Origin of the sequence: Cohnella sp. SGD-V74 (assembly GCF_003001675.1) — a bacterium.
Classification (GTDB): Bacteria; Bacillota; Bacilli; order Paenibacillales; family Paenibacillaceae; genus Cohnella.
The window spans coordinates 1-115,343 of the sequence record NZ_PVYW01000013.1 but is presented as its reverse complement, the minus strand read 5'-3'; the positions used below and the strand labels follow the sequence as shown (position 1 = coordinate 115,343).

The 115,343-nt window shown below is 54.4% G+C and carries 97 protein-coding genes, 1 tRNA gene and 4 pseudogenes (1 of these 102 running past the window's edge); 84 read left to right on the top strand and 18 right to left on the bottom strand.

What is annotated here, in order from left to right; all coding sequences use genetic code 11:
- The 25 genes from B0G52_RS19935 to B0G52_RS19815 form a co-directional block, all read left to right on the top strand.
- Positions 1 to 1,373 carry the 3' portion of a cache domain-containing sensor histidine kinase gene (locus tag B0G52_RS19935; RefSeq protein ID WP_094047141.1) on the top strand. Its footprint begins 451 nt before the window's first position, so the window shows 1,373 of its 1,824 coding nt (coding positions 452-1,824); the start codon falls outside the window, past its left edge; the stop codon is at positions 1,371 to 1,373.
- Entirely contained in the window at positions 1,342 to 2,580 is a 1,239-nt protein-coding gene (locus tag B0G52_RS19930; RefSeq protein WP_143762603.1) for a response regulator, read from the top strand. The genes B0G52_RS19935 and B0G52_RS19930 overlap by 32 nt, the downstream gene beginning before the upstream one ends.
- Before the next feature lie 129 nt (positions 2,581 to 2,709).
- Positions 2,710 to 4,728: a methyl-accepting chemotaxis protein gene (locus tag B0G52_RS19925; RefSeq protein WP_094047139.1), complete on the top strand. Its 2,019-nt coding sequence runs from the start codon at positions 2,710 to 2,712 to the stop codon at positions 4,726 to 4,728.
- Positions 4,729 to 4,823: 95 nt separating this feature from the next.
- Positions 4,824 to 5,915, top strand: coding sequence for an ABC transporter substrate-binding protein (locus B0G52_RS19920; protein WP_094047138.1), 1,092 nt, complete (start codon positions 4,824 to 4,826; stop codon positions 5,913 to 5,915).
- An 83-nt stretch (positions 5,916 to 5,998) separates the two neighbouring features.
- Positions 5,999 to 7,129 (top strand): ABC transporter ATP-binding protein, encoded by a 1,131-nt coding sequence (locus tag B0G52_RS19915; protein ID WP_094047137.1) that lies wholly within the window; start codon positions 5,999 to 6,001, stop codon positions 7,127 to 7,129.
- Positions 7,086 to 8,768 carry an ABC transporter permease gene (locus B0G52_RS19910; protein WP_233162849.1) on the top strand — a complete coding sequence of 561 codons (1,683 nt, stop codon included), beginning with the start codon at positions 7,086 to 7,088 and terminating at the stop codon, positions 8,766 to 8,768. Before B0G52_RS19915 ends, B0G52_RS19910 begins: the two co-directional genes overlap by 44 nt.
- Positions 8,769 to 8,817: 49 nt before the next feature.
- Positions 8,818 to 10,044, top strand: coding sequence for an ABC transporter substrate-binding protein (locus B0G52_RS19905; protein ID WP_094047136.1), 1,227 nt, complete (start codon positions 8,818 to 8,820; stop codon positions 10,042 to 10,044).
- A gap of 22 nt (positions 10,045 to 10,066) precedes the next feature.
- Positions 10,067 to 10,903, top strand: coding sequence for a protein phosphatase 2C domain-containing protein (locus B0G52_RS19900; protein WP_094047135.1), 837 nt, complete (start codon positions 10,067 to 10,069; stop codon positions 10,901 to 10,903).
- A 214-nt stretch (positions 10,904 to 11,117) separates the two neighbouring features.
- On the top strand, positions 11,118 to 12,062 hold the full coding sequence (locus tag B0G52_RS19895; RefSeq protein ID WP_094047134.1) for an ABC transporter permease: 945 nt from the start codon (positions 11,118 to 11,120) through the stop codon (positions 12,060 to 12,062).
- A 14-nt stretch (positions 12,063 to 12,076) separates the two neighbouring features.
- On the top strand, positions 12,077 to 13,006 hold the full coding sequence (locus B0G52_RS19890; protein ID WP_094047133.1) for a carbohydrate ABC transporter permease: 930 nt from the start codon (positions 12,077 to 12,079) through the stop codon (positions 13,004 to 13,006).
- 94 nt (positions 13,007 to 13,100) lie between these two features.
- Positions 13,101 to 14,609, top strand: a complete 1,509-nt coding sequence (locus tag B0G52_RS19885) for an ABC transporter substrate-binding protein (RefSeq protein ID WP_094047132.1) — start codon at positions 13,101 to 13,103, stop codon at positions 14,607 to 14,609.
- A 149-nt stretch (positions 14,610 to 14,758) separates the two neighbouring features.
- On the top strand, positions 14,759 to 16,519 hold the full coding sequence (locus B0G52_RS19880) for a sensor histidine kinase (protein WP_094047131.1): 1,761 nt from the start codon (positions 14,759 to 14,761) through the stop codon (positions 16,517 to 16,519).
- Positions 16,494 to 17,255 (top strand): response regulator transcription factor, encoded by a 762-nt coding sequence (locus tag B0G52_RS19875; RefSeq protein ID WP_094047130.1) that lies wholly within the window; start codon positions 16,494 to 16,496, stop codon positions 17,253 to 17,255. The genes B0G52_RS19880 and B0G52_RS19875 overlap by 26 nt, the downstream gene beginning before the upstream one ends.
- A gap of 7 nt (positions 17,256 to 17,262) precedes the next feature.
- The gene (locus B0G52_RS19870) at positions 17,263 to 18,780 is read left to right on the top strand and encodes an ABC transporter substrate-binding protein (protein ID WP_094047129.1); all 1,518 of its coding nucleotides are present in this window, start codon (positions 17,263 to 17,265) and stop codon (positions 18,778 to 18,780) included.
- 131 nt (positions 18,781 to 18,911) lie between these two features.
- Positions 18,912 to 20,033, top strand: a complete 1,122-nt coding sequence (locus tag B0G52_RS19865; RefSeq protein ID WP_094047128.1) for an ABC transporter ATP-binding protein — start codon at positions 18,912 to 18,914, stop codon at positions 20,031 to 20,033.
- Positions 20,030 to 20,836, top strand: coding sequence for an ABC transporter permease (locus B0G52_RS19860; protein WP_094047127.1), 807 nt, complete (start codon positions 20,030 to 20,032; stop codon positions 20,834 to 20,836). The genes B0G52_RS19865 and B0G52_RS19860 overlap by 4 nt, the downstream gene beginning before the upstream one ends.
- 2 nt (positions 20,837 to 20,838) lie before the next feature.
- Entirely contained in the window at positions 20,839 to 21,642 is an 804-nt protein-coding gene (locus tag B0G52_RS19855; RefSeq protein WP_369827102.1) for an ABC transporter permease, read from the top strand.
- Positions 21,639 to 22,712, top strand: a complete 1,074-nt coding sequence (locus tag B0G52_RS19850) for an ABC transporter substrate-binding protein (RefSeq protein WP_094047125.1) — start codon at positions 21,639 to 21,641, stop codon at positions 22,710 to 22,712. Before B0G52_RS19855 ends, B0G52_RS19850 begins: the two co-directional genes overlap by 4 nt.
- A 133-nt stretch (positions 22,713 to 22,845) precedes the next feature.
- Positions 22,846 to 23,283, top strand: coding sequence for a GerAB/ArcD/ProY family transporter (locus B0G52_RS19845; RefSeq protein ID WP_158223796.1), 438 nt, complete (start codon positions 22,846 to 22,848; stop codon positions 23,281 to 23,283).
- The gene (locus tag B0G52_RS19840) at positions 23,280 to 23,945 is read left to right on the top strand and encodes a GerAB/ArcD/ProY family transporter (protein WP_233162869.1); all 666 of its coding nucleotides are present in this window, start codon (positions 23,280 to 23,282) and stop codon (positions 23,943 to 23,945) included. The genes B0G52_RS19845 and B0G52_RS19840 overlap by 4 nt, the downstream gene beginning before the upstream one ends.
- Before the next feature lie 40 nt (positions 23,946 to 23,985).
- Positions 23,986 to 25,617: a spore germination protein gene (locus B0G52_RS19835; RefSeq protein WP_094047122.1), complete on the top strand. Its 1,632-nt coding sequence runs from the start codon at positions 23,986 to 23,988 to the stop codon at positions 25,615 to 25,617.
- 10 nt (positions 25,618 to 25,627) lie between these two features.
- Complete coding sequence (locus B0G52_RS19830) at positions 25,628 to 26,740, top strand: GerAB/ArcD/ProY family transporter (protein WP_094047121.1); 1,113 nt, start codon at positions 25,628 to 25,630, stop codon at positions 26,738 to 26,740.
- Positions 26,737 to 27,954, top strand: a complete 1,218-nt coding sequence (locus B0G52_RS19825) for a Ger(x)C family spore germination protein (RefSeq protein ID WP_094047120.1) — start codon at positions 26,737 to 26,739, stop codon at positions 27,952 to 27,954. Before B0G52_RS19830 ends, B0G52_RS19825 begins: the two co-directional genes overlap by 4 nt.
- A gap of 10 nt (positions 27,955 to 27,964) precedes the next feature.
- On the top strand, positions 27,965 to 28,207 hold the full coding sequence (locus tag B0G52_RS19820) for a hypothetical protein (RefSeq protein WP_094047119.1): 243 nt from the start codon (positions 27,965 to 27,967) through the stop codon (positions 28,205 to 28,207).
- A gap of 42 nt (positions 28,208 to 28,249) precedes the next feature.
- Positions 28,250 to 29,764: a gluconokinase gene (locus B0G52_RS19815; protein ID WP_094047118.1), complete on the top strand. Its 1,515-nt coding sequence runs from the start codon at positions 28,250 to 28,252 to the stop codon at positions 29,762 to 29,764.
- A 325-nt stretch (positions 29,765 to 30,089) separates the two neighbouring features.
- On the opposite strand, the gene B0G52_RS19810 is transcribed toward B0G52_RS19815, so the two are convergent.
- Entirely contained in the window at positions 30,090 to 30,245 is a 156-nt protein-coding gene (locus tag B0G52_RS19810; RefSeq protein ID WP_094047117.1) for a DUF1540 domain-containing protein, read from the bottom strand.
- Positions 30,246 to 30,542: 297 nt separating this feature from the next.
- Here B0G52_RS19810 and B0G52_RS19805 point away from each other — a divergent pair, with 297 nt between their 5' ends.
- The 5 genes from B0G52_RS19805 (at position 30,543) to B0G52_RS19785 (ending at position 38,780) form a co-directional block, all read left to right on the top strand.
- Positions 30,543 to 31,844 (top strand): SPFH domain-containing protein, encoded by a 1,302-nt coding sequence (locus B0G52_RS19805; protein WP_094047116.1) that lies wholly within the window; start codon positions 30,543 to 30,545, stop codon positions 31,842 to 31,844.
- Between the two features lie 20 nt (positions 31,845 to 31,864).
- Entirely contained in the window at positions 31,865 to 32,308 is a 444-nt protein-coding gene (locus B0G52_RS19800) for a hypothetical protein (RefSeq protein WP_094047115.1), read from the top strand.
- Between the two features lie 443 nt (positions 32,309 to 32,751).
- Complete coding sequence (locus B0G52_RS19795; protein WP_094047114.1) at positions 32,752 to 33,435, top strand: hypothetical protein; 684 nt, start codon at positions 32,752 to 32,754, stop codon at positions 33,433 to 33,435.
- A gap of 219 nt (positions 33,436 to 33,654) precedes the next feature.
- Positions 33,655 to 35,439 (top strand): DEAD/DEAH box helicase, encoded by a 1,785-nt coding sequence (locus B0G52_RS19790; protein ID WP_369827094.1) that lies wholly within the window; start codon positions 33,655 to 33,657, stop codon positions 35,437 to 35,439.
- Between the two features lie 395 nt (positions 35,440 to 35,834).
- The gene (locus tag B0G52_RS19785; RefSeq protein ID WP_158223794.1) at positions 35,835 to 38,780 is read left to right on the top strand and encodes an S-layer homology domain-containing protein; all 2,946 of its coding nucleotides are present in this window, start codon (positions 35,835 to 35,837) and stop codon (positions 38,778 to 38,780) included.
- 98 nt (positions 38,781 to 38,878) lie between these two features.
- Here the strand turns inward: B0G52_RS19785 and B0G52_RS19780 are convergent, their stop codons facing one another.
- Both B0G52_RS19780 and B0G52_RS19775 read right to left on the bottom strand, forming a co-directional pair.
- Positions 38,879 to 41,107, bottom strand: a complete 2,229-nt coding sequence (locus B0G52_RS19780) for a putative bifunctional diguanylate cyclase/phosphodiesterase (protein WP_094047112.1) — start codon at positions 41,105 to 41,107, stop codon at positions 38,879 to 38,881.
- 93 nt (positions 41,108 to 41,200) lie between these two features.
- On the bottom strand, positions 41,201 to 41,833 hold the full coding sequence (locus B0G52_RS19775; RefSeq protein WP_094047111.1) for a TetR/AcrR family transcriptional regulator: 633 nt from the start codon (positions 41,831 to 41,833) through the stop codon (positions 41,201 to 41,203).
- 186 nt (positions 41,834 to 42,019) lie between these two features.
- On the opposite strand from B0G52_RS19775, the gene B0G52_RS19770 reads away from it, so the two are divergent.
- Both B0G52_RS19770 and B0G52_RS19765 read left to right on the top strand, forming a co-directional pair.
- Positions 42,020 to 43,183 (top strand): YhgE/Pip domain-containing protein, encoded by a 1,164-nt coding sequence (locus B0G52_RS19770; protein WP_094047110.1) that lies wholly within the window; start codon positions 42,020 to 42,022, stop codon positions 43,181 to 43,183.
- A 373-nt stretch (positions 43,184 to 43,556) separates the two neighbouring features.
- Positions 43,557 to 44,786, top strand: coding sequence for a lytic polysaccharide monooxygenase (locus B0G52_RS19765; protein ID WP_094047242.1), 1,230 nt, complete (start codon positions 43,557 to 43,559; stop codon positions 44,784 to 44,786).
- Between the two features lie 10 nt (positions 44,787 to 44,796).
- On the opposite strand, the gene B0G52_RS19760 is transcribed toward B0G52_RS19765, so the two are convergent.
- From B0G52_RS19760 to B0G52_RS19745, 4 genes are all read right to left on the bottom strand, one after another.
- Positions 44,797 to 46,404 (bottom strand): AraC family transcriptional regulator, encoded by a 1,608-nt coding sequence (locus B0G52_RS19760; protein ID WP_094047109.1) that lies wholly within the window; start codon positions 46,402 to 46,404, stop codon positions 44,797 to 44,799.
- Positions 46,405 to 46,520: 116 nt separating this feature from the next.
- A complete protein-coding gene (locus tag B0G52_RS19755) occupies positions 46,521 to 47,555 on the bottom strand; it encodes an ABC transporter substrate-binding protein (protein ID WP_094047108.1) in 1,035 nt (344 codons plus the stop codon).
- 187 nt (positions 47,556 to 47,742) lie between these two features.
- Complete coding sequence (locus tag B0G52_RS19750; RefSeq protein WP_094047107.1) at positions 47,743 to 48,201, bottom strand: hypothetical protein; 459 nt, start codon at positions 48,199 to 48,201, stop codon at positions 47,743 to 47,745.
- Positions 48,202 to 48,232: 31 nt separating this feature from the next.
- Entirely contained in the window at positions 48,233 to 49,135 is a 903-nt protein-coding gene (locus tag B0G52_RS19745; RefSeq protein ID WP_094047106.1) for a LysR family transcriptional regulator, read from the bottom strand.
- 114 nt (positions 49,136 to 49,249) lie between these two features.
- On the opposite strand from B0G52_RS19745, the gene B0G52_RS19740 reads away from it, so the two are divergent.
- From B0G52_RS19740 to B0G52_RS19725, 4 genes are read left to right on the top strand one after another with little or no spacing between them, the layout of a single operon-like run.
- On the top strand, positions 49,250 to 50,056 hold the full coding sequence (locus tag B0G52_RS19740) for an ABC transporter permease (RefSeq protein WP_094047105.1): 807 nt from the start codon (positions 49,250 to 49,252) through the stop codon (positions 50,054 to 50,056).
- A gap of 7 nt (positions 50,057 to 50,063) precedes the next feature.
- On the top strand, positions 50,064 to 50,867 hold the full coding sequence (locus B0G52_RS19735) for an ABC transporter permease (protein WP_094047104.1): 804 nt from the start codon (positions 50,064 to 50,066) through the stop codon (positions 50,865 to 50,867).
- A gap of 16 nt (positions 50,868 to 50,883) precedes the next feature.
- Complete coding sequence (locus B0G52_RS19730) at positions 50,884 to 51,693, top strand: ABC transporter ATP-binding protein (RefSeq protein ID WP_158223793.1); 810 nt, start codon at positions 50,884 to 50,886, stop codon at positions 51,691 to 51,693.
- 50 nt (positions 51,694 to 51,743) lie between these two features.
- Positions 51,744 to 52,703 (top strand): BadF/BadG/BcrA/BcrD ATPase family protein, encoded by a 960-nt coding sequence (locus B0G52_RS19725; protein ID WP_094047102.1) that lies wholly within the window; start codon positions 51,744 to 51,746, stop codon positions 52,701 to 52,703.
- 12 nt (positions 52,704 to 52,715) lie between these two features.
- Here B0G52_RS19725 and B0G52_RS19720 read toward each other — a convergent pair whose 3' ends face one another.
- The gene (locus tag B0G52_RS19720; RefSeq protein ID WP_094047101.1) at positions 52,716 to 53,684 is read right to left on the bottom strand and encodes a helix-turn-helix transcriptional regulator; all 969 of its coding nucleotides are present in this window, start codon (positions 53,682 to 53,684) and stop codon (positions 52,716 to 52,718) included.
- Between the two features lie 105 nt (positions 53,685 to 53,789).
- Between B0G52_RS19720 and B0G52_RS19715 the strand changes: the two genes are divergently transcribed.
- From B0G52_RS19715 to B0G52_RS19635, 17 genes are all read left to right on the top strand, one after another.
- Positions 53,790 to 54,212, top strand: a complete 423-nt coding sequence (locus B0G52_RS19715; RefSeq protein ID WP_094047100.1) for a DoxX family protein — start codon at positions 53,790 to 53,792, stop codon at positions 54,210 to 54,212.
- A gap of 82 nt (positions 54,213 to 54,294) precedes the next feature.
- Positions 54,295 to 54,774: a GyrI-like domain-containing protein gene (locus tag B0G52_RS19710; RefSeq protein WP_094047099.1), complete on the top strand. Its 480-nt coding sequence runs from the start codon at positions 54,295 to 54,297 to the stop codon at positions 54,772 to 54,774.
- 26 nt (positions 54,775 to 54,800) lie between these two features.
- Positions 54,801 to 55,268 carry a phage tail protein gene (locus B0G52_RS19705; RefSeq protein WP_094047098.1) on the top strand — a complete coding sequence of 156 codons (468 nt, stop codon included), beginning with the start codon at positions 54,801 to 54,803 and terminating at the stop codon, positions 55,266 to 55,268.
- Positions 55,269 to 55,446: 178 nt separating this feature from the next.
- Positions 55,447 to 55,797 (top strand): helix-turn-helix domain-containing protein, encoded by a 351-nt coding sequence (locus B0G52_RS19700; RefSeq protein WP_158223792.1) that lies wholly within the window; start codon positions 55,447 to 55,449, stop codon positions 55,795 to 55,797.
- A 9-nt stretch (positions 55,798 to 55,806) separates the two neighbouring features.
- Complete coding sequence (locus B0G52_RS19695; protein WP_094047096.1) at positions 55,807 to 56,643, top strand: ImmA/IrrE family metallo-endopeptidase; 837 nt, start codon at positions 55,807 to 55,809, stop codon at positions 56,641 to 56,643.
- Entirely contained in the window at positions 56,600 to 57,241 is a 642-nt protein-coding gene (locus B0G52_RS19690; protein ID WP_143762602.1) for a hypothetical protein, read from the top strand. Before B0G52_RS19695 ends, B0G52_RS19690 begins: the two co-directional genes overlap by 44 nt.
- A 458-nt stretch (positions 57,242 to 57,699) precedes the next feature.
- A complete protein-coding gene (locus B0G52_RS19685) occupies positions 57,700 to 58,614 on the top strand; it encodes an NAD(P)-dependent alcohol dehydrogenase (RefSeq protein WP_094047094.1) in 915 nt (304 codons plus the stop codon).
- A gap of 55 nt (positions 58,615 to 58,669) precedes the next feature.
- Complete coding sequence (locus B0G52_RS19680) at positions 58,670 to 59,680, top strand: AraC family transcriptional regulator (RefSeq protein WP_094047093.1); 1,011 nt, start codon at positions 58,670 to 58,672, stop codon at positions 59,678 to 59,680.
- Between the two features lie 143 nt (positions 59,681 to 59,823).
- Complete coding sequence (locus B0G52_RS19675) at positions 59,824 to 60,618, top strand: SDR family NAD(P)-dependent oxidoreductase (RefSeq protein ID WP_094047092.1); 795 nt, start codon at positions 59,824 to 59,826, stop codon at positions 60,616 to 60,618.
- A 232-nt stretch (positions 60,619 to 60,850) separates the two neighbouring features.
- Entirely contained in the window at positions 60,851 to 61,219 is a 369-nt protein-coding gene (locus B0G52_RS19670) for a response regulator transcription factor (RefSeq protein WP_094047091.1), read from the top strand.
- A gap of 2 nt (positions 61,220 to 61,221) precedes the next feature.
- Complete coding sequence (locus B0G52_RS19665; RefSeq protein ID WP_094047090.1) at positions 61,222 to 61,899, top strand: response regulator transcription factor; 678 nt, start codon at positions 61,222 to 61,224, stop codon at positions 61,897 to 61,899.
- Complete coding sequence (locus B0G52_RS19660; RefSeq protein WP_094047089.1) at positions 61,889 to 63,331, top strand: HAMP domain-containing sensor histidine kinase; 1,443 nt, start codon at positions 61,889 to 61,891, stop codon at positions 63,329 to 63,331. The genes B0G52_RS19665 and B0G52_RS19660 overlap by 11 nt, the downstream gene beginning before the upstream one ends.
- A 217-nt stretch (positions 63,332 to 63,548) precedes the next feature.
- Positions 63,549 to 65,453 (top strand): patatin-like phospholipase family protein, encoded by a 1,905-nt coding sequence (locus tag B0G52_RS19655; protein ID WP_094047088.1) that lies wholly within the window; start codon positions 63,549 to 63,551, stop codon positions 65,451 to 65,453.
- A gap of 229 nt (positions 65,454 to 65,682) precedes the next feature.
- Positions 65,683 to 65,895, top strand: coding sequence for a YwbE family protein (locus B0G52_RS19650; protein ID WP_094047087.1), 213 nt, complete (start codon positions 65,683 to 65,685; stop codon positions 65,893 to 65,895).
- A complete protein-coding gene (rlmH, locus tag B0G52_RS19645; RefSeq protein ID WP_094047086.1) occupies positions 65,895 to 66,374 on the top strand; it encodes a 23S rRNA (pseudouridine(1915)-N(3))-methyltransferase RlmH in 480 nt (159 codons plus the stop codon). The genes B0G52_RS19650 and rlmH overlap by 1 nt, the downstream gene beginning before the upstream one ends.
- A 32-nt stretch (positions 66,375 to 66,406) precedes the next feature.
- Positions 66,407 to 66,715, top strand: coding sequence for an SDR family NAD(P)-dependent oxidoreductase (locus tag B0G52_RS19640; protein WP_233162845.1), 309 nt, complete (start codon positions 66,407 to 66,409; stop codon positions 66,713 to 66,715).
- A 370-nt stretch (positions 66,716 to 67,085) separates the two neighbouring features.
- Positions 67,086 to 69,887 carry an S-layer homology domain-containing protein gene (locus B0G52_RS19635; protein ID WP_094047085.1) on the top strand — a complete coding sequence of 934 codons (2,802 nt, stop codon included), beginning with the start codon at positions 67,086 to 67,088 and terminating at the stop codon, positions 69,885 to 69,887.
- A 253-nt stretch (positions 69,888 to 70,140) separates the two neighbouring features.
- Here B0G52_RS19635 and B0G52_RS19630 read toward each other — a convergent pair whose 3' ends face one another.
- Complete coding sequence (locus B0G52_RS19630; RefSeq protein WP_094047084.1) at positions 70,141 to 71,052, bottom strand: helix-turn-helix transcriptional regulator; 912 nt, start codon at positions 71,050 to 71,052, stop codon at positions 70,141 to 70,143.
- Between the two features lie 100 nt (positions 71,053 to 71,152).
- Here B0G52_RS19630 and B0G52_RS19625 point away from each other — a divergent pair, with 100 nt between their 5' ends.
- From B0G52_RS19625 to B0G52_RS19570, 12 genes and pseudogenes are all read left to right on the top strand, one after another.
- Positions 71,153 to 72,097 (top strand): alpha/beta fold hydrolase, encoded by a 945-nt coding sequence (locus B0G52_RS19625; protein WP_094047083.1) that lies wholly within the window; start codon positions 71,153 to 71,155, stop codon positions 72,095 to 72,097.
- A 144-nt stretch (positions 72,098 to 72,241) separates the two neighbouring features.
- On the top strand, positions 72,242 to 73,216 hold the full coding sequence (locus B0G52_RS19620; protein ID WP_094047082.1) for a hypothetical protein: 975 nt from the start codon (positions 72,242 to 72,244) through the stop codon (positions 73,214 to 73,216).
- A gap of 30 nt (positions 73,217 to 73,246) precedes the next feature.
- The gene (locus tag B0G52_RS19615) at positions 73,247 to 73,972 is read left to right on the top strand and encodes an ABC transporter ATP-binding protein (protein WP_094047081.1); all 726 of its coding nucleotides are present in this window, start codon (positions 73,247 to 73,249) and stop codon (positions 73,970 to 73,972) included.
- The gene (locus tag B0G52_RS19610) at positions 73,969 to 74,691 is read left to right on the top strand and encodes an ABC transporter permease (RefSeq protein WP_094047080.1); all 723 of its coding nucleotides are present in this window, start codon (positions 73,969 to 73,971) and stop codon (positions 74,689 to 74,691) included. The genes B0G52_RS19615 and B0G52_RS19610 overlap by 4 nt, the downstream gene beginning before the upstream one ends.
- A 72-nt stretch (positions 74,692 to 74,763) precedes the next feature.
- Positions 74,764 to 76,176: a sensor histidine kinase gene (locus B0G52_RS19605; RefSeq protein WP_158223791.1), complete on the top strand. Its 1,413-nt coding sequence runs from the start codon at positions 74,764 to 74,766 to the stop codon at positions 76,174 to 76,176.
- Between the two features lies 1 nt (position 76,177).
- Positions 76,178 to 76,894, top strand: a complete 717-nt coding sequence (locus B0G52_RS19600; protein ID WP_094047078.1) for a response regulator transcription factor — start codon at positions 76,178 to 76,180, stop codon at positions 76,892 to 76,894.
- 508 nt (positions 76,895 to 77,402) lie between these two features.
- Positions 77,403 to 78,674, top strand: a complete 1,272-nt coding sequence (locus tag B0G52_RS19595; RefSeq protein ID WP_094047077.1) for a DEAD/DEAH box helicase — start codon at positions 77,403 to 77,405, stop codon at positions 78,672 to 78,674.
- 15 nt (positions 78,675 to 78,689) lie between these two features.
- A complete protein-coding gene (locus B0G52_RS19590; RefSeq protein WP_094047076.1) occupies positions 78,690 to 80,429 on the top strand; it encodes an ABC-F family ATP-binding cassette domain-containing protein in 1,740 nt (579 codons plus the stop codon).
- A 111-nt stretch (positions 80,430 to 80,540) separates the two neighbouring features.
- Positions 80,541 to 81,209 (top strand): DNA alkylation repair protein, encoded by a 669-nt coding sequence (locus tag B0G52_RS19585; RefSeq protein WP_094047075.1) that lies wholly within the window; start codon positions 80,541 to 80,543, stop codon positions 81,207 to 81,209.
- A gap of 57 nt (positions 81,210 to 81,266) precedes the next feature.
- Positions 81,267 to 81,518, top strand: a complete 252-nt coding sequence (locus B0G52_RS19580) for a hypothetical protein (RefSeq protein WP_094047074.1) — start codon at positions 81,267 to 81,269, stop codon at positions 81,516 to 81,518.
- 343 nt (positions 81,519 to 81,861) lie between these two features.
- Positions 81,862 to 82,329 (top strand): annotated as a pseudogene (locus tag B0G52_RS19575) (dihydrofolate reductase family protein); the annotation flags it as partial.
- A gap of 337 nt (positions 82,330 to 82,666) precedes the next feature.
- On the top strand, positions 82,667 to 83,191 hold the full coding sequence (locus B0G52_RS19570) for a P-loop nucleotide/nucleoside kinase family protein (RefSeq protein WP_094047073.1): 525 nt from the start codon (positions 82,667 to 82,669) through the stop codon (positions 83,189 to 83,191).
- A gap of 178 nt (positions 83,192 to 83,369) precedes the next feature.
- Here B0G52_RS19570 and B0G52_RS19565 read toward each other — a convergent pair whose 3' ends face one another.
- Positions 83,370 to 83,726, bottom strand: coding sequence for a DUF4190 domain-containing protein (locus B0G52_RS19565; RefSeq protein ID WP_094047072.1), 357 nt, complete (start codon positions 83,724 to 83,726; stop codon positions 83,370 to 83,372).
- Between the two features lie 233 nt (positions 83,727 to 83,959).
- Between B0G52_RS19565 and B0G52_RS19560 the strand changes: the two genes are divergently transcribed.
- The gene (locus B0G52_RS19560; protein WP_094047071.1) at positions 83,960 to 84,214 is read left to right on the top strand and encodes an SMI1/KNR4 family protein; all 255 of its coding nucleotides are present in this window, start codon (positions 83,960 to 83,962) and stop codon (positions 84,212 to 84,214) included.
- Between the two features lie 331 nt (positions 84,215 to 84,545).
- Complete coding sequence (locus tag B0G52_RS19555) at positions 84,546 to 86,687, top strand: penicillin-binding transpeptidase domain-containing protein (protein WP_143762601.1); 2,142 nt, start codon at positions 84,546 to 84,548, stop codon at positions 86,685 to 86,687.
- 109 nt (positions 86,688 to 86,796) lie between these two features.
- Here the strand turns inward: B0G52_RS19555 and B0G52_RS19550 are convergent.
- Positions 86,797 to 86,873: transfer RNA gene (locus tag B0G52_RS19550), tRNA-Met, on the bottom strand.
- Between the two features lie 186 nt (positions 86,874 to 87,059).
- Here B0G52_RS19550 and B0G52_RS19545 point away from each other — a divergent pair.
- Complete coding sequence (locus B0G52_RS19545; RefSeq protein WP_094047069.1) at positions 87,060 to 88,634, top strand: ABC-F family ATP-binding cassette domain-containing protein; 1,575 nt, start codon at positions 87,060 to 87,062, stop codon at positions 88,632 to 88,634.
- 595 nt (positions 88,635 to 89,229) lie between these two features.
- Here B0G52_RS19545 and B0G52_RS19540 read toward each other — a convergent pair.
- Complete coding sequence (locus B0G52_RS19540) at positions 89,230 to 90,972, bottom strand: DUF2207 domain-containing protein (RefSeq protein ID WP_158223790.1); 1,743 nt, start codon at positions 90,970 to 90,972, stop codon at positions 89,230 to 89,232.
- A gap of 155 nt (positions 90,973 to 91,127) precedes the next feature.
- Positions 91,128 to 91,871, bottom strand: coding sequence for a CGNR zinc finger domain-containing protein (locus B0G52_RS19535; protein WP_233162841.1), 744 nt, complete (start codon positions 91,869 to 91,871; stop codon positions 91,128 to 91,130).
- Positions 91,872 to 91,979: 108 nt separating this feature from the next.
- Between B0G52_RS19535 and B0G52_RS19530 the strand changes: the two genes are divergently transcribed.
- Complete coding sequence (locus tag B0G52_RS19530) at positions 91,980 to 92,849, top strand: alpha/beta fold hydrolase (RefSeq protein WP_094047066.1); 870 nt, start codon at positions 91,980 to 91,982, stop codon at positions 92,847 to 92,849.
- A gap of 98 nt (positions 92,850 to 92,947) precedes the next feature.
- Here the strand turns inward: B0G52_RS19530 and sigZ are convergent, their stop codons facing one another.
- Entirely contained in the window at positions 92,948 to 93,526 is a 579-nt protein-coding gene (gene sigZ / locus B0G52_RS19525; protein ID WP_255407501.1) for an RNA polymerase sigma factor SigZ, read from the bottom strand.
- 95 nt (positions 93,527 to 93,621) lie between these two features.
- Here sigZ and B0G52_RS19520 point away from each other — a divergent pair, with 95 nt between their 5' ends.
- The 8 genes from B0G52_RS19520 (at position 93,622) to B0G52_RS19485 (ending at position 104,398) form a co-directional block, all read left to right on the top strand.
- Positions 93,622 to 94,665: an aldo/keto reductase gene (locus B0G52_RS19520; RefSeq protein ID WP_094047064.1), complete on the top strand. Its 1,044-nt coding sequence runs from the start codon at positions 93,622 to 93,624 to the stop codon at positions 94,663 to 94,665.
- 86 nt (positions 94,666 to 94,751) lie between these two features.
- A complete protein-coding gene (locus B0G52_RS19515) occupies positions 94,752 to 97,916 on the top strand; it encodes an S-layer homology domain-containing protein (RefSeq protein ID WP_158223789.1) in 3,165 nt (1,054 codons plus the stop codon).
- Positions 97,917 to 98,193: 277 nt separating this feature from the next.
- On the top strand, positions 98,194 to 99,066 hold the full coding sequence (locus B0G52_RS19510) for an Abi family protein (RefSeq protein ID WP_158223788.1): 873 nt from the start codon (positions 98,194 to 98,196) through the stop codon (positions 99,064 to 99,066).
- Between the two features lie 330 nt (positions 99,067 to 99,396).
- Positions 99,397 to 100,317 carry a hypothetical protein gene (locus B0G52_RS19505; protein ID WP_094047061.1) on the top strand — a complete coding sequence of 307 codons (921 nt, stop codon included), beginning with the start codon at positions 99,397 to 99,399 and terminating at the stop codon, positions 100,315 to 100,317.
- A gap of 78 nt (positions 100,318 to 100,395) precedes the next feature.
- Positions 100,396 to 100,944 carry a DUF4129 domain-containing protein gene (locus B0G52_RS19500; RefSeq protein WP_158223787.1) on the top strand — a complete coding sequence of 183 codons (549 nt, stop codon included), beginning with the start codon at positions 100,396 to 100,398 and terminating at the stop codon, positions 100,942 to 100,944.
- Position 100,945: 1 nt separating this feature from the next.
- A complete protein-coding gene (locus tag B0G52_RS19495) occupies positions 100,946 to 102,091 on the top strand; it encodes a DUF4350 domain-containing protein (protein ID WP_094047059.1) in 1,146 nt (381 codons plus the stop codon).
- Positions 102,092 to 102,108: 17 nt separating this feature from the next.
- Entirely contained in the window at positions 102,109 to 103,029 is a 921-nt protein-coding gene (locus tag B0G52_RS19490) for an AAA family ATPase (RefSeq protein ID WP_094047241.1), read from the top strand.
- A complete protein-coding gene (locus B0G52_RS19485) occupies positions 102,980 to 104,398 on the top strand; it encodes a DUF58 domain-containing protein (RefSeq protein ID WP_094047058.1) in 1,419 nt (472 codons plus the stop codon). Before B0G52_RS19490 ends, B0G52_RS19485 begins: the two co-directional genes overlap by 50 nt.
- Here B0G52_RS19485 and B0G52_RS19480 read toward each other — a convergent pair.
- On the bottom strand, positions 104,358 to 105,335 hold the full coding sequence (locus B0G52_RS19480; protein WP_094047057.1) for a stage II sporulation protein M: 978 nt from the start codon (positions 105,333 to 105,335) through the stop codon (positions 104,358 to 104,360). The two genes, B0G52_RS19485 and B0G52_RS19480, sit on opposite strands and share 41 nt — an antisense overlap.
- Positions 105,336 to 105,396: 61 nt before the next feature.
- Here B0G52_RS19480 and B0G52_RS19475 point away from each other — a divergent pair, with 61 nt between their 5' ends.
- Entirely contained in the window at positions 105,397 to 106,164 is a 768-nt protein-coding gene (locus tag B0G52_RS19475) for an RDD family protein (RefSeq protein ID WP_094047056.1), read from the top strand.
- Positions 106,165 to 106,318: 154 nt separating this feature from the next.
- On the opposite strand, the pseudogene B0G52_RS36240 reads toward B0G52_RS19475, so the two are convergent.
- Positions 106,319 to 106,572, bottom strand: a pseudogene (locus tag B0G52_RS36240) (nitroreductase family protein); the annotation flags it as partial.
- A 508-nt stretch (positions 106,573 to 107,080) separates the two neighbouring features.
- Here B0G52_RS36240 and B0G52_RS19460 point away from each other — a divergent pair.
- The 5 genes from B0G52_RS19460 to B0G52_RS19440 all read left to right on the top strand — a co-directional run bounded on the left by B0G52_RS19460 (position 107,081) and on the right by B0G52_RS19440 (position 114,164).
- The gene (locus B0G52_RS19460; RefSeq protein ID WP_094047054.1) at positions 107,081 to 108,022 is read left to right on the top strand and encodes an ABC transporter permease; all 942 of its coding nucleotides are present in this window, start codon (positions 107,081 to 107,083) and stop codon (positions 108,020 to 108,022) included.
- 30 nt (positions 108,023 to 108,052) lie between these two features.
- The gene (locus tag B0G52_RS19455) at positions 108,053 to 108,940 is read left to right on the top strand and encodes a carbohydrate ABC transporter permease (RefSeq protein WP_094047053.1); all 888 of its coding nucleotides are present in this window, start codon (positions 108,053 to 108,055) and stop codon (positions 108,938 to 108,940) included.
- A 95-nt stretch (positions 108,941 to 109,035) separates the two neighbouring features.
- Positions 109,036 to 110,739, top strand: coding sequence for an extracellular solute-binding protein (locus B0G52_RS19450; protein ID WP_094047052.1), 1,704 nt, complete (start codon positions 109,036 to 109,038; stop codon positions 110,737 to 110,739).
- Between the two features lie 91 nt (positions 110,740 to 110,830).
- On the top strand, positions 110,831 to 112,405 hold the full coding sequence (locus tag B0G52_RS19445) for a helix-turn-helix domain-containing protein (RefSeq protein ID WP_094047051.1): 1,575 nt from the start codon (positions 110,831 to 110,833) through the stop codon (positions 112,403 to 112,405).
- A gap of 7 nt (positions 112,406 to 112,412) precedes the next feature.
- Entirely contained in the window at positions 112,413 to 114,164 is a 1,752-nt protein-coding gene (locus B0G52_RS19440) for a sensor histidine kinase (protein ID WP_198960687.1), read from the top strand.
- A gap of 70 nt (positions 114,165 to 114,234) precedes the next feature.
- Here B0G52_RS19440 and B0G52_RS19435 read toward each other — a convergent pair whose 3' ends face one another.
- Positions 114,235 to 114,555, bottom strand: a complete 321-nt coding sequence (locus tag B0G52_RS19435; protein ID WP_233162839.1) for a hypothetical protein — start codon at positions 114,553 to 114,555, stop codon at positions 114,235 to 114,237.
- Between the two features lie 188 nt (positions 114,556 to 114,743).
- A pseudogene (locus B0G52_RS19430) lies at positions 114,744 to 115,070 on the bottom strand (MATE family efflux transporter); the annotation flags it as partial.
- Between B0G52_RS19430 and B0G52_RS19425 the strand changes: the two are divergent.
- A pseudogene (locus B0G52_RS19425) lies at positions 115,071 to 115,250 on the top strand (TetR/AcrR family transcriptional regulator); the annotation flags it as partial.
- Between the last annotated feature and the right edge of the window lie 93 nt (positions 115,251 to 115,343).

Here is a 115,343-nt window from a genome sequence, read left to right as displayed (position 1 = left end):
GGTTGTTCCGCATCGCCCGCCTGTCAGGAGGGAATGTCGTCTGGGACACCCACTACGCGATGAAGAAGACGGAGGACTTCGGCGTCGTGCTCAGCGCGGGAAGGCAGATCCGGGACATCAATTCGAACGAGCCGCTCGGCTACGTCGTCATCGACATCGGGGAAGCCGAAGCGGCCGACAAGTACAATAAAGCGCAGCAGATTCCGGGCGGTCAGATGTATCTGTCGGATCGGAACGGATACGTCATCTCCAGCTCCCCTTCCAAGCATCAGGTCGGCGCCAAGCTGACGGAAGCTTTCGCGTCGCGCGTATCCAAGGGAACGAAGGGCTATTTTCGCACGACGGACGCGGAGGGCGAGGCGCAGATGGTCGTCTACGATACGTCCCAGGTGACCGGGTTCAAGCTGATCTCCGTCGTTCCCGTCAGCTCCCTCACGAAGGACGGAGCCGTTATCCGCAATCTGACGCTGCTGATCATGATCGCGGGCATCGTCTTGTCCATCTGGCTGGCGGTCGTACTGTCGGTCAACGTGACGAGGCCGCTCAGGAAGCTGGGAGGCTTGATGCGCCAGGCGGAGACGGGGAATCTGAACGTTACCTTCCCTACCCAGTACGACGACGAGGTCGGCCAGTTGGGCCGGAGCTTTAACAAAATGGTCGCGCAGCTGCACACGTTGATCGAGCAGGACTACCAGAAGCAGATTCGCGTGCAGGAGGCCGAGCTTAAGGCGATACAGGCTCAGTTTAACCCGCATTTTCTGTACAACGTGCTGGATTCGATCAACTGGATGGCGCGCATTCACAAGATCGACGACATCAGCCGGACGGTGCTCTCGCTGGGCGAGCTGCTGCGGTTCAGCATTCGCAAAGGGCAACCCTTCATTACCATAGAGGAGGATATGCAGCAGATCCGCAATTACTTGCTGCTGCAGAAGATGCGCTACCGGGACAAGCTGAACGTCGTCGTCGAGGTCGACGACGAGGTGCTGTCCTACTATACGCTTAAGCTGCTCATTCAGCCGCTCGTCGAGAATGCCATTACGCACGGCTTGGAGATGAAAGAGGGAATGGGGACGCTGCGGATCGAATGCCGCAAGGAGCAGGACAAGGTCGTCTTCACGGTAGCCGACGACGGAGCGGGCATGAGCGAAGATCAGCTAAAGCAGCTGGAATCCGGCAGCGTCTACCATTCGTCGAAATCGGGCAACACGGCGATCGGGCTGGGCAATTTGCGCAAGCGGCTGGACCTGTATTTCGGAGAAGAGGCGGGGCTGAGCCTTCGCAGCGAACCCGGAGCGGGAACGGTCGTCAAAGTCATTATTCCGATAAGAGAGAGCGCGGGTGAGGAACTTGATCAAGCTAATGATCGTTGAGGACGAATGGCTGGTGCGGGAAGGACTGAAGTCCACGATCCCGTGGGAGGAGCTGCAATGCGAGATCGTCGCCGAAGCGGACAGCGGAGGAGCCGCGCTGCCGCTGCTGGAGAAGACGAGGCCGGACGTCATCCTGACGGACATCCGCATGCCCGGCATGGACGGGCTGGAGATGGCGCAGCAGGCGGTTCGGATGCTGCCGGAGGTGGAGATCGTCTTCCTGACGGGATTCGACGAGTTCGCTTACGCTCAGCGGGCGCTCAAAATCGGGTCGGCCGATTACGTCCTGAAGCCGACCAACCCGGACGAGCTGATGCAGGTAATCCGCAGGGTCGGAGACAAGGTGCGCAAGCGCCGCGCCGGCAATCACGTTGAGCGGCTGCTGAGCCAGACCCGGTTCAGGGACAGCGGCACGATCGTCGCGAGCAAGCTGTTCTACGATCTGTTGATGGACAGCGCGGGAGACAAGGAACGGGAGCTGTTCCAGGAGCTTCTCGGGGAGCAGGCGCTGGCGCTCGGCGCATATCGCGTCGCGATCGTGGAGCTCGATCGCCGCGCTCGGGGGGCCGAGGAGAAGAAACGGCTGGCGGCGGTGGAGGATCGGCTGTACGAGACGGAGTTTACGTTTGCCCGCGTGCTGGACAAGCTGGCCGTTCTGCTCGGCGAAGGGGCGCCGCAAGAGGAGTGGACTGCGCTTGCCGCGGAGCTCGGCTCTTCCTTGGGGAGCCGGGACGGTTTGTTGACTGCCTGGAGCGAGCCGCGCCGTTCCCTGGACGAGCTGTCCTCCGCCTACGAGGAAGCGGAGCGAAGGCTAGCCGCGCACACGGGGATCGCTCCGAGTCCGGCGACGCGATTAACGGAGCTGCCGAATATCGAGCGATTGAAATCGGAGCTGCGCGAGACGATCCGGTATATCGAGGAGCACTATCAGGAAGACATCTCGCTGCAGGAGATAGCGGCCTCGATTCCGATGAGCGAGAGCAACTTCAGCCGCCTGTTCAAGAAGCAGACGGGAGTCAGCTTCGTGGAATACTTGACGCAGCTGCGCATGGAGAAGGCCAAGGAGCTGCTGCTGCGCCCCGACGAGAAGGTGTACGAGATCGCGCTGGCGGTCGGCTATCAGGATTCCCGTTATTTCAGCCAAATTTTCCGCAAATATACCGGAGACACGCCATCCGAATACCGAAGCAGGTTCGGCATCGGTTAACTGTCCGACGTCGTTCCGAGTGATAAAATAATCGACCATTATGCAATTTTCTCCCGTTGCCCGCGCCGGCGGCCCCGTCTATACTTCTGGCGAACCGCAACACTGCGAGTAAACGGAGGGAAAATCAAGATGAGATCGATCGGCGTCAAATTGTTCGCCAGCTTCGTCTGCTGCATCGTGTTGGCCGTCGGGGCGGTAGGATTCGCTTCATACGTGATTTCGGCGGACGCGGTGAAGAAGCAGGCCGCGCAGTCCGCGACGACGGCGGTCGGACAGACGGGCGACAAGCTGGAATTGTGGTTTCGATTTTACGAACAGCTGGTCAAGCAGATCGCGGGCGATCCGGATATCGGAAGCCGACTGGCCGCGATGGCAACGAGCGGCGACCATAAGACGAGATTGGAAGCGGGGCAGACGATCTCGGATAAGCTGAACAGCTACACGTACGCCAATCCGGGAATCAGCGCCCTCTATTTGCTTCCGGAGGCGGAGGGCGGACGCTCGATTTCGACCGTGACCTTCAGCTTCACCGAGGAGCAGCGGAATTCGGATTGGTACCGGCACATCTGGGCTTCCGGAAGCCAGACAATCTGGATGCCGGTCGCCGCCGCCGGACAGACCGGAGTCGCGAAGGAGCCGGTATTCACTCTCGCGCGGAAAGTCGATGCGGCCGCGACGGGCGGCCAGAGCATGGTGCTGCTCATCGAGCTGAAGGCGGCGCTGATCGACGACTTGCTCGCCGAGCTGCTGGACAGCGGAGCGGGCCGGGCGCTGCTGGCCGATTCCGAAGAGCGGGTATTCGCGGATACGCAGGAGGATGGACTGGGCGCGCGCTACGAAACGGGAGAGACCGCGGAGACCGTAGCGGCGGAGTACCGCCAAGAGGCGGGCGGATCGGAGCAGCTGGTCGTGCAGCGCCGGATGCCGGGCGTCGGCTGGCAGCTGGTCTCCATGACTCCGGTATCGGTTCTGCTGGAGGCGGTGGACAAGCTGTTTCGCATGACGCTGATCGTCGCGGCGCTGTCGCTCGGACTGGCCGGCGCAGCGGGCTATCTGCTCTCGCGCATGATCAGCAAGCCGATCGTGAAGCTCAGCCGGCTTATGAAGCTGAGCGGCGAAGGAGACTTGACCGGCCGCATGCCGACTGGCCGGAAGGACGAGATCGGCCAGCTCGGAGACGGCTATAACGAAATGATGGACAAACTAAGCGCGCTTGTCGGCCGGACCCGCGGTTCCGCGGACCGCCTGAACGAGCATGCGCTTAGTTTGTCGTTGTCTTCGAAGCAGACCGAATCGTCCGCGCAGGAGATTGCGACCGCCACCGAGCATATCGCCCAGGGCGCGTCGAATCTGGCGGTGGAGGCCGAGCGCGGCATGCTTCAGGCGCAGGGCATCGAAGAGAGCATGCGGCAAGTCGAGGAATCCAGCCAAGCAATGGAACGGTCGGCGGAGGAAGTGTTGTCCGTGAGCGCGCGGGGAACCCAGTATATGCGCGAGCTGGCGGGCAAGACGGGGGAAGCGGAGGCGATCGTTCGTTCCCTGGCCGTGAGAGCGGCGCGCTTCGAAGAGAGCGCGAGCCATATTCGCGGCATTCTCGAGATGCTGGAGAACCTGTCCAAGCAGACGAATATTCTCGCTCTCAACGCGTCGATCGAGTCCGCTCGCTCAACGGGGGAGACGGGAAGGGGCTTCTCGGTCATCGCCGATGAAATCCGCATGCTTGCCCAACACTCGAAAGGTTCGATCGACGAAGCGGGGCGTGTGACCGACGCGGTCGAACGGGAAGCGGGAGAGACCGGCGCTCTGTTGGCCGAAGCGCAGCCGCTATTCCTCGCTCAACTGGAAGCGGCCAAGCAGTCGGAAGCGATATTCGAAGAGGTAAGCCGGCGAATGGACGGGTTCCGAGGGCAGCTTGCCGACATGGCCGCAGTCCGGGCAGAGCTGGCCGAAGCGCAGCGGACGCTGGGCGACGCGATCGGCGAAGTCGGCGCGACTTCGGAGCAATCGTCCGCCTACAGCGAGCAGGTCGCTTCGCTCGGCGCCGAGCAGCTGAAAGTGAGCGCCAATCTGGTGGAGCTGGCGGATCGGCTGACGGAAGTGTCGAAAGATTTGCAGCAATCTCTGGCGGCGATCGCGGCAAAATATTAAACGATCCTGCAATTTTGTCGCATTGAGAGCGCTGCCAGGGGGCTTGTATAGTAGAGCTATCCCAAGCGGGACACGATATTGAGGAGGGGTCCGATATGAGAAAGAAATGGTACGCCGGCGCGGTCGCGACAGCGCTGTCGGTCGGCTTGTTGGCAGGATGCGGCTCTAACGATTCGAAACCGAGCGCAAGCTCCGAGGCGAGCAAAGCGCCCGAATCCGCGAGCAGCGCGAGTTCGGAAGGCGCGGCAAAGCTGAGCGGCAAGGTGACGATCTATTCTCCTAACCAGGCGGAGATCAACAACCCGATTCTGAAAGAGTTCCAGACGCGCACGGGCATCGAGGTCGAGCTGATCTCCGGAGGAACCGGCGAACTGCTCAAACGCGTGCAAGCGGAAGAGAACAATCCGCTGGGCGACGTCTTCTTCGGAGGCGGAGCCGAGTCCCTGGCCGCATACGGCCAATATTTCGAAGTCTACGAGACGACGGAATCGGCGAATATCGGCGATGCCTACAAGGACAGCGCGAATCATTTTACGCCGTTCTCGGCGCTTCCTATGATCATTATGTACAACAAGGACCTCGTGAAAGAGGGCGAGGAGCCGAAAGGCTGGCAGGATCTGCTCGACCCGAAATGGAAGGGCAAGATCGCCTTCGCCGATCCGGCGAAATCAGGTTCCTCCTTCACGCAGATCGTGACGTTCCTGTCGGCGTTCGGACGGGACGACGGCCAAGGCTGGGAGTTCGTGAAGAGCTTCCTGGACAATCTGGACGGCAAAATGCTGAGCGGCTCTTCGATGGTCTACAAGGGCGTGGCCGACAAGGAATTCACGCTCGGCGTCACGCTGGAGGAAGCCGCGCTGCGCAACCTCGAGGGCGGCGCGAACGTTGGCATCATCTATCCGGTGGAAGGCACTTCGGCCGTTCCGGACGGGCTTGCGGTCATCAAGAGCGCCAAGAACATGGAGAACGCGAAGGCGTTCGTCGACTTCGCCGTGAGCAAGGACGTGCAGGATATGCTCCAGAAGGAGTTCAAGCGCCGTCCGGTCAGAACGGACGCCAACGAAACGCAGGGCATTCCGGCTTCCAAGGACATTAAGCTGGTGGATTACGACTTCGACTGGGCTTCCCAGAACAAGGACGAGATCATCAAGAAGTTTACCCGGATCGTAACGGGACAAGACAAATAAAACGCCGGATCGGAAGGCGGCCTGACAGATGATCGAGGTCGGGTTGCCTTCCTTTCTTTATCGAATCGAAAGGACAGATCAACATGCAGAGCGTTACATTCGAACACGTTACGAAATACTTCGGACAGAGCAAAGCGGTGAACGATGCGCACTTCAAAATCGAGGAAGGCGAGTTCTTCACGCTTCTCGGGCCGAGCGGCTGCGGCAAGACGACGCTGCTGCGCACGATTGCCGGGTTCTACAAGCAGGAGGAAGGCAACCTTTACTTCGGGGATCGTCTGATGAACGACGTGCCGACGCACAATCGGGATATCGGGATGGTGTTCCAGAACTATGCGATTTTCCCTCATATGACCGTGTTCGAGAACGTCGCCTATGGTCTGCGGGCTCGCAAGGTAAGCAAGAAGGAGATCGAGGAGCGCGTCATGGAGGCGCTCGAGATGGTCGAGTTGGGCCATCTGCGCGACCGCGCGCCGTCCAATATGAGCGGCGGCCAGCAGCAGCGCATCGCGCTGGCGAGAGCGATCGTCATTCGTCCCAGCCTGCTGCTGATGGATGAGCCGCTGTCCAACCTGGACGCCAAGCTGCGGATCAAGATGCGCTCGGACATCCGCAAGCTTCAGAAGGACCTGAACATTACGACGATCTACGTGACGCATGACCAGGAGGAAGCGCTGGCGGTGTCGGACCGCATCGCCGTCTTGAGCGAAGGGCGCGTGCAGCAGATCGGCCTGCCTCACGAAATATATTCCTACCCGTCCAACCGCTTCGTCGCCAACTTCATCGGAACGTCGAATTTCGTGCGCGGAACGAGCGGCCAGTACAATGCGGCGACCGGATCGGCCAAGATCGGCGTTCAGGGCATGTCGAAGACGATGAAGCTGACTTCGGCATTCGAAGGCGAAGTTCTGATCTCCGTAAGGCCGGAGAACATCGGCGTGTCCGTGCAGCGCGGGCATGAGGAGGAGCTGGCCGGGGAGATCGAGACGGTGACCTTCCTCGGCGAGAAGGTGAGCTACGGCATTCGCCTGGTCGACGGGCAGAAGCTGGAGGCTTCCGTTCATTCGGTGGAGCCGCGCCGGATGCTGCGGGAGAAGATGAGCGTGTTCGTCGATCTGCGCCTGGATCGGGCGGTCATCTTCGACGAGACGGGGAAGGAGGCCGTATACCGTGCAAGCCAAGACGATTCAAGCGCCGGTCTGGAAACGGCTTAGTCTGCAAGTATGGGATTTCTGGGGATGGGTGACTCTGCTCGTCTACGTGTTCCTGGCCTTGTTCATCGTGTACCCGCTGTTCTCGCTGATGGCGACGAGCTTCTACGACGAGAACGGTGTGTTCTCGTTCCAGAACTACATTGATTTCGCAACGTTGAAGTATTTCCGCAACGCGCTCTGGCACAGCTTCGCCGTGTCGGGATTGGCGACTTTCTTCGCGATTCTGATCGGCGTTCCGATGGCTTACGTCACGACGCGTTACAATGTCCGCTTCAAGGGACTCATGCACATTATGATTATTATGTCGCTTGTCTCTCCGCCGTTCATCGGCGCGTATTCGTGGATTCTGATGCTGGGCAACAACGGCTTCATCACGAATTTCCTGCGCGATATCGGCATTCATATCAAGTCGATCTACGGCATGCACGGCATCGTGTTCGTATTCACACTGCAGCTGTATCCCCATATTTACTTGTACGTATCGGGGGCGCTGAAGACGATCGATACGTCTCTGGAGGAAGCCGCGGAAAGCCTTGGCATGTCCGCCTGGAAACGGCTGCGCACCGTGACGCTGCCGTTGATCTTCCCGACGCTGTCGGCCGGAGCGCTCATGGTGTTCATGGCTTCGTTCGCCGACTTCGGTACGCCGATGCTGATCGGGCAAGGGTATAAAACGCTGCCTATTCTGGCTTACGAGCAGTTCATCAGCGAAATGGGCGGCAACGCGGCGATGGCGAGCACGCTCAGCGTTGTGCTGATTCTGTGCACGACGATGATACTGTTCGCGCAGCGGTATATCGTCTCGCGCAAAAACTATGCGATGTCCGGCATGCGCACGCCCAAGGTGAAACAGCTCCGCCCGCTGCCGAAGTTTCTGCTGACGCTGGGAGCGTTGGCTGTCGTCAGCGTCTCCATCATCCCGCAGGCGACGGTGATCGTGACCTCCTTCATCAAGAAAAAAGGGCCGGTATTCCACAAAGGGTTCAGCCTGGACAGCTATCGGGAAATTCTGTTCCGGGTGCCGAAAGCGATCATCAATACGTACACGTACTCGATCCTCTCGATCGTCATCATGGTCGTCGTCGGAATGCTGGTCGCCTATATTCTGGTGCGCCGCAAGTCGAAGCTGACGGCCGCGATGGACAGCATCTTGATGCTACCGTACGTCATGCCGGGAACGGTGCTCGGGATCAGTCTGATCATCGCCTTCAACAAGCCGCCGATCGTTCTGACCGGGACGTGGATCATTCTCGTCATCGCCTATATCGTCAGAAAAATTCCTTATACGATCCGATCCAGCACGGCGATTCTGCATCAGCTCGATCGCAACGTGGAAGAGGCGTCGATCAGCCTTGGCGTGCCGCCGGCGAAGACGTTCTTCAAGACGACGGCCAGGCTGATGGTTCCGGGCGTCGCATCGGGCGCCATTCTGAGCTGGGTCACGACGATCAACGAGCTGAGTTCGACGATCGTGCTCTACTTCGGGGCGACGGCGACGATCTCGGTGACGATCTACAGCGAAGTGTTCACGTCCAACTACGGCACTGGCGCGGCGCTGGCGTCGATCCTGTCGCTGACGACGCTGGTCTCCCTGCTGATCGCCTACTTCGTATCCGGACGCAAGGAAATGAACGTATAATCGTGTGATATACTGGGTTCCATAACGAACGCGCGTTAGGGGAACAGAGATGAAACAGCGATTCAGCCTGCTCGTCGGATTTATGCTAATCGTCGGCTGCGCAGCCGCTTATATGATCGTAACTTCCAGCCAGCGGTCCAGCTCGGAACGCGAGACGGGCGAATCCCGGTCGCTGAGCGTCTGGATCTACAGCGAGGAGCTGGCCGGATTTTTCGACCGGTACGAGGAGGAGCATCCGGGGGTTAACGTCAATCTGAGGGTCTTCCGTTCATGGAGAACGCTGTACGAGGAGCTGCTGACGGCCGTATCCGCCAACGCCGCGCCGCAAGTCGCGGAGATCGGCAGCACGTACGGCGTGATGCAGCTCGTCAACCGCGGGGCGATGCTTCCGGCCGGCGAACGGATCGGCCGCGATCTGCGGGAATTCGTATCGGAACCGTTCTTGGCCGCTTTCTCGAATAAGGGGGAGATGTGGGCGGTTCCGCTCGGCGGGAGCGTTCCCGTCCTCTACGACAATCGGAATCTGTTCGGCGCCGCGCAGTTGGACGAGAAACTGCTGGATTGGACGGCGATCGGGGTCGCCGGAACGGCGCTCACGAAGGATATCGACCAGGACGGACTGACCGATATTTGGGGCCTCGTCGCCGACGCGAATATGGCCTGGCATCACCTGAATATGGCTTACGATTCTTCGCTCGGCGGGCGGAGCGAAGAGCGAATATATGAAAGCTTCGAGCGGTGGAGGGAGTACCTGAACGAGGATCGGATCACCCCTCCGCTGCAGCACCAATTGGCGATGAGCCAATTTATTTACGGGAAAGCCGGCATGCTGCTCGGGACGTCTCGCAAACGGCCCACGTTGGAGAAGTTTATCGGAGGCAAGTTCGAATTCGGCGTGCTTCCGCTTCCGGGGGAACCGGGGCAAGCGGATTTGCTGCCGGAGATCAGCGGGCTTGCCGTGCTGGCTTCCGCCTCGGGGAACGAGGATCTCGCATGGGAATGCGTCGGGTACATGCTGGAAGAGAGCGTGCAGTCCCGGCTCATGCGGGACGCCTCGCTGATTCCGGCGCGCGGCGACGTCGCCGACCGCCTGCTGCGGTCGGGCGAACTGACCGAGAGGGAGAACGCGATTATGCGTCTCAAGGATCGATTCGCCGTGAAGTATCCGACCGTCGACGATGAGGGCATGTGGAACAAGTATACCGGCGATCAGGAATGGCTGGAGTCGTCTCCCGCCGTCTCGCCGGAAGCGTTGGGGAAGAGATTGCGGCATTAGCCGACGGAAGGGGAAATGAAAGGTGAAAATCGAGCATCTGTCGGTGCAGGGATGCAACGAATGGAACGAAGACGCATTGATTGTGAACGAGAAGGGGAGAATTTACGGCGTATTGGACGGAGCGACGTCGCTGGCCAGCGCGGACGGCAGCGAGACGGGAGGATATCTGGCCTCTCGCACGGCGCAACGCGTGTTCGAAGAGGCCGAGGGCTCGGACGCGTCGCTGCGGAGCCTGGTGCTGCAGGCCAACGACCGCATCCGGGCGGAGATGATCGAGCGCGGAGTGGATGCCGACGACAAGCAGGCGGTCTGGGCGGCGGGAATCGTCGTCGTCCGCATCGGGGAGCATCAGATCGAGTACGCGCAGACGGGCGACTGCATGCTGGTGGCCGTCTATAAGGACGGAACGGTGCGCACGGTGACCCACGATCAGGTCGACCACTTCGACGAGAATTCCCGCCGGCTGTGGGAGAAGTACACGCAGGAGGGACTGCCGCCGGAAGAGGTGCGCAGCCGAGTCTATGCGGTCATCCGCCAGAACAGGCTGAAGACGAATACCCCGGAAGGCTACGCCATTCTGAACGGCGATCCGGCTCTGGAGCGCTATGTCGAGCATGGTTATCTCAATCGCATCCAGCTTGCCTCGCTGCTGCTGCTGACCGACGGCCTGTTCCTGCCGCGCAAAGCGGGAGAGCCGGCTCCGACGATGGCCGACATGGCGGCGCTGATCGACGAGAAAGGGTTGGCCGGCTACGTCGACTGGCTGATCGCGAACGAGTACGACGAGTCGCAGCAAGGCAAGTATACGCGATTGAAGGTGGCTGACGACAAGACCGCCGTCAAGATCGATTTGGAATAGGCTGGCGCATAGAAGGACCGTCGAGGGAGACTCGGCGGTCCTTTGTTGTTGGATTTCGGGCGAATTTCTAACGTTTGTTGACTGCGGTCTTATGTTTGTTGTCTGGAAGGGGGCCAACGATTTTATATACAATGACATCAATCGAATGAATGCGTTTACAAATCGATGGAAGCGCGTACAAGAAATGCGCGAACAAATGCAAGGGGTGGCTGACATGGACACGAAGAGCGGGCGAAAACGATTGCGAACGCGCTGGCGCACACAGGACACCGAGCTGACGCTTCTAGCCTTGCCGACGACCGTCTGGTATATCCTGTTCTGTTTCTTGCCGATGTTCGGCCTCGTAATCGCTTTTAAGGATTTCAAGATTCACGGAGGGTTTCTAAGCAACGTCATCAACAGCGAATGGACCGGATTCAAGAACTTCGAATTCCTGTTCAAGTCGAACGACGCTTGGGTCGTGATCCGCAATACGTTGGGCTACAATATGATCTTTATCGTTCTGGGCATTGCGATACCCGTCATCTTGGCGCTGATGATCGGTCAGCTGCACAGCGGCAAGGCCGGCAAAATCTATCAGACGATGATGTTCCTGCCGTACTTCCTGTCCTGGGTCGTCGTGTCCGCCATTGTGTGGTCGTTCCTCAGCTTCGATAAAGGGATCGTTAATCAATTCCTGACCGGCCTGGGCGCGGATCCCGTGAACTGGTATATGGAGCCCAAATATTGGCCTTACTTTCTGATTTTCATGAATGTGTGGAAAGGCTTGGGCTACGGAATGGTCGTCTATCTGGCCACCATCACCGGCATCGACAGCACGTATTACGAGGCGGCCGTCATCGACGGCGCTTCCAAGTGGCAGCAAGCGCGATTCATTACGCTGCCGCTCATGAAGCTGGTTATCGTCATGATGTTCATCCTGGCCGTTGGCCGCATTTTCTACACGGATTTCGGCTTGTTCTTCCAAGTGCCGCGGGATTCCAACTCGTTGTTCACTGTAGCGACGACGATAGACGTTCTCGTGTACAAGCAGCTTAAGACGGCAACGGTCGGCATGGCCTCCGCTTCCGCTTTCGTGCAATCGGTGATGGGCTGCTTGACCATTCTGTTGGCCAACTGGGTCGTTCGCCGCGTCGATCCGGACAGCGCCATGATGTAAGGAGGGAGCGGGAAATGAAAACAGGAACGGGATACGAGACGGGCCTCGACAAATTCAATCGAATCGGCGCCGTCACGAACTGGGGATTCCATCTTATTTTTATCCTATTGGCGCTGTTATGCCTCATCCCCGTCCTTGTGGTGCTGTCCATATCGCTGACCGGAGAGGAGTCCATCCGCAACGATGGCTACAGTCTCTTCCCGAAGGCCTTCTCCGGAGAAGCTTATCAGTACATTGCCCGGCAAGGGCAGATGATCACCCGGGCGCTCGGCGTCTCCGTGCTCGTTACCGCCGTCGGCACCGTGCTGGGCGTCGTACTGACGACTTCGATGGGGTATGTTCTCTCCCGGCCGAACTACAAGCTTAAAGGGCTGCTGACCTGGATCGTATTCATTCCGATGGTGTTCAACGGAGGCCTGGTGTCCAGCTACTATATCAATTCGAATATGCTGGGGCTGAAGGACACGGTGTGGGCGCTGATCCTTCCGCTGGCCGTCTCTTCCTTCAACGTCATCATTTGCAAAACCTTCTTCAGAAGCACGATACCGGACGCGCTGATCGAATCCGCCGAGATCGACGGAGCGGGCCAACTGCGCATCTACTGCTCGATCGTGCTGCCGATTTCGCTTCCGGTGCTGGCCACCATCGGCTTGTTCCTCTGCTTCGCCTATTGGAACGACTGGTTCCAATCGATGCTGTACATCGACAATCAGAACCTGTACTCGCTGCAGGCTCTGCTGAACAGTCTGATGAGCAACGTGGACGCCTTGGCGAGGAACGCCTCCAGCATGGGAATCAGCTATGCGGAGCTTGTCGCGACCATGCCCAAGGAATCCGCCCGCATGGCCGTAGCCATCGTCATCGTGGTACCCGTGGCCATCGCCTATCCGTTCTTCCAGAAATACTTTATTTCCGGTCTGACGATAGGCGCCGTGAAAGGTTAACCCTGCAATAAGCCGGAATTTGTCCGGTTTATGATACCCGCCGCCGGCTGTAGACGGCGGGAAGGAAGAAAGATACCAAAGGGAGGAATTGAGAATGACAAAGACGAAGAAAAAATGGCTGGCCATGGGCGCCGCCGCGGCACTGCTGACAACCGCTCTTGCGGGCTGCGGGAACTCGAATTCCAAATCCGAGCCTAGCAGCTCGCCTTCCAGCGCCGGCACGCAGACGGCGGAAGCAAGCAAACCTGCCGGTTCGGGCGAAGTCCCTACGCTGGTATGGTGGACGATCGGCGGCCAGGTGCCCGCGAACTTCGATAAAGCGATTGCCGCGATGAACGAATACACGGCCGAGAAGATCGGCGTGAAAATCGACATCAAGGTAGCCAGCTGGGGCGACTGGGATACGAAGATCAATACGATTGTGAACACCGGCGAACCTTTCGACATCATGTTCACGAACAACAGCAAATACAGCCAGCAAGTGAACATGGGCGCGTTCGCCGATCTTACCGACCTGGTGCAAAGCGAAACGCCGGATCTCTATAACTTCATTCCTCAGAAAGTATGGGACGGAACGAAAATCGGCGGGAAAATCTATTCCGTGCCGACGTACAAGGACTCCTCCTTGACCCAATACTGGGTGTTCGACGATAAGTACATCCAGAAGTACGGCATCGACACGAGCAGCATCAAGAAGCTGCAGGATCTTGACAAACCCCTTCGCGACATGAAGGCCGGCGAAGGCAAGAGCTTCTACCCGCTGTCGCTCACCCAGGGCGACGGATTTAATGGATTCTTCAACGGCTACGACGATATGACGCTCGGTCTGCCGCCGATCGGCGTCAAAGTCGACGACGCTTCGCGCAAAGCCGTCTCCGTGCTGGAGCAGCCGGACGTCATGAACGATCTCAAGCAGCTGCACCAATGGTACAAGGACGGCATCATCAATCCGGACGCGCCGACCAAGACCGAAGCGGAAAGAGCCCGTCCTTTCTTCGCGGCGCAGGCGTTCCCCGGCGCGGAAGCGAGCTGGCAGATCACCAGCGGCGTCGAGAAATATACGATGTTCCAGATTTTCGGCCCGATCTATACGACGAGCACGATCCAAGGCTCTCTGAACGCCATCTCCGCCAACTCTAAATACAAGAATGAAGCGTTGAAATATTTGCAGCTGGTCAATACGGATTCGAAGCTGCGCAATATGCTGGCTTTCGGCGAGCTGGGAGTGGACTACACCAATGTGGACGGCGAGAAGGTAATCGAGCGCACCTCCGACACGTGGCCGCTGGCCGCTTATACGCAAGGCACGTTCTTCAACCTGGCCGTAACGAAAGGAGCTCCGGTCGATCAGTGGGATCAAGTTCGCAAGCTGAACGATCAAGCGACCTCCTCGACGAATCTGGGCTTTGCGCTGGACATCAGCGAACTGGGCACCGAGGTAGCCAATACGAAAGCGGTATGGGACAAATATCGCTATGAGCTGCTGACCGGCGCTTCCGATCCGGAGAAGATGGTGCCGAGGATCGTTGCGGAGCTGAAGGCCGCCGGCCTGGATAAGCTGATGACCGCCGCCCAAGAGCAGATTGATACGTATTTCAAGTAAGACCTGCATGCAATCAATAGCCGGAAAACCCGAACGGAGATGGCCGTTCGGGTTTTCTGGCACAATATGCGGGATTGCTTTTAAAGATCAAGACGTTATATGGTGGAGCGGTAGGGCGCGACAAAAACCTGTTGCAAAGGAGATGCCGCATGCTTTCCTTCATGAGAATCAAAATCTATCGCGGCAAGTTCGTTGCATATGCGGTATTTGTGGTGTTCATCGGCTTGGCGCTGGGCGCGGTTACGTGCGCGGTGCTGCTGGATCAATGGATAGGCAATTCCCGGAACGATGCCGCCGGAGCGTTCTCCCGGGTGGAGAACGCTCTTCAGTACGATGCCGACCGAATCGAAGCTTTCATGCAGCGGGTATACTCCAACAGCGATCTGGTGTCCGACGTTCGCAGCTTCCTGGGCAATCATGCGGAAGGTTATTTGACGAGCAGGCTGCAGGGCAGCCAGTTCAATCGGCCGCTGGTTTCTTTTCCCGAAGATATCCGATCTTTCCTGGGCAACGGGGGCCGGAGAGACATCACCCAGATCAGCCTGCATACCGAGCAAGAGGGCAACGTCGTGAGCTTCGACAGCAGCGGCAATATGAGCTTCCTGTTTCGTCTGCCCAATACGGACGAGACGTTCCGCGAGACGATACACAAAGGATTCGTCTACCGTAAGAAGCTTTCGGATCCGAATCAAATTTCCCGCCAGTTAGGCGAGCTTCGATTCCTCGTCAGCAGCGAACGGATTTTCCAGACGGTCCAGCATTCCCTTCTGGATGAGGCGGCGGCAATCAGCGGTTCCGGAGACGTCTACGTTATCGCCGGCGGCGACCGCGGCACGGAGGAGTTGGTCCGCCGGGTTGCGGCGGACGGACGCGCGCAAGGCTATCTCGCGACGGGATTGGCGAACCGGGCTTATTTTGTAAAGTTCAAATCCAACGAGTTCGATTATCAGTTCGTCAGCATCGTGGATGCGGCCACGCTGATCCATCGGCAGGGGAACGTGCTGCTCGTCGTATTTCTCATCGTGCTGGCCGCGATGATTAGCGTTCTGCTCCTGATCGTCTACAATCTGCGCGAGGATGCGAACTTCCTGCGGCGGATTATCGTCTCCATCGGACGCGCGAAAACGGCGGATTTCACGCCGGTCAGCCCGGCCCGCTACCGCAGAAACGAATACGGAATGATCGCCCGGGAGCTGGACGATATGATCCATCAACTCGATCGGCATATCCGCACGAATTATCTGCTGAAGCTCAAGCAGCAGGAAACCGAGATGAAGGCGCTCCAGGCTCAAATCAATCCCCACTTTTTATATAATACGCTTGAGGTTATCCGTTCTTCGGCTCTCGTCAACAGCGTGGACTACACTTCCGATGCGATTGCCACCCTGGGCGGACTGTATCGCGATATCGTGAAGAACGACAATATCATCTCGCTTGGCAACGAGCTGGCCCTGCTCCAGAAATACCTGAAAATTATGGAATTCAAATATCCGGGCCGGTTTTATTACCAGTTCAATGTGGAGGAGACGTTGTTTTCGTTGCCGACCGTGAAGTTCTGGATGCAGCCGCTGGCGGAAAACTTCTTCGTGCACGGGTTCAACCCGGAGAGCGAGTTTAATCTGCTCATCGTGAACGGCTGGGAGGAAGAGACCTGCTTCATGCTGGAGATCGTGGACAACGGCAACCGAATTCCCGAGGAGAGATTGGCCGAAATCAGGAGGAAGCTCTCCAGAGGCGACGATAACCCGGTGACCAACATCGGCCTGCGCAACGTGTATACCCGATTGCACTTTTTCTATGGGGCGGGTTTCTCCATGAAGATCGACAACAACGAGGAAGCCGGCGTTAAAATATCCGTAATCCTATCCAAGGAGGCGATTGGGGATGTACAAGCTGCTGATCGTAGATGACGAGCCGCAGATTCTGGAGGGCATGAAGCGGACGTTGGATTGGGAAAAATACGGCTTTGGCCGCATTGAGACGAGCCAGACGTATGAGGGAGCGATATCGAAGGCGGTGGAGCTGCTGCCGGACTTGGCGATCTTCGATGTGTGCATCGGCAAGCAGCGCGGCTACGATGCCATTCACAAGCTCAACGAGCTGCGTCTTCCTTCGAAATATATCATCATGAGCGGATACGGCGAATTCCACTATGCGCTGGAGGCGATCCGCTGCGGCGCCAAGGACTATCTGCTCAAACCGATCGATCGGACGAAGCTGCAGCATCTGGTCGAGAAAATCATCGTGGAAGACCTGAACGGCACGGTGGCAGGAGCGGATCGCGACGATGTGGACACCGACCCGGTGCTCGGCGTGCGCTATGACAGCCTATCCAAGCTGACCAATCGCATCTTGTTGATCGTCAAGGCGGAATATGCGCAGAACTTGAATCTGAAATCGGTTGCGGAGCGATTTCGGATGAACGGAACGTACTTGGGGCAGCTCTTCCTCAAGGAGACGCACAAGAAGTTCTCGGAGTATCTCATGGCGTACCGGATGCTTCGGGCCCGTGAACGCATTATGACCACGGACGAGAAAATCGCGTCCATCGCGCCTTCCGTCGGCTATCCCAATCTGAACTATTTCTATTCTCATTTCCAGGCTTATTTCGGCAGATCGCCTTCGGAATTGCGGAGAAAGGAATAACGCCGCCATGAGACAACGAAGGAACTCGAGCCGCCCCGCCGCATTGTTCGCGCTCGCCCTGCTGCTGACGCTGTCTCTGACCGGCTGCGTCTCGACATCCGGCGATGGCGGGCATGCCGCGACGGGCGGCGATACGGTGAATCTGATCTATTACACGATCGGAGATTCCGACAAAGACCTTCAGATGGTGAACGACAAGATCAACGAGGTGTTGGCCAAGAAAATCGGCGTGACCCTGACTTATGTCAAGGTGGGCTGGCAAGAGTACGAAGAGCGTCTGAATACGCTCGTGTCGGCAGGAACCCCCTTCGACATCGCTTTCGCGGTAGAGTACACGACCTATGCGCAGCGCGGCGCATTTCTCAAGCTGAACGACTATTTGACCAGCGCGGGGAAGGACATGTACGAAGCGGTCGACCCCATCCTCTGGAAGGGCGTGCAGATGGACGACGGCGGCATCTACGGCGTGCCTACCAATAAGGAGTTGGCCGTTCGCGACCATTGGATGTACCCGGAGGCGCTCGTCAGGAAGTACGGGATCGACATCTCCCAATTTACGACGCTGGCTTCCCTGGAGCCGCTGCTGCGGATGATCAAGGAGAAGGAGCCGGATTATCAGCCGATGGAGCTGGACAAGGGCTCGCAAAACTTCTTCGCTCTGGACGGCTACCAATACGTAGCGGAGAAGACGCTTCCGCTCATGGTCCGGGGCCAGGAACTCGATTCTCCGGTCGTGAGCATATTCGAAACCGAGGAAGCCCGGAACGTGCTGGATCTTCTGCGGCGCTATTATGTGGAAGGCTACATCAACGAGGATGCGTCTTTGCGGGAAAGTCCCGGGTTGAAGCGGGGAGATCTCGTATTCTGGAAGGCTGCGGGAGGCGGGCCGCTGTCGGACAATAGCTGGAGCAAGGATCGCGGCTACAAGGTTGTGGCTCACCCTGTAACCCCTGCGTTGATTACGACCGAATCGATGCGGGGAGGGGTCATGGCCGTCAACGCGGATACGAAGCACCCCGTCGAGGCGGTTAAGTTTCTCAATGTGCTGAACACGGACCCCGAGGTGCGGAATCTGTTCAACTTCGGAATCGAGGGCGTGCATTACACGCTTGACAGCAACGGCCAGGTGGTGCCCATCCCGCCGACGGACAACAGCGGCAACCCGATCCCGGACGCTCAGCCCAGCTACGGCGGCGTACAGTATACCCAGGGCAACTGGTTTATTCTGAAGACGATGGGCGGACAGTTCGCGGATCCCTTGGACAAGTGGGAACAGTTCCGCGCCAGCAACAAGGAAGCGGTCTATTCGGGCACGCTGGGTTTTACTCCGGACTTGTCGGGGATGCCCCTTCAAGTGAAGAACATCCAGATGGTGTGGGAGAAGTACTTTCCCGGCCTGATGACGGGCAGTCTGGACGTGGATGACATGCTGCCCAAGTTTAATCAGGAGCTTCGGCAGGCGGGCATCGACGAGGTGCGGGCCGAAGTGCAAAGGCAGCTCGACGCTTGGCGAGCCGCCCGTTAACGGCGCTGATTGACGAGAAAGGCATGGCCTTGAGGACCGCGGGGAAGACCGTTGGTTCGCAAGGTCTTATTTTGTATAATGAAGTCAAATGAAGAGGGGCGCGAGCCCGGAAAAGAGGACGATAATCGGAGATGACGGAGAACACGATCATTCGATTCGAGGGCGTGACGCAAAAATACGACCGGAGCACGGTGCTGAATCGGGTAAGCTTCGAGATCGAGAGGGGCAAGTTCTACACGCTGCTCGGGCCTTCGGGCTGCGGCAAGACGACGATTCTGCGGTTGATCGCAGGCTTCATCCGGCCGACGGAAGGCAATATCTACTTCAACGGCAAGGTGCTCAACGACGTCCCGGCGGACAAGCGTCAAGTGAACACGGTATTCCAGGATTACGCGCTGTTCCCGCATCTGAACGTGTTCGAGAACGTTGCCTTCGGCCTGCGCATCAAGAAGCTGAAGAACGCGGCCGTCTCCGAGAAGGTGAAGGAGGCGCTGCGCTTCGTGAACCTGGAAGGCTATGAGGACCGCGAAATTACGGAGATGTCCGGAGGCCAGCGGCAGCGGGTGGCGATCGCTCGCGCGATCGTGAACGAGCCGGAAATTCTGCTGCTGGACGAGCCGTTGTCGGCGCTCGACCTGAAGCTGCGCACGGAGATGCAGTACGAGCTGCGGGAACTGCAGCGACGGCTGGGCATTACGTTCGTGTTCGTCACGCACGATCAGGAGGAGGCGCTGGCGATGTCGGACGAGATCTTCGTCCTGAACGCAGGGGAGATTCAGCAGAGCGGAACCCCGACGGACATCTACGACGAGCCGATCAACCGGTTCGTGGCCGACTTCATCGGCGAATCCAATATCGTGCCGGGACGCATGATCGAAGATTTCCTCGCGGAATTCGCCGGGAAGCGGTTCGAGTGCGTGGACCAGGGCTTCTCTCCGAACGAGCCGGTGGAGATCATGATTCGTCCCGAGGATCTGGAGATTACGGCGCCGGAGCAGGGCAGCCTGGAAATCAAGGTCGACAGCCAGCTGTTCCGGGGCGTCCACTACGAGATCAGCGGCTACGACAAGGCGGGCAACGAGTGGCTCGTCCATTCGACGAAGAAGGCGGAGGTCGGCAGCAGCATCGGGCTGCGCTTCGATCCGGAAGCGATCCACGTCATGCGCTTCGGCGAGACGGAGGAGGAGTTCGACAAGCGGCTCGAATCGTACTCCGAGCATGCGCAGGCGGATTCCGCGGGTGACGGCCGATGACGAGAACGCGGAATCTCTATCTCATTCCGTACGCGGCGTGGATGCTGCTGTTCGTCGCGACTCCGATCGTGCTCATCGTCTACAATTCGTTTTTCGATGTGGAGGGTCATTTTACGTGGGGCAACTTCGAGAAGTTTCTGACCCCGGTGTACCTTCGTATGACGTTTAATTCGTTCTGGTACGCGTTCCTGATTACGGCGTTCTCGCTGCTGGTCGCGTATCCTACGGCGTATTGGCTGACGCGAGCGAAGCACAAGCAGCTCTGGCTGCTGCTTATCATCGTGCCGAGCTGGATCAATCTGCTGCTGAAAACGTACGCCTTCATCGGCCTGTTCGGCACGTACGGCTTCGTCAACGCGGTGTTCGAGGCGGTCGGCATCGGCACGAGGCAGATTCTGTTCACCGACTTCAGCTTCGTGTTCGTGTCGGTGTACATTTTCATCCCGTTCATGATTCTGCCGATCTATAACGCGCTGGAGGAGATCAATCCGTCGCTCCTGTACGCCGCCAGAGATTTGGGTGCATCGCCGTGGATGGCGTTCCGCCGCGTTGTGTTCCCGCTCACCCTCGAAGGAGTGAAGGCCGGCTGCCAGGCGGTATTCATTCCGGCGCTGTCGCTGTTCATGATCACCCGGCTCATCGCGGGCAACCGCGTCGTGACGCTGGGCACGGCGATCGAGCAGCATTTTCTCGTGACGCAGGATTGGGGCATGGGCTCGGCTATCGCCGTCCTGCTTATTATCGTAATGGCCGTCATCATGCTGATGACCGGCACGCGGGGAGCGAGGAATCCGGTCCGATGAAAATGAAAAACGGAAAGCTCGCCAACGTCTACCTCGTAGCGGTGTTCGTCGTCCTGTACGCGCCGATCTTCTATCTGATGGTTTACTCGTTCAACAGCGCGGGGACGATGCACGGGTTCGAAAGCTTTACGCTGGAATGGTACGAGGAAGTGTTCCAGGATACGCGCTTGCTCATCATCGTGCTGAACACGGTCGTCATCGCTCTGCTGTCGTCCGCGATCTCGACGATTCTCGGCGTCATCGGCGCGCTCGCGATTCAGCGGGTAAGGAAGCTTAGGCAGCGCAACTCGCTGCTGGCGATGAACAACGTGCTGATCGTCAGCCCGGACGTCATCATCGGAGCGTCGTTCCTGATCTTCTTCACGATGCTCGGCATCCAGCTCGGCTTCACGTCCGTGCTGCTGTCGCACATTGCGTTCAGCGTGCCGATCGTCGTGCTCATGGTGCTGCCCAAGCTGCAGGAGATGAGCCCGACGCTGATCGACGCCGCCAAGGATCTCGGCGCGAGCAGTTGGGGCGTGTTGACGAAGGTCATTCTGCCTTTTCTCCGGCCGGGAATCTTCGCGGGCTTCTTCATGGCCTTGACGTATTCGCTGGACGACTTCGCGGTGACGTTCTTCGTGACGGGCAACGGCTATACGACGCTGTCGGTGGAAATCTATTCGCGGGCCCGCCAGGGCATCTCGCCTTCGATTAACGCGCTGTCGACGCTCATCTTCCTGTTCACGATCACGCTTGTGCTGGGGTACTACTTCTTGACGAGGCGGACCAGCCGCAAGCCGGACTGGGGGGTCGTGCAGCCATGAAGCAGCTGGTTCGATTGTTCGCGGCTGTGTTTGCCGCAGCGCTGGGCCTGATGTACTGGACGTCGCACTTGAACTCGTCGCAGGGCTATTCGGGCGCGAATACGATTACGATCTTCAACTGGGGAGATTACATCGATCCCGACCTGATCGCCGAGTTCGAGGAGGAGACGGGACTTAAGGTGATCTATCAGACGTTCGATTCCAACGAAGCGATGATGACGAAGATCGAGCAGGGCGGCACGGCGTACGATATCGCGATTCCGTCGGAGTACGCGATCAGCAAGCTGAAGGAGGAAGGGCTGCTGCTGCCGATCGATCATTCGAAGGTTCCGAACCTGGACAATATCGATGAGCGGTTCCTCGACCTCAGCTTCGATCCGGGAAACGAGTATTCGATTCCGTACTTCTGGGGGACGGTCGGCATCATCTACAACCCGACACTGCTGGACGGGCAATCGTTCGAGAGCTGGGACGATCTGTGGAACCCGGAGCTGCGCAATCGGATTCTGCTCGTGGACGGGGCGCGGGAAGTGATCGGCTTCGGGCTGAACAGTCTGGGCTATTCGCTTAACGATACGAACGAGGAGCATCTCCAGGAGGCCAAGCGCAAGCTCGGGACGCTGACGCCCAACGTCAAGGCGATCGTCGGGGACGAGATCAAGATGCTGCTGGCCGGAGAAGAGGCGGCCGTCGGCGTCGTCTGGTCGGGAGACGCGGCGGAGGTTATGTGGGAGAACGAAAATCTCGACTACGTGATTCCGCAAGAAGGCTCGAACGTGTGGTTCGACAATATGGTCATTCCGACTTCGGCCCGCAATCTGGAGGGGGCGCATCAGTTCATCAATTTCATGCTGGACCCCGAGATCGCAGCTCGGAATGCCGAGTACGTCGGCTACTCGACGCCGAACGCGAAGGCGCTGGAGCTGCTGCCGGAGGATATCTCGCAGGACGAGCGGTTCTATCCGCCTCCGGAGCTGACCGACAAGCTGGAAGTGTACGAGAATCTGGGGAAAAAGATGCTGTCGCACTACAACGAGCTGTTTCTGGAGTTTAAGATGCATAGGAAGTGAACAACGCTGGAGTGGGCTGCCGCGGTCGAAGGACCGGGCGGCCTCTTTCGCATGTTCGGGGAAATGGGGAGGAGGAATGGTTTTCCATGCGGCTGGAAATAGTAAGGTAAAATTGTCCCTTCCGAGGTTGCCGATGGAAAGAATCAGCCAATCCCAATTGGCCGCCATGATCGTCTTGTTCCAGATCGGCAGCTCGCCGTTGTTCCTGCTAGCGAGCGAGGCTGGCGCGGATGCCTGGATCTCCGTCCTGATCGGCATGATCGGGGGGCTGCTGCTTCTGCTTCTGGTGACGCTGCAGCTCTACCGCCGGATGCCGGAGGAAGATCTGTTCGATATGATCGAGCGAACGTTCGGGAAGGTCGCGGGGAGTCTTCTGACGGCGGTCTATATCGTCTATTTCGGATACAAGGCGGTCCGGAACGTCCGGGAGTTCGGGGATCTGATGATTCTCTATCTGCTCCCGTCCACTCCGTTATGGTTCATTTTACTGACCCTCTTGGTCGTAGCCGCCTATGCGGTGTTTCAAGGCATAGAGGTGTTTTCGAGAGTGCTCAGATTTTGCTGCCGATGATCGTGTTCATCTATGTCGCTCTCTTCGTCGCCCTGTGGGGGACGGCGCTGTTCGATGCTCACCGTCTCATGCCCGTGCTGGACGACGGGTTGAAGAAGCCGATCGAATCCGCGTTTCCGGAGTTGATCTCCTTTCCGTTCGGGGAGATGGTGCTGTTCCTGCTCTTCTGGAAATACGCGGACCGAAGAGGCGGGACGACGAGAACGACGGTGCTCTCGTACCTGTTCTCGGGAACGTTCATTGTCGTCACGACGATCTTCATTCTGGGGAGTCTCGGGCCGTTGGCGGAATTCAGCGTCGTTCCTCTGATTCAGATCGTGAGTCTGGTGCAGACCGCGGATTTCATCCAGCGGCTCGATCCCATCGTCGCGTTGCTGCTGTTCGGAGGAGTGTTCATGAAGATGACGTCTTATTACTTGGGCACGACGCTGCTCTTCTCCCGCTTGTTCCGCATCGGCCGGTTCGGGGCGCTGTTTCCCGTCGGAGTGCTGTTGTTCGCAGGGGCCCTGGCGTTCAGAAGCTATATGCAGCATATCTGGTTCGGTTTCGAGAAAAATCTGAAGTACCATTTTCCCATCTTCCAGATCGTGATTCCCGTCTTGCTCTTGTTGGCGGTCATGATCCGATCGCGGTTCGAGAAGAACGGCACGACGCCGTCTTGAACAACCTCTTGAACGACTTTCGCGCAGAGGAGGAACTTCGATGAAGCTGTGGAACGCTCTCTTCCGGAGGAGGAGAGGCCAAGGGAACTCGCAGCAGCGGAAGGCCGCCAAGCAAGACGGTCGCAGCGGCAAAGCCGCATCGCGGGAGAGTGAAGACGCCCTGTCGGAGGACATCGACGAGAATCTGCGGACGATCGTGACGGAGCTGGGCGGAAGCGACGATCTCACGATTCGCAAGATTGGCGTCGACGGGGCGAGCTCGATTGTCGCAGCCTTCATTTATATCGATAATCTGGTCGATTCCGGTACGGTGAACCAGATGCTTCTGCACCCGTTGATGTCGGAGATCGGAGAGAGTAAGTCCGGGAAGTCGCCCGAGGAATGGTACCGGAGGGTCAGGGATCGCGCGCTTGCGGTCGGCCGCGTGCACGAAATGCGTTCGCCGGAAGAAGCGCTTGCCTGCATCCTGGAAGGGCATACGATCGTGTTCCTGCAAGGGAGCGCGGCAGCCTTGGCCGCCGACACTTCGGGAGGCGACAGGCGGGCGGTGGAGGAGCCCGGCTCGCAGACGGTCATTCGCGGTCCCAAGGAGAGCTTCACGGAGTCGATCAAGACGAATCTGTCCTTGCTCCGCAGGCGGATCAAATCGCCTCGATTAAGGGTGGAGCGGAAAACGCTGGGGAGGCTGACGCAGACGCAGATCGCGTTGGTGTATCTTCACGGCATCGCGAAAGCCTCGATCGTTGAGGAGGTGCGGCGGAGAATCGACCGGATCGATACCGACAGCGTTCTGGAGAGCGCGTATGTCGAAGAGTTCATCCAGGACGCGCCGATTACGCCGTTCCCGACGATCGAGAATACGGAGCGGCCCGACGCGGCCGCCGCAGGCATTCTGGAAGGGCAGATCGCGATTATCGTAGACGGCACTCCGTTTGCGCTGCTCGCTCCGGTGACGTTCGTGCGTTTTTTCCAATCGAGCGAGGACTTCTATCAACGGTACGATATCGCTACCTTTCTGCGGTTGATCCGCTACGTCGCGTTTTTCGTGTCCATGCTGCTGCCCGCGATGTTTATTGCGATTACGACGTTCCACCAGGAAATGCTGCCGACTCCGCTGCTGATCAGCTTGGCGGCGCAGCGGGAAGGCGTGCCGTTCCCGGCGATCGTCGAAGCCCTGCTGATGGAAATCACGTTCGAAGTGCTGCGGGAAGCAGGGGTGCGGATGCCCAAGGTCATCGGTCCCGCGATCTCAATCGTCGGAGCTCTCGTGCTCGGGCAATCCGCCGTGCAAGCCGGACTGATCTCCGCGGCGATCGTCATCGTCGTGTCGTTCACCGCGATCGCCAGCTTCGTCATTCCGGCGATCAATATGTCGATCGCGGCCCGGCTGATCCGGTTCGTCATGATGATTCTGGGCGGGACGCTCGGACTGTTCGGAATCATGTCCGGCTTGATGGTGCTGCTCATTCATCTGGCGAGCCTGCGCTCCTTCGGCGTCCCTTATCTGGCTCCGCTGACGCCTTTCGTCTGGACCAACTGGAAGGATACGTTCGTTCGCATGCCTCACTGGGTCATGAAGAAGCGTCCCCCGACGATCGCGGACGGAAGCAATCTTATCCGTCAAGGCGACGATCAGATGCCGAAGCCTCCGGGTCGAAAAACGAAATTATAGGAGATCCCCCATGCCGATCAATGCTGAGAAGATAGGCTCTATACAGGCTGCGGTTTTGATCTCGATGGCCATCACGCCGACGGCCGCCATCGTCATTCCCACTGTATCTATCGGGGCGTCCGGGCAGGACGCCTGGCTGTCGGTGCTTGCGGCATGGCCGCTGGGCATCGGCTTCGCGCTGCTCTACGGCTCGCTCTCGCGAATGAATCCGGGAGTCTCCTTCTTCTCCTGGCTGGATTCCCGGTTAGGTCGGGCGGTAAGCGTCTTGGCGGGCCTGCTGCTGGCGCAATATTATCTGTCCGTCGCTTCGGTTACGATCCGGGAGCTCGTTAATTTCCTGTCCAACCAGCTGCTGCAGAAAACGCCTGTGGCGGTGCTGTCGGCCGTACCGCTCCTGATTGCCGTCTACGCGGCTTCGGAAGGCATCGAGGTCATCGCGCGGGTCAGCATCCTCGTCTGCGCCGGGATGATCGTGTTCCTCGCTCTGGGGATCGCCTTGGAGCTCAATCAGATGCAGCCGAAATTTCTGCTTCCCGTCGGGGACGTTTCGCTTCCGCGCCTCGTCGAGGGCGGGCTTCCGTCCGTAGGATGGCTGTCGGAAGCTTCGCTCCTGTTCATACTTGCCCCTTACCTGAACAAGCCGCGCCGCTCTACGGCTATTGCCATCGCGGGGATCTCTCTGTCGACCCTCCTGCTATTGATTATCGTGTTGGTGGTGCTGCTTCAATTCGGTCCGGAGCTGCCGGGCATTATGGCGTATCCCATGTTCGGAGCGGCGGAAATCATCAAATACGGGAGCTTCGTGGAGCGGGTGGATCTGATCTTCATCTGCGTCTGGGTCGCAACGGTCTACGTCAAGCTGTGTATTTTCCTGTTCGGCACGGTCCACTGCTTCACACATTCCCTCCGGATCAAAGCGGCAAAGCCTTTCCTCTGGACGATCAGCCTGCTCATTTTCTTGCACTCGCTGTTTTCCTGGTCGGATGAAGCGACGTTCCTTCATTATCAGAAATCCGTATCGACGGCCTTCTTGATTACGTGCAACGTGATCGTGCCCGCTCTGCTGTGGCTCGGATTGAAAATAAAGCGCCGCCCGGCGGCTTCGGCAGGGGAATCGCCGTGAGGGCGGGACAACGGTTCGCTTCGTTGCTGCTGTTGATGGCGTGCTTCGGGGCGACCGGATGCTGGGACAGGACGGAGCTGAACGAGCTGGCGATCACTTCGGCGACGGCAATCGATTGGGAGGACGGCAAGTGGAGCGTCTCCTATCAGGTCGTTATCCCGTCCGCGATCTCGAAGGCGATGAGCGTGACGGGAGGCGGAGCGTCGAAGCTGCCGATTATCGTCTATTCGACCCAAGGGAAGACGATCCGCGAGGCGGTCGGGCGCAGCACGCTGGAGAGCCCCCGTCACCTCTTCTTCTCCCATACCCGCGTCGTCGTCATCAGCGATGTTGCCGCCCGGCAGGGGCTGTCTCCGCTGCTGGACGTTTATTTCCGCAATCCCGACTCGCGGGAGACGGTGAGCGTGCTCATCGCGAAGGGCAATGCGCGCAAAATTTTGGAGCAGCTGATGCAGATTCAGATCATTCCGGGCGACGGTATCGAGGAAACTCTGCGCAAGGAATCCGAAGAGTTCTCCGCGCTGCCGAACATCAGAATCTACGATCTGGCGCTGTCGATCGTCAGCCCGTCCAAGAGCGCGATCGTGCCCGAAATTCTGATCTCGGGCAAGGAGGAGGTAAGCTCGGCGGACGCTTTGAGCAAAACCTCGTTGTCCTCCAAGCTGCGGCTGGGCCGATTGGCGGTGCTTAACGGAGACCGGATGGCCGGGTGGATGAGCCGAGAGGAAGCGCTCGGAGTCGCCTTCATCCGCAACCGGATCAAGACGACGACGATTCCCTTCTCCTGCGAGAAGAACAAGCCGAAGATCGACTCGGCATTCAAGCTGGCTAAGTCTTCGACGCGGCTGACGCCGAAGAAGGACGGCGACGGCTTCACGATGAAAATCGAGGTGGAGGGAGAGGGGCAGCTTCTCGAGACGGATTGCACGAGGGATCTGAACGAGCCTTCGGTCGCCCGTCAACTGGAGGACCAACTGGAGGGAGAGATCAAGGAGATGATCGAGACCGCGTGGCAGGCGGCCCGGAAAATGAACATCGACGTCGTCGGATTCGCGGACGCCATCCATCAGAAGTATCCGAAGGAATGGAAGCGGATGAAGAAAGATTGGCCTGCGTCCCTGGCGAAGATTCAAATCGAGCCGTCGGTTCAGGTCACGATCAAGCGGATGGGGCTGACCAACCAGTCGTTCAGAACTTTGACGGAAAAGGATTAGGGGCGGGAGCATGGAAGAGCTGATCATGTACTCTGTCGGGTACGCGGCGCTGCTGGCGCTGGGGTTGCGGGCTCTCCGGCGCGAAGGCAGGAAGATCGACCGGGTAATCTACATCGCGCTGATCGCCTGGTGCGCCTACATGAATATGGCCGGCTTGCTGCATTGGCCGACCGGGTCGGTCGCGGAGTTGAACGGCTGGCTATTCTTTCCGATCGGGCAATGGATATTGGCCCTGTTGGATGGTATGGTATAACTAACGGAGTCAAAGTCAAAGCATGGGGGAGAACGGGAACGGATGCACAACGGGAAAGCCATCATCGGCATCGACATCGGGACGACAAGCACGAAAAGCGTAGTGTTCGGAGAAGGCGGGAAGCAGCTCGGCAGCTTCGCGGTCGAGTATCCGCTGCTGCAGGAGCAGGCGGGCTGGGCCGAGCAGGAGCCGGAGACGATCGTGAACGCCCTTGCGCAGAGCGTACGGGGGGCGCTGGATCAGAGCGGACTAAGCGGAGAGGACGTCTCCGCGGCCGGCTTCAGCTCGGCGATGCATTCGGTGATCGCGGTCGACGACAGCGGGCGGCCGCTCACGAGAAGCATTACCTGGGCGGACGGGCGCAGCGAGCCGCAGGTCCGATCGATCAAGGAGCGGCCGGGCGGGCTCGAGATTTATAGACGGACGGGGACCCCGATCCACCCGATGTCGCCGCTTCCGAAGCTTATGTGGCTGCGGGAGCATCGGCCGGACGTGTGGGCGGACGCCCGCAGGTTCGTATCTATTAAAGAGTACGTCGTTCACCGTCTGTTCGGGGAGTGGGTCGTCGATCCTTCGCTCGCTTCGGCGACCGGATTGCTGCGTCTCGATACGCTGACTTGGGACGACGAGGCACTGAGCGTGGCGGGCTTGGACGCCGGCAGGCTGTCCGAGCTGCGGCCGGTCACGTACCGGCTGGAGGGGCTGGATCGGACGCTGGCGGCGGAGATGGGACTGCGGTCGGAGACGCCGTTCTTCCTCGGCTCCAGCGACGGAGCGCTGGCCAACCTGGGAGTCGGAGCGGTCGGAGCCGGGGATCTGGCGATTACGATCGGCACCAGCGCGGCAGTGAGGATGATGACGGACAAGCCGGCGACGGACGAGAGAATGCGCACGTTCTGCTACAGCGTGGCGGATTCTTCATATGTCGTGGGAGGCGCGACCAATAACGGAGCTATCGTGCTTCAATGGATGAAAAATGGCTTGTTCGGCGGGACCAAGACGACGGAGGAGCTGCTGGAAGAGGCGGCCCGGGTCGGCCCGGGGGCGGACGGCTTGCTGTTCCTCCCCTTCCTGTCGGGAGAGCGGGCTCCGATCTATAACGCGGAGGTGCGCGGCACTTATATCGGCGCCAATCTGGGTCATCGCGGCGAGCATTTCGTCCGCGCCGGGCTGGAGGGCGTTCTGTTCGCGGTGCTGTCGGTTGCGGAAGCGCTGCGGGATTTGGCCGGTCCGGCCTCGGAGGTTCGCGCTTCGGGGGGCTTCGCCAAGTCGCCGCTATGGCTGCAGATGCTGGCCGATATGCTGGGACAAGAGGTCGGCGTTCCCCGCGTGACCGAAGCTTCGGCGTTCGGAGCGGCGATGACGGCTATGCAGGGGCTGGGAGAGCTGACGGATCTAAGCTGCGCCAAGGAATGGGCGCCGATCGCGCAGCGGCTGCAGCCGGACTCCCGGCGGCACGGCATCTATCGGGAGCTGTTCGGGATTTACGAGCGAACGAGGGACGTTCTGCCGGAGCGGTTCGCGGAATTGGCGCAGTTTCAGCGCAAGCTTCGCTAGGCGGACGATAGGAGTGCGGCGGCCACCCTGCGCTCCGCGGGGGAAGTCGAAAAAAACGGTCGGATAGTGATAATAATTCTCATTGTTGGATACAATACTGAGGAGCCCAAACAAAAACGCCTTCGGCGCGGCGTCCCTGAGACGGTGAATGCGTTTTGTCGGAGACGATTCAGATAAGGATAGCGGATGTTATATTTTCTGAGTCATGGAGAAAGGGCTGCCCCGCAACCGATAATCGTTCGATACGACTCGGTAGGGGACAGCCCTTGGGCCCGAAATGCTTCCGGACCGAACCGTTATGTTATGCTCCGTGTGGTCGCACGAATTACATTTTCGGTTCGAACGTTTTGCAATCGGTCTCTTCGGAATGGGACGCTTGTTTGTTCCGGTTGTTCACGACGTAGATCGAAGAAGCGTGACACTCGTTCCCCGGACCCCAGTACTTGCAGGAATTCACTTCGCACAGTACGTCTTTGGCCATGGCTCGCTCACCTCCTCTCAATAGGATGGTCCAAGCGAATGGCTTTATACGTGGGGACCCCCCGCAAACTTTCCTTTTCGGAACGTTGTGCGGGTTTTTTCGCGTGCAATTGAGGCTTGGCGACGAGGTCGGTCCGCAGGAAAAACTTTTCAGAAGATGGCAAACATTGCGAAGGAAAATTTTCCCGAACGTAGAATAGATCAATAGTCGGAAAATGGAGAATTGTGACGGGACGAGAGGACTAGAGAGGCGCTGCCGGACGGGTCGCCGTTAAAGTCACAGGGGAGGCAAGCAGGCATGGCAGTTATCGAGGTCGTCAAATACGACGGACCCGCGGACGTGTTCGCGTGGAGATATCCGAATCAGGAGCTGGGAACGTGGACCCAGCTGATCGTCAACGAGACGCAGGAGGCAATCCTGTTCAAGGGCGGCAGGGCGCTGGACGCGTTCCGGGCGGGCCGCCATACGCTGAGCACGGCTAACATTCCGTTCTTGCAGGAGATTGTTAATCTACCGTTCGGGGGACGGTCTCCGTTCACGGCGGAAGTATGGTACGTCAACAAGATTCATTCGCTGGACGTCAAATGGGGGACGACGACTCCGCTGCAGCTGCAGGATCCGAAGTACCAGATCATCGTCACGGTGCGTTCCTTCGGACAATTCGGCTTGCAGATCGAAGACGCCCGCAAGTTCCTGACGAAGCTGATCGGCACGCTTCCGGTGTTCGACAAGGACGCGATGATCCGCCACTTCCGGGGCGTGCTGATGATGAATATCAAGGAGCTGATTTCTTCCTATCTGATCTTCAAGAAGATCAGCATTCTGGAGATCAGCGCCTATATGTCGGAAATCTCTAAGCATATCGAAGAGCGCATCGGGCCGATCTTCGCCGAGTTCGGCATCCGGATCTTGAATTTCTTCATCGATTCGATCAATATTCCGGACGACGATCCGGCAACGGCCAGATTAAAGGAAGCGTTGGCTAAGAGAGCGGAAATGGACATTCTCGGCTATACGTATCAACAGGAGCGCACGTTCGACACGCTGGAAGGAGCGGCCAGGAACGAGGGCAGCGGCAGCGCGAACGTGATGGGGGCCGGAATGGGACTGGGCATGGGCTTCGGCATCGGAGGCGCCATGGGCAATCAGGTATCGGGCCTGGCCGGTCAGCTGAACGTCGGCGGGGATTATAACAAAGCGTGTCCCAAATGCCGGACGATGAACCGCCAAGACGCCCAGTTCTGCATCTCCTGCGGCCACAACTACGCGGCTGCTCCGACAGGGGCGCCGGAAGTGCAGTGCAGCAATTGCGGCCGCAATTTTCCCGCGAGCGCGAATTTCTGCCTGCACTGCGGAGATCCGAACAATGCCTGCGAGAAATGCGGTACGGACAATCCGCAGGATGCGAGCCGGTGCGTGAAATGCGGTCATTCGCTGAAAGGCAATCCTTGCCGCCAGTGCGGCGAGGAAGTCGATCCGGCAGCCAAGTTCTGCCCGAATTGCGGCACCGGCATGTCGCTGAAATGCGGCAACTGCCAGCATGAGGTGAAGCCGGGACAGAAGTTCTGTCTCGAATGCGGCAATAAGCTGATCGATTAGAGGAGGCTGATCTTAAAGGGATGGATAACATCGGCTTGCAAAAGGAAGAAAGCTCCGGCAAAGGATTCGCCCGCATCGCCACGTTCGTCTATGCGTTCGCGCTGCTTGTTACCGCGGCACTGGTGCTGCTGCTCGGTCTGCCGTACGCCCGGACGTCCCATATTTGGATTACGCTTCCGTCCCTGATGCTGGGAGAGACGTTTCTGTACGGAATCACGCTTCATTACTTGGACAACCGTCCCCGTTCCCGCGGGCTGATCCCGGTGTATATCGCGATGGGCAGTGTCGCGGGGCTCTATTGGATCGGGGCGTTCGTGTTCGCGATGGTTTTCTCCTGGGCGCTGGACGTGTCGACGTTCCATTACGCTCTCGTGCAGTTTATTCTCCTGGGCGCGGCGGCTATCGTGCTCGGGCTTCTGGCGATGTACATGAAAAACGCGGCTCTGCAAGAGAAGGGCTCATGACGATCAGGCACTAGCAGGGTAATCCCGAAGTAACGTAACCAAGAGGTTGAAGAATCTAAGCCGATTGAGTCGGGTTGCAGCGGCAAATGGTGGTAAATTGGGGCTATAAGCTTGCTTTGTCGGGTTACAGCGGCAAACGGTGGTAAATCGGTGCTGTAAGCTTGCTCAGCCGGGTTACAGCGGCAAATGGTGGTAAATGGGTGCTGTAAGCTTGCTCAGTCGGGTTACAGCAGCAAATGGTGGTAAATTGGGGCTGTAAGCTTGCTCAGTCGGGTTACAGTGGCAAACTGTGGTAAAACGAGGCTACAGGCCGGCAGTATCGGGTTAGAACAGTACCGTGGCCAATGTCCCGACCGTCAATCTACTGCGTCGGCTTCGAGCGAAATCGTATTTTACTTCTGGAACGTTCTACTAGTACAAAGATAAAGAGAGGCAACCGACGGATGAAAATCGATAGTCCGAAAATTCACGGTTCGTTAATCATCGTATCCACGATTATTTTCTTCCCGCTGGCGATTCTGTTTATTCTGATCCGTTTTGCGGCGCATGCCAAGGTGAATCACCTGCGCGTCAAGGATTATAAGATCGTCGGACATGCTTTTATGACATTCTACGGCGTGATTCTTGCGATTCTTCTGGCCGTCATGGCCAGCGAATCCGATTTCGGAGCCGGGGATTTCGTACTGATGGCGATCGTGTTCGGGGTCATTCTGGGGGCTCCCGCGCTTATTTTCTATCTGCTGGCGAACAGCCGCAAAAATAAAATGCAAAATCTGTACGGAAGGTACTACCAGTTGACCACGTCGGAGGGTGTGCATACGGTAAGCGCCCTTGCGCAGCTGACGGGCGAAAGCGAATCGAACGTCAAGCAGGATATCAGCTACATGATCGCTACCGGCCGGCTTCCCGGGGCCAGATTAAACCCGGCGACCGGCCAGATCGCGATGGACGGCCGCAGGTCGTCCGGATCGCCGGACGCGGAAGCGGCCGCGGCGACGGAGCGTCCCGCGGGCAGGCCGCCGGTGGCCGTCACCTGCTTCGGCTGCGGAGCGAGCTCGCAGATTGTGCCCGGCGTCCAGGCGGAATGTGAATTTTGCGGCAACGCGCTGAGCGCGTCGGGCCGATGATGTAGACAGGAGCTGCTTCCGAAGCAAGGCGAGTTGCTTGCGGAGCAGCTCTTTGTCGTTGTTTGCCGCGGATGAGAATGCGCAAGAAGGTACATGTGCGGCAGCCCGATGTGGTAGGATAGAAAGGAATGTCGAGAAACGGTTAGCCCGGGTTCGAATCGGAACGGATGAGGTCAGGCTTGCGGCGGATCGAGGGACTAAGAGGATGGAGTGGATCGGGTGACGGATTTTACAGGATTGGGCGTGTCCGAGGGACGCGTGGATATATTGAGGGCAATGGGCATCGCGAAGCCGACGCCGGTGCAGGAGGAGACGATTCCGATCGTCAAGGCCGGGCATGACGTGATCAGCCAGGCGCAGACGGGTACCGGCAAGACGCTGGCGTTCGTGCTGCCGATGCTGGACAAGATCAGAACGGACGTGCCGCAGGTGCAGGGGCTTATTCTGACGCCTACCCGCGAGCTTGCGATTCAGATTACCGGGGAGATCAAGAAGCTGCTGAAGCCGGAGGACGGCATCCAGGTGCTGGCCGTATACGGGGGGCAGGACGTGGAGGCGCAGCTGCATAAGCTCAAGGGCGATATGCATCTAATCGTGGCGACGCCGGGACGGCTGCTCGACCACTTGCGCCGCGAGACAATCTCGCTGGAAGCCGTGAAAATGCTCGTGCTGGACGAAGCCGACCAGATGCTGCATATGGGCTTCCTGAAGGAAGTCGAGGATATTTTGCGTCAGACGCCGTATAAGAAGCAGACGATGCTGTTCTCGGCGACGATGCCGCCGGCGATTCGCGAGATGGCCGGACGCATTCTGCGCAATCCGCAGCATGTGACTGTGAAGGCCGAGCGCGTGACGGTAAAGGATATTCGCCAATGGGTCGTGGAGACGTCGGACCGCAACAAGCAGGAGACGCTCGTGAAGCTGCTGGAGGAGACTCAGCCGTATTTGAGCATCATTTTCTGCCGGACGAAGCGCCGGGCGAATACGCTGAACGTGGCGCTGCAGGAGATGGGCTATGCGTCGGACGAGCTGCACGGGGATCTGTCTCAGGCGAAGCGGGAGCAGGTCATGAAGAGGTTCCGCGACGCCAGGCTGCAGCTGCTGGTCGCAACGGATGTCGCGGCGCGCGGGCTGGACGTCGAGGGCGTCACCCACGTGTTCAACTACGACGTTCCGCTCGACGTGGAGAGCTACATCCACCGGATCGGCCGGACGGGCCGCGCGGGGGAGAAAGGGCTGGCGATTACGCTGATCGCGCCGAAGGATCGCCGGGAGTTCGCGGACATCGAGAACGGCATCCAGATGGCGATGGAACGCAGAAGCCCGGAAGGCGCGCCGCTATCCGGCGGAGGGCTGCAAGGCCCGCGCACCGGCGGCGGCTACGGGCGCCCGGGCGACGAGCGCCGGCCTCGCGGCGGAAGCGCGCGCGGCGGCTCTGGCGCGGGCGGTTCGGCTCGCGGGCGGCAGGAGCAGGGGCAAGGGCAAGGACGCCGCGGCCGCGGTGCGCCTGAAGCGGGAAGAGGAGGCCGTTCGGGCTCCGGCGCTAGCGCGGGCTCTGGGTTTGGATTTGGCTCTGGCGCGGGCGGCGGCTCCCGGGGCGAGCAGCGGTTCGAGCGGGGCGGCGGCGCTTCGGGGCGCGGCTCCGCTCAATCGGCCCGCGGCGGGCGTTCGGCCGAGTCGAGGAGCGGCGGCGGACGTGCGGTTGAGTCGAGGAGCGTTAGCGGACGTGCAGCCGAGTCGAGGAGCGTTAGCGGACGTGCAACCGAGGCAAGGAGCGGTGGCGGTCGCAACGTCGAGCCGAGAAGTGGAGGCGGACGTTCAAGCGAGTCCAGAAGCGGGGGGTTCGCGAGCGGCAGGTCGGCGGGTCCGAAGGCAGGCGCGAAGTCAGGTCTGAAGGCGGGCCCGAGGTCCGGCGGTGGCGGTAAATTCGGTGCAAGCGGGAGCCGTCCGAAGAGCGGACCGGCTGATGGGCGCAGCGGCCGCGGTCCGCGGCGGGGAAGATAGGCGGCGGAGAGGGATAAACGGCCGCGCGGCGCTTGGCGTCGCAGGACGGCGGCGATCATCCGCAAGCGTCTGTCGTTCGCACATCTAGAAGAAGGTCTCTGCTTCGTAAAGAAGCGGGGACCTTTTCAGTATTAAGCAAGTATAAAAGCGGCCCTCCGAGGGATGAGGCGAAGAAGCCCGCCAGGCGGCACTAATGACGGGACCGGGGCCGCGAGTGTCGGATAAGCGATGCGATTATTATTAAATTTGGCTAAAGGCGCAATTCCCCTATTTACCCAGTATATCCCAAGGCTTATACTCAATATGTCGAACTTTTAGACTAAATGTCGTTTAGTGCTTATGTCGCACACTGTTTGAACAAGCAGCATGACTTCATGCGGAGGGAATGGAAGGGTATGAGAATGGGCGTTGCAGGCAGGAAGCTTGCGGTTTTATTTTTGTCTTTGTGCCTCGTACTGAGCGTATTCGGTACCGCTTCGGCGGAGATCGGCTCCGCAGGCGCGGACCAGAAGCCGGTTGGAGCCGACGTTGTAGGCCACTGGTCCGAGAAGGTTATGAAGGAATGGGCGGACAAAGGCTATATCAAAGGATTCAGGGACGGTTCGCTGAAGCCGGATCAAACGGTGACGAGAGCGGAGTTCGCCAGCTTCGTCAACCGCGCTCATGCGTTTTCCGCGGAGGCGAGCATCGCGTTCGCCGATGTATCGGCCACGGCGTGGTATTACGCCGATGTGGCGAAGGGGAAAGCGGCAGGATACATAAACGGTTATCAGGATCAGACTTTTAAGCCGAACAAGACGATCACGCGCGTCGAAGCGGCAATCATGATCTCTCGGCTTGCCAAGCTGGGAACGGCAGCCGGAGGAGCGGCTCTTAAGGACGCTTCCGGGCTGTCCACGCAAAGCAAGGCGGCTGTCGACGCGGTCATCGCTGCCGGTCTGATGAGCGCGCCGGGCGGCAAGTTCCGTCCTTATGACGGTCTGACCCGCGCAGAGGCGGTAACGGTCATCGATCGCGCGGTCGCGAAGTCGGGCGCCAAGCAGCCGGTCTACGCGGCGACCTACGACAAGGCTGGAGATTATGGCTCTAAATCGCAGACGACGACCGTGAAGGGCGCCGTAGCGGTTACCGCAGGCGGAGTCACATTGAACAACATGGTCATTGAAGGAGATTTGCTTCTTGCCGAGAGCATCGGCGAGGGAGACGTCTACCTGAAAAACGTGACGGTCAAAGGCAAGACGACGATCAACGGAGGCGGAAAAAACAGTATTCACCTCCAGGACTCGTTCGTGTTGACCGTCATCGTAAACAAGAAGGACGGCAGCATCCGAATCGTCGCCGAAGGTTCGACGACGGTGGAGGAGATTACGCTGCAATCGGGCGCCAGACTCGTGGAGTCGAATTTGACCGGCAGCGGGTTTGGGGATCTGGTTCTGTCCCAAGCGATCCCGGCGAACGCGAACGTGGAGCTGTCCGGGCGCTTCGAGACGATCGACGTTATCGCGACTTCCCTGAACATTAACCTGGAATCCGGCTCGATCGCCGAGCTGCTGGTCGGTCAGGCGGCCGGCAATACGAATCTGGAGATCGGCAACGGCGCGAACGTCACGTCGTTGATCCTGAACGCTATCGCTCATGTCTCGGGCCAAGGCGTGATCGGCACGGCGACGATTAACGCCAGCGGCGCTACGATCGCCCAGACTCCGGAACGCGTAGTCGTGGCCGGCGGAGTGCAAGCGACGGTGAACGGCCAGACTGCGTCTACGACCAGCTCCGGCTCTGGAAGCGGTTCTGGTTCCGGCTCTGGCTCCGGTTCCGGTTCAGGCGGGGGCGGCACTCCGACGGTTTACGGATTTGCGGGAACGATTATTGACGCTCAAGGCAGTCCGGTCTCGGGCGTGACGATTAAATTCCGCCGCGGCGTGAGCAACGAGACGGGAGATGTCGTTGCAACAGCGTTGACGAACGAGAACGGTTACTACGTGGTGACGATAGCGCCGGGCGTCTACCGCGGAGAGGTTATCAAGGAAGGTTATCTGACGACTTACGTCGTAGGAGTCTCGCTATCGGCGGGAGGCTACAATCCTGGGCAGGATGCTACGATCGTAACGATTCCGAGAGCCGAAGAAATCCGCATTGTGTTGAGTTGGGGAGAGAACCCGCGCGACGAGGATTCCCATCTGTTGGGACCAACGCCGACTGGCGAGGGATTCCATACGTGGTACTCCTACAAGGAGTACAAGTATAACGGAACGCTGTACGCCGATCTAGATATCGACGACGTGAACTCCTACGGCCCGGAGACGACGACGATCCGTCAACGCGTAGACGGGACGTATCAGTTCTATGTTCATCATTACTCTGGAATCAGCACGCTTCGCAAGTCGAACGCTCGCGTAGAAGTGTACGTAGGCTCGGAGACTTCCCCTTCGGCGACTTATGCTATCCCGACAGGCGAAGGCGCCGAGATGTTCTGGAACGTATTCGAAATGACGATCGACGGAGCCAATGTCTCGTTCGTGGAGAAGAACGAGCTGACCAACGCTCCGCCGACGCCGAAATACGGTTCGGGCGTCAGCAGAACGCCTCTGCTGGATGAGATCCATTACGAGAATAACTACGGCGCTGCAGACGTGCTGAGAGTGAGGAATCTTTCTCCAGGAGATGTCGCGTACGCGATTTTGGAAGACGGCATAGAATATTCCTCCAATCCTGTAGCGGCGGGGGCAAGCACGGCGGAGTTCACCGAATTGGACTTCGGCGAGCAGGCCAACGCAATCTCGGTATCCGTCAAGAGCGCGAATAAGGAGAAGAGTTCGACACTCAGAGTGGATATTCCGTCAGAAGCCGGCTATGCGGTTGAGCAAGCGAACAAGTTCGTCGACTTCGAGTTGGATACCGATGTTACCGTTACCGATACCGTCTATCTGAGAACGAGCGGCGCATTGGGATCGCGGACGGACTTCACTATTACGGACGTAAGACCGGTTTCCGTGACCGAAGCGACTTATTTGGAGGTTACGGGAGAGGCTGGAGGCTATTTGAAGCTGAACGCTTACAATACGACAGACGAAGCGCTTGAATTCGAAGTCACGATCGAGGTGAGCGTCAGCGGTCAACATACGGCCCAAAAGAAGATAAAAGTAACGGTTCTGCCGGTCGAGCTCGCGCTGGAGATCGAATTGCTGTTTACGCAGTCGCGACAGCTGGTGCTGCAGGATGAAGACTTGGGGCAGGCGATTACCTACGCGGAAACGGTACTGCAATCACAGGACTCCAACGGAGAGGATTACAGTGCTGCGCTAACCGCGCTAATAGCGGCGTATAGAGCTGCGCTCTGATTAGAGAGCCGCGGGGACGCTAAACAAAATCAAGATTGAACACGACAAAGCCCGGAGCAGGGGGAACCGCTCCGGGCTTTGTTATAATTTAATCCGGCTTAGGCCAACAAACGGGCGATCTGATCGGCCGGTTGAGGCTTATGGAAGATGAAGCCCTGGATTTCATGGCAATTGTTCTCTTGCAGGAACGCCAGTTGTTCGCTCGTCTCGACGCCCTCTGCGATGACGGTCAGGTTCAACCGGCTGGCGATGAGCAGCATGGCCACGATGATGGCTTCGTCCTTGCGGTCCCGAGCGATGCCGCTGACGAAGGAACGATCGATTTTGATCTTGTCGACGGGCAGCAGCTTCAAGTAGTTCAAGGACGAATACTGGGTGCCGAAGTCGTCGATCGAGATCGTGAAGCCCATGTCACGCAGCGTATGCAAGGCGGGCTGCATGTCTTCCTTCATCGCCATGTTCTCGGTAATCTCCAGCTCGATAGATTGCGGATCGAGGCCGTGCTCGCCGACGATCGCTCCGATCCGTTCCGGCAGGTCCTTCTGGGCGAATTGCCGGGCCGACAGGTTGACGGCAATCCGGATCGGCGGAAGTCCGGCGTCCAGCCAAGCGCGGCTCTGGGCGCACACGATCTGCAGCATCCGTTCTCCGATCGGCACGATCAGCCCGGTCTCCTCCGCGATCGGGATGAAGTTGTTCGGAGCGATGATGCCCTTCGTCGGATGCACCCAGCGGATCAGCGCCTCCAGTCCGACGACTTTGCCGGACTCCACTTCGATCTGAGGCTGGTAATAGACCGTGAACTCGTCTTTGGCCAGAGCGACTCGCAAGCTGCTCTTGATCTCCATCGCTTCTTCGGCGTTCGGGTTCAGCGATACGTCGTAAATGCGGAATTGATTTTTGCCCTCGTCTTTGGCGCGATACATGGCGAGGTCCGCGTTGCGGATCAGCGAAGCGCTGTCCTGAGCGTGCAGAGGGAAGAGGGCGACGCCGATGCTGGTCGTCATGAAGTGCTCGGTGTCCCGAATCACGAAGGGGCTCTGGAACAGCTCGCGAACTTGATGCGCAAGCTGGCGAACCTGCTCCATGCTCTCGATGCGAGGAATCATGATCGTGAATTCGTCGCCGCCGATACGCGAGATTTCCACTTCGGGAAAAGGCAGCTCGGCCAGACGCCGTCCAGCCTCCTTGAGCATCATGTCCCCGTGGATATGGCCTAACGAATCGTTGATCATTTTAAAATGGTCGAGATCCAGGTACAGCAAAGCCAGCGTCTCTCCGGCCAGCCTGCCGCTCTCGATTTTATGAACCAGTTGTTCGTTAAAATAGGTCCGGTTGTACAAGCCGGTCACAGCGTCCCGGTAAGCAGCGGCGGTCAGCTCGTCGAAGGTCGATTCCAGCTTCTTGTTGGCGATCTCGAGGTTGTGAGTGCGTTCCTTCACGATCTGCTGCAGACGGGCTTTCTGCGTCATCTGGGCATAGAGGAAATAAATGAGAAGAACCAGCGATCCTAAGCAGACCGTCCGGAAAATCCGGATTTTGGACGCGACGGATTCCAGCCTCTCGCGGTTGGGGACAGCCGCCATCTCCCATTCGCCGTCGCTCAGCTCTATTTTCCGGATAATGGCCGATTCTTCGAACAGATTGGGATCGCCCATCAGGACAAGCGAGTTGCCCCTGACGGAGAAATTGATGCCTTTATCCCCGTTAAACAGATCCGCTTCCTGCAAAATCGGATTAATATCCAGCACGACGGATACGAAGCCCCAGAATTTGCCGTTATGCTCGATCGCTTGCCGCGAGAGCAGACCCAGACCTCCTTGAGTCAGCTCGCGCGGACCGAGAATCGTCATGTCGTCGGTTAGCTTGGTCCGTTCGGCGTTGCGCCGGATTTCCGCATCTTCGCTGTGGAACAAATCCAAGCCCAAGATGTTCTCGTTGCCTGTCAAGGGATGGACGAACCGCGCGATTCCGTTCGGATAGATCGAGAGGTTGCGAATGCCGGGAATCCGGCCAGTGAAGTTGTCGGCGAACGTATGGAAGCGCGAATCGGATAAGGCTCCGGTATGCGTGAGCTCGTTGATGACGAAAGCTTTGATGCCGTTCGTGAGCAGAAGTCTGCTCTGGATGGCGGTGGCCAAGGCGGAAGCGTTGGCGGACAGTTCGTAGGCGGTATCCCGGTTGATTTCCCGGATCAGATTATCGCGATAGGAATCGGTCAAATAATGGACCAAGCTGCCCAAAATCAGCGTTACGCAAGCCAGGGTGAGCCATATTCTCGGCGGCACGGCGGCGAATCGTTCGGTTATGGAGACGGCGTTGAACATGAGCGAGATCACCCCGGATGCGTACGAGTGGGTAGCGATGAACCCAGATTAAGCGATAATTGTTAAGATTGTTTTCGGAAAAGCATGAGCAAGTTATGAGTTTCCCGGAGATTCGGCGCGCGACGCCGCTCTAATCCCGGAGGAAACGATCGGTCCGTCGTTCACGAGCCGGGTGGCGATCAAGCCCATCTGGTGTGGAGTTTCCCGCATTCCGTTCTGAATCCAGTGCAGCACCATGCCGAAGTTGGCGGAGGTCATGTAGGCGACGAGATATTCTCTGGGAATGAGCGATTGGGAACCTTCGGGCAGCAGGTATTCGAGCTTGCCGAACAGATGGGAAGCCATCAGGTTGCGAAATTTCATCGCGTAAGAGAGGTCGCCTCGAGGCCCGAGCATCACCTTGAAAAAATCGGCGTTGCGCCGGATTTCTTCGAATATGCTGACGACTTTCGGATAAGGCTCGGCAACATGGGCGTATTCGCTGAGCTCGCGGGGATCGAGAAGCTTCACGAGGGAGAACACCCGCTCGAACATCTCGTCCATTACCTTGTTCATCATATCCGGCACGTCGCGATAATGTAAATAGAACGTCCCGCGATTCACGTCGGCGCGTTCGGCGATATCCGTTACGGTAACGTGCTCGATTCCTTTTTCCTCGATACTCTCCAACAGAGCCCGGTGCAGAAGCTGCTTCGTGCGAATTTGTCTGCGATCAATCTTATTCATAGGTCGCTGATCCTCCCGGTGACGATTTTTTTCCCACTTGCTGAACAGTCGGAATCGATTGTGTTGAGTAGTTAACAATCGGATTAAATGTGATTATTGTAGGTTCCATGTCGCCTTATTATAATAAACGCATTGCCCGATAATCAACGTTATGTTCATTATTATAGATGGGGAGATGGAGAAGAAATGGGTTTGCTTAAACAGAAAATGACTTGGCTGAGCGTTGTTGTTGTGGTGATCGTGCTGACGGTGTTCGGGGCGGCGATGATGGGATCGGTGGTCGGTACGAAGGCTAAGGACATGCCGGTGGCCCTGGTCGTATTGGACCAGCCGGCAGAGCTTCCCTCAGGGAGCGCGCTTGCGGCGGGAGAGCTGATCAAGGAGAAATTGACCTCGAATGCGGCGTTCCCGATTGCCTGGGAAATCGTCGATTCGGAAGAGAAGGCGCGCGAAGGTCTGGATGAACGCGAATATTACGGAGCTCTGGTGCTTCCGGCGGATTTGAGCCGCGGCCTGCTGTCGCTGGCGTCGCCCGAACCGCAGCCGGCGGAGATCGCGATTCTCGTCAACGAGGGCATGAACATGCAGGCGTCGACGGTCGTGAGGCAGGTTCTGGATCAGGCGATGAGAAGGGTCGGATTGGAGATGTCGACGCAACTGCTCGGGCAGATGGGGCAGCAAACGCAGCAGATTCCGGTAAGCGCGGCGCAGGCGCTGCTGACGCCGATCGTCGTGAAGGAGGAGATCGTTCATCCTTCCGGGGCGAACAATGCGAACGGAAATGCGCCGGCGCTGCTCACGCAGATTATGTGGATCGGCAGTCTGGTGACGGCGATGAGCTTGTTTATGGCGGGGGAGAAGGCGGGAACGGCAGGGAGCGGGAGATGGGCGTCGGTCGGGCTTCAGGCCGCGATCGGCCTGGCGGTGACGGGAATCGCTGCGGGATTCGTCGTCTGGATGGCTTCTTCCTGGTACGGGATGGAGCTGGCGAGCGCGGGAGCGACGTGGACGTTCCTGTGGCTGGTCGCCGCTGCGTTCTTCCTCCTGCAATCGTCCCTGCTGAACTGGATCGGTCTGCCGGCGATGGCGCTGCTCGTGCTGCTGATGTTTTTCTCGATGCCGCTGCTGGGCATGGCTCCGGAATTCTTGTCGGCAACGACGCGCGATTGGATCTATTCCTGGACTCCGCTCCGATTCGCCTCCGGCGGGCTGAGGGAAACGATGTACTTCGGCGGATGGGATGCGGTCGGCTCGAACGGGACGGTGCTGTGGAGCTTGGCGGGCGGATTTCTGGCGCTGCTGCTGGCTTCCGGGATCAAGAAGGCCAAGGCGGCCTCGGAACGGCTATAGACGATTTTACCCCTGGTCCTTGGCGGGCCGGGGGTGTTTTGTCCTGGAGAGGCGGAGGCGCGGGTAGGCAATCGGATATAGTTTTCCGGTCAGAGTTGAATAGATGTTCCCAGTCGGAGGGGTGGGCACATGGACGGAGTTCTGGATGGGATTGGCATTACTGTTTAAAGCGGCATTAAAATGATGCATCCGAGGTCACGGCTTCACCGCTTGCATGCGGGCGGTTAGGTCGGCGGGACAAGCTGTGGACGATTTTCTCCCGGGTCGGAGGACGCTGTTCGATTCCCGATCTTATCCGCTATGTTTAGGGGGAATCACCAACTTCATCGCGAGGAGAGGAATTCGAGTGACGAAAGATCAGGCATGGGCTTGGATGAGCATGAGAACGATTCAAGGCAAGCTTCTTGTGGCGATGGAGTTCCTGCTGATAGCGGCAGCCGCGTTGCTGGTCGTCGCGGAGAAGGCTTCGGCGCACGGTTACGTGTCGTCCCCGGCGAGCCGGGCGGTGCTGTGTACCGCGGGCAAGAACAAGGACTGCGGTCCGGTTATTTACGAGCCTCAGAGCCTCGAAGGCAAGGGAGGTTTTCCGGCATCGGGTCCTGCGGACGGGCAGCTTGCGAGCGCCGGCGTATTTACTTCGCTGGACGCCCAGTCGGATAAACGCTGGACGAAGGTGGAGCTGAAGGGCGGCAAGAATACGTTCTCCTGGCAGTTTACGGCGAATCATTCCACGAAGCAATGGAGGTATTATATTACGAAGAAAGGCTGGGACCCTAACCAGCCGCTCACGAGGGACCAACTGGAGGCCGAGCCGTTCTGCACGGTGGACGGGGGCAACAAGCGGCCGGACATGCAAGTGTCGCACGAGTGCAACGTTCCGGCCGACCGGACGGGGTATCACGTCATTCTGAGCGTATGGGATATTGCGGATACGGCTAACGCCTTCTATCAAGCCATCGACGTGAACTTGGGAACAGGAAGCGGCGGGGAGGGCGAGTCTCCGATCGAGCTTCCGACGGCGCCGAAGAGCGTCATGTGCACGGGGCAAACGAGCGGCTCGCTGACGCTCGGATGGCAAGCGTCCAGCGCGTCCGCCGGAATTAAGGAGTATGAGGTGAGCCGAGACGGCAAAGTCGTCGGGACGACAAAGCAAACGTTGTATACCGACAACGGACTTGGAGCGGGAACGAGCTACTCCTATACGATCGTCGCGGTGGATCTGGCGGGCAACCGCTCGGCGGCCAGCGCCGCATTGATCGCGGCGACGCTTCCGGCTTCGGGCGGAGGGAATGAAGGCGGAGGACAGCCGGGAACGGGAACCGGTACAGGAACGTGGGACAGCTCCAAAGTGTATCTCGGCGGCGACAAGGTGACGTATAACGGCGTCGAATATGTCGCGAGCTGGTGGACGCAAGGGGACAAGCCCGATTCCAGCGATGTCTGGAAAGCTGCTGCAGGCTCGGGCGCGGTCCAGGCATGGAACGAGTCGAAGGCTTATGTCGGTCAGGACAAGGTCGCCTATGAAGGCAAGACGTACCAGGCCAAATGGTGGACGAGAGGAGAAGTTCCGTCCAAAGGCGGCGTGTGGGTTCTCGTTCCTTAATCGCGGGCCGTCAGCCGCGGCCGTGCAGCAATCTTCGAACCGTGTCGTCCAGATGCTTGTCCAGGGTGACGGGATTGTAGTTGGCCCAATAGTCTTTGACCACGTAGCTCTTCCCTTCGCGGACGGCGGGCAGGCTTCTCCAGGTCGGGTGGCGCAGCATCTCCCGTCCTTTGCGGGCATCCTCGCCTTGCTCGGGCAGGGCGAGGAAGATGCGGTCACCCGCGTAGTGGGGAATGTCCTCTACCCGGATTTCCTGCCACTTGGCGTTGCGGTTGCGCTCCATGAGCGACCGGATTCCGGGAGACGGCTCGAAGCCGAGACCTTGGTAGAGCGTATGGCCGAAGTGATGTCCGGCGTAGACGAACAATCCGTCCGCATGGACGATAAACGCGGAAGCCGTCTCTCCTTCGCGGACGGCGTCTTTCAGAAGCCGCTTCGCGCGGCTGGCTCGGGCTTTGTACCGGTCGATCCACTCGTCGGCTTCCTTGGCTCTGTCCAGCAGCTGACCGATCTCCTGAAGCCGGGTGTAGACGTCGGCGTTCCAGTCGATCTCGACAGCCGGCGCTACGGCGGCGAGCTGCCGGGCCAGCTCCGGGGACACGTAGCTGGGATAGAGGATCAGATCCGGCTCCAGCTGCGAGAGCTGGCCGATGTCGAGCGGATCGTCCACGGGGCTGACGTCCGAGCAAGCTTCCGGGAGCGCGGATAACATGGCGCGGTTCGTGCCGATCGGACGAATGCCGAGCGCCAGCAGTTCCCCGAGGTACTGGATGGAGAAGATGCGCGGCGAGCGTCCGCGGCTGTGCGCGAAGCGGGTCGGCGACATCCCGGTCGTCTGCTTGAAGCGGCGGCTGAAGTAGTACTCGTCGCGAAAGCCGACTCTGGCGGCGATGTCGTTGATCCGGGCGGACGAAGTTGTCAGCAGCTTCTTGGCCTGTTCGATTCGCAAGGCATTCAGATAACGGGTCGGCGTCTGCCCCGTCAGCGACTTGAAGAGGCTGCCGTACTGCCAGCGGCTCATGTTGGCTTCCCGCGCGAGCTGACCGATCTCGATCTCCTCCCGGTAAGCGCGGTGAAGGTAGTCGATCGTGCGCTCGATGGCTTGCCGGGCGTTCTCCGCGCCCTGCCGCTCGGCATGCAGCCGTTGGAGCACTTCGTAAAGCATTGTCTGGAATCCGATATGGAGCCGGAAGTCGTCCAATCGGCCATCTTCCCCGCCTCCGCCGTTGCGGTTCAGGTTCCGGGTGCGGGAGGAGGCGAGCAGCTCTGCCAGCTGATCCTCCAATCGGGAGTCGGGCTCAAACACGAGCATCTCGTTGCGGGAGAACAAGCCGCCGGCATCCTGCTGCACGGAGAAGAATGCCAGGAAGTAGGAGAGGGGCGCGGATTCTCCATTGCGCAGGTGCAGAGCCTGGCTCGCGCGCAGCAGGAAGCACTTGCCTCGAGAGGCATGCCGGCGCGAGCCGTCGACCGACACTTCGCCGTTGCCGCCGGCGATGTACAGGAGCGCATGCGTCTCCAGCCAATATGAAGCTTCGCGGTCGTTCTGCGTATCGTGTTCGATCCCGCTCAATGCCAGCAGCGGGGGAGTATGCGATGTATGTTCAAGACGAGACAAGGCGTCCAGCCTCCAGTGAGAATCGTTATCATTTCATAGCCTCATTATAAAGGTTCGCGAAACGGAAAAGAAGCCCGCAACGGAGAGTATCCGTGCGGGCTTCGAGTTTGAATTCGTCACTTGGCGAGCAGGGCGGCCATCTCGTCGAGCAGCCAATCCAGCGTCAGAGGGTCGTTCATCGCCCAGCGGCTGTCGACGACGTAGGCTTTGCCGTTCTTGACGGCGGGCAGGCTCTTCCAGATCGGGCCTTGCAGGAGGTCTTCGGCCGCTTTCTTGCCTTCGTCGGTACTGTTCTGAGCGATGAGGAAGACGCGGTCGCCGGCGTAATCCGGCAGCGCCTCCATGGAGATCGCTTCCCACAGCTCGCTCTGTTTGTCCGAGAATAGCTCCGTCACCTTGGGCGGAATCGCGAAGCCGAACGCATCGTACAGCGTTGGGCCGAGACGCTGCTTGTTGTACACGTAGAACTGCTTGTCGGAGTAAAGGATGAAGGCGGACGCCGTCTCCCCTTCTTCGATGGACGATTGCACGAGCGCGCGTTTCTCGGCGGCTTTCGCCTGGTAGCGGGCGATCCAGTCCGCCGCTGTCTCCGGCTGCCCGATGAGATCCGCCAGCACGCCCAAGCGGGTGAAGGCATCGGCTCCGTATCCGACGACGACCGTCGGAGCGATCTTGGACAGCGCGTCGAGATCCGCCGCTTCGAGGAAGTCGGGAACGATGATCAGGTCGGGTTCGAGGCTTAACGTTTTCTCCAGATTTGGCACGAGGCCGTCGCCTCCGATGTCTTCCACGCCCTGGAGCTGCTCGTCGGTCAACGCCAGCTTCGCGTTAAGGAAGTTCGTTCCGATGATCGGCACGTCCAGCGCCTTCATCTCGGCTGCATAGTAATGCGCGATGATACGCTGCGGAGCGGTCGGAATCTCGACGGTTCTGTCGAGAGCGTCTTTGTAGGTGCGCACCGCCGGCTCTTCGCTGGCTGTCGGGCTCGTCGATTCCGTCGCGACCGGAGACTCGCTCTGGGATGGAGTCGGCGATGAGGAAGGCGACGGAGTGGCTGCGTTATTGCTCGCTCCGCAGGCGGACAGCAGAATTGCCGTCAGCAGCAGGATCAGGAGCGGGACAGCGGATTTTCTAAGAAATAAGGCTGGCATTGGATAAGTCTCCCCTTGTGTTGATAATTATTCTCATTTAGATCGATTTACATCTTACTCCGTTCGGCGGCGGGGCGCAATGGACGTTTTGTCAGTTTTGGATGGACGGAATTTGGGGGACGGGGTGCTGAAGCGGGGAGTGCGGGATGATTCAGGACGAGGCAAGCGAGGGATTCGCGGGGCCGCTTCAGCGTCTTGCGATAATGCGGTAATCCTTGAGGCTGTTGGCGATGTGGCCGATCGCAAAAACGGCGGCGAAAACGAAGAAAAGGACAGAGTGCAGAACGATGGAGGCAGCTAGGAAATACAGGCATGGAAACACGGCCATCGGAACGGGGATTCCAAGTGTTGGAGTTAACAGGCGGCTATAATCCCTGTCGCTGCGGAGGTACTTGAGCCAGCCCCGGCAGTAGAGAAGAAGCGCGGTCAGCATGACGATCAGGGAGATCATCTCATAGCTCTGATGGGTTCGCATCGGATAAAACAATGGAACGGCCATGACGCCGAGTCTTCCGATTGCCTCTGCCGCGTTCAGGAGGAGGCTGGGGTTCGGCCTGGTTGGCGGGTTCGCAGGCGGGAAACGGATGAAAATGAGGTTGGGCAGAACAATCAGCAACGGAATAATGAGACTGGCCGGATGAAGCAAGCAAACTCCTCCTTCAAATCGGAATGGTTGTCTAACCGCTGATGGGTCGCTGCTCCGTCATCATCTCGATAAACCGTTTCACGCCCGCATTGGGCGGAAAATGCTTCATCCGCACGACGCCGAAATCGATCGGAGGCGGGGCCTGCTGCGGCTCCAGGCCGACTTCGAACAAGGAGCCTTCCGCCAGCTGCTGCTTGACGAAATCCCGGACGACGTAAGAAATGCCGAGGCCGGCTTTGGCAAAATCGACTTGGATATGCAGACTGCCGATCTCGTATACCGGGTTGATCGTGACGCCGTACCCGGCCAGGTAGCGATCCAACGTCTGTCTTGAAGACATGTGGGGCGGAAAAACGATAAGAGGATATTCCGCCAGCTGCTGCAGGGTCAGCGTCTTTCCGTCGAGATGGCGGTAACGTTCTCCGGCGACAAAGCAGTCCTGCACGGTAACGACTTGCTCCGATACGAGCAGATCGTCTTCTATCGGAAGGCGCAAGATGCAGAAATCGACGGCCCCTTCTTTCAACCGCTTCAAGCAGCCGTTGGTGGAGCTGTGCTCCAAGTGGACGCGGATGTCGGGATAGGTTTCGTTGAACCGCTGAAGATGGGGGATCAGCACGAACTGAATGACGGAGATGCTGGCGGCGATGCGCACGGCGCCGCTTTTCAGATTCGCCATTTCTTCGAGTTTCTTTTCTCCGGTCAGAATAAGCCCGTAAGCTTGCTCAACGTAGGTGTACAGCATTTCGCCTTCGGGAGTGAGCTTGACCCCTCTGCTCGTGCGGTAAAACAGCGGCGCGCCGAGCGATTCTTCCAGCTGCTTTATCGCATTGCTCGCGCTCGGCTGGGTGAGGTGAAGCAATTGCGAGGCTTTCGAGATATTCCCCTCTCTTGCCGCATAGTAGAACACGCGATAGAGCTCCAGATTGATCATCCGTTATATCCTCCGCTTATGGCTGATACTCTTATTATCTATTTTTCATATAGAATACGACTCTGATATGCTAAATGCAAGATCTGGAAATTAAAATGCGGGGGTCGGCAGCCAATGCTTCAAGCTTCTATGCTGTATGCCCTGATGCTTCGCTGCTCGTTCCGGCAGCAGACCGCCTATCGGGCGAACTCGTTGCTGCTGCTGTGCGGTTCCTTCGTCAAGTTGTTTATTCTGGTCAGCGTGTGGCGGGGGCTCTATGGGGACAACGCGAGTATTAACGGCATTGCGTATGCGGAGGTTCTGCTGTTCGTGATCGTTAACCTGCTCGCAAGCACGCTGACGGCTTCGGCGATCGGGGGGAGAATGGGGGAGAAGGTGAGCAGCGGCGCGATCGGGGTCGATCTGCTGCGTCCCGCCTCTCTGAAGTTCACTCTGATCTCCGAGCAATTGGGGGAAAATGCGTTTCGCCTGCTCTTCAGCACGCTGCCGGCTTGTCTGCTGTACATGGCTCTGCTCGGCTGGCCGTCGTCTTCGATCGGTGCGGCGCAGGCAGCTCTGTTTGCGGTCGGTATAACCGGAGGAATCATCCTGATCTATCAGATTCACTACTTGCTGGGGCTGACGAGCTTCTGGACGGGCAACTCCTACTATATCGACTGGTTCATGAGAGCGTTCATCGAATTGTTCGCCGGCACGTTCGTGCCGCTGTGGTTCTATCCGCAAATTCTGCTGAACATCGGCCAATATCTGCCCTTCCGGCTGATGACATTCGAGCCGATTGCGCTGCTGGTCGGCAACATTCGGGGATGGGAGGCGGCGGGCAGCATTGCGCAGCAGTGGGGCTGGATTGCCGTCCTCTGGCTGGCGGAGCGTTGGGTGTGGCGTAAGGCTCAATCGAAAGTGTTTGTCCAAGGGGGATAGTCCGACGATGCGCAGTTTGCCGCTTTACTGGCGGTTTATCTCGATCAGCGTACGCGCCAAGACGGAATACCGGACGGCGTTCGCCCTTACTTTTCTCGCCAGAGGCATCGTTTGGACCACGGAGTTCGCGCTGATCTGGGTGCTGCTCTATACGTTCAAATCGATCGCGGGATGGACGTCGTACGAGGTTATGTTCCTGTACGCTTTGCAGTTGACGACGTACTCGCTGGCCGCTTTCTTCTGTTTTCATCCTTTTACGAAGCTGTCCTATAAAATTCAGTCCGGGGAATTCGACGAGCTGCTGACCAAGCCGATCAACCCGCTGCTTTATTTGATGTGCAGGGAGTTTTCTGCTTCTTACGTCGCCAATGTGACGTTCGGCATCGCTTTCCTGTCCATATGCATCTATCGGTTGGAGCTGACGCTGGGCGTGAGCGATGTGCTGTTCCTGCTGGCCGTTCTGGCCGGGGGAGCGCTTATTCAAGCTTCCGCCTTCATGTACGGGGCGATTCCGTCGTTCTGGATGGTGAGGAATACGAGCATTATGGAGATGCTGATGTCGGATTTCCGGAGCTTCATTCGATATCCGATCTCGATCTATCCGTCCTCCGTCCAAGTGATCCTTACGCTGCTGGTTCCGTTCGCGTTCATTAACTTTTACCCTGCGCATTATTTTCTCGGCCGCGACGATTCGGATCTGTTCCACCCGCTGCTGGTCTATATGACGCCGCTGGTTGGCGTCGTTCTGTTCGGGGGAGCCTTGCTGCTGTGGAGGGCTGGCGTGCGGCGTTATCATAGTACGGGTTCGTGAGAGGAGGTCGGGGAATGTGATAGAAGCGGAACGGTTGGCGAAGGAGTATAAAATCTACGGTTCCGGTCGGGGCAGAGGATGGGGGGAAGCGATACGGAGTGTGTTCGCGCGGCCGTACGAGGTGAAGGAGGCGGTCAAAGGCGTCAGCTTCTGCATCCGGCCGGGGGAGCTGGTCGGCTTCATCGGCCCGAACGGCGCGGGCAAATCGACGACGATCAAGATGCTGTCCGGGGTGCTTACGCCGACGTCCGGCAAAGTGCGGGTCAACGGCTGCGTTCCCAGCGAGGATCGGCGGCGCAACGGGATGCAGATCGGCGTTGTTTTCGGCCAGCGTTCGCAGCTGTTCTGGGACTTGCCGATGGAGGAAACGTTCCTGCTGTATCGAAGAATGTATCGTATCCCTTCGGCTCAGTTTAGGCGCAATGTGGATTTCATGGTCGAGCTGCTGGAGATGGAGAGCTTCTATCGGACTCCGGTGAGGCAATTGAGTCTGGGGCAGAAAATGCGCGCCAATCTCGCGGCCGCGCTGCTGCACGATCCGGCGGTGCTGTATCTGGATGAGCCTACGATCGGACTGGATGTCGTCGCTAAAGCGAAAATTAGGCGATTCCTACGGGAGCTGAACGAGGAGAAGCGGACGACGGTTATTCTGACGACGCATGATATGGACGATATTGACGAGGTGTGCGAGCGGCTGATGCTGATCGATCGGGGCACGATGATTCACGACGGGCCGCTGGCGGAGTTTAAGAGGATGTACAGCGAAGGGCCGGAGGACGCGGCGGACTTGGAACGGATTATCGGGGCGATCTACAGCAGGTCTTGAGCGGGGCGCGGATGGAGAGTTCGTTAGAAAGGACAAGGAGGGGCATGGCGATGGAGCGGGACACAATCGTTATCGGGATTGATGGAGGCGGAACGAATACAAGGGTTATGGTCTGCGATCTGAAGGGAAGCGAGCTTGCCTATGTCGAGGGGGGCTGCGCTTCCAGATACAAGGACGAGAAGGCGTCCGAGAATGTGCGTGCGGCCATCGGGGAGGCGCTGGCGAAGGCCGGTCGAACCACGGCGGACGCGGTCGGGCTGGTCGCGGGGATCGCGGGCTACGAATCGGCGGAAGACGATGCGTGGATTGCGTCGTTCACGGACTTGCCGGATCTTCGCTGTCCTAAGCTGCACTTGAACGACTCGGACATCGCACATGCAGGCGCGCTGCGGAGCCAGCCGGGCATTATCGTCATCGCGGGAACGGGTACGATGATCATGGGGATTAACGAGAGCGGCAGAAGGGTGCGCAATCTGGACTACCATCATTATGCCTACAGCGCCGCTCGTCATCTCGCTTACGATGCCGTATACGAGGTGCTGGCCGGTAGGGGCGACGGTTCGGACGAGGGGCTGGTGTCCGAGATGCTGCGATACTGGCAGGCGGATGAATTCGAGCAGTTGCAGGAACAGGCGCGCCAGGGCTTTCATCCCGATAAGATGAAGCGGGATCAGCTCTTCGGGCTGTTCGCTCCGCGGGTCACGCTTGCTGCGGAGCAGGGAAGCGGCGTTGCAAGGCGCGTATGCGACCGGGCGGCGGAGCAGCTTCGCTTGGGTGTGGAGCTGGTCGGCTCCAGCTTCGCGGGAGGCGAGGTTGAGGCGGCGCTGATCGGCAGCGTGGCGCGCAGCCCATATATGGTTGGGAGGCTGAGAGCATTGCTGGAAGCGAGCCCTGTCAGACGCTACCGAATCGTCGAGCCGCAATTCCCTCCCGTCGTGGGGGCCGTTCTGCTGGCTTACCGGGAGCTGGGGCTGTCTACGGATGTTCGGATTGCGGGGAGGCAGGTTTGAGGGGGGATAAGATTAGGGCTTGGTCCGTAAAACATCCACCCTCTCCTGCAGTCCATCCGCAACCTCTTTCGGCACTTCCCTGACCTTGATATCCCTTCCCAAGAAAAGCAGCCAACTGGTGATGTCGGCCAACTCATCCGGCTGATGTACATTGATGGAAGTCTTGATAAGAGCCGTAGTTTGATAAGGATTCGTATATGAAATCGTAATTCTTAGTGGATGGTATTTTTTGAACTGGGCAATCGCCTTTGGACCAAGCTCAAGGACAAGGTTGACGGCTTCTTCCTGCATGCTTAGTTGTTCTATGATCTTCTTCTTGCTGCTTCTTTTCTTCCCGGAGTACGGCTTCACATCGGTGAGATTGTCGACCGGAATAATCCGCCTTTTCTCCTCCTCGAGGTCAAAGCCTTCGATTTGCCATGAACTTTTTTCACGATATAAGCGCATTAAGTAGATGGGGTAAATCTTTACTTCCCGCGCCTCTTCGACGGAAACGACCAAGCAGCTGTCCTTAAGAAGAGTTTGGATCAACTGCTCTAACATCGGATGGGGCAGATCCGACAGATCGAGCAGGTCGGGATTGTGGGGGTTCGTTCCTTCGAACAACAGGATTTGATTTAACAGAACAAGGTCGTCTTGCTGGTTTTCCGAGATGAGGCCGAGTATTTTTTCCGCTAGAGAATGGCGACTCTTGAGATAAGGGAGTTGCAGATTTCGTGTGGCCATGAAGGCGATAAAAAGAGCTTTAATCTCATTATCGGTAAAGCGGACAGTGGGCAGAACGGAGTTGTTCATCACAAAATAACCCCCGTCCCTCCCGACTTCGGCGACTAGAGGCATCCCCATCGCTTCGATTTCCCTGATATCTCTAATGGCTGTCGAACGAGAGATGTTGAACTCCCGCATGATCTCGGAGATGGTAAAATGGGCACGATTGTTGATATACCGCATGATGACGTTAATCCGTTCTACTTTCTTCATAGGTCCCTCTAAACAGTATCATATTTTGACATGATTAATGGTTATTATAAACCCATCAAGTGAAAAAACAAACGGCTTGATCCATTTCTAAGAGGAGGAATGAAAATGAATACGATCGTCGGTAAGGAGCAAATTGCAAAAGCAGCATCCCGTCCAATGGGAAGATTAGCCGCTTATTGGACCGTCACCATCCTGCTCGCATTCTCGATTGCCTTAAGCGGGATCGGACAACTGATGCGATATGGGGGGAATGTCGATCTGGTGACCGATATTGGGTTCCCGCTGTATGTCACGACCATTCTAGGCACTTGGAAGTTGCTTGGAGTTCTTGCGATCGTCATGCCGGGGTTCCCTCGGCTTAAGGAGTGGGCTTATAGCGGTCTCTTTTTTCTAATGACAGGTGCGGCCTTATCTCACGCTTTCGCTAACGATTACGGCGATTACGGCTTCCATGTTATTCTTCCGCTGTTCTATGCCGCGCTGGTTATCGCCTCTTGGGCACTGCGTCCGAAAAGCCGCAGACTCTGATGGACCGATAGACTTCTACTACCTTGAAGCACTAATATTAAAAACAAATGACTTGATCTATTCATGAAGAGGAGCTGGAACAATGGCAACGTATACCTTTGAGGAGAAAGACAGCTTTATCGTAATTGGGATCGGAACGGAACTGAAGAGCGATTACACGGATTATGCCGGCATCAACAAGGAGAAGCAGGACTTCTGGCGGGCAGTGGAGCAAGACGGCAGGCTTGACGCTCTGAAAGCTGTCGCTGCGAACGACTACATCTTCGCCGTGAACGAAGCGGTCAATCACAAGATGATGTATTATGCCGGGGTCATGACGGATGCCTCGATCCCGGAAGAGCACAGAGTGATTCAATTCCCCAAGGGACAATACCTCGTCGTTAAAGGCGAAGGGAAGACAGCGGATGAGTTGGGCGGCATGCTTACTGGCATTGCTTTCGGTCAAGCTTTGCCGGCGGCCGATAATTACGCCTATGTCGGCGGTCCCAATGCAACGGTTGAGATGGGGCAGCGAGACGGCCTCGTATACGGGGAAATGTGGATTCCGGTTGTGAATAAATAAACAAGATCATCAGAGGAGGAATGGGGATGCCCGCTATCGTTGACTTTAATCATGTGTCTGCGGCCGGTCTGGAATCTTCGCCGGTAGCAGGAGCGCTTGCCGGCTTGCGTGCGAATGAAGCCCGGTACTTCATGAATAAATACAAGCACGAGTTTACCGTTGTGCCGGCGAGCGAAAGTCAGGAAACACTTGAATATGTGAACAGAGTTTTGAAAGAAGAACGCGGCATTGCCTTTGCGGCCCAGCCCTTGGAGACATCGCGTTTTCAAGTAGAAAATATCAAATGGGCCTTTGTCTTCTATGAGGATGGCCTGGCGATCAACGTCATGTATACGGTCGATGATCCCAAGAAGCGGGCGGTCGGATTCAAGCTGTCTGAGGGGATGGAAGTCCCTAAGGAGCTGGAAGAGAAGAAGTTCAAATTTGCAAGACAGAAGTCCAAGCTGGCTGGGACGATTCGAGGTTCGTTCTTCGTTATTAAAGGAGAATACTGACGCAACCAAGATAATTGTAACCGATGTGGATATTTATTGGCATTCGGAGGAAAAGTAAAGTTAAAACATAGTGTGTGCTTATTTTGTTTACTAATGCGATCGATTAGTCAACGATTTGTTGACTTTTTTGAATCAGCAAGCATATACTGAGACTACTTAACAATAGGAGATGTGTAAAATGAAAACAATCTTCGAGCAAATAGGAGAGAAGATTGCAGGTTGGCTTGAATCACAAGGCGAAACCCAGTCTTTTTTTGCAGAGAGAATGGGTATCTCTAAACAAGTGATGAGTAAGATAGTCAATGGGAAAAAGGCAATTAATATTGATGAAATTGCAAAGATAGCAAATATCATGGGAGTAACGGTGGATGAACTTCTGAGACCAAAGGAAATTCCACAAGTAATTCAAGAACCAATTTTATTTATGGTGGGAAAATTGGAAAATGAAAACACCAAAGAAGGGCTTCAGTTCTTAAATCATGTAATGAATGAAATGATCGAACTAGAAGAAATTCTCCATTCGAAATAAGGAGGCAGTATGAGAGAATTTCCATCTTTAAGTCCAAAGGAATTCGGTGAAATCGAAGCGAAGGTTCGAGCAAAGCTTGGAGAAAAACTGAAAACACACAGGGTATTGAGAGAAGAAGTATTAGAGCTAATCCAACAAGAAGCAACACTGCTTAAATACCCTATTAAAGACAATGAGTTATGTGCTTTTGTCTGCAAGAAGAAAGACAGAGTTTTTGTGTATATAAACACATTCATCCCTAGAGAAAAACAAGTATTTGCAGCAGCCCATGAATTATATCATATTTGGTATGATCAGGATAAACTTAACCAAACAGAGATATTAAACGACCAAGTGTTAGAGAATAAAACCGATGATATTAATGAGTTAAAAGCTAACCTATTTGCAGCCCTATTACTTGTCCCTGCAGAGGTGTTAAACAACGAAATAATATCTCGCGGAATACAAAAAGATTCTTTGAAAATTGAAGACATCGTTAGATTAATGGCTTTGTTTTATGTGCCATTCAAAACTATTGTAAGACGTTTGTTTGAAATTGAATTTATTGATGATAAGAAGATGAGAGAATTCTTGACTGTACCAGACAGGGACCCGCAGGCAGGGGTCATGCTGGTCAGAAAGAGATTGCAGCTAAATGATTCTACACAGGATAGAACAAATGAGGTTTTTTTTGAAAAACTAGTTGAAAATGCAATCTTGGCATATGATAAAGAGATTATCAATGAACGAAAACTTCGGAATATCCTATCACTCGTCAATGAATCTCCTGAAACAATGCAGATTGTTGAATCAGGAGGCGAGGATGAATGGGATAGTATCATGGGGGATTACGACGGGGATGACTGATTGGATCTGGGAAGAAGCGATATTAGATACTGATTTCGCTCTTAAATTAGAGAAAGTCAAAAAGTTTAATGCTATAGAGAAGTACATCCCCCTATTAGTAAAAAAGTTATATATTCATCGTTACGTATACGAAAATGAAATCTTAATGCCGAAAAGAACAAAAGATCAAATCGATAAACTGGTGGAAAGCGATAGGGCTGTTATTGTTGATGCAGAATCCTTACATTACGATGCTTATAAATCGCTAATTTACCAACAGACAATACAGCACTTGGAAAAGGTGGATCCTGAGACAAGAGAAAACGGAAAAAACTGGGGAGAAACGGTCTCGGTAGCCTTCGCTTTCGCAAGTGGAATTCCGTTTATACTTTCGGACGAACGTGAGCTTCAAGAATTGTTAAATAAAGAACTGAATAGTGGGACTGATAAAGATATTTTAGTGATTCGACTTAGAGATTTTATTGAGGCTATGAAGGAAAGAGGTTTATCACGAAAAGAAGCATACGCGATGTGGTGCTTTGCACATCAGGATGAAAGAGACAAAGCAAAGATGGAAAGAGCAAAAAGTGTTTTTCAAAATGACATCTGGTGTCTGTAGATCTAAGTGACTTAGTTTTATTATAGTCGCTTTTTTATTTATCACAAAATATAGGTGAACCGTATCACAAGCAGGGCGAAATCTTCGGTGCAGGGATGAGTAGAGTTTCGCCCTTTATATGTTATGGTGAAGAGTATCATACGCTGTGTGCCGGTTCCGCTTATACCTGGGCGACCTCCTGTCGGGGAGGAGTCGTACGATTTCAAACCAATTCAAAAAAAGAAGATTAATACTGCATGCTGCTATAGCTTGGCTGAAACCAGTTCCACCAATCGGTCTCGCCCAGCGCGGGGCGCGTAACATGATCATGCTCGCGCAGCTTGTAAAATAAAGTTAGCCGGCTTGCGGGGATCTCCAGGAACCTCGCTTCTACAAATGGGCTATCATTTATACAATACCAATATCATGTGTTGTTTGGGTTCACTAAAAAAGGCCGAGGTCTACGAGGAGGGGCAAGTATGAGAGCTATTGTATATAGCGAATATGGATCGCCCGATGTTCTGCATCTGCAGGAGGTAGCAAAGCCGTCGCCCAAGGACAATGAAATATTGGTCAAAATATATGCAACGACGGTAACGGCGGGGGACTGGCGCATGCGCAAGGCCGACCCTTTCGCTGCAAGGCTGTATAACGGTCTCTTGCGTCCGAAAAAAGTAATGGTATTAGGGTTCGAGTTGGCTGGGGAAGTCGAAGCGGCAGGCAAGGACGTGACGCGGTTCCAAACGGGCGACCAAGTATTTGCGATGTGCGGTTTTCGCTTCGGTGCCTATGCCGAGTATAAATGCCTGCCGGAGGATGGAATCGTAGCGATCAAACCGGCCAATATGACCTATGAGGAGGCCGCCGCCGTTCCCGTCGGGGGCATAAGCGCGTTGAATTTTCTAAGGAAAGGATCTATCGCGAGCGGAATGAAGGTTCTTGTGTACGGCGCGTCCGGCAGCGTAGGCACTTATGCCGTGCAGCTTGCCAAATATTTCGGGGCGGACGTCACGGGCGTATGCAGTACCGCGAACCTTGAAATGGTGAGAGCGATCGGAGCCGATCGGGTCATGGATTATACGAAACAGGATGTTACAATAAGCGAAGGCAAGTATGACTTGATCCTGGATGCCGTAGGGAAAAGAATATCGAACATCGCAAAGTCGACATGGAAGAAAGCGCTGCGGTCCAATGGGAGATTGGTGACTGCAGATATGTCTCAGAAGCCGCGAGTTGAAGATCTAAGCTTCCTTAAAGGGCTGATTGAGGCAGGCGCAATCAAGCCGGTCATCGATCGAGGCTATTCATTGGAACAGATTCCCGAGGCCCATAGCTATGTCGAACAAAAACGCAAGAAGGGCAATGTAGTTGTCACCGTAAGATCGAGTGAATGAGGGGCAGGTTCATTGTACGAATAACCCCGCGATTGAATTAAAGGAGATTCATAGGATGATGTCTCTCGCTTCTGACCACATTAAGTTTCCGCAAGGATTCTGGGAAGGTTTAAATCAGTTAGGAATTTCCGCTCCCGACATCGCTCGCAAAGCACGATTGCCGCTCACCGTTATGACCGAGCCTGTCGTGACCGCGGCTCAATATTTCGCTATCTGGCAGGCTTATAACGATTACATTGGCGATACTGCCGGAGCCATCATTAAGCTCGTGAACGCCTTTGCAACGGCTCAATACCCGCCAGCCGCCTTAGCGCCATACCATGCTCGCAACTATCGTGACGCACTGATTCGAATGACGCGGTATAAAAAGCTATGTCCGCCGGAAAACTTGCGTATCTCCGAGAACGGCGAGTTTTGCACAATCGAACTTACGTGGCAGCCTACCGAGCAGTCCGGTCCGCCGATTCTGGTCGGGATTACGCTTGCCTATCTTCTGGAGCTTGGCCGCCGGGGCACAGGTGAACTTTTAACGGCACGGTCGGTCGAATTTTCTCAGCCCATGGGTGACATGCACGATCTTGAAGCTTACTTCGGCTGTCGCATTCGAACCGGTGCGCAAGGCAATCGATTGACGCTGCATCGAAGAGATCTGGATCGTCCATTTGTCTCCTATAATGAAGAGCTGCTAGAGATTTTGACTCCCATTCTGGATCGATCATTGGATGAGCAGCAGTGCAGCGGCTCCATCATCGAGAAGGTCAAATGGATCATGAAGCGCAGCCTCACGGGAGGACGCCTCGACATTCGGACCGTCGCCGGCGAGCTGAGGATGAGCGACCGTACCTTGCAGCGACGGCTTACGGACGAGGGCACAAGCTTCAAACATTTGTTGACGCAATCCCGACACGAGCAGGCGTTAGAATATTTGGCAGACCCTTCGCTCAGCATTAAGGAAGTGGCTTTTCTGCTGGGGTATGAGGATCAGAACTCGTTTTATCGCGCCTTCCGTGTGTGGGCAGGCGATACTCCCTCAAATTGGCGTGCCCGGCACCAAGATACAGGTTGACCCCTCATTCCTAAACCCACTTGGCGCGTTAAACAAGTAATATGGCGCGGCAAACTAGTTATCGCAAAATCCGGACAAGGTAATATGAGGACAAGACTGTGTTGAGCAGAACTACAAATCGGCCTTGTTCGGAGGAATGCATCATGGATATGGGATTAAACAATAAAACGGCTCTAGTTACAGGATCAACGAAAGGGATCGGCAAAGCCATTGCCATTGAGCTCGCTAAAGAAGGCGTTAACGTACTCATTAATGGACGAAATCATGAAGAGGTAGACCGAATCGTAGACGAAATCAAGTCGGCCTTCCCGGCAACCTCTCCTCAAAATGCTGCAGCGGATCTTGTGGATATTCAGCAAAGAGAGGATTTATTCAGAAAATACCCCGATATCGATATTTTGGTTAACAGTATGGGGATCTATGAAATCATGCGGTACGAGGACGTTGACGACGAAGTATGGGAAAGATATTTTCGCACGAATGTGCTTGCCGCAAATGGTTTATCTAAATTTTATCTGCCGAAAATGTTGGAAAAAGGTTACGGCCGCATCCTCTTCATTGCGAGCGAAGAAGCCGTTATGCCCTCAGGACAGATGCCTCAATATTGCATGACCAAATCAATGCTGCTATCGTTGTCGAAAAGCTTATCCAAATTAACAAAAGGAACGGAAGTCACGGTTAATACGATTATGCCGGGACCGACACTCTCGGAAAATGTGCAGCAAATTATTGAGAATATATACGCGAATGAACATATGACGTTCGAGGAAAAAGAGAAAACGTTTATGACGACGAATCTGCCTCAATCGGAGATACAGCGATTTATTAAGCCTGTGGAGATAGGCAGACTGGCTGCATTTATCTGCAGTCCATATGCAGCTGCATTTAAAGGTTCTCCGATTCGCATGGATGGGGGAATGGTGCCGACTATTTATTGAAATTGGTCGGTGATCTCATTAGGAACGGCGCCCGTTTTGGGTGTCGTTTTATTTTTTGCTCAAATAGTTGTTAAATCGCTTAATGGCCCCAATGGGGCTGTCTCTTATCCTTAGGAGACAGTCCCATTTTCGACATCTCGCTGACATGATTCAAGACTATACTGGTAGCAAACAGCGGCGCATGTGTTAAAGTAAGGTTTAAACATAGGGGCTCGCCAGCAAGGAGAAGGCGATGGACAAGATCTTGCTCGTCGAAGACGAAAAGAGCATCTCCAGGGTGCTAAGCGCGTATCTCAAAAAAGCGGGTTACGAGGTCGAGCCTGCCTATGACGGCCATCAGGCCTTGGAATTGTTCGAACAGGAGGAGCCCGCGCTTGTCCTCCTGGATCGCATGCTGCCCGGAATGGACGGGTTATCCGTATTGAGACGAATCAGAGGGCAGAGCGACTGTCCGGTGATTATCCTTTCGGCGCTTAGCGGCGACGAGCACCAGGCAGAGGGATTAAAGGCCGGTGCGGATGAGTATATCTGCAAGCCCTTTGTCGGGGAAGCCGTCGTGGCGCGCGTGCAAGAGGTATTACATCTTCGAAGGCGGGTCTAGCGATGAAGAAGATACTGATTGTGGAAGATGAACTGGCCATCTCCATGGTGTTGAAGGCGTATCTCGTCAAGGCGGGATATATGGTGGAACAAGTTTTCGATGGTGACGAGGCTCTCCGCGTATTCAGACAATGGAAGCCTTCACTCGTGCTTCTGGATGTGCTTCTGCCTAATCAAGATGGATGGTTGATTCTTAACGCGATCAGAGAAAACAGTGCGTGTCCGGTCATTATGCTGACGGCCCTTGACGATATCGAACAACGCTTGAGAGGGCTTCGCGAGGGTGCGGACGACTACTTATGCAAGCCGTTCATCGGCGAGGAAGTGGTGGCGCGCGTACAAGCCGTGTTGCGAAGACAAACTCACGTCGTGACCGAGGATACGGCGATATTCGGCCAACTCAAAATCAACTATGCCGCTCGGGAAGTCGTTCTTAACGGACGGAACGTCATTTTGACACCGCGGGACTTCGATCTGCTCATCTTTTTCTCCCGGCATCCCAACCAAATCTTAAGCCGTGAGCAGCTCATCGAAGAAGTGTGGGGAATGGACTACGACGGCAGCGACAGAGCAGTCGACTTATCCGTAAAGCGGATTCGTCAATTGTTGAGGGACTGGTCTATGGAAGAAGGAGAAGTTGCGACCATCAGAGGATTGGGGTATCAATTCCGTGTCAAATAATCCGCGCAAAAGCTTGCTCTATCACTGGTCCATCCGATATTTCATTACGCTGTCCATTAGTATCGTGGTTGCAAGCGCGGCAATGATTTTCTTGATCTATTGGGATGCGAAGACCAAACAACAAAACGGACTGGAGCAGATGCTGCAGGATATCACGAGCGAAGCGGCTGATCGAGGCGGCATCCTTCCGGAGGGTGCGGAGCTTGGGCGTCTGCTGGATCAATATGCGCACGAGAACGATTTCTGGGATCGATCGTTCGTGTTTGTATTGGATCTGGACGGTCGTGTGACACGGCAATATCCCTCGTATGTTCCAGTCGAAGTCGAGCAATTGGTCGAGCAACTGCCTGATCTGATGAACGGACAGACCGAAATCGCGGAACTGGAATCGGAGCAGACGCCTTATTTGGCAGCGATCGGGCCGATCGGAAATCCGGAGGGGACCACCGGTCATGTGGCGTATCTAGTGCAAAAGCAAACGGTAGTGAAGTCTACGCCGCTGCAGCATCGAATTTTGCGCTTATGCATTGTGTTTACCGCGTTTCTTTTCGGCTGGGGCATTCTGTTCACGCTAACCCGGCGGTTGTTAAGACCGATTCAGGAAGCGGCGAACGCGGCTAAGCAAATCGTTGCGGGCAACTATCAAGTCGCTATTAACGAAAACCATGACGAGAAGGAAGTTTACGAGTTGATGGTTTCTTTTAAGGAAATGGCAGACCGGTTGGAGCATCTGGAGTCGCTTCGCAATCAGCTGTTTCTTGGCGTGACGCATGAACTGAAAACGCCTATCGCGTCGATCAGCGGCTTGGTCCAAGCCGTGAGGGATGAAGTGGTGAGCGATGAAGAGGCGAAGGAATTTCTGGAAATGAGTTTGAAGGAAACGGGTCGGCTTCAGAAAATGGTCGAGGATTTATTGGACTTTAATCGATTCGCCGCAAATACGGTCACCGTGACGCACCAACTCGTGGATCTGCGAGCGGAGCTGAACGAGATGGCCGTGCGCTGGAAGCAGGCGCAAGAGAGCAAGGCGGTCTATCCCGTGGTGGAAACGATGGGCGAAGAGGCCGGTTGGCAAGTGTCGACCGATCCGGTCCGGCTGGAGCAGATCATGGTGAACTTGTTAAACAATGCAAGGGACGCGATGCATCAGGGCGGCGCCATCACGATTCGATTATACTCCGAACCGTCGCAATATCGGATTGAAGTTCAAGATACGGGAGAAGGGATACCGGCCAAGGAGCAGGGGAAGGTGTTTGAGTCGTTTTATCGCGGGGAGAGGAAGCGGGTGCATGTCCATGGGCTTGGCATCGGGCTTCCCTTCAGCAGGCTGATCTCGCATTCGCTCGGCGGCGATCTGATCTTGTCCGACAGCACGCCGGAAGGCACGACCTTCACTTTACTCATACCTGCCCTCACCTCTCAGAAAATATAACATCCGCTATCTTTGTCGAGTAAAAAGAGACGTACCGAACAATTATCGATAGGTGAATGGTAATGGGCATCTATCTCCTTCCATTGCTATACGATCCTGAAATGGGAACGGTAAACCCAGTAAGCGGTGATTTCAGGACGTTTTTTGACACGGTATCAACACAATCGAAGATTATAATGGTTCAAACAATGTAAGAAGCGAAGTGAGGCATACCGGGTTGAATAATCACGATCTTAGCTCTAATCCGATGGCAGTCAAGTCGGCCGCAATCGAATTTTCCGACTTGCGGACCTATCCGCTGATCGGCGAATTAGCGCAAGAGGACTTGGAATTGATCTCTCCTCATCTAAGCAGCCATGAATACTTCGATGGAATGATTCTGTTAAAGCAGGGCCGATCGAGCGAGATCTTTCATATTTTGTTGGCGGGCACGCTGGATGTGTATTTGGAAAAAGATACGAGGGTAAGCGTGGCCAAGCTGGAGCCGGGGCATTTTGTCGGGGAGATGTCCTGTCTGACCGGTAAAGCTGTCAGCGCTACGGTGCAAGCAGTGGGAACTGTGCGGACGGTATCGATGCCGCGTGAAGGGATGCTTCTTCTGATGGATCGAAGCGCTTCTTTCCGTCAGCATATGATCGAAGCGATGGTCGAGCGCATTCGCGATTCCAACGACAGGGTGAACGAGGAGTTTAAGCGAAGTATCGCCGTCATGCGACAACTGGAACTGGAACGGCAGCTCAGCTACGGACCTTTGATCGGCAGCAGCCGATTTATGCATAAGCTGCATGCGCAGATTGATGAACTGGCCAACGGCAATGAACCGCTGTGTATTGTAGGGGAAAAAGGTACAGGCAAATTTCACGTCGCTTACGAGATACATCGGAGGTCTCGCCGTGCAGAGCAGCCGATATTGAGCGTGGACGGGGATCGTTTTCGACTGGATAGTTGGGAAATGAAAGTACAAGCCGCGCGAGAGGGAACTGTCGTACTGGAACATGCGGATTTGCTGCCGGCGGAGCTGCTAAACCGGCTGATTCAGTCGTCCGGGGAGACGAGAATACTGATGACTGCATGCAGTAAGCCGAAAGTGAAGATGCGGGAAGTGGCATTAATTCCTCTGAGGGAGAGGTCGGACGATATTCCGGAGCTGGCTTATGCCTTCTTGGAAGAAGCGGGTTCACCCGATGCGCGGGAAGCCATCTCAAGAGAGGCGCTGCATCTGATCGGCGTATATCCTTATCTCGGGGGCAATATCCAAGAGCTGAAGCGGGTCGTACAAGATGCCTTCATCGTGAGCGGGGGCAGGACGATTCTTAACAAGCATCTGAGATTCGGCGGTACCCGAGAACCAGGGGAGAGACCAAAGGTCGGGGTTGCGCTTGGAAGCGGAGCGTCCAGGGGATCTGCCCATGTCGGCGTCTTGAAGGCGTTGGAACAAGCGGGCATTCCGATCGATATGATTGCCGGGACGAGTGTCGGCGCGTTTATTGGAGCATTGTACGCAGGAGGGCAGCCGATCTCCGCATTCGAGAGAGTATTGCCGACTGTAAAGTGGAGACAGTTGGTCAACATCACGCTGCCGCCGAAAGCGCTGGTCAGCAATCACCCTATGGCACGCTTTGTGGAGAAATATATCGGTCCCGTCGATTTCGGCGATTTGCGGATTCCATTCGCGGCGGTTGCCGCGGACGCTGTCAGCGGAGAGGCTTATTTGTTCAATAAAGGAAGGGTGTCTCACGCCATCTGCGCCTCAACGGCGATTCCCGGGTTTATTAAGCCTTATAGACTGGACAATCGGGTATTCGTCGACGGGGCAGTAGTGAATCCGGTGCCGGTCGCGGTAGCGAAGAGCATGGGAGCTGATCTCGTCATCGCTGTCGATCTGAGCAAACCACAGCTGAACGAACCGAAAAACTTTGTGGCGTCTATTTTGAACACGATTGAAATCATGAGCAAGAAGATTGTAACGGACGAATTGCAATTGGCCGATATTGTCCTCAAGCCGGCAATAACGGTCAATCAGGTTTCGTTCAAAGCTTCCACCTACAATATCGAAATGGGAGAAAAGGCGACCAAAGAAGCGCTTGAATCCATCCGTAGAAAGATTAACGAGCTTTCGTAGATCTATGCATCCACCACTCAGCGCGGGCTGAATAACACTCATGGAAGGTCATCCGACGGCTTCGGCCGTCTATTTGTTTTGGCTAAGCTGCTCGAACCATTCGTCGAGCTTCTCGTCCTCTTCTTTGCGGGTGCCGGACGGCCAATCCGGTTGAACGGGTCGAGTAGGTGATCCATGTGGTTTATGGTACGATAGGAAAAAATAGCGATAACGGCAGGAGCGGATAGGAATGGCAGGCAACGGAAAGCTGCGCAGCGACGTAAAACCGGGGTTGGAAGTGGACATCGTGCTGAAGCAGGATCAGAGAACGGGCAAGCTGACGCGCGGGATCGTGAAGGACCTGCTGACGAACTCGCCCCAACACCCGCACGGGATCAAGGTTCGACTGCAGGACGGCCAAGTAGGCCGCGTTCAGAATATTGTCGGCGGAGGAACGGAGTAATGCAGATCCAGGTAGTCTGCGTCGGCCGGCTAAAGGAGAAGTATTGGACAGCGGCCATTGAGGAGTATGCGAAACGGCTGGGCGCATATGCTCGCTTGGACATTCGCGAGCTGCCGGACGAGAAAACGCCGGACTCGATGAGCCCGGCGGAAGAAGAGCAGGTGCGCGTCCGCGAAGGCGAGCGCATCCTGTCGGCGATCCGCGACGGCGCTCACGTCGTCGCCCTCGCCATCGAGGGCGAGACATGGACGAGCGAGCAGCTGGCCGCCCACCTGGACAAGCAGGCCGTCTATGGCGGCGGCTCCGTCACGTTCGTCATTGGCGGCTCGTTGGGGCTGTCTCCGGCTGTGTTGGCCCGCGCCGACAAGAAGCTGTCGTTCGGGCGAATGACTTACCCTCATCAGATGATGCGGGTGATGTTGTTGGAGCAGGTTTATCGGGGGTTTAAAATTATTCGGGGGGAACCCTACCATAAGTGACGGCGAAATATTGCATTAAGGAGAAAAGTGCTTTGGAAGTCGTAAAGCGTGTTAGGGAAGAAGGCGGGGAGGCATTATCCGTTCAATCCGACGTTACCCAAAAAGATCAAGTCGATAAGATGGTGGAAAAGGCCATTGCGGTTTTCGGCAAGATAGACGTATTAGTCAACAATGCTGCCGGGGGCGTTCGTCAAAGTGCCTTTATGGATGCTAGCGAAGATTTATGGGAAGAAAATTATAGACTGAATATTATTAGCGTCCTCTTGTGTTCGCAAGCGGTGTTAAAGCACATGATTCCAAGACGGCAAGGTAAAATCATCAATATCTCTTCTACTGGTTGAGATTGCGGAATGTATCGCATTTCTTGCATCTGATGCTTCTAATTACATCTTAGGAGAAACCATTAATGTTAGCGGTGGAAGATAATCGAACAACTTAATTCAGCTTCAATATGGACAAAGAATCTGTGAGTAAGCACGTGAAGAATACGAAGATGAGATGCAACGACAAGGAGCCAGGACATTTACCTTAGGGGAATGCCTGGCTCTTTAATATTGAGGTACTTGTATTGCTGTAATCACTGAGACGTAGAATCTTTCATAATTCTTTTATAGTTCTTTCATAGGACAATGTTATGATACGGGGTGGAAAATCATGGAGTGGGTGTGCGTAAGGGAAACCCACGAATTTATTTATACTAGGGGGTAGCAAATGAACGCTATGCTAAAACGATTTATAATCGTTTTTCTTGTGTTTTTGTTGGGGTTTAGTTCTTACCCAGGGTTGCTAGTGAAGGGCGGGATCGTATACGCGGCAGACGACTTTGCAGGAGGAAACGGAACTACGGGCAACCCCTTTCAGATTGAAACGGCAGATCAACTAAACAAGGTAAGGGATTATTTAGACAGTCACTTTATTTTGAATAATGATATTGATATGAGTATGTTCGATGCGGATCATCCTTGGGAGCCGATTGGCAATCAGACAACGCCATTCGCAGGGAGTTTAGACGGCAGAAATTTTAAAATTACCGGTATGGTCATCCATGCCCCTTCTTCTGGTCAGCCTGTGGGGCTATTCGGTGTTGTAGGAGGGACAGGCGGTTTTATACAAAATCTCACTATAAATGCCGTTGAAGTAAGGGGCCTTGATTATGTAGGAATATTGGCTGGCATGAATAGCACGACCATTCATAACGTTGGGGTTACGGGGAGCGTGTACGGTCAAAATTTTGTAGGCGGCCTGGCGGGGGCAAGTGACGATTCAAATATATCGAACAGTTATGCAACCGGCATTGTCAGGGGTACAAATGATGTGGGCGGCTTAAGCGGACGAATGGATAATGGGGTTGTATCCTACAGTTATGCTGCGGTTGATGTTAGCAGCCCGATTGATGTTGGCGGGTTTATTGGTAAGCAAGAGAATACGAATATCTCTTACAGCTATGCAACTGGTAACGTAGCAGGCTGTGAAGATGTTGGCGGTTTCGTTGGCGATAACGGCAACTCACGCATATCCAACAGTTTCGCAACTGGAGCGGTGACCGGAATATGCGAACTTGGATACCAAGGCGATACGATTGGGGGATTGGTAGGGGATAATAGCGATGGAGATATCGAGTTTAGTTATGCGATTGGGCGAGTATCAGGAGGTTCTTCCGTAGGCGGCTTGGTTGGCATTGACGGTGGCGGAAACGTTCACGACAACTTTTATGATAAGGATAAGACGGGGCAAACGGGGGGTAGCGGGCAAGGACTAACTTCTGATGAAATGAAGGACAGTCTGAACTACCCGGGCTGGGACTTTAATACGGTTTGGGACATGCAAGCTCCACACCATGATGGATACCCCTACATAAGGGCAATTCAAGCCTTTGTAACTTATGTCGGGAACGGTACGGATGCGGGGAGTGAACAGTTGAGCAGCCAATCCTACTTGCCTGGATCGTTAGTGGAAGTTCAGGACAAAAGCCACGATTGGACGAGAGCAGGCTATCGATTTAAGGGATGGAATACAGCGGCAGATGGCAGCGGGGATGCTTATAGTGCTCATGATACGATCGTATTGAACAGTAATATTCTTTTATATGCAGATTGGAAACAGCCAGCGGTACCTGCGCTCATGACGCCAATGAACGGTGAATACACGAATAACCGCTTACCGGTGATCAGTGGTTCGGCGGATGAAGGCGTAACGGTGGTCATTCATCTGGATGGAAGCGAAGCGGCAACGGTACCGGCAGCGGAGGATGGGGGCTGGTCATGGACGCCGCCTGGCGGACTTGCGGATGGCTTGCATACGGTAAGTGCCGGCGTTGTGGATTCAACCGGTAATCCGACCAGCTTATCGGCGGAGCATGAGTTTACGGTGGATACGGTGCTTCCTGTCATTATGCTGTTAGGCGATGTATCGATCACCCTCACAACAGGAGCATCCTTCGCTGATCCTGGCGTGACCGTAACAGATGTGGAAGAAGACATCCCGGTTACGATTAGCGGCAGCGTAAACAATCAGGTTCCTGGCACTTATACCTTGCAATATGATGCGACAGACCGTGCGGGGAATGCTGCGGTACCGGTAACGCGTACGGTACGCATCGTTGAGCCCAGCTCAGGCTGGAGCGGGAGCGGCTATCGGCCATCCAACAACGCGAATCTCGCAAAGCTTACCGTTAAGAAGGATGAAGACGAACTCACATTAACGCCAGAGTTCGCGGCGGGCACGACCCATTATGAAGTGAAAACGACGGCGGACGAGGTAACGATCGAAGCGATTCCATCCGATGCGAATGCTGCTGTAACCTTAGATAAGGCCAAGCTTGTTGGAGGAATAACAGTTGCGCTCGATGTGGGAGACAATGAGCTTGAACTCAAAGTTAGAGCGGAGAGCGGCGTCCTCCAGACCTACAACCTGACGATTCATCGTCTGGCATTACCCGTAGAACCAGGAGCGGAAGCTCCCGTCTGTACGTTCCGTGATATTAAGGGTCATTGGGCAGAGAGTTCCATTTGTGAAGCCTTCGAGATAGGGATTGTAGAAGGCCGGTCCGAGACGACTTTCCAACCTCAAGCGAATATTACCCGAGTCGAATTTGTGGCCATGCTGCTACGTACGCTAGGCATCCATTTAGAGTCCGCCGGGAGCAAGCTCCTCTTCACCGATCAGGATCGAATTCCTGCTTGGGCGACCGATGTGATGGGCACGGCAATAGAGAACGGCGTATTGCAGGGTTATCCGGACCGTACACTTCGACCGTTGCACAGGGTAAGCCGATCAGAGATGGTCGTCATGATGGCAAGGGCAATGAAATGGGAGATCGAGCAGGCAGGAACCTCCTTTGCAGATGATGCGGATATTCCGGATTGGGCTAGAGGATACGTCCAAGGCACTGTTCAGAGAAATCTAGTACACGGAAGTGAAGGTAATCGCTTCAGCCCGATGGATCCAGCTACAAGGGCGGAAGCAACGACGTTACTGTTGCGACTGTGGCGCACGCTGGCGGGAACGAAATAAGGAGTCAATGAAGGAGCTGTTCCAAAAATCATGGAAATGACCCATGGGCGGTTCCTTTATTCATTCCAAAAGCCAAACGTTTACTTGGATGGGTACCGCGCAGAACATTTTTCGCCGATAGCCCCGTTAAGCTGAGCCGTATCATAAGTGACGGCGAAAAATTGAGTTGAAGCTTCAATGCTAAATCTATGAAGAAGCGCGTAATGACCCAACTCATGTGGAATCGGTCGTATATGCCGAGACGAGACCTTTATCAGGAATAGTTCTTCATCATTTGATATAAATAATTTCGAAAGTCTTCAACAAAGGTTTTGGGCTCTACAACTTTTAGATGCGTGCCGAAGCTTGCTAATAATTGAAATCCCGTACGATTTTGAGGAACATATAGGGTTGCTAATAAAGATCCAGAATTATGGTCTTCAATACTCTTTCGACCATATCTTTCGATGATTTGATCTTTTATGCTAGGTGATATCCATGCCTTAATCGTGACGAGCTGCGGTAGATAACTTGCTTCTTGTCCTTGCTCTGACCAATCGTCTCTAGGATGAAACGTGCGTTCCTCAATCGTAATATGATCGGTCCGAGATAACTTGAATGTTCGATATTCCTGTCGATGTAAACAGAATCCTTTCAAGTACCAACTCGATTCGCTAAAATGCAGCTCATAGGGCTCGACCATTCTATTCGTTGCAGCCCCGTCTTTATCTGTATACCCAAACGAAACCAGCCTTTTCTTTAAAATGGATTCTTGACATGTCTTTAAGGTTTCGAGCATCTCGGACCGACCTTCCCAATCATAAAACGACAGTTGAATAGAACGATGCAGAGACAATGGACTAACCATTGCCTCTATTTTTTTTATCGTTCTTTCAACTTCTTCAGTAAGGAGGAGTTGTTCCAATCCGCCGAGCGCAGCTAATATATTCTGTAAATCAGAACTGCTTAAAAGGCGTTTATCAACCTTGTATTCATCCATGATGCCGTAGCCGCCTTGGACCCCAGTGACAGCGTAGATCGGGATGTTCGATAAGCTCAATGTTTCCATATCGCGAAGGATCGTTCTTTTGGAAACATTGAATAGTTGTGAGAATTCCGTTGCAGAAACAAGCTCTTTTTTCAGCAAGATCATGATAATCGAAATGAGTCTCTCCACTTTGTCCATAATTGACCTCTTTTTCCTACATGATTAGAGAACGGTGACAATAAGATGTCACCGTTTGTTCATTATACTACATGTATCACAAGAAGGAGGTTTTGATTCCATGTTTAATCCAATCGATTTTCCCAAGCCCATTCTTATTTCAGTCAACAGTGTGGAACTCGAGGTCTTTGAAGCAGGCCGAGAAAACGCAGGAAAACCCATTGTGCTCTGCCACGGCTGGCCTGAACATGCTTTTTCCTGGCGCCATCAGGTGCCCGCCCTTGTCGCAGCAGGCTACCATGTCATCGTCCCGAACCAGCGGGGCTATGGCAACTCATCCCGCCCGACCGAAGTCACAGCCTATGACATCGAACATTTGTCAGGTGATCTTGTCGCACTTCTCGATCACTACGGATACGAAGACGCCACCTTTGTCGGTCATGATTGGGGTGCAATGGTCGTTTGGGGACTGACCCTATTGCATCCAAACCGCGTCAATAAAGTGATCAACCTGAGCTTGCCCTATCAAGAACGCGGGGAAATACCCTGGATCGAGTTCTTGGAACAAATACTGGGCGGCGACTACTATTTTGTCCATTTCAATCGACAGCCAGGTGTCGCGGACGCCGTATTGGAAGAGAATACGTTCCGGTTCCTTCGCAACCTGTACCGCAAGAACGAGCCTCTCAAAGCACCTGAGCCAGGCATGGCGATGATCAATCTTGCCAGGGCAGAAACACCACTGGGCGAGCCCTTAATGAGCGACAGCGAACTGGCTGTTTTCGTCTCCGCCTTCGAAACGTCAGGGTTCACGGGTAGTCTAAATTGGTACAGGAACCTTGACCGCAACTGGCGCTTATTGGCGGACGTGGACCCTGTCATCCAACAGCCCGCCCTCATGATCTATGGCGACCGTGATTTAATCCCGAAGTTTGAAAGACTGCCAGAGTTTGTGCCCAATGTGGAAGTGGTTAATCTGGATTGCGGTCATTGGATTATGGAAGAAAAGCCGGAAGAAACAAACCAAGCGATTTTGAGATGGCTGGAACAGCAGGATGCCACCTAGGGCGACAGTAGGGATGGGCTATTCGTGTTTTCCGATCCCCCGATTTTAGAAAACTTTTCGAATTGCTTTCGAGGGACTTTAGACTCCTCCTTTAGACTAAGGTTGTAAGCGAGAGAACATACAATCTTAAAGGAGCGAGGAAAAATGAAAAAGAAAAACAAATTCATCATGATCGGTGCGGCTGTTGGTGCCATGACGATATTTACGGCGACAGCTTTCGCGTATAGTCCGAATACAGCAGGCTACGATGCATTCAAGGCGGTGCTGAAAGCTAATCATGCCTCAGGGACCGCTATCGAGAGCGCGACGGTCAACGGAAATTTGAGCTTGACGGTTGACGGCCAGACGGTGGTGAAGGCGGACGGCGCGGGGAAAATGGGGGAAGCGGGCAGCAAGCACAACGTTAGCGGTGACCTCGATTTTACGGTCATGGGCGTCGAACGACAAGCCAGCCTGTACAGCAGTGGCGACGACAAGGTCTATCTCGTAGACCGGACGAATGATTTGCATTATCAGGTGATTAACTTGGACGATAAGCATGCCGGCAAACGTCACAAATGGTCGGATGAGGGGAAGTCCCGAGATCGCTCAATGAACAAAGCGGAAGAAGCGCTCCTCGATTTTCTGGTCGGCGACCTGAAGGACAACTTCAGCGTGGAGAACCAGGCGGATGGCTCGAAGACGATTGCGGTCAACATCAGTCGGGAGGACGTTCCTCTTCCGCTGCGTTTACTGATGAACGCGGCATCAGCCGAGGACAAAATAGGGCGTGCACATGCGCCGGAAGCGCATGGGGAGTGGGAGCAGATTAAACGGCTTCCTTTCTTCCAAGGACTTGAGGGGATCGACCTGGAAGCGCAATTGCCGGAGTTGACGGAAGACGTTGCTATTGAACATGTGAGGCTGCAAATGACGGTCGATGTGAATAACGAGGTGCAAGGCGTGCAGGGCGAGCTTGAAGTGAGCGGCAAAGACAAGGCGGGCGTCACTCACCGCGTGGAGCTGAAAGGCGCAGGCAACGTTAGCGACATCAATGCCACGACGCCGGATGCGTATGACCCTACTGGCAAGTCCGTAGAATTGCTCGACGCGGCCATGTTCGACGACGACCGCAGCTAACAGAATCGACCTCGGGGGGGACTGTGCACCATGTTCGAAGTAAACGATCTGACGAAGGTCTACCCCGGCGGTCGCGGCATCCAAGGGCTGAACCTCACCGTGGAAGCTGGTGAGGTTGTTGCCTTGCTGGGGCCGAACGGCGCCGGGAAGACGACGGCACTGCAGGCAATGGCCGGTTGGGTGGGGACAGATCGCGGGGAAGCAAGTTGGAACGGAGCTTCCGTCGCCGACAGGCCCGAGCTGACGAGGCCGTACATGGGGTTGATGATCGGAGAGCCATCTCCGTACCTCTATCTCACGGGATATGACTATTTGAAGTGCTACCATAAGCTATATCCAGGTGTCGACGATGCGCGTATCCGGCAAACGCTGGAGCTCGTGGGCATGGTCAAGTACTGGGACTTGAAGATTAAGAAGTACTCCACCGGCATGAAGCAGCGGATCGAGCTGGCCAGTGTGCTGCTCCATCGGCCCAAGCTGCTGCTGCTTGATGAGCCATTCTCCGGCATGGACATTGAGGGCAGGCGGGAGATCTCGACAATGCTGCGCGGCCTTGTGGCCGACACGGGGGTAAGCGTCATTGTGTCGTCGCATCAAGTGCACGACATTGAGGATTGGATTACGCATGCCTGCATTGTTTATGAGGGGCGGCATGTCCATACGGCGGGCATCGCGCAGATCCGGGAGTCTTTTGCAGGTGTGGAGGACTATTATTTGCATCATCTCGCAGAGGAAAGGAGTGGCGCTACCGTATGATTACGCAGATGAATAACCTCGCTGCGGAGGAGCTGCGCAAGCTGTTCCGCGGAGGCAAGCTGAAGGCACTGCTGCTTCTCTCCTTCATTATTGGCGTTCTCTTCGTTTTTATCGGCGACCGACTTGGATTGGCAGACAACCTGCCGATAACGGCTATCGAGCTGCTGCTCGCGGTCGTGCTTCCTTTCCTCATGGTGGCGCTCGGCAGCAACCTTATGATCGGTGAATTCAAGGGGGCAATCAAGCATGCGCTTAAGCTGCCGATTAGCCGGGAGTTTCTCTTCATGGGGAAATTGTTCGCGGGGTGGGCGGCCGGAGCTTTAATCGTTCTGTGTATGATCGTGCCGACCTTTATTGGAGGCTTCATTCTTCACGGCGCGCCTGCAGCTTCCACGTTTGGAGCAGGTATAGCGGAGCTTGGCGGCGCGGTCTTATTCAGCGGCTTGTTGCTTGTATTGGCGAACAGCGTGTCCTTATGGGTGGGAAGCAGCGCTGTTGGGCTGGTAGTGAGCGTCGTGCTGTGGATGGCGATGAGCGTCGTGGGATTTCTTGAGCCGCAGTTGAATCGGTTTTTCGTAACGAACTATTCGGATTGGCTGCAGCCGCTCCTGTACGGAGGGGATGCCGGGATGACGGTTTCAACGTTGCTATTTATGATAGCCTACTATATCATTGGCACTATATTGGGCTTGCTGGCCTTCCAAAGAAAAGGGCTCTGATATATGTCGATTCGATTGAAGCTTATTTTAACATATTTATTCGGCACTATTCTGACGGCGATTATCGTTGCGATGACTGGAATCGGTATCGTCACAGCGATTCTCTCGTATCTCATAAGCGGGATCGTGAAGGATCAGTCCCCGCATGAAGCCTTCTCTCGGGGCATCGACCTGTTCGTGGATTTGCGCTATGCGGAGCGGTACGCGCCGAAGGAGCTGACGTCCCCCGAGTTCGCGGCCTCTATTGGGGAACGGTTGGAGCCGTTCAAGGGCTTCCTTGTCGTCCGGCAAGGCGAGCACTGGGAAAGCTACGGTGAGCTCAGCGAAGGGGAAGCGTTCTTGAGACAGCTTCGGCAGGATGTGGCCGCTGCTCAGTCGAAAACAGATCGCGTGTTCGTCGTGAGCGCGTGGGAGGAACGCGACTTGCTGTCGGTAGCCTACGATTTCCCAGGAATCGAAGATCCATTGACGTATTACCTGGTGACTGACGTGACGATGGCAGAGTCCAAGAAAAGCGGATTCATGTTTTTCGTGTTGCTTGGCATCGCGATTCTTGTCGGTATCATTCTCGTCCCGCTGATCTGGATTACGACGAGAGATATCGTTAGGCCGCTGCGACAGCTCGAACAGGGCTCCCGGCGAATTGCCGAAGGGGACTTGAACTTCCGTCTGGAATCCAAGGTGCGCAACGAAGTGGGGGGCGTCATCCGCTCGTATGAGAAAATGCGCAGCGAGCTGCAGCGATCAATCGACGTTCAGTTGGCGTTGGAGGAGAATCGCAAAGAGCTGATCTCGAACATTTCGCATGATCTGAAGACGCCGCTGACCTCCATTAAGGGTTATGTGGAGGGGATTCGGGTAGGCATCGCGGATGATCCGGAGAAGCTGAAGAAGTATGTCGACGTGATCTATGCCAAGGCGCTCGATATGGACAGGATGATCGACGATCTGTTCTTATTGTCGAAGCTGGACCTCAAGCAGGAACAGTTCTACCTGGAGTCGGTGCCTCTTGAGTCGTTCTATCGACAGACAATAAGCGAGCTTCAAATGGAGTGCGAGCGCGCTGGTGTACGTCTGACGAGTGAATATGAGGCGGGGCAAGAGGACATTGTGACGATGGATATCCAGAAGATAAAGCGTGTGATGCTAAACCTCGTTGGCAATTCGATAAAATTCATGGATAAGCAAGATCCCCATGTCCATGTGCACTTCGGGCGGCAGTTGGAAAATTGGGTATTCACGGTTACGGATAACGGACCCGGGATGGGCCCGGCCGAACTGGAGCGAATCTTCGATCGTTTCTATCGGGGGGATGCCTTCCGGAATCAGAATGTGGCCGGCTCCGGGCTAGGTCTTGCCATCGTGAAGCAGATTATTGTTAATCATGGCGGAACGATTCAGGCGAGAAGCGAGCCGGGACAATCTATGACGGTGATCGTTAGCATTCCGATGAAACGGGATAGCAAGGAAGCGGGGAGAGCGTGAGATGTCGAAGCGCAAAGTGTTAATCGTTGAGGATGATCGAGCGATCGCCGAGCTGGAGCGGGATTTTCTCGAGGCGAATGGCTACGAGGTTACCCTTCGGGCAGACGGTCGGCAAGCGCTTGAGGAGGCGCTGGAGCAAGAATACGATCTGATCATTCTGGACGTCATGCTGCCGGGCATGGACGGCTTTGATATTTTGCGACGAATTCGGGAGACAAAATTTATTCCGGTACTGATGGTGTCCGCCCGCAAGGAGGATATCGACAAAATCCGGGGCCTCGGCCTAGGGGCGGATGATTATGTAACGAAGCCGTTCAGCCCGACGGAGCTCGTGGCTCGGGTGAAGGCGCATCTCGAACGGTATAATCGATTGACCGGTGTCGCGGCAGGCATCGGCCCTTCGCATGTCCGGAAGTCGCGCGAGCTGAACATTCGCGAGCTTACGATCCAGATCGATGCAAGACGAGTGACGATGCGCGGGGCGGAGGTTACAATGACGACTAAGGAATTCGATCTACTGCTGTTCCTCGCAGAAAACCCGGATCGGGTATATTCCAAGGAGGCGCTGCTGGATAAGGTCTGGGGAATCGATAATTACGGCGATACCGCCACGGTCACGGTCCATGTAGGGAAGATCCGGGACAAAATCCAGAAGGACCCTTCGCAGCATCAGTTTATCGAGACTGTATGGGGCGCGGGATATCGCTTTAAGATGTAAATGGCGATATCTCTGTCGATGTAAACAGAAAATAAGGGCTGCCCGCCTATCGCCAGTCCCTGACACTGAAAGGCCGGCCTGTTGTGCAAGTTATCCTGCATCATCGCTTTCTAACAAGGAATAAAAATCATCGCGGTCTTCATCATCGAATTTGCCGATTGTCCGTACCCTGACAAAAGGAGAATAAATCTGATTTTGTCCACTCTGTGCATGCAAACCCTCCTTTTTTTGTCTACCCTCTCCCATTGACCTGAAGAGAATTTTACGTGAAACTGGATGAATTGGAAAAAGCGAAAATGCCTCTCATTCTCGGAAATTCATTCCTAATTCGAAACTATTAGTGGGGCGCCCCCGTTTTTTCGCACATTCGCGCATTATCTCTTGACAGGATGAGGTTTGGGGATTATGATATCGTGCCGGTCAACTCAATGAGGTAAAACTCCTTTTCTAGGGTATAATACTAGTATAGAAACTTGCGTATTGACTGGTTCTTGAAGAAGGAGATCTTATGACGTTTGAACAATTGCAGTTGATTCCCCCTATTATTAAAGCAATAGCTAAGGAAAATTATTCGCAGCCCACGCCTATTCAAGAGCAGGCAATTCCCCCGGTGCTGGCAGGCCGTGACTTGTTTGGCTGCGCCCAGACAGGGACCGGCAAGACAGCGGCTTTCTTGCTGCCGATCATCCAACTGCTGAGTACACAGCAGGGTCCCCCGAAAGGCAAGCGTGTTATACGCTCACTGATCCTGACGCCTACGCGTGAGTTGGCTATTCAGATTTCCGACAATGCCAAATCTTACGGATGTTACACGAATGTGCGCTGCGGCGTGATCGTGGGTGGTGTCACGCAGAGGGCTCAGGAGCAGTTGTTGGAGAAAGGCACGGACATTCTGATTGCCACGCCGGGACGGTTGATCGACCTGATGAACCAAGGGTTCGTTGACCTGCGTCACGTGCAGATTCTGGTGTTGGACGAAGCCGATCGGATGCTTGATATGGGATTCATTCATGATATGAAGCGAATCATTGCCAAGCTGCCGGCCAAGCGGCAGACGTTATTCTTCTCTGCGACTATGCCGTCTGAGATCACATCTTTGGTTAACACTTTGCTGAAGAATCCGGTGAAAATCGAGATTACTCCTGTTTCCTCAACGGCGGAGCGGATTAAGCAGGTCCTCTATTATGTGGACAAGCCGAATAAACTGTCGCTGTTGATCGATCTGCTGCAGGATAAGTCGATCGCGAGCGCTATCGTGTTCACCCGTACGAAGCACGGCGCGGACCGGTTAGTGCGAGGCTTGACAAAAGCGAAGATTACTGCGCAAGCGATTCATGGCGATAAGTCGCAGAATGCCCGACAAGAGGCGCTGAATAACTTCAAAAGCGGTGCGACACGCTTGCTAGTGGCGACAGACATTGCGGCACGAGGCATCGACATTGAGGAGCTATCCCACGTTATTAACTTTAATTTGCCAAATATAGCGGAGACTTACGTACATCGGATCGGCCGTACTGGGCGTGCGGGCTTAAGCGGGATCGCGATTTCATTCTGCGAGAACGAGGAGATACCTTATCTCAAGGAAATCGAGAAGTTGACGAAGCAGAGAATCCCGGTGATTACCGATCATCCTTACCCGATGACCATTACGAAGCCGGAACCGGCGACTGTCGTGGCGGACCGAGTCAAAGTCAACAGTGCGCCATCCAAGGATGATGCTCGCGGACATAGCGGCGGGGCTGGCCGCCGTCGTAGACGGCGATCCAATGCTGGAAAGTAAGAAGGGAATAATACGATGATCAAAGTTGAACGCTTATCCTTCTCGTTTCCGCAAAAAGAACTATATAACAACATTTCATTTACGTTAGAAGAAGATCAACATTGCGCTTTTATCGGGACAAGCGGCAGCGGGAAAAGTACATTGATTGATATCCTGATGGATCCGGAAAGATATCTTTTCGATGGCAAATTAGAAATGGCCCCCGATTGCACAATTGGATATGTAAGTCAGTTTCCAGAACTAGACAACACCAAAGAAAAAACAGTGTTTGAATATATAGGAGAACGATTTATAAAGATTCAAAATGAAATTCAATCGATTTGCACGGAAATGGAAACTTCATCGGATATAGAGCCGTTATTGGAAAAGTATCAATCCGCTTTGGACGCATTCGATGCAATGGGCGGGGATGATTTTGAAAGCAACATTCATAAGCAGCTAAATCTAGCAAACCTCATGAAGCGAAGAGATCATCAGGTATCCGACCTGAGCGGCGGGGAATTCAAGCTTATTCAAGTGATGAAGGAAATGCTTAATCGTCCCGACTTCATGATTATGGACGAACCGGATGTATTTCTAGACTTCGAAAACCTAAACGCGCTTAAAAAACTGATTAATTCCTACAAAGGAATGCTGCTGGTCGTTACGCACAACCGATATTTATTGAATCATTGCTTTAACAAAATGATACACCTTGAAAATAGGGAGATCCAAGAGTTCGACGGGCGGTATATGGAGTATAACTTCTCCTTACTTCAGACCAAAATCGAGTTGCAAGAACTCGCAGTCGCCGAACAGGAAGAGAGCGAAAGAAACGAGAAAATTATCCATAATCTAAGGGCTATTGCAACTTATAATGCAGATGCCTCTAGAGGTAGAGCGTTAAAAGCTAGAGTTAGTTTTCAAGAGAGGTTGGAAGCGCGTAGAATTAAAGCGCCCTTCGTTGAGATTAAGCAACCGAATATCCGTTTCGATGTGGATAGTGAAATGGAAGACGCCATGGTTATAAAGGTCCATGATTATAGCGTTGCCTTTGACGAGCTGCTTTTGGACAAGGTTAGCTTTGAGATAAAAACGACGGATAAGGTGGCCATTATCGGTCCAAACGGTACCGGAAAAACGACTTTACTTCAGGAAATCTTTAACAATAATCATGAATCAATTGAAGTAAATGCCGACGCTAAAGTGGCTTATTTATCTCAGTTTCAAGGTGAAGTGCTAAATGATTCTAATACAATATTAGAAGAATTCATGGATGCTGGGTTTAGCACCTATGATGAGGTCAGATCGTATCTTTCAAACTATGGCTTTGAAGGAGAAATCGTGAATCAGAAGATAAAATCTTTATCCGGCGGGGAAAAAAACATCCTTCAATTGGCTAAAGTTGCTGCCAGTAGAGCAAACGTATTGCTTCTTGATGAACCGACAAGTCATTTAGACACCTATACACAAATCGCGTTAGAAAAAGCCATTGAAGACTATAAAGGTGCGATTCTCATGATTTCTCATGATTTCTATTCCGTTGTAAACGGGATGGATTATGTTCTAATCATTGAGGATAAGACGATCAGAAAAATGAGTATGCGTAAATTTAGACAGATGATTTATGCCAGTCATTTTGATAAAGACTATTTAGAAACGGAACAAAAGAAAAAAGCGGTTGAAATGAAAATAGAATTGGCTTTAAGGGATACTGATTTCGAACTTGCAAAAGGCTTGGTTGATGATCTGGAAGAGCTGATTAAGCTACTTTAGATTAAAACCTTCTAAAAAGACACTGAGGAACAGAACCCCAGTGTCTTTTAGTTACAGGGAGGTAGTATCTGCGAGGTCGAAACAGTGCTTTAATGAAAGGAGTTGTGCCAAATGAATAAGAATAAAAGTTCAGAAATGAAACGCTCTCCAAAAGCAGAAAACATTCTATCACAGATCAATAGTAAAACTAAGTTAGGCGACTTGCGAAAAATCGCGAAGGACATTAATAAAGATCACGAACTGGCTATGGAGCTTTGGTCAACCGAAGAGTTTCTGCCCAGGCTATTGGCAATCTTAATTATGGACAAAAAACTTCTTTCAGAAGATGTGCTAAATAAGCTTGATAAGGATATGCAGATTCACACCTTTGATGAGCGCAATCACTTAATGGATTGGTTAATGGCTAATCAGCTCACCAAAGACAAGAAGACAATTGCATTGATGGGGTTATGGGAAAATAGCCCTTCTGCTCTTCAAAGGCGAACCTTCTGGTATTATCAGGCGCGATTGAGATGGACGGGACAAACACCGCCTGATAACACAGCAGACTTACTATCTGCAATTGAAGCTAAGATTACGGAGGAAGAACCGGAAGTTCAGTGGGCTATGAATTTCACGGCAGGCTGGATTGGCGTGTATGATCAAAAGAATCGAGCACGTTGTATTAAACTTGGTGAGAAAACGGGTCTTTATAAAGATGAAATGGTATCAAAGGACTGTACTCCCAACTATTTGCCGGAGTTTATTGCGATTGAAGTTAACAAACGAAATAAAAATTAGTTACTCCTGACATCAACTCGACGGAAGTAACCAGGAAAGCTTCTGACGTTCTACAACATGGGCATGGGATCTGTTACGCAAAATCACATTTGTTTGCAGCTCTTCCTCAATGCAAGAGGTAACAAGAAAGGTATTGATGCTCAATTTTCTGTTGATGAAGAAAAATTAGCTTTCCCCATTAGAGAAGGATATGGCGAGAAAGACTATAAGATCAATTATTCTGAACCCCATCCAGATATTATTAAGACACTTGAAACGTATTCCGATTGTATGGAGATGTATCAACAAGGATTACCAGATCAATTGTGAGAAGGATTCAGAGGTGACAGCAACCTACACACTCCAACCGTCATACCAAACCTACATAAAGAAGAACGTCCATCACAGGATTGCTTTCTATGCGCTGAATCCATAAAAAGAAATAATTCAGGTTGCTACTTGAACCTTACGTAACGTAATGATTTATAGTGATGAACATAGCAGCAGGACGAAACAGGGGCCAACGGCCAAAAAAGTCGAACAAAAATTCGAAATCGGAGGAGAAGCAGACATGAGAAAACTCGTATTATTCATGCATGTGTCGCTGGACGGATATGCGTCGGATTTGAATGGAGGACTGGATTGGATTCCGTAAAACGAGGAATTAGAGAAATACGCCGAGGAGGTCGTAGCCGAAGTCGGCTCTCCCGTATACGGACGCACGACGTATCGGATGATGGAGAGCTACTGGCCCACGGTACTGGACAATCCGGATGCGTCGAGGCACGATATGGAGCATGCCAAATGGGTGCAGGATGTTAAGAAGATCGTCATTTCCAGCACGCTGGACAAGGCGGAATGGAACAATACGACACTGATCAAGGACAATATCGCAGAGGAAATTAAGGCGCTCAAGGAGCAGCCTGGTAAAAATCTCGTTATCTTCGGCAGCCCAGGGGCAGCGAAGACGCTGCTTGAGCTCGGCCTGATCGACGAATTCATGCTGACGATTTGTCCGGTCATCCTGGGCCGCGGAAAATCGGTATTCGACGGCGCCAATGAGAAAATCAATCTCAAGCTGCTATCCAGCCGAACGCTCAAGTCGGGCATTATCGCGGCTCGCTATGAGTTGGAGAAATAGTCGCGCCGTACAAGGTTTTCCGCTAACGGGAGACGATAGTTGAACCAAGTTCGTTCAGGCCGCCGATTACTTCGGTGGCCTTCCTTGTATTATTAAGTAGGTTTGATTATGCTCTCTTGTGACAGCGAAAATTGGGGTGCCAAGAAGGGTGAGAGGCCCTTGGAAATGTGAAGAAAGGTGCTTTAGAGATAGGTTTGTCCCTCTAGAGATAGCTTTAGGGGGATTTTTTTAATGGAAAATTAAAACAGTTTTTTTCGAATTTATGATATGCTTATGATACATATGAATTCAATGACGTATCCAAAATTACCGCAAGAATATTTGGAGTGGATGCAGGATGACAAGAGTGATTTGGTTCAGAGGAAAAGCCGGTGTAGGAAAAACATTTCTATCAAGCCAATTTGCTATGAGGGATAAACTGCCCATTTTTCGAAAAGATGATTTCTTTGATACTGTTTTTGGTTATTTTGAGGATAACAATGTATGTCATAGTGTTTCGTACAAGCTAATGCACAAATTGATTGATACAAATATAGAATGTGGAACGGATATAATTGTCGATTGTCCTCTCCACTGTAATGATCAACTTGTTAATTATAGAGATAAATTGAATCGAAAAAATATCGTCTTTAAACCCATTTTAGTCACATGTAGTAATGAAGAGTTGTGGGCAGAGAGGTTCAACCAAAGAAAGCATTCACCAAATCCAAATAACATTATTACAGATTATGAAGAAATGATGAAATATTATGAGAGCAGGGATATTAATTTAATGCCGGTTGAAGGAGAACTTGTTGTTGATAGTAGCAATGATGTCGAGTACATTATTGAGCAGATCAATAAATATGTAATGATTTCTTAAAAGTACTCAAATAAAGTCGGTAAGTTAGATAACAATGCATTCACGCAGCATGCCTCTTTGAGCCCCTTGGTCGCCGAGAGAGAATTCGAAGAAGTGGACTAAGGCAGTTACAGACATCGCTGAGAACCGTACCATAAGTGACGGCGAAAATTTTGTTCTGGAAGCCTTTTAGTTGTGATTACACATTATTAATAGCACTCGTGAAGCCAATTATGAACGAGACAACAAAGGCAAGCACATTGAGAGCCGTCGCGACGATTCCGCATACCAATCCTGCAATTGCCATACCGCGACCTCGCACCTGTACCCGCTTGATTTCTTTAAACGATAAAGACGCGAACACAATCGCAACGATACCGCTGAAGAAGCCAATGATTCCAAGAAATAAGATTCCACCTAATGGCAAAGTAATTAAGGATATTATGCCTAGTACTAAAGAGGCAATTGCTTTGCCGCTCGTCTTCGCCTGAGGCGGAACGTAAGATTGGGTTATCGGAGAAAACCCGTATTGCGGCTCTTTGGGATTGTTATCCAAGGAATATCCTCCTATTAATGAGTCATTATTTCTATTATACTTCTCGTAGTAAAATACTGTAAATCTATCTCGTGAATTAAAAATTTTGTCGAACCGTAGCAATAGCGAATCAGCCCGGACGGCAGGAACTCATCGTCAAAGGGGCGGGAACCAAATCTTGAATGTATGGATATCCTATTTTTCTAAGAGGTGTTAACTAATGGTGTGGAAGAACTACATCAGCTCTATTTCGGATGAGTATTTTTATAAAGATCCAGCAAATGCATTATAGATCTGAAGAATATAGGGATAGATATATGCCATTTGATCATCTCTTGTTTTTTTCCGATGCAGGAAATGGCGACGTATTCGGCTATGCAATAATAAATGGGGTGATTCAAACGAGCAGAATCTATGTTTGGAATCATGAAGATGATAGCCGTTCTTGTGTTGCGCCCTCATTAAAATATTTTATTAAAGGTTGGATTACTGACGAGATTTCTATTTGAATGGCATGAGACTGCCCGTTCAACCGGCACGGAGCTTGCCTCGAAGGGCAATATTTCGAGAGCCGAGGTAGCTGTCATCGTGGAGCGGCTTCTTCAGAAGTCGGACCTGATCGAATAGCAGAATCGAATTGTTCTTAACATAACGCAGGCAATCCTTCCGTGGCGGCACCTGACCGCCGGAGGGTTGCCTGCGTTTTTTTTCGATAGAATCTGTGAAAAATTACAAGACAAAATTTCCGGACGACAGAAACATCGATCCCTGATCGCGGTATATACAATAAGCATTGTATTTGCAGTCGGTGATTTGGGTATATCGAGGAGGTCGATCCGGTTGAGAGGACAGATCAGCGTTCGTTTCGCGGCGATTATCGTTTTGCTGCTCGCATTCCTGCTAGGAGGCTGTTCCGATTTGTTCGGCAAATCGTCTCCGGACCCTTCAGCTTCGGAGACGTCCACAGCTGCTCCTTCTGCGAAACCTTCAACCGCGCCGGATTCGTCGGAGGGCGTGACGGCGTATTTGTCGGCATGGGAGCGGTTTGATTATGCGGGGATGTATGCGCTGCTTTCGCCTTTCGTGAAGAACAATCTGACGGAGGAGCAGTTCGTCAAGCGGTATCAGACGATCTATGATGCGCTTGAGGTGTCCAATCTGGCCGTAACGGCGCTTCCGGCCGAACAACAGACGTCGGACGGAGCGGATACGGAAGGTGCGGCTGTGACGGGGAGCGGTACTGCCGTCAAAAGGTTCGAGTATAGAGTCACTATGGATACAGGGGAAGGACCCATCTCCTTCGACAACCATGGCCGGGTTAGAAAGACGGTGGAGGACGGTGTAACGTCCTGGTCCATCGATTGGAATCCTTCGTATATTTTCCCCGGGATGGAAGAAGGGGATACGGTGCGAATCGAGAAGACTCCGGCGATACGCGGCGAGATTGTCGATCGTAACGGCAATCCGCTGGCGGTTAACGTCGAGGCGGCGCAGCTCGGCATTGTGCCGAACAAGCTCGGGGATTCGGCCGATACGATCAAAGCATCGCTGGCCAAGAAGCTGGGCATGACCGTACAGGAGATCGACCGTAAGCTTGGCGCGGCGTGGGTAAAGCCGAATCTGTTCGTTCCGATTGCCGTAGTGGTCGATGATGCGGTGAGGGAAGAACTCGTCGCGCTTCCGGGAGTTGCTGCTCAGAAGGTGATGGTGCGGCGGTATCCACTCGGCGAAGCGGCGGCTCATCTGATCGGCTATATCGGGGAGATCAATGCCGATGAGCTGAAGAAGCGCGAAGCTCAGGGCTACAAGGTGGGCGATCTGATCGGCAAAACGGGGCTGGAGCTTACGCTCGAGACGCAATTGCGCGGCACTTCAGGTAAAGCGGTTGTTATTGTCGATAGGGCCGGCGTGCGCAAATCCATGATCGCGGGGCAGGCTGCCAATAACGGCGTGACGTACAAGTTGACGATCGATACGGCGTTGCAGCAAGCGATCTATGAGGAAGTAAAGGGCGATGAAGCTTCCGTCGCGGCGATCCAGCCCAAGACCGGCGAAGTGCTGGCGCTGCTCAGCAGCCCGTCGTACGATCCGAACGCTTTCGTACAGGGCGTGTCCAAGGAACAATACCGACAATGGAATGAAGATCCGCGTCTTCCATTCCTGAACCGTTTCTCCCGGACGTATGCGCCAGGCTCATCCTTTAAGGCCATAACGGCAGCGATCGGACTCGACAGCGGCGCGCTTGATCCGGACGAGGCGAAGGAGATTGCCGGATTAACCTGGAAGAAGGACAGTTCCTGGGGCAAGTATTACGTGAAACGGGTGCGCGAGGTGAGCTCGGTCGATCTATTGAAGGCGCTGATCTATTCTGACAATATCTATTTTGCTCAGACGGCGCTGGCAATCGGCAAAAAGCAATTCGTCTCAGGCGCGGCGCGATTCGGAATAGGCGAACCGCTTCCGCTCGCCTATCCGTTCAGCGCTTCGAAGCTTGCCGGTGGCGGAGGCGAGCCGTCCGGCGATATTCAGCTTGCCGACTCCGGCTACGGGCAAGGACAGGTGGAGATGACGACGCTGCATGTCGCCTTCGCCTACTCCGCGCTTGCCAATGGCGGAAATATCGCCTATCCGCAGCTGTCGGAGGCCGATGCGGCTTTTGCGGGAAAGCTGTGGAAGGAGCAAGCGATGTCGGCGGATACGGCGGAACTGATCAAGGACGATCTCGTGAAGGCGGTGGCGAGTCCGGAAGGCAGCGGGCATGGCGCCTATATTGCTGGCGCATCGATCGCCGGCAAGACGGGCACTGCGGAGCTGAAAGCGAGCAAGGGCATAAAAGGGCAGGAAAACGGCTGGTTCGTCGGTTTTGACGCGGGTAACCCGCAGCTGCTGATCTCCATGATGATCGAGAACGTACAAGGTCACGGGGGCAGCCGTTACGTAGCGCCAAAAGTAAAACGAATTTTTGAGCAAAGCAAGCAGTAGTATCCATCGTCTCTTTGAGAAGGAATTTCCGATTAAAAGAAGCCTTTAAGCCACATCCAGTGGTTTAAAGGCTTCTTCCTTATATATGTGCCAAGCCGGAATTGTAAGTTGGTTGCGGGGGCAGGATTTGAACCTGCGGCCTTCGGGTTATGAGCCCGACGAGCTACCGGGCTGCTCCACCCCGCGATAGAATAACAAAAGCATATTGACCTTTAACGTTGGTCAGATTGCCTATATTACAGCAGTTGGTGCTAATATGCAAGCTTTTTGTACACACTTGCATTCCATTCCGGTGAGTTGGCAGCCGGAGAAGTATCCCTAAGGCGAGGGTGGTATAATGACTCTAAAGTGTTAAATCAGAAGGGGATAGCCATGAGCGTAATACGGTTGGAGAACGTCACGAAGAAGTATGAAGAGTCCATGATTTTTCGCGACATTTATTTTCGAGTGATGCAAGGGGAGCGTATCGGTCTAATCGGACGGAACGGCGCCGGCAAGTCGACGGTATTTAAGCTCATCATGGGCAAGGAAGAGCCGACGTCCGGCAGAGTGGACATAGATCCTCAAGTACGAATCGGATATTTCTCGCAATTCTCGGAATTGAGCGGGAGTCTGTCCGTTCAACAAGAACTGGAAGCATGCTTCGAGCAGGTTGCCGTTATTGAACGAGAGCTGCAAGAGATTGGAGATAAGCTGGGTACGGTTGCCGACGATAGCGAGATGGATGCGCTGCTGGCAAGGCAAGCGGAGTTGTTTGAACAGATGGAGCATCTCGATGGCTGGAACGTGTCCGTCGAGATTAATACGGTGCTGATGAAGCTGGGGTTTAATGACAGATCCCGCAACCAACCGATCGATGAGTTGTCCGGAGGGTGGCGTAACCGCGCGGCGTTGGCGAAAATGCTCATCGAGCTGCCCGATGTCGTTCTGCTTGACGAGCCGACGAATTACTTGGATATGGAAGGAATCGTATGGCTGGAGCAGTGGCTGTACCGATTCAAGGGAGCTATGATTCTGGTGTCGCATGACCGTCAATTCATCGACAAGGTCGTCACCCGCACGATTGAGATCGAGAACTATCGTTTTCAGGAATACGAAGGAAATTACACCGATTACGTCCGCAAAAAGAAGATGCGCAAGAAGGAACTGGACCGCCAGTTCGAGTGGGAGGAAGAGTTGCTGCTCATGGAGTCCGAGGCGATCGACAATCGCGCAAGCCGGCGTTCCGGTTCCAAGGATCGTCTCTCGCGTAAGCTGGCGGATAACAAGAAGCGGATAGAGCCGCATCCCGTTAACGTGCTGATTACCGACATCTACGAGAGGCTGCGCTTCCCGGACAAGCTATGCGAAGTGAAGAAGATCGGACAGACGTACGAGGGCAGACAGATCTTCGAGAACGTTAGCTTCGATATTCAGAAGGAAGATCGCTTGGTCATCGTGGGACCGAACGGAAGCGGGAAGTCCACGCTCATTAAGGCGCTTACCGGGCAGGAGAAGCCGGAATCTGGGGAGGTTGTCTGGGAGAAGGGTGTTAACTACGCCTACTTCAACCGGATGTGGGAGGAGCTTGATCCTAAGGATACGGTCAGCCACGCGGTGAATACGTACGGATTGGGACTGGACGCTCCGCGCAAAAAGGTGAACAAATTCCTGGCTATGCTGCAATTCTCCGAGGCGGATTTGAGCAAGGCGATCGGCAATCTGTCCGGCGGGCAGAAAGCTCGGGTAGCGCTGGCCAAGTGTCTTCTCTCAGGCGCGGCCGTTATCATCTTGGACGAGCCGACCAACCATCTGGACCTCACGAGCATACAGGTTATGGAGCAAGCTCTGATCCATTTTCCCGGCGCGGTCATTACGGTCAGCCACGATCGCTTCTTCATCGATAAGATCGGGACCGAGCTGCTGACCTTCGATCCGGTAACGGGAGTGACCAAGCAGAGCTTGTAAGAGAGAATCGCTCTCTCGCTCCGTGCCGACAAGAGATTAAAGCTGGAGCTTTTGCGGGAGCGCAAATTTTCGACAGTAAACAAGCTGAAGCCTTTACGCAGTTGCCAGCTTTCGAAGAAATGAAGAATATGGTTTATCATGCATGCAACGCCGGGACAGATACGCGCTAGGCTGTAAAATGGAGAGACGTCCTTTGCGGAGTCCATACAGGATTTTTCGACAGAGGCGTCGAATTATAAACCCATTGTCTGCGTTCCGTCTTTTACTTCCGGAGGGTTGCCTCATGATTGCTACAACAAAGCTGCATATCCCTCATGAACGCCACGCCTTGGTCGCGCGCACGGAACTGCTGCGACTTCTTGATGAAGGCTTGGAAGCGAAGCTGACGCTCGTATTCGCTCCGTCCGGCTACGGGAAAACGACGGCGTTAAGCGAATGGCGAAACATAGCGGCAAGCCGGTTGCCTGGGTGTCGCTGGGCAAGCAGGACGACGATTGGATCACCTTCTGGAGTATGGTCATCGCTTCGATCCGGAGTCGCGTCGACGGCTCCATCGATAATCGTTCTGTACGCCTCAGTTTACTTATGACAGCCCCTAGAAAGCGCCGCGGCCGCCGCCGCCCCCACCGTCGCCCCCGCCGGAAGTGAATGTGTCTCCGGAATCTCCCGAGGAGCTGGAGCCACCGCCGCTCTGGGCAATCGTCTTATTGAACGAATCGGTCCAAATATCGTGGAGAGTCCACAAATAACTATCGTAATAGGGGGTTTCATAACTCTCGCCAGCCATATTCATGTGACTGATGGCTTCGACCTTCTTCGCCATGCCTAGTGGAATCGCGTAGATGTAATAGTGCTCCCATAAGTGAACGGCCAACGGCTCGCGCGACGCAATCCGGGAATAATCGCGCAAGAAGCGCTTGAACGCCTTCCATTTGGTATATTCAGTCTGTCCGATTTGGCTTCTAAGCTCGCTCTTCGTCCAGAAGAGAATCAAGGGCAACGGGCAAAGCCAGATATAGTGAAAAAGTCCAACAAGCCATATAAGGCCAAAGGCTTGAAGCGCAGCGGCAATGACCATCCAGCCATATCTCTTTTCATTTTTTGGTCGTTTTTCGAAATAATTCAGACGGTTGGCTGTGTGCTGGACATGATCTTGCCACTTCGACCACTGATTCATAAACGCGTTAGCGCGCTTCTTGTTTTCTGCCTGCCTGCGAATATCCGAGAGCGACACTGTGCCCGAACGCCCCACGTCTTCAAAGAACCATCGGATAAGTGCCTTTTCGTGAGGGAGCAGGTCATTGATCTTAGTGTTAATCAATTTGAACGTATAATCGTCCTCTTCCCCCTGGTCAAGCTGCTTGACGACATGCATGGTGACGTACTTTTTGCGCACAAGATCAAGCATCGTGGCCATCAGGTCGCTCGTACTATTGTGTTTTTTCATTAAATAACTCACAATGGCTGGCGTTACGTCACTGGGAAGCTCGCGAGAATACTTGTGTTTCCAGTCCGATTTGTACGCTTTGCCGAATTTCGCATAAATAAGGGCTCCGACCAGCAGGTTAACCATCAAGATAACGAGAGCGATGATGATGTCTTCCACAACGGTGGAATTGTCAGTCTGGTCCTTCCAATTCTGTTCTTCCTCCAGAATGCGGTCGAGCATAGATTCGGTACTGATCTTCGAACTGCCTGGGACATAGGAAGTAGGGAACAAGACCCGTACCTCCAGCAGCTTCTCGGATGGCAGCGGGCTGACCAGATACCGCACGACGCCCGAGTCCGGTCTCTCTATGGCGCCATTCAACGGTCCGTGACCGAACGCCGTGATCTCATCTTGTTTCGCGCCGTCCGGCAATTCGACATTGATCAATACCGATCCTAACGTACTCGGGTTGGTCTCATCGAAAAACTTCCAGTACAATTCGGCGGTGTCCGCGTAGACTTGCACGACGTTGTTGAGGGAATAAGTAAATTTGAAAACTTTCGTTTCGTCTTCGGACTGGCTATGGATTCTATATTGAAGCTTGTCCCCATCGCTCGATAGTTCGATATCAAGAGGGATATCTTGCTGATCTGAAACCTCGAAGGCTTGAAAATGTTCAATTCCGTCCGAACCGGTCGTGTGGAGATCGACGAGAATGCCGTTAAAGGCCCCGTTGAAATGGTAAGTGTCCGTTTCGGTAACGTGCATGTTGCCGTCGCTGTCAATGCGGGCATGAATTTCAACCTCGCCGATTTCGAACGAGCGTTCATCTGCCGCATTCGCAAGTTGAACAGATGTAAGCAGGAAAAGTGAAAAGAGGAGTGCGACGACTCTATGCACCGAGGTCATATGCTTTAATTCCTTCCAGATAGAGAGGTAATGTCGCGCGGAATATAGTCTCATATTCCTATATCGACTGCTGGCGCCCCACTTTGTAGAACAAATTGCATATTCGCCTTATAGTAGGGGAGGACTGCCTGATTAGCCAAGGGCAGCGACGTACACTAAGATTCCGTCCAGGACTCTTTAATACGTTTTTTGCGCTCCAAGAAAGCAGCCACCTTCATCCGGTTGCCGCATGTTTTTTGACTGCACCATCTTCGTGTGCTGTTTTTGCTGTTATCGTAAAAACGAAGTGTGCAGCTCGGATTTTCGCATTTCTTTACAAGCTGTAAGTTGTAATGACTAAAAAAATCTATAGCTGATTCAGCAATGGGTGAAAGGATGTCGGTTGGCTTCACAATGACCAGTTTATTTTCTTCAGTAAATCCATTCTCGGTTTGAAGCAATGTTGTGGTCATGACACGCTTTTCAAGCAATTGGTTAATGGCTCCTAATTCCTTGTCGCTTACGCTATGTCCTGAGCTTGTTTTGTCAATCATCGATGCCAATGTATTTCGCAGGTCTATGGCTGCACCCGCAACCTGATCCCATTCTTCGCTGCCTTTCCATCTTTGAGCGTATTCCTCAACAGTTTCCTTGCTGTGAAGACCCGCGAGAACTAACCAGTCCAGCACATCTGAAATTTCCTTGAACAGGTCTAACGGTTGGCCGTCATGAGCGATTTTCGTATTGATATAATCCAAGACGGCGTGATTTCCAACAAAATAATAACCAGGATCGATTTTTTTGGGCATATTTGGAACTCCATTTCCTTCATGACCTATCTCCATATTACAAAGGTTATTTAAGGAGGGGAAGTGTAATTTTTCTGGGATGCTACCTGCAGTGCGGTTTAACCGGTTCATCGCCTCGTCTCCGTGCATCCTTATTTATTAATATCCAAAAATTATATTTACAGGTTATAACAAAACAAATATAATACTCATATAAACATTTTGGAGGTTAATAAAAGGATGAGAAAAAATACTCAGTATCACACTGCAACGCTTGAAGGTTTGGACATTTTTTATCGTGAAGCCGGGGAGCCAGGCTCTCCTGTCGTTCTGCTGCTGCACGGTTTTCCCACATCAAGTCACATGTATCGCCAGTTGATTCCCGCATTAGCCGACCGATATCACGTCATCGCACCGGATTATCCGGGGTTTGGTTACAGCAGCGCACCGGATCACGACAAGTTTGAATATAGCTTTGACCGTTTCAGTCAGATTATTGAACAGCTCTTGGAACAACTGAACATCACCAAGTTCTTCGTTTACCTTATGGATTATGGCGCTCCGGTTGGATTCAGAATCGCAGCCCGTCATCCCGAGCGTATTCAGGGTCTGATTATACAGAATGGCAATGCTTACGATGAAGGGCTGAAAGATTTCTGGGACCCGATCAAAGCTTACTGGAAAGATCGATCCAATCCGGATAAACGTGAAGCCCTTCGCTGGCTGACCAGCTTCCAGGCAACCCAATGGCAGTATACCCATGGTGTCAAAGACAGCACGCTGATCAGCCCGGACACCTATACATTGGATCAGTCGCTCCTCGACAGACCTGGCAATCAGGAGATTCAGCTTGATATGTTTTTAGACTATGGCACGAACCCTCCGCTTTACCCTGCTTGGCAGCAATACTTCCGTGAGGCTCAACCGCCGACGCTTATACTTTGGGGTAAAGGGGATGAAATTTTCCCGGAAAGCGGCGCACATCCTTACCTAAACGATCTGCCCAATGCGGAGATACACATCTTTGAAGATGCCGGGCATTTCGCGTTGGAGTCCCATGGTTCAGAATTGATCGCCTATATCCGGGAATTTCTGAATCAAAATAAGTAACACGTCTTGGCCTAATTGGAGCGCAGGTAACGCTGCAAATGAAATCAAAGAGTCGCAGTCCCTCAAGGCGAGGAGACTGCGACTCTTCATACAAAGTATTATTTATTCGCGCGGTTCGTGCGCGGTTCATCATGAACGACGGAGTATTCTACGATATTCCCGTAACGATCCGCTTCGATCGTGCAGCAGCTGTTCATCATTTCTTTGACTAGCTCGCGGCCTCGCTGCACTCTGGATTTCGCTCCCGAATAGGAGATATTCAGATGCTCGCTTAACTGCTTCTGCGACATGCCTTGCAGCTCGGACAGCTCAAGCGCCTCCCGGTATTTATCAGGCATCCGCGCCAGGATGTTCATCATCCCTCTGGCAGCCTCCGAGTTACAATCTGCGACAGGTTCTTCCTCGACAATGTTCACGTTATCCGGAAGTGTCTCCGTCTTTTTTTTCTTCCGGAAATGATCCACGATGCTATTTCTTGCGATCTGAAAAATCCATGCTCGCCTCTTCTCCTCATCCTGCAGACGGGCCATCCCTTCATGAGCTTTCATAAAGACCATCTGCACAATGTCTTCGGTATCCGCGTGGTTATTCGTTTTATGCCAAACGAAATTCCGGATTTGCTCGCGGTACTCCTCCCATAATTGCTCTACATTCATCGGCGCGACCCCCTGCTTCACAAAATTTATTTGAAAAAGGTTCCTCTTATTTGCGTCCGTTCCGATTTGACTTCGTCTCCATTAATGTAAATCAAATAACGGAGGGAGTAAAGACGATGAAATACAACTTGCTTGGCCATACGGGAGTGCTGGTATCGGAGATAGGATTGGGAACAATGACATTCGGCGGCGGTGAAAAGTGGGGGGTGTTCGGCGGTCTGGGCGAAAAGGAAGCGGGCAATCTGGTCGATCAAGCGATGGATGCCGGCGTGAATTTTTTCGATACGGCCAACGTATATTCGGACGGACAATCGGAGGAAATTCTCGGCAAGGCTCTGAAGAACAAAAGGCATCAGGCGCTGATCGCGACGAAGGTCAGAGGACGCACGGGATCCGGTCCGAACGAGCTCGGATTATCCCGATTGCATATCATCGCGCAAGTCGAAGCAAGCTTGCAAAGGCTCGGAACGGATTATATCGATCTGTATCAAGTCCATAACCCCGATCAATTAACAGATTGGGAAGAAACGCTTCGCGCTCTCGACGATCTGGTTCGGAGCGGGAAGGTCCGCTACATTGGCAATTCCAATATGACCGGATGGAACATCATGAAAACTCGGGGTCTCTCGCAGCTTCACGGACTTCACGCTTTCAAGAGCAGCCAAGCTTACTACTCTCTCGCCGCGCGCGAGATCGAACGGGAGATCATTCCGGCGCTTCAAGATCAAAATATGGGCTTAATCGTCTGGAGTCCGCTGTCCGGAGGTTTCCTGTCTGGCAAATACACGCGGGATAATCCGGGCAATGACAACGATCGGCATACGAACGTCCCGTTTCCTCCGGTCGACAAGGATAAAGTATTTCCGATTATCGATGTGCTCCAGGATATTGCGGCGGAACGACAGACGACGGTGGCCGCAATCGCTCTTGCTTGGGTGCTGAATCAGAAAGCCGTAACGAGTGTCGTTGTCGGTGCAAAACGGCCCGATCAATTGCAAGATAACCTTGCGGCAAGCGGGATTATTCTTACAAGCGATGAATTGCTCAGACTGGATGAGGTCAGCCGCATACCGATCGAGTACCCTGCATGGCCGTTCTTGGAGAACGATGACTCTATCGTGAGGAAGCAGGCGAACGATAGCTATAATAACCGTCAATGATCGAATTGTTTGGAAAATGTTTAGTGCCGCATTGTTAATCTTCTCCCATGCAACCTATGATTCTAGTGCAGAAGGGAAGAGGTTCATTGAAAGAACGATCGTTGCCTCGTCTGTTGTCCAGAATAAAGCTCCAACTGCTGCTGGCCGTTGTCCTTGCGGTTCCTCCGTTCGCGGTGGCCGGCATGGCGAGCGCGGAGCCGAATTCGGCGGCCACGTTCTCCAGCCCGCTGCTGGCAAGCTGTCAGTATAAAAATCTGATGGGCAGTGCCAGCACAACCGTGTCTTGCCCGGATACGATATCGATCGGCTCCCATGCGGACAACTTTTATGCAGGGGTACTCAAGTTCGACCTGAACGGTTTGGGCGGAACAGTGCTGGAGGCTAATCTGGAGCTGTTCATAACCGATAATCATGCCAATGACGATGGCAGTCCCGAGCTGACGATTCATCAGATTAACGGAAGCTGGACGGAGCCTCCATCGGCGTCAGAGGCTCCGTCTGATTTGCCTTTTACTGGCGAATTGAAGTCACGAAAGTATGCCGTAACGGATGAAGGCGGCCAATGGGTGAAATTCAATATTGCGCCGTTGGTGCGCGACAAGATCGCCAAAGGAGAAGACGAACTCGTTCTCGTACTGTGGAGCTCTGGGACGGAGGCTCCGGGAGATCGTTTCTTCCGATTTACATCGTCCAAGCTGGATATTGTCTACACGACATCGCCCGTCCAACTGCCGAGTCCTCATACACGAATTGCGGCAGGAGACGGCTTTACGCTGTCGCTCCAGGCTGACGGTACGGTCAAGGCTTATGGTTGGATTCAAGATCGCAAAGTCGAAGTGCCGGGCGGCCTGACCGGCGTGCAATCCGTTTATGCGTCCAACAACTGCGGCTATGCCATTAAGGCAGACGGTTCCGTTACGGCCTTGGGCGAAGGCTGCGAAGTTCCCGCCGAAGTTCCGAACGGCAATGTCGTCGGGCTCGTACTCGACGGGTACGCCTCCGCCGCCTTGAAGAATGACGGCACGATCACTACCTGGGGAAACTACGGGTTCCCGGAGGAATGGAAAGCAATCCGTGGCCCGTTCAAGTCCATCTCGGGCGGGTATAACCATGCGGCAGCGCTGACGTGGGATAACGCTGTCATCAGTTGGGGCTCAGCCTCGATGGGGGCGACGTCAGTGCCTGAAGATCTGCCGGAGACGATAGCCATCGCATCGGGAATCAATCATACGCTGGCGCTGCTGCCGGACGGGACAGTCAGATGGTGGGGTCCCTATTACCTGGAGCCGGTGCCAGAAACCCTGTCGGACGTCGCAGCGGTTGATGCGAACGACAACTATTCCGTGGCGCTTAAGAGAGATGGAAGTATCGTCGTATGGGGGGATGGCGACCAACTGCAACCGCCGCCCGGGCTGAATGGCGTCGTAGCTATCGCAGCGGGAAGATCCCATATTATCGCCCTGAAGTCGGACGGCACCCTGGTCGGCTGGGGCAACAATCGGCACGGAGAAACGGTCAATCCGGCACCGTCCGTCGGCGGATTGACATGGTCGCCCGGCAGCGAGATCGGCACGACGAAGGCGACGATCGCCGACGAACATCTGCACGACGCGAGCTACGGCGATCTGGTTCTGAAATATCGGATCGGCGCTGAGGGCAGCATGAGGCATCTTTATGTCGGCGAGGATTCGTCCGATCTCGGCTACGACACGGAGCTTCAGCCGGGCGACGAGCTAGCCGTCTCTTCGGGACAGCACATTTATGTGATGGCAGAGTACGATGAGGAAGGCGACAAGAAAGTAGCCTACTGGTCGGATGTCGTTCTTACAAGAGATCAGGTGAAGCAGGCGCCGGGCAGCAACAATAACACTAACAGCAATAATAATACGGCGGCGTCGAACGGCGGCAAGGAAACTTTATTAGTAGACGTCGTCATCGGCGGAGAGCAAGCGGTCGATACCGCCAAAGTCGAGATTGAGCGAACGAGGCACGCCAACGGAAAAACATCCGACCTCGTCACGTTCGACGAAGCCAAGGCGAACGAGGTCGCCGAGCGGGCCGCAGCGGCTAAGCAGCACGCAGCCAGAATCGTCATTCCCGACGCCAAAGACGAAGTCGGCGAAGTTCGCGTGAACGTGTCGCGCAGCGCGCTGGCGGTGCTTCAGAAGAACGGAATCGATCTGGAAATCTATACGGATAACGCGGTCATTCGCGTGCCGATCGCTTCGCTGGCCGGATTGGACGAAGAGTTCTACTTCCGCCTCGTTCCCATTAGAGAGGCTGCGCTTCGTCAGGAAATCGAGCAGCGCGCCCGGACGGAAGAGGTCGTCAGGAAGATTGCCGGCAACGACGATATCCAGGTCGTAGCCCGTCCGATGACCATCGAGACGAACCTGTCGAGCAGGGCGATTACGTTGACGCTTCCTTTGAGGGATGTCGCGCTGCCGCAAGATCCGCAGGAACGGGCGGCGTATTTGAAGCATATGGGCATCTTTATCGAGCATACGGATGGAGACAAAGAAGTGGTATCCGGCAAGACGGTTACCGGAGCGGACGGCAGGCTTGGCTTGCAATTCGGCGTCAACAAGTTCAGCACGTTCACGATTCTGCATATGGCTGCGTTAACCGACGCCGAGCAGCAGTCCGGGGGGACCCACGCCAAGTATATCGACGGCTATCCGGACGGCACATTCGGACCGGAGCGCAGCGTTACGAGGGCGGAGATGGCAACGCTGCTGGTCAACAGCGGCATTGTACCGGCAAGCTTGGATTCGGCCGGAGCGTCGTTCCCGGATGTTGCGGCTACGCACTGGGCTGTCGCAAATATCGGACGGGCAGAGAAGGCAGGATTGCTTGTCGGCTACTCGGACGGATCCTACCGGGCGAACGCTTCGATTACGCGCGCGGAGATGGCCGCCATCGCTTATCGGTATTTGAAGCCGGACAGCGCGCCTTCCCGCACGTTCTCGGACGTCCCGGCGTCCCACTGGGCAAACGGTATGATCGCAGCTCTATCCGGCTATCTGGATGGCTACCCGGATCAGACTTTTCGTCCGAACGACAAGCTCACCCGCGCCGAAGTGGTAACGATTCTGAATCGAATTCTGAAGCGCGGCCCGCTTAACGGGATCGCGAAGCCGAGCTGGCCGGATGTGGCCCCGTCCTATTGGGCATTCGGAAGCATCGAAGAAGCTTCGACGGATCACGCTTATACGCTTCTCCCTGAAGGCGGAGAAGGGCTGGCAGAGTAATAGGCAACGTTAGTTGATCTTTTCAAAAGAAGGGCCATCCGCTAAGGATGGTCCTTAAACTTGCCGTTACGGACAGCGCGGAGAAGCGTACCATTCATAGCACTCGTGAAGCCAATCACTAACGAGACAACAAAGGCAAGCACATTTAGAGCCGTCGCAGATGATTTTATTGACAAACGACTCCACCCGGAATATGATAAAAATAACAGATCTCGCCACGCATACCTGTAACGGTTGCGCACCAGGGCGAGACAATTTTTTTATACGGAGATATCCGATGGTCCGAATTCCCCACCCATTTAAACCTTCAAAGACAATTGATGAGCAACTGGATATTTTCAAGTCCAGGGGACTCATTGTAGAGGATGAAGCATGGGCCAAAGGGATCTTGAAGCGAGTAAGCTATTATAGGTTTACGGCATACACATTATCGCTAAAGACGGATGATGTGTTTCATGATGGAGTCACATTCAAGCAAATATATAGACTATATGACTTCGACTTAAAGTTCAGGCTGTTATTAATGGAAATTATTGAAGTTATAGAAATATCAATGAGAACTCATATCGCACTAGTATTAGCCGATAAGTATGATGGCATGGGATATAGAGATAGCAGGAATTTTGAAGATGAGACTAAGCATGCCAAGTTTATGGAAGACCTGGATCAATTATTAAAGCAATCAAAGGATGTTTTTGTTAAACATTATTTTTATAAGTACGATGGGGATTTTCCGATATGGGTTGTAAATGAAGTAATGACTTTTGGTGTGCTTTCGAAATTGTTTAAGAATATGAAGCAGCAGGATAAAAATGAGCTAGGAAGGAAATATTATGCTGGAGTTCATGGCGATTATTTGGCAAGTTGGCTTCATGCACTAAGTAATCTCAGAAATGTTTGTGCTCATTATGGTCGTACCTATAATAGGAACTTTCCTATTCCTCCAAAATTATTTGTTCGTGATCATAAAGTAATTCAAGATAACTACAAGGTATATACGATAGTGTTTATTGTTAAGTATATGTTCAACGACAAAACATATTGGAACAGCTGGATAGAGCGACTAAGAACGCTTATAGAAGAGTATACGGAAGTAGACAGTAAACTTATTGGATTCCCTGAGGGTTGGTATCATTTATTGAAGGTGTAGAGTGCTTGCCTAATTAGGTAGCGCTCTTATTTGTTTCATTCACTAATGGAAATTCGCAATTAGAGTGATACTCTGAACCGTATTACAAATAGTAGTAGAGCGGAAAGCTGAGGTGAACTCACTGCTCATAAATACGGGAACATCACGATACCTTTGATAAAAGTTGAAAAAATTGATATCAGATAGTCTATAACTCCTGCACAAACCAAACGTTGCCGCTCGCTTCTATCCACGGAAGTTGAGCGGTAATTTTCTTTTTATCCCGTCGACAAGCTTTGTGAATTGTGTAGTATAATGAAGTAAATTTAGCAAAAATTAGGAGGTTTTGTTGTGCCTCAAGAGGCCCTGAAGCCGATGGGAATCGGCAGAATGATCGATTTAAGCTTTCAATTGTACCGCAAGCATTTTGTGAAATTGATGCTGATCATGCTGATCTGTTATGGCCTGTTTTATTTGCTTCAAGCCATGACTCAGGGGCAGACCGTTCAATCACTGTTCGACGTTAACGAGCTTATGAATTATTCTTCCGAAGGCGCGGAGCCGCTGCTCGCAGAAGAAAGCGTAGGGCTGGTCGCGGCTCTCTTTGGATTGATCTTTCTTTTTCTGACGCCGGTCGTGATCGCTTCGATCGTCCTTCTCGTACACCATGTCATGCAGGGAGAAGAAGTTCCGTCGGCTCTTCAATTGTTGCGGATGTCCTTCAAGAGGTACGGGGGGCTGCTCGGCAGTTCGATCGTATTCGGTTTAATGATGATCGGATTTGGTATTGCGCTTGTGATTGCGGCCATGATTATGAGCGTGGTCGCAGCCGCAACATCGGGGATATTCGGTGCTTTCTGGATGTTTCTCGTGATTATGGGGGCCGTGTTCACCTTTTACTATTTCGGGATACGCTTCATGTATTTTCTTCCGGTTGTCGTATTTAAAGAAGATTCTATTGGAATCGGAAGAAGCTGGGGTTTGACTCGCAAGAGCGTGTGGAGACTGTTCGGACTGTTTTTGATCATGCTACTGCTGATCTATTTGTTTAATTTTGTCGCCGGTCTCATTCTCGGATTCTTGCCGCTGGGCGGTGTTCTCCTTGCGCTGCTGCTGGTCATTGTCAATTTGCTGACGGCGCCGATCCTCTACGTCGTGTATGCGGTCAGCTATTTCGATCTTAAAGTTCGCGATGGAATGGGACTTGAAGAGATGATTAACCGAATCGTGCCGGGTTCTGTACCGCCGCCTCCGTCTCCGGTCGACCAATGATCGACCGGTCCGAGCTGCTTGAAGACAAACAAAGGCTTGGCGAAATTCTGAGCCGGGACGAATTTACGAGATATGCCCATGAACAGAGCTCCAGCCCGAGCAAGGGGGGGGGAGGCGCTGTTGGACTGGGTGATCGACCTGTTTCCTTCCTTTCCGGGGGCAGAGGGCGTGGTGAGCGTCGGATTGTTCCTGGTGCTGGGTGCTGTGCTGGCGGCGCTGTGCTGGGCGATCTATTGGTTTTCCAGGCAGATCGTGTTCCATGGGAACATTCGGCGGTACCAGACCCCCGTCGGGTTATCCGAGATGGCGCTGACGTACGAGCAGTATGCGGCAATGGCGAAGGCCGCGCATGCCGAAGGGAAGATCCGGGAGAGCATTCGCTGTTCGTACCTGTCGCTGTTGTTCTACATGGAGAGAGCAGGCTGGATTCGCATTGAGAAATGGAAAACGGACTGGGATTATCGAGATGAGCTGGAGCGCAGCCGGGCGAGCGCGGTGCCGTACTTCCAGCGGAGCGCGCTGCTGTTCGAACGGGTATGGTACGGGCATGAGCCTGTGGACGAAGACAGCTTCCTGGGCTTTCAACGCGATATCGATGCGTTGATCGCGGAGAGGGAGGCGAGATAGAATGAAGCCGATCAAGCAACTTCTGAATTGGAACAAACACGTGATCGGGCTGGCCGTCTGCGTCATGCTCTTCATTGGGCTGGGATTGATGATCGTAAAACCGCAGCCCGAGCAGATCGCGCCTTACGTCTCGTTCTCCGCGGACGTGAATGGGACGAAGGGCGTCATCGTATTGTTCGAGGAGAAGCAGGCGCCGTTAAAGACGTGGAAGCGTTCGTGGGGCGAGCTGCCCGCAGGCAAAGGACAGGCGCTGCTCGTTGTCGAACCCGACGCTCCACCGGATAACGAATGGGCGAAACTGCTCGAGTGGGTGGAACGGGGGAACGAACTGCTGCTCTTCAGCCGTAATCTAGGCGCGGGAGAAGGATTTCAAACCGAACGCTCGGATGCTTTGTCCGGAACCGCCACCGTGACGCGTCAAGAGGGGAAAGAGACTACCGAATGGATGGCGGAAGTCAGGATCAAGCAGCGAATCATTCCGGAAGACGGCGACACCGAGCTGCTTCGCGATTCAAGCGGAGTCATCGCGGCGAGAAGACCGTACGGCGAAGGGACGATTATCGCGGCAGTCACGCCTGAATGGTTGACGAACGAGAACGTGCTGAAGCATGATCATTTCGAGCTTGTATGGCCTTGGTTGGTCGGCGATGGGAGCCGCATCGTCCTGTGGGTGGACGAGTACCATCATGGCTACATGGATACGCGGGGGTTTCTGGCCGTATATCCGACATGGCTTGTCGCCGCTTGCGCCGGGCTGGCCGTCTCGCTGCTGCTCTGGCTGTGGCAGCGCGGCAAGCGCTTCGGCCCGGTATACACACCGCGGGCCTGGACCGTGCGCCGCGGCGACGAAACGCTGCAGGCGGTCGCCGCGTGGTACGAGCGCCGCCGCTTCAAGGGCGAAGCGCTCGCGCATCAGGCGCGCGCCCTTCGCCGGCTGCTGCTGGCGCGATGGGGGCTGTCCCTTGAAGCTTCGCCGGAAGAGGCGAAGCGGCTGGCAAAAGATCGCTTAAGCGAAGCGCAGGCGGTTAAGCTGGAACGCCGGCTGCGGCACGCGCAGGCTTTGGAACGCGGCGCGGGAGCGGACGGCGCGTTCGTCGAACGGACGCGCGAGTACGGCGAGATGATCGCGTTACTGGAGAAGGAGTGACGATTATGAGCGCAAGCATGGAACGGCTGCTGCACGCGATGGAGCAGCGGCTGTACGGGCAGAAGACGAACATCCGGCTCATGGCCGCGGCGCTGCTGGCCGGAGGACATGTGCTGTTGGAAGGAGTGCCGGGGCTCGGCAAGACGAAGATGGCGCGCACGCTCGCCGCTTTAACGGGGGGCGAGTACCGCCGTATTCAGTTTACGCCGGATCTGATGCCCAGCGATATTACGGGAAGCGTCACCTATCATATGAAGGAAAACGAGTTTCAAACTGTCCGCGGGCCTGTGTTCGCCAACATCGTGTTGGCCGACGAGATCAACCGTTCCGGACCGAAAACACAGGCGGCGCTGCTCGAAGCGATGGAGGAGCGCCAGGTGACGATTAACGGTACGACGCACCGGCTTCCGGAGCCTTTCCTTGTCGTCGCCACGCAGAACCCACTCGAATATGAAGGTACATATCCGCTGCCGGAAGCGCAGCTCGACCGCTTTCTGTTCAAGCTGATTCTGGATTATCCGGGAGAAGAGCAGGAACGGCAAATTCTGAAAGGGCACGTCCCGTTCGCGATGGAGCGCGATCAGGCGATCGTTCCGGCGCTGTCGCTCGATGAGATTCGGGCCGCGCAGGCGCATGCGGCGGAAGTCGTCGTCGAGGATTCGATCATCGACTACATTACGGCGGTCATTCGCAGAACCCGTGAATCCAAGCGGGTGCAGCTCGGAGCGAGCCCGCGCGCCGGCATCGCCGTGCTGATGGTGAGCAAAGCTTGGGCGGCGCTCGAAGGCAGAAACTACGTGACGCCAGACGACGTGAAGCTGGTGGCGCGGCCTGCGCTCCGCCATCGAATGCTGCTGACGCCGCAAGCGGAATTGGAGGGCGGCAGCAGTGACCACATCGTCCAGGAAACGCTCGCGTCTGTTCCGGTTCCTCGGTAGACGGTTCGGCGATGAGTCGATCGTCCCGACTCGCCGCCTCGTCGCAATCGCGGCCATCGGTTCCGTGCTGATCGGAGCCGTCTATGCGCTGGGTTACGGCGCTTATTCGTTCTGGGGATTTTACGCGCTGCTGGCGGTGTTCAGCGTCGTCGATCTGCTTCAGCTGCCCTCGCGGCAGCGGTTCTCCGCAGAGAGGACGATGCCGGAGGAGGCGGACGTGCGCCAATCCTTCAAGGTTCGGCTTTCTCTGCTGAGGGATACGGCGAAGGGCTTTTCTCTGAACGTCGAGCTGGCCGACGACATTCCAATTTTGTTCACGGATTACTGCACGCAACGGGCGGACGAGCAGGATATTCGGATTCCGCAGTTCGTATGGAGAGGACGCCTGGAGGAAAGCACGGTCGGTTTCGAGTACAATACCGCGGGGCAGGAGCGGGGATCTTATACGTTCGGGAGCGTGATGCTTCGCTATTGGGGCGGAGTCGGGCTGTGGAAGAAGCAGACGAGACTGCCGTGCCGAAGCGAAGTTCGGGTCGTGCCCGATCTCTCGCGGGTGCGCGGCGTCTTGGCTGCGGCTCAAGACTCGCTGGTGCTCGACGGCAGCAGGCTGGCAAGACCCCACTTGTCCGGCACGGACTTCGATTCGATCCGCAGCTACGCCCAGGGAGACGATCCGAGGCGGGTGAACTGGCGGGCGACGGCACGCAGCGGGAAACTGATGACGAACATTCTTCGTCCGGAGAAGGGCAAAGTCGTCACGATTGTGCTCGACTGCGGGAGAATGATGGGAGTCGAGCTCGAGCATCAGACGAAGCTGGACCGCACGCTCGAAGCTGCTCTTGTTCTGGCCGCAGTCGCGCTGAAGCAGGGAGATTACGTGGCGCTGCTCGCTTTTTCCGATCGGATCAAGACATACGTTCCTCCGGGGCGAGGGCTTCCGCATCTGCGCCAGTTGACGCTGGCCGCTTACGACCTGAAATCCGATTTCGTCGAACCGGGGTTCGGTGTAGCTTTGTCTCATGTGCTGCGGCAGATCAAGAAACGATCGTTCGTCGTGCTGTTCTCCGATATGGAGAGCTATCTGTACGATCAGGAGCTGCCCGTCTACGCGCGCCGTCTGCGCAGAAGCCATGTGCCGCTTCTCGTCTCCTTGAACGATCCGCTGCTGCACGAGTGGGCGCGAACCGAGCCGGTAAACCATCGAACCGCATATATTCAGAGCCTGGCGCATAAGTTTCGTCTGGACCGCAGCGAATACGTGAGTCAGATGGCCGGCCTCGGCATTCAGGTGATGGATGTGCCGGCCGATCGATTGGCGCTTAGCGCGGTCAATGAATACTTGGATTTGAAAGCTCGGAACGCGCTCTGAGCCAGCCGTAAACGTAATAGAGAGCGAGCAGCAGCAGCGTGCCGCCGGCCGCGGCATACTTGACGCCCAGCGGCAGCTGCGACGGCGTAACGTATCCTTCGATGATGCCCGCGATCACGAACAGCGGAATCGTGCCGAGCAGCAGCTGTACCGATTCTTTAGCGGCCTGAAGGAATTGCCGCTTGCGGGGGTATGCGCCCGGAACGAAAAATCGGTACCCCATATATAAGCCGGCTCCGCCGGCTATGAAGATCGCGGTCAGCTCGATGATGCCGTGAGGGAGGATGTACGCCCAGAAAACATAGCTCTCGCCGGCTTGCATGAAGACGGCCGCGAGGGCTCCGACGATCAAGCCGTTGTAGGCGAGCAAATACACGGTGCCAATCCCCAAGGTAACTCCGCTCACGAAGGCCAGCATGGCGACGCGTATGTTATTGATAAAGATTTCCGTGGAGACAAGCGGACTGTGCAGATCGCCGCGAGGAGCGTTCGTCGCAGCGGGATCGATCGCATTCGCGATATTCGCGGGCAGCACCAGATGCAGGTTGAGCGGATCCGACCATACCGCTGCGAATCCGGCGATCATGCCAAGAAGGAACAGCGCCCCGGCAATGAGGATGAACGGCTGTCTCCGGCGAATCAAGGACGGAAAGTACGTGCCCAAGAAGCGGCCGATGCGGCCGGTGCCTTTGTCGGACTGCTTGTACAGCATGTGGTGCGCTCGGGCGACCAGGTGGTTTAAGTAAGTCGTGGTCGGATCGTTCGGCCACTGCGTTCGCACAGCTGACAAATGAGCCGCCGCCGATTTGTACAGCACGGTCAACCGGTCGATATCGCCCGCGCTAATCGGCCGACGAATATGATTCAATGCGCCGAGCAGCCGCTCGAGTTCGGACCAATCGTCTTTGTATCGCTGAATTCGCTGTGCGGGATCCATCGCTCAGACCTCCTATTTTTTATTATCCTACCATAAATTCCCGGAAACGAGGAGCATAAGAATGAGCTATCCGTTGGAAAAAGAAGTGTCGATCGTAACGCCTGAGCAGGTTCGGCTGGAGTTCCCTACGGCGGGAGTGGGGATGCGGGCCATTGCGCAGTTGATCGATATGCTGATTCTGCTCGCCCTCTACATCGCTCTTGCTTTCGCTTATATATTCGTCGAAAACAGCGATTACGCGATCGCAACGCTGCTCATTATCGGCGCGGTAGGCACGGGGGGTTATTACGTCGGATGCGAATACTTCATGGGCGGGCAGACCGTTGGCAAGCGTGCGGTCAGCATTCGCGTCGTGCAGATGGAAGGCCGGAACGCGGGGCTGCTCGCGGTCGTCATTCGCAATCTGTTCCGACTGATCGATATGCTGCCTGTCGGCTATTTTCTGGGGATGATCGTCGTCATGAGCAGCTCCAGGGACCGCAGAATCGGGGATATGGTGGCGGGAACGATCGTGGTCGTCGAGAAGGAGAAGGAGCGGCTGAAGCTGCGAAAGAAGATCGACAAGCGGATCGACCGGGTGCGAATGTCGCTGCCTCGCCAACAGTTGGATGAAGAAAGCCGCAGGGCGTTCGCGTATTCCGACTGGATGCTGCTCGCTGCCTGGGCAGAGCGGTTGCCATTCATCTCGCCGGAGCGCCTCGCACAACTTGGTCGGCCGATTGCTCAGCATTTCGCAGGCCGAATCGGCGTTGCCAAAGAGATCGCACCCGACGACACGCTGTTCCTGATCTGGCTGTACGAGCAGCTGCGCGGGGATTGGGAGGTGTAGCTGCGATAACTGGCTTGAACCCCGGTTCCGCAATCGGCTTCGTCCGGTACGGGGCGCGTAACAGGATAGCTGGCCCATCGCCCCACACCTGCGGCCTCTCGCAGTTACACGCCGACGTTACAACTCGTGTTTTTCTCAGAAATGCAAATTCACTTTACCTCCAAAAGGTAATTTGCTCACTATGCAGGCGCACAGAATCATGGCCTGCTTCTTTCACTTTCCCGATAGAGAGGATCATGACCGGTACATACCGTTCGTCGTCCAGATCAAATGCGCTAACAATCCGATCGCCTTCAAAGCCTGCCATAGGATTCGTATCATACCCATGCGCGCGAGCTACCAGATCAGCTGCATGGCAAATAAACTGGCATCGATTTTGGCAATCTCGATCTTTAATTCTCTAGGTAGATGAAGAGGTGGTTGAATATTTGCAGGATGTGAGAATGCTGCTCGCGTTAGGCTTTACGATTCAGGAATTAATTCTGCTCGTCAATGAGAGCTCCCCTATAGAGAAGAAAGCGTTGGTGACGGGGAAAATTGAATATATTCAGAAGCTGGAAGCCAAATTGGAAGCATCGAAAATATTCTTAAGGGATGTGTTAGAGGGCAAAGCGAATTTTCAGACCCGATGCAGATCTAAGCATTAACCGTGGTATGCGGATATGATCATGATAAGGTAACGAAACAGAAGAAGACGACAGCCAAGATAAGAGGCTGGTCGTCTTTTTGGCGCTTTAATGTTTCTGTACCCACAAGAGGCGATTCGCCCCTATTTATGAGCAACTCGCCTTGTAGGAGGGGAGGACTACTTCCGGACTTTCGTTGATTTGTTCAATTAATCGTTGGGTCGTGCGCTGGCTGGAGGGAGGCGTCTCGCTTAGAATCAGGGATATAAAGAGAAGAAGATGGTGAGGGAATGAAAAACAGCAAAGCGATAACGGAATCGGTGTGGGTTCGCTTTATCCGGCAATGGGAGTTTCAAGTGATGATCTGGCCGGCGCTCCTGTTCCTTATTATTTTCAGTTACGGTCCGATGTGGGGCGTATTGATCGCCTTCCAGGATTTCAATTTGTTCAAAGGCTTGTTCGAAAGTCCGTGGGTAGGCATGAAGCATTTCACGATGTTCGTCGAGTCGCCCGAATTCTGGGAGATTATGCGCAATACGTTCAGCATCAGCCTGCTGAAGCTGATCATCGGCTTCCCGGCCCCCATCATCCTGGCCCTGCTGCTTAACGAGGTGGGCGGATTGTTCAAGCGGGCGGTGCAGACGATTACTTATATTCCGCATTTCATGTCCTGGGTCGTCATCTCGGGCATGGCTTTCTCGATGCTGGCGGTCGATCAAGGCGCATTGAACAGCCTGCTGCTTGCGATCGGCTTGATCCAGGAGCCGGTCAACTGGCTGTCTACGCCGGATTATTTCTGGGGCGTACTTGTATCGCTTAACGTATGGAAAGAGATCGGCTTCGGCTCGATCGTCTATCTGGCCGCCATCGTAGGCATCGATCCGGCGCAATACGAATCGGCGTCGATCGACGGCGCGAGCCGGTTCAAGCAGATCTTCCTCGTGACGATTCCGAACATTATGCCGATTATGGTCATCTTCCTGATTCTTGCGATCGGCAACATTCTGAACGCGGGTTACGAGGATATCCTGGTCATGACCAAGCAGTTGAACAACGGCATCTTGCTCCCGGTTGCCAATGTCATCGATACGTACGTGTATCAGATGGGCATTCTAAACCAGCGCTACTCGTATTCCGCCGCGGTCGGGCTGTTCAAATCGTTGTTAAGCGTCCTATTGCTTGTCGTAGCCAACAGAGCGGCAAGAAAAATGGGCGACACGAGCTTATGGTAAGCGGCCGGAATCGAAAAACGAGGTGAGACGATGAAACTATCCGCTGGCGACAAAATCATGAAAACCGTCATCTATATTCTACTTTCGATATTGGCTTTCATTACTTTCTATCCGTTCTGGAATTCGTTAGTGCTTTCATTCAATGTCGGATCGGACACGGCGATCGGCGGCATTACGTTCTGGCCGCGGCAATTTACGTTCGAGAACTATGAGATCGTCTTTAAGGAAAAGCATATCTTCCAAGCGTATTTCATTACGATTGTCCGCACGGTAGTCGGCACGGCACTGGCTATGTTCTTTACGTCGATGTTTGCGTACGCGATGTCCAAGAAAGGCATCGTATTTAAGAAGACGTACACGATTCTGGCTGTTTTCACGATGTTTTTCAACGGGGGTCTCATTCCTTACTTTATTGTCGTCTATAACCTGCAGTTGTACGATACGTTCGCGTTTCTCGTGATGCACGGGATGATCAGCGTGTACAATATGATTATTTTCCGTACCTTCTTCATGAGTCTGCCCGACGGGCTCGAGGAATCGGCCAAGATCGACGGCGCGTCGAACTTCGGAATCTTCTTCCGAATCGTGCTGCCGCTGTCGGGACCGGTGATCGCGACGCTGTCGCTGTTCACCGCGGTGTTCCTCTGGAACGACTGGTTCATTCCGGCGATCTTCATCAGCACGCAGGACCTGATCCCGCTGCAGACGCTGCTCGTTCAGATCATCAACGCCGGCACGACGGCTTCGCTGATGAGCAATCTCAACTCGCATGCGGCGAGCATGGTGGCCAATTCGGTCACCGTCAAATCGCTGCAGATGGCGACAATGATGGTCGCGACGCTGCCGATTCTCATGGTCTACCCGTTCCTTCAGAAGTATTTCGTCAAAGGCGTCCTGATCGGCTCTCTGAAAGAATAGGCAGCAGAGCGAAAAACCTTGGTTGTACAGGCGGCTGGCGATGCGCGTCGGTTGGCTTATAACATATCGAATACATGTTCGAGAGGAGAAGACAAATGAAAAGGGTAAACAAATCGTTGTACGGTCTGCTTGCATTAACGCTTGCATTAACGCTTGTCCTGGCCGCATGCTCTAGCAATAACGAAGGAAGCGGAAACGGGGGGCAGGCGTCATCTGCGCCGCCTGCGAGCGAAAGTTCGGCAAGTCCGGCGGAGAGCAAGGCTCCGGAAGGCGACGGAACGCCTCGCGGCAAGGTGAAACCGGTTACCTTCACACAATACGTCCATTACGACTGGTATACGGCCCCGACTTGGGAGGAGCGCCCGCATGGACAGTGGATCACGGAAAATCTGGGCGTCGTCATGGAGCCGATTCAATCGAACGGCGCGGCGGCGAATAAGCTGAACACAATGATCGTCTCCAATCAGCTGCCTGACGCGATCGTGCTGGATCGCGGCAAGGACGTGGATCGTCTGGTCAGTGCGGGCAAGCTCGTCGCGCTCGATCCGTATCTGGAGAAATATCCGGAGTTCGCACAGACGATCGGGGAAGAAACGCTCAACATGCTCCGCAGCGAAGACGGCAAGTTGTATCAAGTTCCGAACTGGTTCATCAACGGAGACCAAGGCAACGGCAATGCGGCCTACTTGATCAATCGTAAAATTCATAAAGAGCTCGGCTCTCCGCAACTGGAAACCTGGTCCCAACTGGAAGACTATCTGAGACAGGTCAAAGAGAAATATCCCGATGTCGTGCCGATTGATTTCGGCGAAGTGCGCGACGGCGAATCGCAACTTTTCGGATTGCTGTACAGCGGCTCGGCGGACGGCCGCACGCCGATGTTCGTCGGCAACGGCGTGCCGCAGGACGACAAGTTCCAGTCGATCTACGAGGACCAGGGTTTCGTCGACACGGCGCTATTCGCAAGCCGCCTGTTCCGCGACGGACTGACTTCGAAAGACGCGTTTACGCAGACGCGCGACCAAGTTCTCGAGAAGCTTAATAACGGTAAGATCGCCGTATTCGGCGCCTTCGACGCCGTTGTCGAAGGCATCGGGCGGGAAGCGAACAACATTCTTCGCGCTGCGGATCCGGAAGCGGGATATGACGTGATCTGGCCGTTCCATCAGGACGGCGTGGACAAAAACAAAGTATATCCGGGCGGCTATAATACGCTGGGCTGGAACGTAAACGTCATTACGACGAACGCCAAAGATCCGGAAGCGATCTTCGCTTACATGAACTGGGCGATCAGCGAGGAAGGGCAACAAATCTTCTTCTTCGGACCTCCGGGACTGTTCTACGACGAAGTGGTCGACGGCGTGCCGGTACCGAACGACGCATACAAAAATCGCGATCCGAAAGCGTACGACGAGCTGAAGATCGGCGAGTTCAACTGGTATGGCAATACGGTGTACGTCGATACGACGAAAGCGAAGCGCGAGCAGCTGCTTCCGGAAGAAGCGCAGGATTGGACGACGATCGCGCAATATACGGTATCGTTCCAGACGACGAGAAACGTAACGGAGTTCTCCAACCTGGATCCGGCTCCGGATAGCGACGAGGGGATTATTCAGCAGCGCTTCAAGGACCATCAGAAGCAAATCATCTCGAAAATCGTCTTCGCTTCGAATGATGCGGCCGTACTGAACATTATCGAAGGAGCAAAGACGGAAGCGGAGAAGCTGCAATATCAGAAGCTGCTGGACTGGAAGACGGCCAAGTGGCAAGATAATCTGAAGATCATGGGATTAAAATAAGAAAGGCATTTGAATCCGGAGAGGATATACTTAACGTATATCCTCTTTAGACATATATCGCAGCTTAAGTTCGACGCTAAGGAGATTAATCATGTACAAAGCGGTCCTGGTAGACGACGAACAATTCGATCTGATAGGCTTGCAGCAGCTCATCCCGTGGGAGGAACTCGGCATCGAAATCGTATTCAGCGCCAACAAACCGCTGGCGGCTCTCGGTTACGTTCAGGACAACGAAGTCGATATTCTCATATCCGACATCCGAATGCCCGTTATGTCGGGACTGGAGCTGACGCGGCTGTGCCTGCAGCGGCAGCCGGAGCTGAAGACGATCTTCATTAGCGGATACCAGGATTTCGAATATGCCAAAGGCGCGCTGCAGCTAAAAGCGGACGGATACATTCTGAAGCCCGTCGACGATGATGAAGTGACGGACCTGCTGCGCAAAGTCGTGGCCGAGCTGGACAATCGGACGCGCAAGACTGCCGGGCCTGATCTGGTGGATTTCGATTTCGTTCGGCAGGACTTTCTGCGTCATTTGCTGGAAGGCACGATCGACGATGCCACCATTCATACTTTCCTGTCTCAATATCCGATCAAGCTGCCGCAAGGGACGGTACACGCCGCCGTGATCGAGATCGACAATGCGAGAAGCATGCAAGGCGGGGCCCGGCAGGCGGACGCGCTCGACCGAGCGTTGGGCAGGATCGAAGCCTTCGCGGCGGAGCACGAGCTGGGTCTGGAGTGCCGGCTGGCGCAGAATCGGATCGCGTTGATCTATGCCGGCGGAGATACAGAACGGCTTGATGCGCGGATGGAGGAGCTGCTGGGGGAAATCCGGAGCAATGAAGTCTATACCGCAACCGCCGCATACGGCACCAGCGCCGCCTCGCTCTCCGAATTGCACGAATCGTTTCGCGAAGCGAAGGAATTGATCGGATGCAAGATGTTTCTCGGCAAGGACAGGCTCATTAAGCCCGGCGCGCTGGAACAGGTCATCGTGAAGGATACGAAGGATGTCAACGCGATACTCGATCAATTGTTCGTGGCGATTAGCTCGTACGGACTTGTGGAGATCTGCGACCGAATCGACGATCTGTTCGACACGGTCAACCGTTATTCGGAGCCGGTCAAAGTGCGTCTATTCTCTATGCAAATTCTCTCCAGGCTCGAAGGCTACTTGAACGGGAACGGCGAATCGCTGCAATCGACATTGTCCGGCTATTCGGAATGGGGCGGCGATAATCTGGCTTATCTGGAGACGATCGAGACGATCGAGGATATGAAATCCTGGCTGCGGCGCACCGCCTTCGAGGTTTCCGAATCACTGTATAGAAGGAAGCAACTTAAGGAGTGGCGGCTGTTTCCCGAGATTCAAGCTTACGTTCGTTCCCGGATGTCGGAGATGATCACGTTGAAGGAAACGGCCACCCATTTCGCTTATTCGCCGAATCACTTCGGTTATTTGTTCAAGGAGCAGGTCGGCATGAGCTTCAACGATTACATCGTGAAGGAGAAGCTGGAACGGGCCAAGGAACTGCTGCAATCCCCTCGGATGAAAATATACGAAATCGCTGAAGCGGTCGGCTACAGCAGCTTGCCGTATTTTAACCGCACCTTCAAGGAAATGTTCGGCATGACGCCGGGAGACTACAGAAAGCAGGGCTGAGACGACGATGAGCGAATTGAGCCAAGCGACCAAGTCGAAGTACGTGCCGATCCGGTACAAGCTTCTCGCATCGTATTTGATTCTCGTGCTTATTCCGGTCATCGTGATCGGCGCTTACGCATACCTGACTTCTTCGAAAGAAATCGAGCAGAACACGAGAGACAACCTGGACGTGGCCGTCCATCAGATTGCGAACAATATGCAGTTTCGCGTGGACGACGTGAGCCGAAGCGCCGAAGCGGTCTATTCGGACCAGACGTTGTCGCGTTACCTCTCGGGTTATTTTCTCGATTGGGAACGCCATCAAATTACGACGCAATACATCTTGCCGCGGCTGGAGGCGGCCTCTCAGCTTCCGAAATCCAAAGTGCGGCTGACCGTCTATCTGAACAATCCGACGATCGGCGAGGTGTACTACCTGGAGACGGAGCAGGTGCTGGAAGCCGGAGAGCGTCAGTACGAAATCAAGCACGCGAGCCGGGTCGAAGGGGAACCGTGGTTTCGGGAGTCGCTGCAGCTTTCTCCGGTCGATTTTCAATGGAGACAGGTGGAGTTGGACAAGAAGTACGGGTATATCTCGTTGCTGAGGCCGCTGATCAATTACGATACGTTCGAGCTAATCGGTCTCATACGCGTGTCGGTCAAGCTGAAGGATCTGTTCGAGGGCACTGCGTTTGGCGAGCTGGGCGACAACTCGCGGCTATTTGTCCTGGACGGCGGCGGGGGGAGGCTGTATCCGGACGAGGCGGCCGAAGGCGAGGAAGAGCGCGGGGAGATCAACGAAACGGACTACATCCGGATCGAGAAGAGCCTCGGCGACATTCCCGCAACGGTAGTCGCGCTTGTTCCGGTCGATTCGATTCGGGAACAGCTGCAGAAGGTGCAGACGTTAACCGTGTTCGTATGCTTGCTCAGCATCGTTGTGCTGACACTGGCCAGCTTGTTTATTTCGAAAATGTTTTCCAAACGGTTCATGAAGCTGATCCATTCGCTGCAGGCTTTCAAGGAGGGCGATTACGGGCGGAGAATCGGATACAAGGGAAGGGACGAATTCGCCGATATCGCGGAGTCGTTCAACGATATGGCGGCGACAACCCAGCAACTGATCGACGAAGTATACGTGAGCAAGCTGGAGAAGAAGGAGGCGGAGCTGCAAATTCTGCACGCTCAGATCAATCCGCACTTCCTGAACAATACGTTCTCGTCCATCAGCCGGATGGCGAAGCTCGGGGAGATCGCCAAGCTGCACGAGATTATCCGGGAGCTGGCGAAGTTCTACCGGCTGACGCTGAATCGCGGAGAGATGCTCATCTCGATCGAGAAGGAAGTCCAGATTATCGAATCGTACCTCAACATCCAGAATATCAAATACGCAAGCCGGATTCTCACGAGCATCGATATCCAACCGGGAACGGAGCGTTACGAGACGGTCAAGTTCGTTCTGCAGCCATTTGTCGAGAACGTGCTGGAGCATGCTTGGTACGATGATGAGATCTCGATCGATATCCGGATCGAGCGCCAGTCCGATACGATCGTCATGACGGTCAGCGACAACGGGCTCGGCATGAAGCAGGAGACGATCAACGCCATTCTGGGGGCGGGAACGGAGAAGATCGGTTACGGCATACGCAACGTCGATGAGCGAATCAAGCTGCATTACGGCAAAGATTACGGAGTCGATATTCAGAGCGTCGTCGGTCAAGGCACGCAAGTGAGGATCGTCCTGCCGGTTATCCCGTTAATATCGGCTGATTCATAACTCGATGCGAAGGAACTGTATCAGGTCTCGGGGAGTTCGCCCCTCCCCATATGGATCGCCCGATGTGCGATCACGATCGGCGAAGACGTGTTAGAACGAGAGCTAGAAGACCGGCGATGATGCCCCATATCGCATTGGTGACAAGCACGCTGACGATGGCTAAGGGGTTCAAGATCGGCCCCTGCAGTTGGCCGCTCAGAATCGGCGATAGAATGGCGCTGAGAACAATGGCCAACAGACCGTAGGCGATGCCGGCGAACATCAGAACGACAATCGGTTGGCGAACGCGAGCGTATACGACTGCCGCGATCCAGACAAGCGTAATGATCGCTGTAGCGGAGAGGCTCGCGACCGGTTGGCCGATTTGCTCCGACAGGCCGGTTATGCTCATGATCGGCCTGATGCATGCGATGACGGCCAGAACGACGATAAGCTTTTTATGCTTTTTTGCTTCTTCTATTCTCCTAACCTCCTTCTACTGCATAATTCATTTTTCCAGTCTAACAGCCTGATGTTGCGAACTTGTTGCGATCGATTACGGATCCTGTGAAATATGAATTCGTTAGGCCATCATGTCCTCTACTGAACTAAAGCCTCCAACTCCGGCTGCAATTTGTTCCGAAGAACGTACAGCATAGCGGCGCCGACCAGGAATGCGACGGCGTCCGCGATGACGAGCGACCAGACCACCCCGTGAAAGCCGTTTATTTGGTTGGCGATATAGAGCACGGGAATCAAGGTAACTCCTTGGATAATCGACATCACAAACGCGGCGGTTCCTTGCGCTGTGGCCTGGAAGATTCCCGTAAACAACGTGGTCATTCCCGTAATGAGCAAGGATAAGAACGTCACATGCAGAATGTAGCTGCCCATCTCGATGAGCTGCGGGTCATTCGTGAACAAACCTGCTCCAAGCAGCTTATGATGCTGACGCTGCCTCACGAGCCGGACTACATCCGTTTCACCAATCGTACGCTGCTCTGCGTGGAATCGACGCCGCTGGAGCCTGAACAGAAATTCCAAGCGGTGCTTACGCTGTTGAACTATGTGTTCTACTTCGTTCTGGACGATTATCAGCATCAGCGTAAGCGTCAAATAGCCCCCACCTTGAGATCAGTGGGAGCTGGCGTAGGCTAAGTATTAAGACTGATGCATTCGGCACGTGTTCGGCAACGATTG

Bases quoted from the DNA above. Each gene is read 5' to 3' on its own strand.
- B0G52_RS19925 (WP_094047139.1), top strand. From the start codon at position 2,710: ATGAGATCGATCGGCGTCAAATTGTTCGCCAGCTTCGTCTGCTGCATC.
- B0G52_RS19920 (WP_094047138.1), top strand. From the start codon at position 4,824: ATGAGAAAGAAATGGTACGCCGGCGCGGTCGCGACAGCGCTGTCGGTC.
- B0G52_RS19915 (WP_094047137.1), top strand. From the start codon at position 5,999: ATGCAGAGCGTTACATTCGAACACGTTACGAAATACTTCGGACAGAGC.
- B0G52_RS19905 (WP_094047136.1), top strand. From the start codon at position 8,818: ATGAAACAGCGATTCAGCCTGCTCGTCGGATTTATGCTAATCGTCGGC.
- B0G52_RS19895 (WP_094047134.1), top strand. From the start codon at position 11,118: ATGGACACGAAGAGCGGGCGAAAACGATTGCGAACGCGCTGGCGCACA.
- B0G52_RS19890 (WP_094047133.1), top strand. From the start codon at position 12,077: ATGAAAACAGGAACGGGATACGAGACGGGCCTCGACAAATTCAATCGA.
- B0G52_RS19885 (WP_094047132.1), top strand. From the start codon at position 13,101: ATGACAAAGACGAAGAAAAAATGGCTGGCCATGGGCGCCGCCGCGGCA.
- B0G52_RS19880 (WP_094047131.1), top strand. From the start codon at position 14,759: ATGCTTTCCTTCATGAGAATCAAAATCTATCGCGGCAAGTTCGTTGCA.
- B0G52_RS19875 (WP_094047130.1), top strand. From the start codon at position 16,494: ATGTACAAGCTGCTGATCGTAGATGACGAGCCGCAGATTCTGGAGGGC.
- B0G52_RS19870 (WP_094047129.1), top strand. From the start codon at position 17,263: ATGAGACAACGAAGGAACTCGAGCCGCCCCGCCGCATTGTTCGCGCTC.
- B0G52_RS19865 (WP_094047128.1), top strand. From the start codon at position 18,912: ATGACGGAGAACACGATCATTCGATTCGAGGGCGTGACGCAAAAATAC.
- B0G52_RS19860 (WP_094047127.1), top strand. From the start codon at position 20,030: ATGACGAGAACGCGGAATCTCTATCTCATTCCGTACGCGGCGTGGATG.
- B0G52_RS19855 (WP_369827102.1), top strand. From the start codon at position 20,839: ATGAAAAACGGAAAGCTCGCCAACGTCTACCTCGTAGCGGTGTTCGTC.
- B0G52_RS19850 (WP_094047125.1), top strand. From the start codon at position 21,639: ATGAAGCAGCTGGTTCGATTGTTCGCGGCTGTGTTTGCCGCAGCGCTG.
- B0G52_RS19845 (WP_158223796.1), top strand. From the start codon at position 22,846: ATGGAAAGAATCAGCCAATCCCAATTGGCCGCCATGATCGTCTTGTTC.
- B0G52_RS19840 (WP_233162869.1), top strand. From the start codon at position 23,280: ATGATCGTGTTCATCTATGTCGCTCTCTTCGTCGCCCTGTGGGGGACG.
- B0G52_RS19835 (WP_094047122.1), top strand. From the start codon at position 23,986: ATGAAGCTGTGGAACGCTCTCTTCCGGAGGAGGAGAGGCCAAGGGAAC.
- B0G52_RS19830 (WP_094047121.1), top strand. From the start codon at position 25,628: ATGCCGATCAATGCTGAGAAGATAGGCTCTATACAGGCTGCGGTTTTG.
- B0G52_RS19820 (WP_094047119.1), top strand. From the start codon at position 27,965: ATGGAAGAGCTGATCATGTACTCTGTCGGGTACGCGGCGCTGCTGGCG.
- B0G52_RS19815 (WP_094047118.1), top strand. From the start codon at position 28,250: ATGCACAACGGGAAAGCCATCATCGGCATCGACATCGGGACGACAAGC.
- B0G52_RS19810 (WP_094047117.1), bottom strand. From the start codon at position 30,245: ATGGCCAAAGACGTACTGTGCGAAGTGAATTCCTGCAAGTACTGGGGT.
- B0G52_RS19805 (WP_094047116.1), top strand. From the start codon at position 30,543: ATGGCAGTTATCGAGGTCGTCAAATACGACGGACCCGCGGACGTGTTC.
- B0G52_RS19800 (WP_094047115.1), top strand. From the start codon at position 31,865: ATGGATAACATCGGCTTGCAAAAGGAAGAAAGCTCCGGCAAAGGATTC.
- B0G52_RS19795 (WP_094047114.1), top strand. From the start codon at position 32,752: ATGAAAATCGATAGTCCGAAAATTCACGGTTCGTTAATCATCGTATCC.
- B0G52_RS19785 (WP_158223794.1), top strand. From the start codon at position 35,835: ATGAGAATGGGCGTTGCAGGCAGGAAGCTTGCGGTTTTATTTTTGTCT.
- B0G52_RS19780 (WP_094047112.1), bottom strand. From the start codon at position 41,107: ATGTTCAACGCCGTCTCCATAACCGAACGATTCGCCGCCGTGCCGCCG.
- B0G52_RS19775 (WP_094047111.1), bottom strand. From the start codon at position 41,833: ATGAATAAGATTGATCGCAGACAAATTCGCACGAAGCAGCTTCTGCAC.
- B0G52_RS19770 (WP_094047110.1), top strand. From the start codon at position 42,020: ATGGGTTTGCTTAAACAGAAAATGACTTGGCTGAGCGTTGTTGTTGTG.
- B0G52_RS19765 (WP_094047242.1), top strand. From the start codon at position 43,557: ATGAGCATGAGAACGATTCAAGGCAAGCTTCTTGTGGCGATGGAGTTC.
- B0G52_RS19755 (WP_094047108.1), bottom strand. From the start codon at position 47,555: ATGCCAGCCTTATTTCTTAGAAAATCCGCTGTCCCGCTCCTGATCCTG.
- B0G52_RS19745 (WP_094047106.1), bottom strand. From the start codon at position 49,135: ATGATCAATCTGGAGCTCTATCGCGTGTTCTACTATGCGGCAAGAGAG.
- B0G52_RS19740 (WP_094047105.1), top strand. From the start codon at position 49,250: ATGCTTCAAGCTTCTATGCTGTATGCCCTGATGCTTCGCTGCTCGTTC.
- B0G52_RS19735 (WP_094047104.1), top strand. From the start codon at position 50,064: ATGCGCAGTTTGCCGCTTTACTGGCGGTTTATCTCGATCAGCGTACGC.
- B0G52_RS19725 (WP_094047102.1), top strand. From the start codon at position 51,744: ATGGAGCGGGACACAATCGTTATCGGGATTGATGGAGGCGGAACGAAT.
- B0G52_RS19720 (WP_094047101.1), bottom strand. From the start codon at position 53,684: ATGAAGAAAGTAGAACGGATTAACGTCATCATGCGGTATATCAACAAT.
- B0G52_RS19715 (WP_094047100.1), top strand. From the start codon at position 53,790: ATGAATACGATCGTCGGTAAGGAGCAAATTGCAAAAGCAGCATCCCGT.
- B0G52_RS19710 (WP_094047099.1), top strand. From the start codon at position 54,295: ATGGCAACGTATACCTTTGAGGAGAAAGACAGCTTTATCGTAATTGGG.
- B0G52_RS19705 (WP_094047098.1), top strand. From the start codon at position 54,801: ATGCCCGCTATCGTTGACTTTAATCATGTGTCTGCGGCCGGTCTGGAA.
- B0G52_RS19700 (WP_158223792.1), top strand. From the start codon at position 55,447: ATGAAAACAATCTTCGAGCAAATAGGAGAGAAGATTGCAGGTTGGCTT.
- B0G52_RS19695 (WP_094047096.1), top strand. From the start codon at position 55,807: ATGAGAGAATTTCCATCTTTAAGTCCAAAGGAATTCGGTGAAATCGAA.
- B0G52_RS19690 (WP_143762602.1), top strand. From the start codon at position 56,600: ATGAATGGGATAGTATCATGGGGGATTACGACGGGGATGACTGATTGG.
- B0G52_RS19685 (WP_094047094.1), top strand. From the start codon at position 57,700: ATGAGAGCTATTGTATATAGCGAATATGGATCGCCCGATGTTCTGCAT.
- B0G52_RS19680 (WP_094047093.1), top strand. From the start codon at position 58,670: ATGATGTCTCTCGCTTCTGACCACATTAAGTTTCCGCAAGGATTCTGG.
- B0G52_RS19675 (WP_094047092.1), top strand. From the start codon at position 59,824: ATGGATATGGGATTAAACAATAAAACGGCTCTAGTTACAGGATCAACG.
- B0G52_RS19670 (WP_094047091.1), top strand. From the start codon at position 60,851: ATGGACAAGATCTTGCTCGTCGAAGACGAAAAGAGCATCTCCAGGGTG.
- B0G52_RS19665 (WP_094047090.1), top strand. From the start codon at position 61,222: ATGAAGAAGATACTGATTGTGGAAGATGAACTGGCCATCTCCATGGTG.
- B0G52_RS19650 (WP_094047087.1), top strand. From the start codon at position 65,683: ATGGCAGGCAACGGAAAGCTGCGCAGCGACGTAAAACCGGGGTTGGAA.
- rlmH (WP_094047086.1), top strand. From the start codon at position 65,895: ATGCAGATCCAGGTAGTCTGCGTCGGCCGGCTAAAGGAGAAGTATTGG.
- B0G52_RS19635 (WP_094047085.1), top strand. From the start codon at position 67,086: ATGAACGCTATGCTAAAACGATTTATAATCGTTTTTCTTGTGTTTTTG.
- B0G52_RS19630 (WP_094047084.1), bottom strand. From the start codon at position 71,052: ATGGACAAAGTGGAGAGACTCATTTCGATTATCATGATCTTGCTGAAA.
- B0G52_RS19625 (WP_094047083.1), top strand. From the start codon at position 71,153: ATGTTTAATCCAATCGATTTTCCCAAGCCCATTCTTATTTCAGTCAAC.
- B0G52_RS19620 (WP_094047082.1), top strand. From the start codon at position 72,242: ATGAAAAAGAAAAACAAATTCATCATGATCGGTGCGGCTGTTGGTGCC.
- B0G52_RS19615 (WP_094047081.1), top strand. From the start codon at position 73,247: ATGTTCGAAGTAAACGATCTGACGAAGGTCTACCCCGGCGGTCGCGGC.
- B0G52_RS19610 (WP_094047080.1), top strand. From the start codon at position 73,969: ATGATTACGCAGATGAATAACCTCGCTGCGGAGGAGCTGCGCAAGCTG.
- B0G52_RS19605 (WP_158223791.1), top strand. From the start codon at position 74,764: ATGACTGGAATCGGTATCGTCACAGCGATTCTCTCGTATCTCATAAGC.
- B0G52_RS19600 (WP_094047078.1), top strand. From the start codon at position 76,178: ATGTCGAAGCGCAAAGTGTTAATCGTTGAGGATGATCGAGCGATCGCC.
- B0G52_RS19595 (WP_094047077.1), top strand. From the start codon at position 77,403: ATGACGTTTGAACAATTGCAGTTGATTCCCCCTATTATTAAAGCAATA.
- B0G52_RS19590 (WP_094047076.1), top strand. From the start codon at position 78,690: ATGATCAAAGTTGAACGCTTATCCTTCTCGTTTCCGCAAAAAGAACTA.
- B0G52_RS19585 (WP_094047075.1), top strand. From the start codon at position 80,541: ATGAATAAGAATAAAAGTTCAGAAATGAAACGCTCTCCAAAAGCAGAA.
- B0G52_RS19580 (WP_094047074.1), top strand. From the start codon at position 81,267: ATGGGCATGGGATCTGTTACGCAAAATCACATTTGTTTGCAGCTCTTC.
- B0G52_RS19570 (WP_094047073.1), top strand. From the start codon at position 82,667: ATGACAAGAGTGATTTGGTTCAGAGGAAAAGCCGGTGTAGGAAAAACA.
- B0G52_RS19560 (WP_094047071.1), top strand. From the start codon at position 83,960: ATGAGTATTTTTATAAAGATCCAGCAAATGCATTATAGATCTGAAGAA.
- B0G52_RS19545 (WP_094047069.1), top strand. From the start codon at position 87,060: ATGAGCGTAATACGGTTGGAGAACGTCACGAAGAAGTATGAAGAGTCC.
- B0G52_RS19540 (WP_158223790.1), bottom strand. From the start codon at position 90,972: ATGACCTCGGTGCATAGAGTCGTCGCACTCCTCTTTTCACTTTTCCTG.
- B0G52_RS19535 (WP_233162841.1), bottom strand. From the start codon at position 91,871: ATGAACCGGTTAAACCGCACTGCAGGTAGCATCCCAGAAAAATTACAC.
- B0G52_RS19530 (WP_094047066.1), top strand. From the start codon at position 91,980: ATGAGAAAAAATACTCAGTATCACACTGCAACGCTTGAAGGTTTGGAC.
- B0G52_RS19520 (WP_094047064.1), top strand. From the start codon at position 93,622: ATGAAATACAACTTGCTTGGCCATACGGGAGTGCTGGTATCGGAGATA.
- B0G52_RS19510 (WP_158223788.1), top strand. From the start codon at position 98,194: ATGGTCCGAATTCCCCACCCATTTAAACCTTCAAAGACAATTGATGAG.
- B0G52_RS19500 (WP_158223787.1), top strand. From the start codon at position 100,396: ATGAACAGAGCTCCAGCCCGAGCAAGGGGGGGGGAGGCGCTGTTGGAC.
- B0G52_RS19495 (WP_094047059.1), top strand. From the start codon at position 100,946: ATGAAGCCGATCAAGCAACTTCTGAATTGGAACAAACACGTGATCGGG.
- B0G52_RS19490 (WP_094047241.1), top strand. From the start codon at position 102,109: ATGGAACGGCTGCTGCACGCGATGGAGCAGCGGCTGTACGGGCAGAAG.
- B0G52_RS19480 (WP_094047057.1), bottom strand. From the start codon at position 105,335: ATGGATCCCGCACAGCGAATTCAGCGATACAAAGACGATTGGTCCGAA.
- B0G52_RS19475 (WP_094047056.1), top strand. From the start codon at position 105,397: ATGAGCTATCCGTTGGAAAAAGAAGTGTCGATCGTAACGCCTGAGCAG.
- B0G52_RS19460 (WP_094047054.1), top strand. From the start codon at position 107,081: ATGAAAAACAGCAAAGCGATAACGGAATCGGTGTGGGTTCGCTTTATC.
- B0G52_RS19455 (WP_094047053.1), top strand. From the start codon at position 108,053: ATGAAACTATCCGCTGGCGACAAAATCATGAAAACCGTCATCTATATT.
- B0G52_RS19450 (WP_094047052.1), top strand. From the start codon at position 109,036: ATGAAAAGGGTAAACAAATCGTTGTACGGTCTGCTTGCATTAACGCTT.
- B0G52_RS19445 (WP_094047051.1), top strand. From the start codon at position 110,831: ATGTACAAAGCGGTCCTGGTAGACGACGAACAATTCGATCTGATAGGC.
- B0G52_RS19440 (WP_198960687.1), top strand. From the start codon at position 112,413: ATGAGCGAATTGAGCCAAGCGACCAAGTCGAAGTACGTGCCGATCCGG.
- B0G52_RS19435 (WP_233162839.1), bottom strand. From the start codon at position 114,555: ATGAGCATAACCGGCCTGTCGGAGCAAATCGGCCAACCGGTCGCGAGC.